This window comes from Saccharothrix xinjiangensis (assembly GCF_039527585.1).
GTDB classification, from domain to species: domain Bacteria; phylum Actinomycetota; class Actinomycetes; order Mycobacteriales; family Pseudonocardiaceae; genus Actinosynnema; species Actinosynnema xinjiangensis.
The window spans coordinates 230,687-346,029 of the sequence record NZ_BAAAKE010000003.1; the positions used below are offsets into that span (position 1 = coordinate 230,687).

Consider the following 115,343-nt stretch of genomic DNA (forward strand, 5'->3'; position numbering starts at 1 on the left):
GGACGTGATCGCGTTCAGCCCGGTGGTGGAGACGGGCTGGGACACCGTGCTGCTGGAGGCCCAGCGGGCCAACATCCCGGTCATCCTGACCGACCGCGCGATCGATTCGGACGACACCTCGCTCTACAAGACCTTCCTGGGCTCGGACTTCGTCGAGGAGGGCAAGAAGGCCGGCGAGTGGCTGAAGGAGAACGCCGGGGACGCGACCAACGTCGTGGAGCTCCAGGGCACCACCGGCGCCGCGCCGGCGATCGACCGCAAGGAGGGCTTCGAGAAGGCCATCGAGGGCACGAACCTGAAGGTCGTGGCCTCGCAGACCGGTGACTTCACGCGGTCGGGCGGCAAGCAGGTCATGGAGGCGTTCCTGAAGTCCGTGCCGGACGTCGACGTGGTGTACGCGCACAACGACGACATGGGCCTGGGCGCGATCGAGGCGATCAAGGCCGCGGGCAAGGTGCCCGGCAAGGACATCAAGATCATCACCGTGGACGCGGTGAAGGACGGCATGACCGCGCTGGCCGCCGGTGAGATCAACTTCATCGTCGAGTGCAACCCGCTGCTGGGCAAGCAGCTGATGGAGCTGGCCAAGAAGGTCGTGGCCGGCGAGGAGGTGCCGGCCCGGGTGGTGACCGAGGAGACCACGTTCACCTCGGAGCAGGCCAAGGCCGCGCTCCCCGAGCGCAAGTACTGATCCCGTACCCGTTCCAGACCGCGGCTCCCGCCACCCTCCGGGTGTGGTGGCGGGAGCCGCACCCGGCCGTGCTCCCGGTAGGCGCGGTCGGCCTCCCGCCGTCCCGGAGCGTGGCGCGGAGGCGACAGCCAGCTGCGCGAGGGGAGTTGTCCGGTGACCGAGCCGGTCGTCGACATGCGGGGCATCTCAGTGGAGTTCCCCGGTGTGAAGGCCCTCCAGGAGGTGGATTTCCGGCTGTTCCCCGGTGAGGTCCACGCCTTGATGGGCGAGAACGGAGCGGGCAAGTCCACGCTCATCAAAGCCCTGACCGGCGTGCACCGCCTCGCGGCCGGCGAGGTCCGGTACGCGGGTGAGGCGGTCTCGTTCGGCGGGCCCGCGCAGGCCCAGGCGGCCGGGATCAGCACGGTGTACCAGGAGGTCAACCTGTGCGCGAACCTGACCGTGGCGGAGAACATCCTGCTCGGTCGTGAGCCGCGGAAGTTCGGCCGCATCGACGGCAAGGCCATGCGCGGGCGCTCCGCGGAGCTGCTGGCGCGCATCGGGTTGGACATCGACCCGGCGTCGGTGCTGGAGAGCCACCCGATCGCGGTGCAGCAGCTGGTGGCCATCGCGCGCGCGGTGGCCGTCGACGCGCGGGTGCTGGTGCTGGACGAGCCGACCTCCAGCCTGGACGCCGACGAGGTCGCGGAGCTGTTCCGGATCATCCGGGTGCTGCGCGACGAGGGCGTCGCGGTGCTGTTCGTGACGCACTTCCTGGAGCAGGTCTACGAGATCTCCGACCGGATGACCGTGCTGCGCAACGGCCGCCTGGTCGGCGAGCACATGACCGCCTCCCTGAGCAGGCTCGACCTGGTGTCGGCGATGCTGGGCCGCGAGGTCGGCCTGCTGGAGGAGATCGAGCACCGCTCGGGCTCGCCGGGCGAGCCGCTGCTGGTGGCCGAGGGCCTGGGGCGCAAGGGCAGCGTCGAGCCGTTCGACCTGACCATCCGCACGGGCGAGGTGGTGGGCCTGGCCGGGCTGCTCGGCTCGGGCCGCACCGAGGTGGCGCGGCTGCTGTACGGCGCGGACAAGGCCGACTCGGGCCGCGTGCTGGTGGACGGCGAGCCGCTGCGGCTGACCGGGCCGCGGGCGGCGATCGCGGCGGGCATCGCGTTCTCCTCGGAGGACCGCAAGGCCGAGGGCGTCGTGGCCGACCTGAGCGTGCGCGACAACCTGATCCTGGCGATGCAGGCCGCCCGCGGTTGGGCCCGGCCCGTGCCGCGCAAGCTGGCCGACGAGCTGGTGGCCAAGTACATCGAGGTGCTGGACATCCGGCCGGCGGACCCGGAGAAGATGGTCGGCAACCTGTCCGGCGGCAACCAGCAGAAGGTGCTGCTGGCGCGGTGGCTGGTGACCAAGCCCCGGCTGCTGATCCTGGACGAGCCCACGCGCGGCATCGACGTGGGCGCGAAGGCGCAGATCCAGAAGCTGGTGGCCGAGCTGGCCGCCGAGGGGATGGCGGTGCTGTTCATCTCCGCGGAGTTGGAGGAGGTGGTCCGCATCTCCGACCGGGTGGTGGTGATGCGCGACCGGAAGATGGTGGCCGAGCTGGGCGGCGACGCCGGCGTGGACGACGTGATGGAGCTGATCGCCGGTCACGTCGACGAGCCCGCCGCGCCCGGGGCCCTCGTGACGCCGGTCGACAAGGCGGTGGCCTCGTGAAGAACCGACTGCTGTGGCCGGTCCTGGCCCTGGTCGCCCTGCTGCTGCTGAACGTGGTGTTCACGCCCTCGTTCTTCTCGCTGCGGGTCCAGGACGGCGCGCTGTTCGGCAGCCTGGTGGACATCCTGCGCAACGGCGCGCCGACGCTGCTGATCGCGCTGGGCATGACGCTGGTCATCGCCACCCGCGGCATCGACCTGTCGGTGGGCGCGGTGGCGGCGATCGCGGGCGCGGTGACGTGCACGCACATCGCCGCCGGCGGCAACGCGTGGGTCGCGATGGGCCTGGCGCTGGCGCTGTGCGCGGTGCTGGGGCTGTGGAACGGGTTCCTGGTCTCGGTGCTCGGCATCCAGCCGATCATCGCCACCCTGGTGCTGATGACCGCCGGGCGCGGCGTGGCGATGCTGATCACCGAGGGCCAGATCATCACCGTGGACTCCCCCGTCTACCGGCAGGTGGGCGCGGGCTTCCTGGTGCTGCCGATCGCGATCCTGATCAGCCTCGCGGTGCTGGGCCTGGTCGCGCTGGCGACCAGGCGCACGGCGCTGGGGATGCTGATCGAGTCGGTCGGGGTGAACCCGGAGGCGTCGAGGCTGGCGGGCGTGCGGTCGCGCACGATCATCTGGACGGTGTACGTGTTCGCGGCGCTGTGCGCGGGCATCGCCGGGTTGATGATCAGCTCGAACGTGAGCGCGGCGGACGCCAACAACGCCGGCCTGTGGATCGAGATGGACGCGATCCTGGCGGTGGTCATCGGCGGCACGTCGCTGGCGGGCGGCCGGTACTCGCTGACCGGCACGCTGCTCGGCGCGCTGATCATCCAGACGCTGACCACGACGGTCTACACGGCCGGCATCGCGCCGGAGATCACGCTGGTGTTCAAGGCGGTCGTGGTGATCGCGGTGTGCCTGGTGCAGGCGCCGATCAGGATCCGGGTGAGGCGAGGGGTGGCCCTGCGATGACGGCGACGACGACGACCGGTAAGAGGTCGACCCCGGAGGCGGCCCCGGGCGGCGGGCTGCGACGGGTGCCGTCGCGGTTCCTGCCGGTGATCGCGACGTTCGTGGTGTTCGTGGCGACGTTCGGCGTCGGCTCGGTGCGGTACGAGGGGTTCGCGTCGGGCCAGGTGGTGGCGAACCTGTTCATCGACAACGCGTTCCTGATCGTGCTCGCGGTCGGCATGACGTTCGTGATCCTGACCGGCGGCATCGACCTGTCGGTCGGCTCGGTGGTGGCGCTGTCGACGATGATCGCGGCGGCGGGCCTGCGCGCCGGGTGGCCGCCGCTGCTGGTGGTGGTCGCGGTGCTGGCGGTCGGCTCCGGCCTGGGGCTGGCGATGGGCTGGGTGATCCACCGGTTCGGCGTGCAGCCGTTCATCGTGACCCTGGCGGGCATGTTCCTGGCCCGCGGCCTGTGCTTCGTGATCAGCGTCGAGTCCGTCTCGATCAAGGACCCGGCGTTCCGCTCGCTGGCCACCGGCACCATCGAGCTGCCCGGTGGCGTGACCATCACCTACGGCGTGGTGATCGCGCTGGTGGCGGTGCTGGCCGCGGTGTACGTGCTGCACCTGACCCGGTTCGGCCGGACGGTGTACGCGGTGGGCGGCAACGAGTCGTCCGCTCGGCTGATGGGCCTGGCCACCACGCGGGTCAAGATCGGCGTGTACGTGATCAGCGGTTTCTGCTCGGCCCTGGCCGGTCTGCTGTTCAGCCTCTACATGCTCTCCGGCTACAGCCTGCACGCCGTCGGCATGGAGCTGGACGCCATCGCCGCCGTGGTGGTGGGCGGCAGCCTGCTGTCGGGCGGGGTCGGGTTCGTCATCGGCTCGGTGGTCGGCGTGCTGGTGCTGGGCACCATCCAGACGCTGATCTCGTTCGAGGGCACGCTGTCCTCGTGGTGGACCAAGATCGTGATCGGCGGCCTGCTGCTGGCGTTCATCGCCTTGCAGCGCGTCATCGTGCGGCGGACCTAGCGCCGGCACGCCACCAGGCAGTCCCCCGAAGGCCGCCCGCCACGCGCGGGCGGCCTTCGCCGTGGTGCGGATGTGTTGACTTTCACACAGCCGGTCTGTAACTCTTCGAGCGCACTACGCAAAAAATCGACAAGTAGGCGGAACTTATCGACAACAGCGAGTTCTGCCGACTTGCGGCCACCCCTGCACCGCCCGACGAGAAGGGCCGGCACCGATGTCACCGACGACACGTGCTCGTTCACGCCTAGCCGCAGCACTGCTCGCACTGTCCCTGACCGCGTTGACCCTGGTCTCCCCCGCCGCCCAGGGCGCGCCCGCCGCCGCCCTGGTGGACGACGGCGACCGGAACACCTACTGGCAGACCGACTCCCTCCCCCGGTCGGTCGGCCTCGACCTCGGCGCGCCCACCCGGATCGACCAGGTCCGGCTGTCGGTGCCCGAGCACTGGGGCGAGCGGCGGCAGACCTTCAGCATCCGGACCAGCCTCGACGGCGAGGGGCTCTCCACGCTCGTGCCGTCCGGCACCCACGCGTTCAACCGGGCCAACGGCAACCAGGTGACGTTCGACGTCGACCCGACCCTGGTCCGCTTCGTGCAGGTCGAGGTGACCGGCAACAGCACCGGCGACCGCGCGCAGCTGGCCGAGGTCGACGTCCGCCGCGTGGTCGACGCGCAGGCCCTGCTGCCCGCCACCTACACCGCGAGCAGCCACAGCGACGTCTACCAGGCGGCCAACGCCGGCGACGGCAACCAGGCCACCTACTGGGAGAGCGCGAACAACGCGTTCCCGCAGTGGCTGCGGGCCGACCTCGGCGCGGCCCTCAAGGTCGACCGCGTGGTGCTGAAGCTGCCCACGGTGAACTGGGGCGCGCGCACGCAGACGCTGGCCGTGCAGCACAGCGCGAACGGCACCTCGTTCAGCGACCTCGTGCCCTCGGCCCAGTACGCCTTCAACCCCGCCTCGAACAACGCGGTGACCATCCAGTTCACCGCGACCACCACTCGGTACGTGCGGCTGCTGATCACCGGCAACACCGGCTGGCCCGCCGCGCAGCTCTCCGAGTTCGAGGTGCACGGCACCTCCGGCGGCGACACCCAGGCGCCCAGCGCGCCCGCGAACCTCGCGTACACCACGCCGCAGTCCGGCCAGATCAGGCTCACCTGGTCCGCGTCGAGCGACAACACCGGCGTCACCGGCTACGACGTCTACGCCAACGGCCAGCTGCGGACCAGCGTCGCCGGCACCGTGCTCGCGTACACCGACACCCAGCCGGACGGCCTCGCGGTCACCTACCACGTCGTCGCCAAGGACGCGGCGGGCAACCAGTCGCCGCCCAGCAACAGCGTGACCCGGCCCGGTTCGGGCGGCAGCGGCCAGAACCTGGCCAAGGGCAAGCCGATCACGGCCAGCTCCCACGCGTTCACCTTCGTCGCCGCCAACGCCAACGACGACGACGTGAACACCTACTGGGAGGGCGCGACCTACCCGAACACCCTCACCGCGCAGCTCGGCGCCAACGCCGACCTCAGCTCGGTGGTGGTCAAGCTGAACCCGTCGTCCGCGTGGGGCCCGCGCACCCAGAACATCCAGGTGCTGGGCCGCGAGCAGGGCGCGACCGGCTTCACCACCCTCGCCGCCGCCCGCGACCACGCCTTCAACCCGGCCTCGGGCAACACCGCGACGATCCCGCTGTCCGGGCGGGTCGCGGACGTGCAGCTGCGCATCACCGCCAACAGCGGCGCGCCCGGCGGCCAGGTCGCCGAGTTCCAGGTGTTCGGCACGGCCGCGCCCAACCCGGACCTGACCGTCACCGGCACCTCGTTCACCCCGACCAGCCCGGTGGAGACCGACGCGGTCACGCTGTCCGCCACCGTGCGCAACGCGGGCACGGCGGCGTCCGGGGCCACCGACGTGACGTTCTTCCTCGGCAGCCAGTCCGTCGGCACCGCCCAGGTGGGCGCCCTGGCGGCGGGCGCGTCCGCGACCGTCACCACCAACATCGGCGCGCGCACCTCGGGCTCCTACGAGTACACCGCGAAGGTCGACGAGACGAAGAAGGTCGTCGAGCAGGACGAGGCCAACAACGCCCGCGTGCACCCGTCCGCGCTGGTCGTCACCCCGGTGCCCAGCTCGGACCTCGTCGGCACGATCACCTGGTCGCCCGGCAACCCCTCCAACGGCCAGAACGTCACCTTCAACGCGGTGATCCGCAACGAGGGCAGCACCGCCTCGGCCGGTGGCGCGCACGGCGTCACGCTCACCCTGCTCAACGCCTCCGGCGGCACGGTGCGCACGCTGACCGGCAGCTTCACCGGCGTGATCCAGCCCGGCCAGTCGAGCCCGCAGGTCAGCCTGGGCACGTGGACCGCCGCCAACGGCAACTACACCGTGCGCGCCCAGGTCGCGGTCGACGCCAACGAGATCCCGTCCCGGCGGGGCAACAACCTGTCGAACCAGCCGCTGTTCGTCGGCCGCGGCGCGAACGTGCCGTGGCAGCACGTCGAGGCCGAGGACGGCGTGACCGCGGGCGGCGCGCAGAAGATCGGCCCCAACCGCACCATCGGCGACCTCGCCGGCGAGGCGTCCGGCCGCCGCGCGGTCACGCTGAACAGCACCGGCGCGTCCGTCGAGTTCACCACCGGCGTGGCCACCAACACCCTGGTCACCCGCTTCTCCATCCCCGACGCGCCGGGCGGCGGCGGCATCGACTCCACGCTCAACGTCTACGTCAACGGCACGTTCCACAAGGCGATCCAGCTGACCTCGCGGCACATCTGGCTCTACGGCAACGAGGCCAACCCGGGCAACTCGCCGAGCGCGGGCGGGCCCCGGCACATCTACGACGAGGCCAACGTGGTGCTCGACGGCACGTTCCCGGCGGGCACGCGGATCAAGCTCCAGAAGGACGCCGCGAACACCACCAACTACGCCGTCGACTTCGTCAACTTCGAGCACGCCGTGGCGCAGGGCAACCCCGACCCGGCGCGCTACATCACGCCCGCCGGGTTCGGCCACCAGGACGTGCAGAACGCCCTGGACCGGTTCCGCATGGACACCAGCGGCACGCTGCTGGGCGTCTACCTGCCGGCGGGCGCCTACACCACCGCGCAGAAGTTCCAGGTGTACGGCAAGCCGGTGCGGCTGATCGGCGCGGGCCCGTGGTTCACCAGGTTCGTCGTGCCGACCGCGCAGGAGAACACCGACGCGGGCTTCCGCGCCGAGGCCTCGGTCAACGGCTCGACGTTCAGCGGCTTCTCGTTCTTCGGCAACTACGTGTCGCGCATCGACGGTCCCGGCAAGGTGTTCGACTTCAGCAACGTCGCCAACATCACCATCGACAACATCTGGGCCGAGCACACGGTGTGCCTCTACTGGGGCGCGAACACCGACTTCATGACCATCAAGAACTCCCGCATCCGCAACACGTTCGCCGACGGCGTCAACATGACCAACGGCAGCACGGACAACCTCGTGCAGAACATCGAGGCGCGCTCGACCGGCGACGACAGCTTCGCGCTGTTCTCCGCGATCGACGCGGGCGGCGCGGACGAGAAGAACAACGTCTACGAGAACCTGACGTCCCTGACGCCGTGGCGGGCGGCGGGCCTGGCGGTGTACGGCGGCTACCTCAACACCTTCCGCAACATCTACGTGGCCGACACGCTCACCTACTCCGGCGTCACGATCAGCTCGCTGGACTTCGGCTACCCGATGAACGGCTTCGGGCCCGAGCCGACCACGTTCAGCGGGCTCACCCTGGTCCGCACCGGCGGCCACTTCTGGGGCGCGCAGACGTTCCCGGGCATCTGGATGTTCTCGGCGTCCAAGCCGTTCCGGGGCATCCGGGTCACCGACGTGGACATCGTCGACCCGACCTACAGCGGCATCATGTTCCAGACCAACTACGTGGGCGGGCAGCCGCAGAACCCGGTCCAGGACACCGTGCTGACCAACGTCTCGATCTCCGGGGCGCGGCTCAGCGGTGACGCGTTCCAGGCCAAGTCGGGCATCGGCATCTGGGTCAACGAGATGCCGGAGGCGGGCCAGGGACCGGCGGTGGGCTCGGCGACGTTCCACAACCTGCGGTTGAGCAACAACAACGAGGACGTCCGCAACCGCACGACCACCTTCACCCTCAACATCAACCCGTAAGCGCGACGACCCCGCGTCCCCCGGTGGCCACGGCCGCCGGGGGACGCGGTCGTCCTCACCCGTGCAGGCCCAGCTCGGCGGTCAGCCGCTCCCACTCGGGCACCTGCTCGGGGCGCAGCACGAAGCCGTAGTACGCGTCGGCGTCCCGCTCCCACCGGACGTAGCGGAGGTCGTGCCGCCGCACCCAGCCCGAGAAGTCCTCCAGCACGTCCGGCACGCAGGGCGGCGCGTCCCGCGTCCACGCGTACGGCTCGGTGACGCCGTGGGCCTCGGCGAGCGCGGCGGCCTGCGCCACGGCTTCCTGCCCGTCCTTCCAGTCGACGGCGAAGGCGAGCCACCAGTCCGGCTCCCCGGGGTGCTGCAACGCCGCGATCAGCGCCTCCCAGCGCGCGACGTGCGAATCGCCCTCGCCCTCCTCCTCGACCTGGAACGCGAACGCGGCCAGGAAGGCCTCCCAGCGCGAGGACCGCCACGGTTCGGGCAGCGGGTCGGCGAGCAGCTCGACCAGGGGCCGGTAGGCCTCCACCGGCGGCGGTGGCGGCGGTTCGGGTGCGAGCGCGGGCGGTGCGGGCGGCCGGCGCCGGAACCAGGAGCGGAGGTCCACCCGCGCATCATCCCCGAAGGGCGCGAGCCGTCCCGGTCCAACCAGGCATTTCCCGGACAACCGTCTTGGAGAGCGCTCTCACCGAACCTGTTGACGGGGTTTGGACCAACTGCGAAGCTTCCTCACGAGAGCGCTCTCACACCTCTCCTCCCTGCATTAGGAGCTGTCGTGAGATTGATCGCGCAGTGCTGCGCGGCGGTGGTGGCCGCCGCGTTCGTCGTCGTGCCCGCCGCCCAGGCCGCACCCTCCCAGGCCGCGCCGGCGGCCGATCCCCTGCACGTCGCACTGGCGCGCGACCTGGGCTGGGACCCGGCGCGGGCGGCCGTCGAGCAGGCCGCCGAGTCCGCCTCCGTGCCGGTCGAGCGGGCGCTGAGGGCGCGCCTCGGCGACCGGTTCGGCGGCGCCTGGTACGACGGCGGGCTCAAGGTCGGCGTGGTCGACCGGGCCGACGCCGCCGCCGTGCGGGCCGCCGGCGCGTCCCCCGTGCCCGTGGCCAGGACCGAGAAGTCGCTCGTGGACGCCAAGGCCGCGCTGGACCGCGCGCCCGTCGGCTCGGACGTCCACTCCTGGCACGTCGACCCGGGCACCAACTCCGTGGTCGTGACCGCCCGGACCGCGTCGGCCGCGCGGGCCTTCGCCGCGCGGGCGGGCGTGGCGGCGCGGACCGTCGTGTCGGAGCAGGCGCCCGAGCCCCTGCACGACATCCGGGGCGGCGACCAGTACGTCATCAACGGCAACACGCTCTGCTCGGTCGGCTTCTCGGTGAACAACGGCGGCTTCGTCACGGCCGGCCACTGCGGTGGCGCGGGCAGCCCCACGCTCGGCCACAACAACGTCGCCCAGGGCACGTTCGCCGGCTCCTCGTTCCCGGAGAACGACTACGCCTGGGTGCGGACCAACGCCAACTGGACCCCGACGCCCTATGTGAACAACTACTCGGGCGGCAGCGTCGCGGTGGCGGGCTCGCAGGAGGCGGGCATCGGCGCGTCGGTGTGCCGCTCGGGCCGCACCACGGGCTGGCGCTGCGGCACGGTCCAGGCCAAGAACGTCACCGTCAACTACTCCGGCCGCCTGGTCCACGGCCTGACCTCGACCACCGCGTGCGCCGAGGGCGGCGACTCCGGCGGCGCGTGGCTGGCCGGCAACCAGGCGCAGGGCGTCACCTCGGGCGGCTCGGGCAACTGCTCGACCGGCGGCACCACGCTGTTCCAGCCGCTCAACGAGATCCTCGGCGTCTACGGCCTCCAGCTGACCACCACGGGCGGCGGCGGTGGCGGCCGGATCATCGGCTACCAGGACAAGTGCGTCGACGTGCCCAACAGCAACGCGGTCGAGGGTCAGCGCCTCCAGGTGTGGGACTGCAACGGCACCGCCGCGCAGAACTGGACCTTCCCCGGCGACGGCACGGTGCGGGCGTTCGGCCTGTGCATGGACGTGGCGTGGGGTTCGCGCGACAACGGCGCCGTGATCCAGCTGGCCAGGTGCTCCGGCAACCCCGCGCAGCAGTTCGTGCTCAGCGGCGCGGGCGACCTGGTCAACCCGCAGGCCAACAAGTGCGTGGACGTCACCTCGTGGGGCGGCTCCGGCACGCCGCTCCAGCAGTGGGAGTGCACGGGCGGCGCGAACCAGAAGTGGCGTCGCGGCTGACCGCGTGACCCGGCGCGCCCCGGTCGGCGGTCGTCGACCGGGGCGCGCCCCGCCGGTACACCAACCCACGACGGCGTGAAGACGTCCGCACCGACGGGTGGCGTCCCCACCACCCCGTCCCCCGCGCCCCTACCTTCGGTCCCGACCGGCCGATCCGGCCGGGGGCCACCGCGAGCCACGTCGCGGTACGGGGAGGGCGCACCGCCATGACCGCAGCACCACCGCTCCGCCGCACGGTCGGCGCCGCCACCTCGCGGGGCCCGAAACGGCCGCGCAACGCCGACGCCCACGCCGTCCACGTCCACCACGGCGTGCTCGCCGCCGCGGTCGTCGACGGCACCGGCTCCGAGCCCGAGGTGGTCGAGTTCGCGGCGGTGGCGGCCGGCACCGCGGCCCGGGTCGCCGCGCGCCGCACGCCGGTGCTCGGCGTCGTCGCCGCCGCCGAGGCCTGGTCCGACCCGGACACCGACCTGGTCGACCCCACCGGCGCGATCGTGGTCGCCTCGGTCCGGCCCGGCGGGTGCTGGCGCATCGCCTGGTCCGGGGACAGCTCCGCCTACGGCCTCAAGGACGACGGCAGCGTGCGCCGCTTCACCGCGCCCCACACCCTCGGCGAGGAGATGCGCCGCGCCGGCGCGCCGGAGGCCGAGGCCGCCGCCCACGACCACCAGCTCCGGCGCAGCCTCGCCCGCGTCCCGGTCGACGGCGTCGAGGGCCTCCAGGCGATCGCCCGCGTGCTGGTCCTGGCCTCGGACGGGCTGAAGCTCCCGCACGACGACCTCGCCGCCCTGCTCGCCGAGCACGCGCACGACCCGCGGTCCTGCGCCGAGCTGCTCGTCGGGGCGGCGCGCGAGCGCGGCAGCCGTGACGACGTCACCGCACTGGTCCTCCCCTACCCCGAGGCCGACTTCGAGCCGGAGGAGAGGAGGTGACCATGTCCAGCGACGACCCGTGCAAGCCGGACGAGGACGAGCAGAACCCGCCGCCCGACGAGAGCCCGACGCAGAAGCTGCCTCGCGTCCCGGAGTAGCAGGAGCCCGGGGTCCACGTCCCCGTCCTGGCACTAGGATGGGGACGTGGACCTGTCACCGGCGGAGCCGACCGTCCTCGGCCTGCTCGTCGAGCGTCCCGGGCACGGCCACGACATCGAGCGGGTGGTCGAGGAGCGCGGCGTCCGGCAGCTCGACGAGTTCGGGCCCCGGAGGTGCGCGCCGTGACGCCGAAGGTCGACCTCAAGAAGGAGCTGGACTGCTACCGGGCCCGCCACGGCGTGTTCCGCGTCGTCGAGGTGCCACCGCTGCGGTACCTGGCGGTGGACGGCCGCGGCGACCCGAACACCGGGCCGGAGTACGCCGACGCGCTCGCCGCGCTCTACCCCGTCGCCTACAAGCTCAAGTTCGCGAGCAAGCGGGAACTCGACCGGGACTACGTCGTCATGCCGCTGGAGGGCCTGTGGTGGGCCGACGACATGGAGGCGTTCACGTCGCGGCGCGACAAGGGCCGGTGGAGCTGGACCCTGCTGATCCTGGTGCCGGACTGGATCCCCCCGGACCTGGTCGCCGCGGTGGCGGCGGAGGCCGGCGCGGCCGACCGGGTCGCCCTCCGGTCGCTCGACGAGGGCACCTGCGTCCAGACCCTGCACGTCGGCCCCTACGACGACGAGGGCGAGGTCCTCGACCGGATGCACCACCGGTTCATCCCCGAGCAGGGGCTGCGCCTGACCGGCAGGCACCACGAGATCTACCTCGGCGACCCCCGGAAGGTCGCGCCCGAGCGGCTGCGCACGATCCTCCGGCAACCCGTCGCCCCCGCCTGACCCCGGACGCGGGACGACCCCCGGCGGAACACCGCCGGGGGTCGCCGTTCACACCGCTAGGGGATCAGCCCGAGACCTTGCCGGTGCCCGCGCCGCCCTGGACGGTCGACTTCACGCTGCTCGCCGAGTCCAGCGAGTAGGAGTACGGGATCGACTTGACGCTGCCGCCCTGGTCGCCCGAGCCCGAGTTCACGAAGTGGTTGTTCCGCGCCACCAGGTTGGCGGGGTCGGAGCTGCCCTCGCCGCGGTGGAACGGGTCCTCGGTGTTCTCGAAGTAGTTGCCCTCGACGAGGACGCCCGCCTCCTCCGTCGAGGCGACACCGTAGGAGGTCACCCCGCCGTAGTAGTTGTTGAACACGTGCACGGGGTTGCCGAAGCGGACCCGCGGGTGGCGCTGGCCGGTGCCGTCGAACCAGTTGTGGTGGTAGGTGACGCGCAGCTTGCCGCGGTCCTCGCCACCGTTGTCGTCGCTGTGGCCCAGCAGCATGGACTTGTCGTGGCTGCTGATCTTGTTCCACGAGATGGTCACGCAGTCGGACGCGCGCTTGACGTCGATCGCGCCGTCGTAGCCGTTGGACAGGCTGTTGTGGTCGATCCACACGCGCGTCGAGTACTGCACGTTGATCGCGTCGTCCTTCCAGTTCCTGAAGTTCAGGTTCCGGATGATGACGTTGTTGGCCTCCGACACGTTGAGGCCGTGGCCGACGATGGCGGCGCCCGAGCCCACGCCGATGATCGTCTTGTTGGACGCGACCTTCGTCATGCTGGACAGCGTGATGGTGCCGGAGACCCGGATCACCTGCGCGCTGCTGGACTTGGCCGCGTTGATGAACGCGGTCGCGTCGCTGCCGACGTTCACCGTCGCACCACCGCTACCTCCGGTGGTGCCGCCGCACTGCGTGGCCCAACCCTGGAGGTTGAACGACGCGGCGTTGGCCGAGGGCGCCACCATGACGGCGGTGGCGACGAGGGCCGTGGCCGCGAGCAGCGCACGGGATGTCTTGCGGGACATGCGGTTTCCTCCATACGACTGTGGATGAAAAGGGAACCGGCGGCGGTCGTTCTGGCGGCGGTCGTTCTGGCGGCGGTGGTCTGGCGGCGGGTCCGGCGGCGGTGGGTCTCGCGGCGGTCGCGGGCGACTACACCGTGCTCACCACCTCTCGGTCGTGTGCCGGCGGATGTGCTCGACGTCGAACTCGTCGCCCAGTCCGGGAGAGGTCGACAGGGTGACGAAGCCCTCGTCGTCGAGCGGGTCGGCGATCGCGAGCCGGTGGGGCGGCACGCGGTCGAAGTCGTGCAGCGGGTGCAGCAGGCCGCGCTCGTACCAGCGGCCGTTGTCGGTGCCGCCCAGCACGGCCAGGCTGGCGGAGCCGTCGCCGTGGACCTCGCAGTCCATGTTGAACGCCTCGGCCAGGTGCAGGGCCTTGAGCGTCGGCGAGATGCCGCCCACGTCGGTGGGCCCGGCGCGGAGGATGTCGCACGCGCCGGAGGTCACCCACTCGGCGCGGCTGAGGTGCTTGCCCCACGCCACCTCGGGCCCGATGACCGGGATGGACAGCTGCTCGGACAGCCACCGGTAGGAGCTGATCGAGGCCTCCTCCATCGGCTCCTCGAACCAGTAGTAGTCCAACCGCTCCAGGGCGCGGCCCAGCTCCAGCGCCTCGGTGCGCGAGTACCAGTGGTTGGCGTCGAGCATGAGCGCCACGGTCGGGCCGACGGCCTCTCGCACGGCCTCGCACGCGGCGATGTCGGCCCGCACGTTCGGCGCGCCGGGCACCGGCGGCATCCACGTGTGCAGCTTGATCGCCCGGTACCCGCGCTCGACCAGCTGCTTGGCGAACTCGGCGTAGTCGCCGGGAGTGGACAGGCCGCCGGGGATCTCGTCGCCGCACATCGTGCTGGCGTAGGCGGGCACGCGGGAGCGGGCGCCGCCGATGAGCTTCCACACCGGCAGCTCGACCCGCTTGCCCACCAGGTCCCACAGCGCGGTGTCGACGTAGCCGAGGGCGCGGTCGGTGAACCGGCCGTGCGAGCCGCGCTGCTTGCGGGCCATCTTGCGCCACAGCAGCTCGCGGTCCCACGGGTCCGCGCCGATCAGCACCGGCTTGACGATCGACTCCAGCACGGCGGGCCGCAACTGGTCGGGGTGCGCCTGCACGCGGCCCACGACGCCGTCGGAGTCGGTGATCTCCAGCACGGCCTCGCGGACCTCGTGCTCGGCGCTCGGGTGCCGGTGCCCGTGCGGGTCCACCGCCGTCCACGCGGTGGTCGTGAACACCGACACCTCGACGCGCTCGATCAATTCCGTTCCTCCCACTCCTTCTGGGCCGCGGTCAGCTTCTCCGCCATGCCGTTGAGGAAGTCCTGCGCGGACGTCTCGCCCAGCAGCACCTTCTGGTACAGCGGCTCGCTGTCGGCCTTGGTGATCGACGAGTACTGCGGCAGGTACACCGGTGCGGGCACGAGGATCGTCGCCGGGTCCTCCAGGATGCCGAGCGCCATCTTCACGTGGGCGCTCTTGTCGATCCACGGCGCGCTGCGCACGTCGGTGTTCGCCGGGATCTGGCCGACCTTCTCGTTCCAGTAGCTGTTGGACTCCGAGGAGGTCAGGAACTCGGCGAACTTCCACGCCGCGTCCTGGTGCTCGCTGTTGTTGAACACCGCGAAGCCGTCGGTCGGGTTGGGCACGACGGTCCGCTTGCCGCTGGGGCCGACCGGCAGCGGGATCGCGGCGACCTTGTCGCCGAGCGCCTTGGTCACGTCGCTGTAGGAGCCCAGGTTGTGGTGCATCATGGCGACCGAGCCGCCGGTGAACTGGGCGATCATCTGGGTGAAGCTGTTGTTGATGTCGGCCTCGGGCGTGGCCTTCTTGTAGAGGTCGGCGACCTTGTCGACCAGCTCCGCGTTGGCGCTGTCGCCCAGCGTGCTCTGGCCGCCCTCGAAGAAGTTGTCCACGCCGGAGTACGCGTACGCCTCGGTGATCAGCTGGAACACCGAGCCGGCGCCGCCGCGGATGGTGTAGCCGTACTTGTTCGCGCCCGCGTCGGTGAGCTGCGTGGCGGCCGTGATGAACTCGTCCCAGGTCTTCGGCGGCTCCAGGCCGGCGTCCTTGAACCAGTCGGCGCGGTACCAGATGACGTCCATGTTGGCCGACGACGGGACGATGTAGAGCTTGCCGTCCGGCGCGGTCTGGCGGACGGTCTCCACCAGCGAGGGCAGCAGCTTGTCCTTCAGCGCGCCGCCGTTGATGCGGTCGTCGAGCGGGGCCAGCGCGTTCTGGCCGATCAGGTGCGCCAGGTACGAGGTGGTCACGCCACCGACGTCGGGCGTCTCACCGCCGGCGATGGCGGTGTCGTACTTCTGCTGCACCGACGCGCTGGGGATGCCGACGTACTCGACCTTGATGTCCGGGTTCGCCGACTCGAAGCGCGAGATCAGCTCCTTGTAGATCGGCTCGCGGGCGGGCCCCCCGTTGTTGTCCCAGAACGTGAGGGTGACCTTGCCGTCACCTCCCGAGTCCCCCGAACCGCAAGCGGTCAGCGCCAGCGCGGCGGCGGCCACGGCGACCAGCAGTTTTCTCATGATGCTCCTATCCCTTGACAGCCCCGGCGCTGAGCCCCTGCACCAGGAACCGCTGCACGACGGCGAAAACCAGGACCACCGGCACGGCCGCGACCACGCCACCGGCGGCGAGTGCCCCGAAGTCGGTGTTGAACTCACCCAGCGTGTAGCTGAGGCCGACCGGCAGGGTGAACTTGTCCTGCCTGGTCGCGAACATCAGCGCGAACAGGAAGTTGTTCCAGGCGCCGATGAACGCGAACGACCCGACCGCCACGAGGGCGGGCTTGAGCTGCGGCAGGACGACGGCGAAGAACGCGCGCAGGCGCGAGCAACCGTCCACCATCGCGGCTTCTTCGAGCTCCACGGAGATGTTGCGGATGAACCCCGCCATCAGGATCAGCGACAGCGGCAGCTGGAACGCCACCTCCGCGATGACCAGGCCGGTGATGCTGTTGAGCAGCCCGAGGCCCTTGAAGATCACGAACAGCGGGATCAGCATCATCGCGCCGGGGATGAACTGGCTGCACAGCATCGCCAGCAGGAAGACCTTCTGGCCGCGGAACTTGAACCGCGCCAGCGCGTACCCGCCCATCACCGACAGCAGGGTCACGAACACGAGCACGCCGAGGCCCATGACCACGCTGTTGTAGAAGAACACGCCGAACCCGATGTCGTTCCACACCGTGTCGAAGTGCTCGAACGAGATCGGCCACGGCACCAGCTGCGTCGAGCCGGTCGGCCGCACCGCGAACACCAGCATCCAGTAGAACGGGACGATGGTGAACAGCAGGTAGAGCGCCAGCGGCAGGTGGATGAGCCACCGCTTGCCCGGCTCCTCGGCCACGGGCCGCGGGCGCCGCTTGACCGGTGGCCTCCGGTGCGTGGTGTCGACGACCTCCCGCACCAGGGTGTCGGTCTTGCCCAGGGTCTCGGTCATGCACGGCTCCCGAACTTCGACACGCGCAGGTACAGGATCGAGAAGAACAGCAGGATGAGGAACCCGGCCACGGTGAGCGCCGAGCCGTACCCGAAGTTGTGCGAGTCGACGGCCTGCCGCGCCACGTACAGCGGCAGGGTGGTGGTCTGGTTGGCGGGCCCGCCGCCGGTCAGGGTGTAGATGAGGTCCACGTTGTTGAACTCCCACACCGCCCGCAGCAGGGTGGACAGGATGATCGCGTCCTTGAGGTGCGGCAGGGTGACGCTGGTGAAGCGCCGCCACCGGTTCGCGCCGTCCACCGACGCCGCCTCGTAGAGGTCCTTGGGGATGCTCTGGAGGTCGGCGAGCAGCAGGATCGCGAAGAACGGCACGCCGCGCCACAGCTCGGTCACCACGAGGGCGTCGAACACCGTGTCGGGGTTGCCGAGCACGGAGGTGCCCGGCGAGCCGATGCCCCACTCGGAGAGCACCTGGAAGATGCCGGTGGACGGGTTGAGCAGCAGGATCCAGATGCCCGTGGTGAGCACGCCCGAGACCGCCCACGGCGAGAACACCAGGGCCCGCGCGACGCCCCGGCCGACGAACGTCTCGTTCACGATCAGCGCGAGGACCAGGCCGAGCACGAGCTGGAGCCCGACCTCGACCAGCACCCACTTGGCGCTGAACGCGAGGCTCTGCCAGAACAGCGGGTCGTCGAACAGCATCTGCTTGAAGTTGTCCAGCCCGGCGAAGCCGTTCTTCCAGGGCTGGGTGACGTTGTAGCGCTGGAGGCTGTAGTAGACGACGCTGCCGATCGGGTAGACCAGGAACACCGCCATGAGCACCAGCGTCGGTGCGATGAGCGCGTAGGGCGCCCAGGTGCGGGTCCTCATGCGGGGATCCAGTCGCCGAGGTACGCGCGGACGGTGTGCTGCCGGGCCTGCTCGGCGGTGAGCTGCGGCCGGTCCGCGCCCGTGCCCGCGCCGGGACCGGAGTTGCGGTACTCGGCGAACCGGGCCTCGCGCCACGGGAAGCCGGACATGTCGGTCCACGGGGCGGCCTTCACCGCGGCGGGCAGCTCGGTGTCGCGGATGACGACGGAGCCGACGGCGTCCGGGTCGCCGCCGGGGTGCCACGGGCGGCCCAGGTAGTAGGAGCCGTCGGGCGCGTCGCTGGTGATGGTCGAGTTCACGATGAGGAAGCCGCGGGGGTTGTCGCGGCGGGTGCTGGCGGCGGTGACGTACCCGGCGGGCTCGCCGTCGCGGTGCAGCGCGTGGATCTTGACCTGGTCGAACACGGCGGTGGCGCGGCCGAAGACGAAGTCGACGTCGCCGACGATCTCGCCGCCCCGGTAGTACTGGCGGGCGCGGGTGCCCGCGGACCCGGTGTCGGCGTACAGGGTGTCCTGGTGGCCGAGGAAGCGGACCCGGTCGTAGTACTGCCGGTCGCCGGTGGCCTTGACCGCGACCGCCTGGGTGGCGGTGATGCCGGGGTGCGCGGCGCGGTCGAAGGAGTTGCTGAAGGTGAGGTCGCGGGCGGTGAAGCCGTCGGCCTCGATGGTGGCCGTGGCCGAGCCCGTGGTGCCGTGGGTGGTGCCGTCGGGCTTCGGGGTGCCGCTCGCGTTGTCGTAGTCGACGACCACGTCGCGGGCGGTGCCGGTGGAGCCCTTGAGGGTGAGGTCCCGCTTGGTGGCGGGGACCCTGATCACCTCGCGGTAGACGCCCTTGCCGATGGTGATGGTGGTGCCCGCCGGCGCGGCGTCGATCGCGGCCTGCACGGTGTCGAAGTCGGTGCCCTTGGCGACGTGGTAGCGCTCGCGCTGGAGCGCGCCGGCCTTGAGGTTCTTCACCCGGTGGGCGGGTTCCAGGCCGCGGTTCAGCACGGGCGTCCACCCGGCGACGCCGGACAGGGTCGCGGTCGGGTTGGCGGCGTTGAAGGCGTCGAGCACGTCGACCGGCCGGCCGTCGACGAGGGTGCCGGTCTCGGTGATGGCGGTGCCGCCCCAGTTGTAGATGAGGTCTTCGACGGAGCCGCCGTTGCCGAGCTTGACGTAGTTGTTCTCCACGTAGAGCGCGGACTGCACGCCCACGCCCCAGGCGTAGACGAACGTGGGTCCGGGCTCGTAGAGGTTGTTGTAGACGTGGACCTGGCCGAAGCGCACGCGCGGCAGGCGCTCCTCGACGTTGCGGAACACGTTGTGGTGCACGGAGACGCGCAGCTTGCCCGGGTCGGTGGTCGAGGTGTTGGACGAGCCGATGAGCATCGTCTTGCCGTGGTCCTCGAACAGGTTGTAAGACGCAGTGACCAGGTCGGTGCCGCTGGTCATGTCCAGCGAGCCGTCGTGCTGCTGGTACGGGCGGCCGAAGTAGGTCGGCGCGGCGCTGTCCGGGTGGGGCTGGTCGGTGAAGGTGTTGTGGTCGACCCACACGTTCGTGGCGCGCTGGAGGGACACCGCGTCGTAGGCGGAGTTCCAGTTGCCGTCCGCGCCGTCCGTCGGGTCCCACTGGGGGAAGCAGTCGCGGGTGTCGCGGAAGGTGAGGTTGCGGATGATCACGTTGCTCGCGTTGTGCACGCGCAGGCTCGCGCCCGTGATGCCCGCGCCGCGCCCGTCTCCGACGATCGTGGTGTCGCTCCCCACGGGGAGGCCGATCGCCGCCAGTTGCCGCTGCGCGGACGCGGCGCGGGCATCTTCCAGCGGGCCGCTGGGTTCGCTGTCGCGCCCCCAGACGGCCGGGTCGTATGCCGCCAAATAGGCGGGCAGCGTGTAACCGCCGGTCGCGTGGGAAGAGCAGTCCTGGCGGAGGTCGATGACGCCGCGGACCTTGATCAGGCGCGGTGCGGGCGCCGCCAGCGCGGCCCGCAATTCCGCGACCGTGCGCACCACGTGCTCGGTCGCCGCGGCCGACCCGCCGGTCGTGCCGGTGCCGCTCGACGCCCAGCCGTCACCGGGCTGCAAGACCTGTCTGCCCAGGTCATGACCTGCTTGCGCGGGTGCGGCGACCAGCGCGCCGAGGGCGCAGGCGAGCACGAGCGCAGAACTGATAATCCGCATGTCGAGGGGCCTTCCCCGGCGAGTTCGTTCATATCCGTGAACGCTATCCAGAAGTGCGAACAGAGTATTACGAAAGTGTTCGGCGCACGTCAACGACGTAACCTGGTTCGATGTTCGTTCGACGGCCCGTTTCGACGAATTGTCGAAATCGAATCGAATTCGACGGGGTGTGACGCCGCCGAGGCGTCGGGTCGAGGAGCCGGGGGCACGGGGAAGACGGCGATCGGGAGCGCTCCGCCGACGCCCCGCCGTCCGCCGGTACCACCCGCAGGCACCCGTGCGCCCGCTCGCGGGCGCGGCGGAACACCTCGTGCGAGCACCCCAATGGCCCCGTGCGCCCGGGTCGCGCCCGGCCCACACTGGGTCCGGGACGACCGTGCCGGGGAGGCCCACACGTGACACCACCGAGGTCACCGACGCCCGCGACCCGCGTGACGTCACCGGCCGCCCACCGACCGGACCGGCCGCGGTGGTAGGCGGGGCGACGGCGGCGGTGGAGCGGCTCGTCGCCCGGTGGGCCGCCGCCGACGCCGCGGGCGCGGGCCGGCTGTTCGCCGACCGGGTGCGGTGGTGGGCGGCGCCCGTGCCGGGCGCGCCGTGGCCGGACGTGGTGCGCTCGCCGCGCGAGGTCGAGGCGTTCTTCCTCGCCTTCCTCGGCGCGTTCGAGCTGACCCGCGTCACCACCGGTCGCCTGGTCGCCGCCGGCTCCGACGCCGTGCTGACCGGGCGGCTGCACGCGCGGGTGCACGTGAGCGGCGAATCGCGGTCCTTCCACTTCGCCCTCGCGGTGTCCGTCCGGGGCGGCCTGATCAGCGACTTCCGCTGGTACTCCGACACGTTGGAGGTGGCCCGCGCCCTGGGGACGGCCGGTGTTCCGCCGGTATCACCGAATTGGCCGCACGGATCGGTGCCAGGATGACGATCGCGACCGATCGCCGACGAGAGGTGCCGCCGTGCCGGATGAACCCCGACCGATCAGCGACCTCCTGCCGGAGCTGCGCCGCGGGCGCGGGTTGACCCAGCACGACCTGGCGTCACGGCTCCACGCGGCGTCCGGCAACGCGAGCGTCACCCGCGAGGAGGTGTCCCGGTGGGAGCGCGGCAAGCGCATCCCCGGCCCGTACTGGCGGGCGTGGCTCGGTCGGGTGCTCGACACCCCGGCGCGCGAGCTGGAGCGGGCGGCGGCGGTCGCCCGGTGGACCCGCAGACGGCGGTGACGACCCGCGACGAGCTGCTCGCGGCGGCGGCCGAGGTGTTCGAGCGCCACGGGTACGTGCGGGCGACCGTCGACGACGTCTGCCTCCGCGCCGGCGTCACGAAAGGCGCGCTGTACGGCCACTTCAGCTCGAAGAAGGCGCTCGCGGTGGCGTTGGTGGAGGAGCACGCCCGCGAGTGGGCGCGGGCGCGCGAACGGCTCCAGCGCGTCCACCGCAGCCCGTTGCAGGTGCTGGTGGACCTCGGCTACGCGACGGACGACCCGGTGGTGCGGCGGCTGGTGTTCCAGTCGCCGGTGTGGGAGGAGGTCGCCGAGCGGCAGCTCGCGCGGTGGCGGTCCACGGCGCACGACCTGCTGCGCGGCGCGGCGGCGCGCGGCGAGCTGCGCGAGGACGGCGACCTGCCGTCGCTGGCGGAGGGCCTCGTGGCCGAGCTGGTGGGCGCGCACCTGGTGGGGATGGCGGTGGACGCGGCCGACGCGGTGGCCCTGGGCCTGGCGCGGGTCTGGCGCTCCTGGCTGCCCGCCGTGGTGCGGCCGGAGGTGTGGGCGGGCTTGCGGGTCGACCCGCCTCGTTGACTTGGCGTGCTCAATTGACTACCGTGTGTCATCGAAAATCGATGCCGTGGAGGCTTCGCGTGAACGATCCGACCAGGGGACCCCGCACGAGGGCCGCCCTGGTCGCCGCGAGCATCGAGCTGTTCGACCGCCAGGGTTACGAGTCCACGTCGCTGGAGGCCGTCTGCCGGCGCGTCTCGGTGACGAAGGGCGCGCTGTACCGGCACTTCCCGTCCAAGCAGGCGCTCGCGGTCGCCGTGGTCGAGGAGTACTTCCGCCGCTGGCACGACGTGCGCGCCGAGCTGGAGGGCGCCGGCGGCGGGCCGCTGCGCACGCTGATCGCCCTGACCGAGCGGATGGGCCTGCTGGTGCACGAGGACCGGACCGTGCGGGTCGGCGCGCGGCTGCTCTACACCAGCGAGCTGTTCGACCTGGTGGCGGGCGTGCACTTCGCCTGCCTCACGGCCGTGGTGCGCGACCTGCTCCACCGGGCGGCGGCGGCGGGCGAGGTCGTGGCGGGCGCGGACGTGCGCGAGGAGGCCGAGGGCTTCACCACGGCCGTGGTCGGGGCGCACGTGGTCTCGGTGGTCGCCGCGCGGGCGGGCCGGCCGCTCGCGCCGTGGCGGCGCAGGCTGGACCGGCTGACCGCCCACCCCGTGCTGCCCAGCTCAGTCGCGGCGTGCCCCTGACCGTCCCCAGTGGACGGTCCCGGCATTTTCGGTTCGTTCGCCGGTCAGCCGGCGAGCACCGGGTACTGCACGGCGATCTCCTGCGCCAGCGCGGCCTTCGCGCGCCGCGACACCTCGTCGGCCAGCACCTCGAAGGCGTCGGCCTCGACGCCGTCCAGGGCCAGTTCCGCGACGTGGCGCGGGTCGCTCTTGGGCGCGGTGACGGCCGCGGTCATGTCGGTGTCCACGTAGCCGACGTGCAGTCCGGTGACGCGGATGCCGCGCGTGCGCAGGTCCAGGCGCAACGAGTTGGTCTGGGACCAGAGAGCGGCCTTGGAGGCGCTGTAGGAGCCGCTGAGGGCGGCCCAGGACAGGGCCGAGGCCACGGTGAGCAGGTGGCCGCCGCCGTGGCGCTCGATGATCGGGACGAAGGCGCGGGTGACGTTCAGCGGGCCGTAGAAGTTGGTCTCGAACTCGCGGCGGACGTCCTCGACCGGCGAGTCGAGGAACGAGGCCCGGACGAGCCCGCCCGCGTTGTTGACCAGGATCGTGACGTCGTCCGCCTCGCGGACCGCCGCGGCGACCGAGGCGGGGTCGGTCACCTCCAGGGCGAGCGGGACGGCGTCGGGGTGCGTGACCGCGCGCGGGTCGCGGGCAGTGGCGTAGACCTTGCGCGCGCCCCTGGCGTACAGGGCCTCGACCAGCGCCTTGCCGATGCCGCGGCTGCCGCCGGTGACGAGCGCGGTCGCGCCGTTGATGATGGTCATGATGCCCCTCCAAGGATGGAAACCGATCTGTTTCCTGGCACTGTAAACCGATCTGTTTCCTCCGCGCAAGCGACGGGGTAACCTGCCCGGTGTGACCTCTCCACGCGACCGCCTGCTCGACGCCGCGGGCGAGCTGTTCCACCAGGAGGGCGTGGGCGTCGGCGTCGACGCCCTGTGCCGGGCGGCGGGCGTCTCGAAGCGGTCGATGTACCAGCTGTTCGAGAGCAAGGACGAGCTGATCGCGGCCAGCCTGGAGCGCCGCGGCCCGACCTACGACGCCCTGCTGCTCCCACCGGGGGGCGGAGCCCCGCGCGACCGCGTCCTGCACGTCTTCCAGGCCCAGGACGCCCTCACCACGAGGCCGGGCTACCGCGGCTGCCCCCTCGTCGCCACGGCGGTGGAGCTGAAGGACCCGGACCACCCGGCCAACGACGTGGCGCGCCGGCGGAAGCAGGGCCTGACGGACTTCTTCGCCGCGGAGGCGCGGGCGGCGGGCGTCACCGACCCGGACGCGCTGGCCGCCCAGCTGACCGTGGTCTTCGACGGGTCCTCGACCCGCGCGGTGCTCCGCGCCGAACCCCTGGGAGGCCTGGGCGTCCGGACCGCCACGGCGTTGCTCGACGCCGCCGGGATGTCCTGACTGCCAGGATGGCCGGGTGGAGGTGCGCAACGAGACGAGCGGCCCGGTGCACGGCGCCGTCTTCCAGAGCGCGTCGATCGGCGCGGTGCACCTCGGCCCGACCTCCGTGCCCCTGCGGGTCGCGGTGCGCGACCCGCGAAGGTCTTCCACGACGTCCTGGCCGACGGCTTCACCGGCCGCCGGTGGCTGCTCCGCGAGGTCGACGAGTTCCTGACCGGGCCCTGCGGCTACCTGTGGGTGGAGGCGGAAGCCGGTCTGGGCAAGACCGCGTTCGCGGCGCACCTGGCGCGCGAGCGCGGGTGGCCGTCGCACTTCGCCCGGTACGCCAACGGCGGCGCGGTCCGGGTCGGGTTGCAGAACCTCGCGGGGCAGTTGGCGCGGCTCCGAGACCTGTCCGCCCTGGTGCCGGGCGGCGTGCTGCCCGACCGGGCCTACGCGCCGGAGGGCTTCGAAGCGCTGCTCGGCGAGGCCGCCGACCAGGGCCCGCCGGCGCTGGTCGTGGACGGGGCCGACGAGGCCGAGCAGTCCGGCGGCCTCCCGTGGGGCCTGCCTCACACGCTGCCGCCGGGCGTGCACGTGGTCGGGACGTACCGCACGGGCGCGGCGCGCCCGGCGAGCGACTCGCCGTCACGGGTGGTGCGCATCGAAGCGGATGACCCGCGCAACCGCGCCGACCTGGGCGCCCACCTGTCGACGCTGGTCGAGGACCCCGACCTCGCGACCACCCTGGCCGACCGCTGCGGTGGCGTCTGGGTGTACCTGCGGTACCTGCTGCACGAGATCAGGCTCGGCACGCGACAGCCGGACGAGCTGGCCTCCCTACCGCCGAACCTGCGCGCCTACTACACGGCCCAGCTGACGAGGTGGTCCGGCTCCCCCGACTGGCGAACCGGCCTGCTCCCCCTGCTCGCCACCCTCACCGCGGCGGCCGAGCCGCTGGACGTCACCACCCTGTCCGGGCTGACCGGGGCGGACGTCCGGCAGTGGTGCCGGCACGACCTGCGGCCGTTCCTCACCGCGACCGACGAGTCACCGCGCCGGTACGCGATCTACCACGCGAGCTTCCGGGAGCTGGTGGACGGCGCGGTGCCGGCCGACGGGTCGGACGACGAGCGCGCGTGGGCCGACGCCCTGGCCGAGGCGACGAGGTCCGCGCACGGGCGCATCGCCGACCGCTGCCTGTCGACCGTGGACGACTACGCCCTGCGGAACCTGGCGCGCCACCTGGTGGGCGCCGGTCGTGAAGCCGACCTCCACCGGCTGCTCACCGCCGAGGAGGACGGCCGCAACACCTGGTTCGCCGCGCACGACGCGGTCGACGGCATCGACACGTACCTGGCGGACCTGGCGCCGGCCACCACCCGAGCCCGGCAGCGGGTGGACGAAGCCGTGGCCGCCGGCCGTCCCGCTCCCGCGCTGGTCGACCTGGTGCGGTACCTGCTCATGACCTCCTCGGTCACCGGTCGCATCGCTGGTTCCCCGAGCGATGTGATCGCGGCCCTGGTCGAGCACGGCGTCTGGACCCCGGAACGCGCCCTCGCGCACGTTCGCCACCAATCGCCGAGCCTCGTCCCGTGTCATTGGGCGTGCTGCTGCCGCACCTGCCCGAAAGGCTCCTGTCCACCGTGTTGCGCATCGCGGTGGACATCACCGACGAGGAGCGGCGCGCCGACGCCTTGATCTTGATGGCGGGGCGCCTCCCGGAACACCTGCTCGACGGCGTCGTCGAGGCGACCGGGACCATCACCGACCCGTCAAGGCGGCTGACCTTCTTGAGGCGGCTCTTGCTGCGCCTGCCGGCGGACCGCAGGCCCGCCCTCACCGCGCGGGTGCTCGACATCGTCCCCGGAGCGATCCCGACCGCGTCGAGGCGTTGTCCGAACTCCGAGCCCACCTCCCGCCCGAGCGTCGGCGGGACTTGCCGGAGCTGGTCGGGGAAATCCCGGATGAGTACCGCCGGGCCGCCGCGGCGCGCAGACCGGGGTGGGTCGGGCACGCGACGAGCGATCAGCTCGTGGAGATCGCCGAGACCATCACGTCGCCGCGAGCCGAGATCACCGTGCTCTTCGCGGCAGCCGCCCAGGCCCCGGCCGAGGCCAAGCCGCGTTTCGCCGAGCTGGTCTGGCGCGCGGTGGGTGCCACCCGTGACGCCGCGGAACACTCCCTGGGAATGATCGGGTTGTTCGAGCACCTGCCGGCCACCCTCCAGCAGGAGGTCGTCGAGTTCGCCGGCACGGCCGACAACCGCCACGCTCGTGCCTCCGCGCTCGTCGAACTGCTCTCCGTCGTGTCCGGCGACCAACTCCAGGAAGTGCTGGGGCGCGCGTTGGACGAGATCTTCTCCCTGATGCGGGGCGGCTCGGGGTGGCGCCACCTGCCCAAGGTGCTGGCGCACATCCCCGCCGAACGACGTCCGGTCCTGTTGCGCCGAGCGATGGAGGTGGCCGCCTCGTCGAGCGGCGCGACCCACGCACGCGCCAGGACGCGCCTCGCCCTGGCCGCGCCCGCGTCGTCGCGCGGTCCCGCCATGACCGCGGCCATGGCCGCGATCGACGCCATCAAGGACGAGCGCGAGTTGTTCCGGACCCGGGTGTGGCTCGCCCGCCACCTTCCGAGGATGCCGAGGTGGTGGCGGCCGAGGTGGTGGCGAACGGATTCCCCTACGCCGCCGCTCATCTGGTCCACCACCTGCGCCCGGACCAGGCGGAGGAGGCGTTCCGGCGCGCCCTGGACGATTCCGACGCGTTCACCGGGCCGGCTCGGGCCGCTGAGCTGGTCGCACGAGTGCCCGAGAACCGCCGCAGTGCTCTCGTGACCGACCTGCTCGCCAGGGCGTCCCAACTCCACGAAATCCACCGGTTGCGGATGTTCGCCCTGCTGGTGCCCACTCTGTCGGACGAGCAACGACTCCACGTGGCAAAGCTCGCGCAACGGACTTCGCACCGCGACGCCTCCCTCCTCCTGCTGATCGCGCCGGCGCGGCGGGACCCGGCACTGGGTGACCTGGCGGTGGACGTCGCCGCCACGTGCGGGTCCGGGGGCCAGTCGTTGCCGGACGCGCTGCTCGCCGCGGCGGAAGTGGCGACTGCGGCCGGCGTGGCGCGAGCCGTGGAGAGCGCCAAGGCCGAGGAGGACGACGTCACCCGCGCATCCGTGCTGCCGACCCTCGCGGACCGGCTCACCGGGGCCGAGCGCCGAGAGCTGCGGGAACTGGGCATCGAGTCGGCACGGCGATTCCTGTCCGAGCACCCACTCGGGAAAGGCGTGCTGCGCTACGGCACCCTCTTGTTCCCCGACGAGCTCGCCGACAGGAACCCACCCGTCAGTTTCGGCTTCTACAACCCCCTGTTGCAGTTGGTGGTCAAGCTCTCCGAGCTGCCCGAAGCGCAGGACGCGTTCCTGACGTCGTTGGAAATCGCCACCCGCGCCGTCAACCGCGACCAGTTCGCGTACCTGGTGGGCGCGACCGCCCCCGCCCTCGCCCGCCTCGGCGGCCCGGAAGCCCTGATCCGGATCTCCGAGGCGGTCGGCGACACCCTGCGGTGGTGGCCCTAGCGGCGGGCGGCCCGCCACTCCCCCACCACGTGCTCCACGTCGAACGGCATCAGGTTCAGCGGCGGGCCGGACCGGGGTTTGCGGATCGCGTCCTCGATCTTCGCGTTGACCTCCGCCAGGACCCGCCGCACCTCGGCCTCCGACGACGCCCGCCCGGCCGCCTCCCGCGCCGCCGCGGCCTCCTTGCGCAGCAGCAGCGTGGGCGGCAGGGCGGTGCCCTCCTCGCGGCGCAGCTTCTCCTTCACCCACCACAGCTCGTCGTGCGGCTCCCGGAGGCCCTCCAGCGGCTTGCCCGCGCCCGGCAGGTCGTCGAACTCGCCGCGCTCCTGGGCCTCGCGGATCTGCCGGTCGATCCAGCTCTCGAAGTCCATACCAGCGGGTTTGCGCTCGGTCATGGTCCCCACCCCCCATTCCAGGCTACCCAAGGCAGGGGTGTTCGCGGCTCACACCTCGGGCGCGGACATCAGCTCGCGCACCTCGATCGCCTGGCCGAGCGGCACGCCGTTCGGGCCGGGCGCGGCGGACGCCTGCGCCGCGATCTCCAGCGCGCGCTCCAGGGTGGCGTCGACCAGCCAGTAACCCGCCACCACGTCCTTGGACTCCGCGAACGGGCCGTCGGTGACGACGGGCGCGCCGGAGCCCGTGTTGACGACCCGCTTGGCCAGCTCGGGGCCCGACAGGCCCTGCGCGTCGACCAGCTCGCCGGTGCCCGCCAGGGCCGCGCCGAGGTCCTGCTGGAACTTGATGTGCGCCGCGATGTCCTCAGGAGCCCACTGGTCCATCGGGGTGTCGCAGGTGGCGCTGGAGCCGTAGTTCATCAGGAGCAGGAACTTCGCCATGTCGGACTCCTCGGTGCGGTGCGCCCGGTTCGGCGCTCTCACACCCAGGACGTAGCCGGTCGCGGGTTCTCTACACGAACCCGCCTGTGACCTGCGCCACTCCACGGGTCGGCCAGGTCGCGCGCGAGGGGGTGCCGGCGCGAGGCCGGCACCCCCTGCACGAATCAGCCCAGCGCGCAGACCGGCGCGGGGTTCCAGCCGGTCGGGTCGCCGGTGCCGTTGAACCCGGCGGTGACGGAGCCCGCGGGCGGGACGGACCCGTTCCACGAGGCGTTGGCCACCGTGACGGTGCGGCCGCTCTGGCTGAACGTGCCGTTCCAGCCCTGGGCCACGGTCATCCCCGCGCCGAGGTCGAAGCGGACGGACCAGCTCCGGCCGGCCGACGCGCCCGGGTTGCGGAGGACGATCGTGGCCGAGAACCCGCCCGGCCACCGGTTGCCGATCCCGATCTCGACCGCGCACGTCCCGCCCGGCGACGAAGTCGTCGTCGTGGTCGTGGTCGTGGTGGTCGTGGTCGTCGTCGTGCTGGTGGTCGTGCTGGTGGTCGTGGACGTGGGCGTGGCGCCGTCGAGCGCGGACACCACGGCCGGGATCCACCTGTTGGCGATCTTGCGGTCACCGGCGGCGTTCGGGTGCACGCCGTCGTAGGTGTCGCTCCCGGTGGAGAACCCGGTCCACTGGTCGACCACGGTGATCGGCGACCGCGCGGTGGACTTGCCCGCCGCCCAGCCGGGGATCGCCGCGTTCAGGTCGACCACCCGCTGGGGGCACTCGGCGCAGGCGCTCGCCGCCATCGGGATGATCTTCGCGACGATGACCCGCATCGACGCGTTGTTGGCGCGCATCTGGTCGACCAGCTTGGAGTAGGCGGCCAGGATGGTCGCCGTGGACCGGTTGCTCCACACGTCGTTGGTCCCGAAGTGCATGATCACCACGTTCGGGTTGGTGGCGTTGAGCCAGCCCACGAGCTGGTTCTGGTCGGCCACCGCGGTGACCAGCGCCCCGCCGTGCCCCTCGTTCTCGCCGTCGTAGGCGAAACCGCAACCGTCACCGGCGCGGGTGCCCACGAAGTCGATGTCCGAGTGCCCGGCGGCGCGCAGGTCCCGGTCCAGCAACGCGCGCCAGCAGCCCGGCGACCCGGTGATCGAGTCGCCGAGCGCCATGATCCGCGTCGGGGCGGCGGCCTGGACGGACGCCTGCCCCGGCACGGCCACGAGGAGCCCGATCACCGTGGCCAGCGCCGCGAGCAGCGCCGGCACCGCGATTCCCTTCGACATCGCAGCCCCCTAGGCGGTGGTGCAGGAGGCGCCGTTGAGGGTGAACGCCGTGGGCGCGGCGTTGGCGCCGTTCCACGAGCCGATGAAGCCGAAGCTCACCGAGCCGTTGGCCGGGATCGCGGCGTTGTAGGACACGTTGGTCGCGCTCAGCGCGGTGCCCGACTGGCTCGTCGTGGCGCCCCACGACTGCGACACGGTCTGACCGTTGGCCCAGGTCCAGCGCAGCGTCCAGCCGCTGACCGCGGTGGCGCCCGTGTTGGCGATCTTCACGTCGCCCTGGAAACCGCCCTGCCACTGGCCGGCGACCTTGTAGGTGACCGCGCAGCCGGCCGGGCCGCCGCCACCGGTCTGGGTGGTGACGTTGACCGTGTTCGACCGGGTCGAGCGGTTGCCCGCCGCATCGCGCGCGTACACCGCGAAGGTGTAGGCGGTGCCCGCGGACAGGCCGGTGACGGTCGCGCTCGTGGTGGCGGAGGAGGCCGCCGCGGTCTCGGTGGTGCCGCTGACCCGGACCACGTCGTAGCCGGCGACGCCGACGTTGTCGGTGGCGGCGGACCAGGCCAGCGTGACCGACGACGAGGTCACGCCGCTGGAGGTCGGGGTGCCGGGCGCGCTGGGCGGGGTGGTGTCGCCCGGGTCGCCGCCACCGCCGTACACGCTGGCCTCCTTGGAGGTGGCCTTGATGCCGTTGGCGCCGTTGATCGCGCGCTGGCCCCAGGTGGTCAGCTGGGAGGCGTTGAAGCCGGTGACCATGTCCAGGTACTCGACGCCGCCGCCGTTGCCGGACCACGACCAGGCCAGGTAGCCCAGCTTGAGCTGCTGGGTGGTGGCGAAGATGGTGTCCTCGTCGGGGTTGCCGTCGCTGTGGTCGTAGCCGAACTCGCCGACCACGATCGGCAGCTTCGCCGACACGAACCGGTTGAGGTAGTCGTTGACCTCGGCGGCCGTGTCGAACACGCCGTACATGTGGATGGAGAACACCGTGTTCTTCTGGGGGTCGGCGTCGAACACCGACTGGGCGTTGTCACGCATGGTGAAGGCCCAGTCCTGGCCCCAGTTCGGCGCGTCGACCATGATCGTGTGCTGGAAGCCGGCCGAGCGCAGCGACGTGATGGCGTCCTTGGTCGCCTGCGTCCACCCGGTGTAGCCGGTGTTGCCCCACGGCTCGTTGCCGATGTTGAGGATGACGTACTTCTCCTGGCCGGCCATGGCGGTCTGGACGCTCTTCCAGTACTCCACGGCGCGCGCCAGGCTGACCGCGCCGCTCTGCTCCTGGTAGCCGGTGGTGTCGTGCACCTCCAGCACGCAGATGAGCTTGTTGGCCTTGCACTGGCCGATGACGTTGCTGACGTCCGAGGCGTCGTTGCGGGTCCACCGGTCACCGCTGGAGAGGACGACGCGGACGGTGTTGGCGCCCGTGGCCTTGATGTCCTTCAGCGCCTGGGTGGTGCGGTCCAGGTACCAGGTGTGCGCGTGGTTGACGCCGCGCATCACGAAGTCGTTGCCGTTGGCGTCCAGCAGGCGCCCGTTGGCGACCGTGAAGCCGGCGGCCGCTTGGGCCGGCACCACCGTCAGCAGTGAGAGGACCAAGGCGGCGACGGCTGCGCCGGCCAAGGCGAATCGCTTGCGCATGGGTGTACCTCGCGGAGTTGTCGACACTGACATTGGCGAGCGCAGGGCAGCGCGCCCACCCGGCGGGCAGGCACCCACACCAAAGCAATTAACCGCTTAAGTGTCAACGGGCAATTGTGGCCAAAAGTCCAGGTCAGCAGCGTTTTATGCAGCACTCAGCACAACTGGGAGCGCTCCCAGAAAGCGATCTCAGTGTGCCTTGGGAGGACGGGCCGCGTCCAGACCGGTCCCCCGAGCTGTCCGGAACCGGACACGACGCCCACACCCGACCCGACCCCGCTCCCAGGCGCGGTGCAACCGACCCGACCCGGACTCGCCCGGCTCGCCGGCCCGACGCAGCCCGGCCCGACGCAGCCCGGCCCGACGCAGCCCGGCCGGCGCACCTCAGCCCGCGGGCGCCTGCCCGGTGCTCGACCGCGGCACCAGCTCCGGGTCGGAGGTCTTCACCTGCTCCACCGGTCCGCCCCCGATGACGTCGAGCAGCAACCGCACCGCGGCCGCGCCGCGCTCGGCGATCGGCCGGCGCACCGCCGACAGCGCGGGCCTGACCAGGCGGCACAGCGCGGAGTCGTCCCAGGCGACCAGGGACAGCTGGTCCGGCACGCTCAGCCCCAGCTCGTGCGCCACCCCCAGCGCGGACACCGCCATCACGTCGTTGTCGAACACCAGCGCGGTGGGCGGCGACCCGCCGGTCAGCACGCGGCGGGTGACGCGGGCCGCGGCCTCGTCCGAGTAGTCGGCGTGGACCACCCGCGCCTCGCCCAGGCCGAGCCGGGCGACGGCCGTGGTGAAGGCGCGCGACCTGGTCTGGGTGTGCACGAACCTGGTGGGTCCCGCGACCCGCACGATCCGCCGGTGGCCGAGCGCGACCAGGTACTCCAGCACCTCGATCACGGCCGTCTCGTCGTCGGTCCACACGCACGGGACCTCGGGCGCGACCGGTTCGCCGAGCACCACGGCGGGCAGCCGCAGCTCCTGCACCAGCTCGACGCGCGGGTCGTTCTGCACCAGGTCGACCAGCAGCACGCCGTCGACCCGGCGCTCGCCCCACCACCGCCGGTAGGCGGCCAGCTCGGCGGCGGCGTTGTCGGTGACCTGGAGCAGCAGCGACGTGGGCCCGCCGGCGAGCGCGCCCTGGATGCCCGAGATGAGCTGCATGAAGTACGGCTCGACGCCGATCACCCTGGCGGGCCGGTCCACGACCAGGCCGATGGCGTTGGCGCGGCCGTCGCTGAGGGAGCGCGCCGCGCTGCTGGGCACCCAGCCGAGGCGGTCGGCGATGTCCATGATGCGGCGGCGGGTGGGTTCGGAGACGCCCGGCCGGTTGTTGAGCGCGTAGGACACCGCGCCGGTGGACACGCCGGCCGCCTTCGCGATGTCCGAGATGGTCGGACGCTTAGCTCCCACCGCGCCTCCTCGATGCGTGATCATGAGTTTAGACCGCTGTTGAGACAGTCCGCCCCGGTAGGGTGATTAAGCGCTTAACTGATCATGGGGAAAGGGGACCTCCGTGCCCTGGTTCGACCTGTCCGAGCGGGAACTGGCGACGTACCGCACCGCCACCACCGAGCCGGACGACCTGGACGCGTGGTGGAAGGCGCGGCTGGAGGAGGCGCGGGCAGCCGCGCGACCGCCGGTGCTGACCCCGTACGCCTCGGACGTCTACGGCCCCCTGCCGGTGTGGGACGTCGAGTTCTCCGGTTACGGCGGCGACCGGGTGCGCGGCTGGTACATCCGGCCGGCCGGGTCCGGGGTGGCCGAGCTGCCGACCGTGGTGTGCTACATCGGCTACGGCGGCGGGCGCGGGCTGCCCTCGGAGCACGTGCTGCTGCCCGCGGCGGGCTACGCGGTGTTCGTGATGGACACCCGCGGCCAGGGCGGGCGCTGGACGCTGGGCGCCACGGCGGACTCCGGGTTCGCCGGTCCGGAGCACCCGGGCGTGATGACGCGGGGCATCGCCTCGCCCGAGACCTACTACGTGACGCGGCTGATGGTCGACGCGGCCCGCGCGGTGGAGGTGGCCGCCTCCCTGGACGGGGTGGACGCGGCCAGGGTCGCCGTGTCGGGCGGCAGCCAGGGCGGCGGGCTGGCGCTGGCCGCGGCGGCGCTCAACGGCGACGCGGTCAAGGTGTGCCACGCGGACGTGCCGTTCCTGTGCGACTTCCAGCGGGCGGTCACCATCACCGCCGCCGAGCCGTACGCGGAGATCTCGCAGTTCCTGGCCCAGCACGTGGACCTGATCCCGCGGGCGCTGGACACCCTGCGGTACGTGGACGGCGCGCTGCTGTCCCGCCGGATCACGGCCACGTCGCTGCTGAGCGTGGGCCTGATGGACGAGGTGTGCCCGCCGTCCACGGTGTACGCGGCGTACAACGAGATCACCGCGCCGAAGGAGATGGCGGTGTTCCCGTTCAGCGGGCACGCGGTGCCCCGGGTGCACGACGAGCGGCGGCTGCGCCACCTGCGCGCGCACCTCTGAGCGGGCGGCGGTCAGCGGCGAACCGCGAGGGGGCCACCGCCATAGCCCCCTCGCGGCCGCCCGGTCGGTGGACTCGGCGGCTCTCCGGGGACCCCGGTAGCTCGGTCCGGGGTCCCTGCGTCCACGACCGGCTCGTGGCGGCGGTCAGCCGACCTCGACGGGGGTGTCCAGCACCCGGTCGTGGCCGACGGCGCGCTGCTCGCCCGTCACCCGGACCGACCGCTCCCAGCGGACGTCGTCGCTGGAGCAGCCCACCAGCAGCACGACCTCGCCGGTCTCCACGACCCGCCGGCCGTCGCGGCCGGTGAAGGAGGTGCGGTCGGCGTGCAGCCGGAACGACACCCGCCGCTGCTCGCCCGCCTCCAGCTCGACCCGGGCGAAGCCGACGAGCTGGCGCACCGGCCTGGTCACGGTGGCGACCGGGTCGTGCAGGTACAGCTGGACGACCTCGGCGCCGGACCGCGCGCCGGTGTTGCGCACCAGGCACGACACCTCGACCTCGCCGTCGGTGGGCAGCTCGTCGCCGGCGGCGAAGTCCGACAGCTCGAACGAGGTGTAGGACAGGCCGTGGCCGAACGGGTACAGCGGGGTGGGGTCGACGGAGCTGATGCCGCCCTTGGCGCCCAGCTTCGGGTGCAGGTAGGTGGTCGGCTGCCCGCCGGGGGTGCGCGGCACCTGCACGGGCAGCTTGGCGGACGGGTTCACCCGACCGCTGAGCACGCCGGCCACCGCGCCCGCGCCCTCCTCGCCGGGGAAGAACGCCTGCACCACGGCCGCCGGCCGGTAGGCGCCCAGCGCGTACGGGCGGCCGGCCAGCAGCACCAGGACGACCGGCTTGCCGGTCGCCAGCAGCGCCTCCAGCAGCTCGCCCTGCACGCCGGGCAGCGACAGGTCCTCCGCGTCGCAGCCCTCGCCGGAGGTGCCGCGGCCGAACAGGCCGGCCAGGTCGCCGAGGACGGCCAGCACGACGTCCGCGTCCCGCGCCGCGTCGACCGCCTCGGCGATGCCCGCCCGGTCGTCGCCGGAGACCTCGCAGCCCTTCGCCGTGGTGACCGCGGCGTCCGGGAACTCCTTGCGCACGGCGGCCAGCAGGGTGTCCATCTCCACGCCCAGCGGCACCTCGGGGTGGTGCACGCCGACGTGGTTGGGGAAGGAGTAGCAGCCCATCATGGACAGCAGGTCGTCCGCGCACGGCCCGACGACGGCCAGCTTCCCGGGCGCCGTCAGCGGCAGCGCGCCGGAGGCGTTGTCCAGCAGCACCACGGACCGCTCGGCCATGGTGCGGGCCAGGTCGCGCAGGGCGGGCGGGTCCAGGTCGACCGGCTCGCCGCGCAGCGCGGCGGGCGAGTCGGGCTGCCAGCCCTCGTCCAGCAGACCGAGTTCACACTTCTGGGTGAGAACGCGGGTGACCGCGCGGTCCACCAGCGCCTCGTCGACCTCGCCGGCGCGCACCAGCTCCGCCAGCGGCTCGCCGTAGCAGCGGACGCTGGGCAGCTCCACGTCGATGCCCGCGGCCAGGGCCAGCGCGGCGGCCTCGCCGGGCGAGCCGGCCACGCCGTGGGTGGTCTCCAGGAACGACACCGCGAAGTAGTCCGCGACCACCACGCCGGTGAAGCCCCACTGCTCGCGCAGCAGGTCGGTGAGCAGGGACGGGTCCGAGGCGGGCGGCACGCCGTCGATCTCGGCGTAGGAGTTCATCACCGAGCGCGCGCCGCCGAGGCGCAGCGCCATCTCGAACGGCGGCAGCACCACGTCGGCGAACTCGCGCGGTCCCATGTGGACGGGCGCGTGGTTGCGGGCGGCGCGCGAGGCGGAGTAGCCCGCGAAGTGCTTCAGGGTGGCCACGATCCCGCTGGACTCCAGGCCGCGGGTGTAGGCCGCGCCGACGAGGCCGACGAGGTACGGGTCCTCGCCGATGGTCTCCTCGGTGCGCCCCCAGCGGGGGTCGCGCGTCACGTCGAGCACCGGCGACAGGCCCTGGTGGACGCCGAGGTCGCGCATCACGCGGCCCACCTCGCGGGCCATGACCTCGACCGACTCGGGGTCGAAGGACGCGCCCCACGCGAGCGGCACCGGGAACACCGTGGCCTGCCAGGCGGTGAAGCCCGCCAGGCACTCCTCGTGGGCCATGGCCGGGATGCCGAACCGGTTGTTGGCCACCAGCCTGCGCTGGGTCTCGGCGAGCACCTTCGCGCCGACCAGCGGGTCGACGGGCCCGGTGCCGAACACGCGGGTCAGCTGCCCGAGGCCGGGCTTGGTCAGCTCGTCCCACGGGGGCAGCGGCTCGGCGAACTCGTGCTGCGCGGGAGCGACCTCCTCGCCCTCCGAGATGCCCACCCACACGCCCACCAGCTGGGCCAGCTTCTCCTCCAGGGTCAGCTCGGCCAGCAGGGCGGCGACGCGCTCCCCGGTCGGCTTGCCGGGATCGGCCCAGGGGTTCAGCACGGTGGCTCCTTCGTTGACGATCGGACGACGAGTTCGGTGGCCAGCTCGACGCGCTCGGTCTCGACCGGTCGGCCCGCGATGAGGTCGGCGAGCATCCGGCCGGCGTGGCGGCCCATCTCCGTGAGCGGCTGGCGCACCGTGGTGAGCGCGGGGGACGACCACACGGCGACCGGTAAGTCGTCGAACCCGACCACGCTCAGGTCCCGGGGCACGGACAGCCCGGCGACGCGGGCGGCCTCGATCACGCCCAGCGCCTGCTCGTCGTTGCCCGCGAAGACCGCGGTGGGCCGGTTGGGCTGCGCCAGCAGCTCGGCGGCGCGCCGGAACCCGCCCTCGTGCTTGAAGTCGCCGTTCTTGACCAGCTCGGGGTCGAACGGGATGCCCGCCCGGTCGAGCGCGGCGCGGTAGCCGTCGACCCGGGCGCGGCTGCACAGCATCCCGGCCGGTCCGCCGATCACGCCGATGCGGCGGTGGCCCAGCCGGATCAGGTGCTCGGTGGCGGACAGGCCGCCCGCCCAGTTGGTGGCGCCGACGCTGGGCACGTTCGGCTGCGGCAGGTCGACGGGGTCGATCACCACCACCGGGATGCGCGAGTCGGCCAGCACCCGCCGGTCGGCGGCGGTCAGCTGGGAGGTCACCAGGAGCGCGCCCGCGCGCCTGGCCTCGACCAGCGACGCCGCCCAGGACGCGTGGTGGCGAGGCTTGTCCGTGGACGACACGACGACGTGCAGGCCGGTGTCGACGACACCGCGGATGATCTCCACCGCCCAGGGGCTGTCCAGGGCGGTGAACACGAGGTCGACCAACATGTGCCCGGAGGCCCGGCGGGACCCCACGGGCACGTAGTCGTACTCGGCGAGGAGCTGCCGCACCCGAGCCCTGGTCTCCGCGCCGACGTCGTCCTTCCCGTTGAGGACTTTGGACACCGTCGGGAGCGACACGCCCGCTGCAGCAGCAATCGTGGCCAACGTGGCTCGACGCATGGGCCGATAGTATCGAAACTCGATCGAAACACAAGAGTGACCCTTTGACGTGCAGAAACGCGACCTCGTCTCAGTTCAGAGTGAGCCTTGACACGCGTCCGGTACCCGTCTAGGTTCTCCGCAAGTCGTGGATGTTTCGAAATGTTTCGAGGCCACGAACATTTCCGCAGCGTGGCAGAAGGGTGGCGGTTGCATGTCCCGCCGATCATGGACGCGTCCCCTCATGGCGATGGGGCTCGTCGTCGCGGCAGCAGTGGCTTCCGCGTGCGGCTCCTCCGGTCCGGCCGAGTCGGGCGCGGGTGAGCTGAAGGTGTGGGCGCTGGAAGACCCGGTGCTCAACCCGATCGAGCAGAAGTCGATCGACTCCTTCAAGGCCCAGGGCGGCAACGCCTCCCTGGAGACCTTCGGCAACGACCCGTACAAGCAGCGCCTCCGGGTCGCCATCGGGTCGCCGCAGGCCCCCGACCTGTTCTTCAACTGGGGTGGCGGCAACCTCAAGGAGTACGTCGACGCGGGCAAGGTCGCCGACCTGACCTCGCTGCTCGACGAGAACAAGGCCGCCAAGGACAAGTTCATCCCCAGCGTCCTGGACGGCGCGACGCTCGACGGCAAGATCTACGGCGTGCCGATGCGCGGCATGCAGCCGGTGATCCTGTTCTACAACAAGAAGGTGTTCACCGAGGCCGGCGCCGAGCCGCCGAAGACCTGGGACGACCTGCTCTCGCTGGTCGACACCTTCAAGGCGAAGGGCGTCACCCCGATCGCCCTGGCCGGCACCCAGGCGTGGACCGAGCTGATGTGGGCCGAGTACGTGCTCGACCGCTTCGCGGGTCCCGAGGTCTTCAAGAAGATCCGGGACGGGGGCCCCCAGGGCTGGAAGGACCCGGCCGTGGTCGAGTCCCTGTCCAAGCTCAAGGAGCTGATCGACCGCGGCGGCTTCGGCACGAACTTCGCCTCGGTCGGCTACGACGCCGGTGGCGCGTCCACCATCCTCGCCCAGGGCAAGGCCGCGATGCACCTGATGGGCTCGTGGGAGTACACCAACCAGCTGGGCCAGAGCCCCGACTTCGTCAAGGCGGGCGACCTGGGCTGGGTGGCGTTCCCGACGATCCCGGGCGGCAAGGGCGACGCGTCGAACCTGGTCGGCAACGTCAGCAACTTCTACTCCGTCACCGCGGAGTCGAAGAACCTGGACGCGGCGAAGAAGTTCGTCACCACCACCCTGCACGAGGACTCCTACATCGACGCGCTGGTCGCGGCCGGTGACGTGCCGCCGGTGGTGGGCGCCGAGGACAAGCTGAAGGCGGCGGACAACGCCGACTACACGACCTCGATCTACCAGATGGTGCTGGACACGAAGAACTTCCAGCTCTCCTGGGACCAGGACCTGCCGGCCGACGACGCCACGTTCATGCTGACCCAGCTCCAGGAGTTCTTCCTGGGCAAGGTCTCGCCGCAGCAGTTCGTCGACGCGGTGGCCGCGCGCTGATGTCGTCCCAACGACCTTCGGGCTGGTACGCCGCACCCGCGTTCGCGTTCTTCGCCCTGTTCGCCGCGCTGCCCATGGTGCTCGTGGTCTACCTGAGCTTCACCACCTGGGACGGCCTGGGAACCCCTCAGGTCAGCGGGGTCGACAACTGGACCCGGTTGATGGAGGACGGCGAGGCCCACGCCTCGGTGGGGCGGACCGTGCTGCTGATGGTCGTGTCCTGGCTCGTCCAGACCCCGATCGCGTTGCTGATCGGGGTCTGGGCGGCCGGCAAGGAGCGGTCGCGCGCGGTGCTCAGCTCGATCTTCTTCCTGCCCCTGCTGCTGTCCACGGCGGCGATCGCGCTGCTGTGGCAGGTGCTGCTCGACCCGAACTTCGGCGCCTTCGTCGGCGGTCCGCTGTTCCTGGGCGACACGGACATCGCCATCTACACCGTGGTGTTCGTGATCTCGTGGCAGTACATCCCGTTCCACACCCTGCTCTACCAGGGCGCGGCGCGGGCGATCCCGCCGTCGCTGTACGAGGCGGCGACCATCGACGGCGCCTCGCGGTTCGGGAAGTTCAGGAACATCACCCTGCCGCAGCTGCGGTACACGATCGTGACGTCGTCGGTGCTGATGCTGGTCGGCTCGCTGACCACGTTCGACACCGTGCTGATCCTGACCAACGGCGGACCGGGCACCGCGACCCGCATCCTGCCGCTGCACATGTACATCACCGGCTTCAGCGGCTTCGAGATGGGCTACGCCAGCGCGATCGCGGTCGTGCTCGTGGTGCTCGGCACGGCGCTGTCGGTGGCGGTCATGCGCTGGAGCGGGTTCCGCTCGATGAGCAGCCAGCAGGAGGGGTCGTGAAATCTCGTCCGAACTGGCTCGCCGGGCTGTTCTCCCTGGCGTGGCTGGCGCTGGTCCTCGGGCCGCTGGTCTACCTGATCACGGTGTCGCTGCGCACCCGCACCGAGTACCTCGGCAAGAGCGCGTGGTCGGTGCCCGAGGCGCTGACCCTCGACAACTACGAGACCGTGCTGACGGGTGGCTTCGGCCAGTACCTGCTCAACAACGTGATCGTGACCGCGGCGACGGTGGTGATCGTGGTGCTGATCGCCGTGCCGTGCGCCTACGCGGTCGCGCGGAGCCAGGCCCGGTTCGTGCAGCGCGGGTTCACCCTGCTGCTGATCGGCCTGGCCATCCCGGCGCAGGCGACCATCATCCCGATCTACCTGCTGATCACCCGGATGCACCTGTACGACACCCTCCTGGCGATCATCCTGCCCACGGCGGCGTTCGCGCTGCCGGTGGCCACGCTGGTGATGACCAACAGCCTGCGGGAAGTGCCCCGCGAGCTGTACGAGGCGCAGGCGATCGACGGCGCCGGCCCGTTCCGGGTGCTGATGTCGCTGGTCCTGCCGCTGGCCAGGCCGGCGATCATGACCGTGGTGGTCTACACCGCGCTCAACGCGTGGAACGGGTTCCTGTTCCCGCTGGTGCTCACGCAGTCCGAGTCGTCCCGCGTGCTGACCCTCGGGTTGTGGGACTTCCAGGGGCAGTTCGGCACCAACGTGCCCGCGCTGCTGGCGGCCGTGACGCTGTCCGTGCTGCCGATCTTCGTGGTGTACCTGTTCGGGCGGCGGTTCCTGCTGAGCGGCCTCACGGCCGGCTTCGGCAAGTAGCCGACCGACACCCGGCCCCGCGGCGACGCGGGGCCCCCGCGCCAGGGGCGTGGCCGTCCAACCTCTCTCCCAACGGCCACGCCCCCTCTGCGTTTGCCGAACTGTTTCGAAAAGTCATTCGACAATTTCGGCCTCTGTGGATCCCGAAGAGTGAGCCACACCGCTTTCCGATCACCACATTGACCAGCCTTCCGCGCGTGTTGCTGCCGTAGACTGCGGCCCATGCCGACCAAAGCCCAGCCAACCTCGGATGGCACCGCCACGAGCAAGATCACCATCGCGGACATCGCCGCCGAGGCCGGGGTGTCGGTACCGACAGTTTCGAAGGTCATGAACGGTCGTGCCGACGTCGCGCCGCACACGCGGGAGAAGGTCGAGGCGATCATCCGCCGCCACGGCTACCAGCGGCGGTCGGACGAGCGGTCACGGCGGTCCAACCTGGTGGAGCTGATGTTCCACGAGTTGGAGAGCGCGTGGGCGCTGGAGATCATCCGCGGCGCCGAGCAGGTGGCCGCCGAGAACGGCCTGGCGCTCGTGCTCAGCGAGTCGCAGGGCCGGCTCACCCCGGGCCACGGCTGGCTGGAGGGCGTGATCGCCCGCAAGCCGCTCGCGGTGATCTCGGTGTTCTCCGACCTGACCTCGCAGCAGCTGGCGAAGCTGCGCGCCCGCGACATCCCGGTCGTGGTGGTCGACCCGATCGGCGAGCCCCAGCTGGAGACGCCCTCCATAGGGGCCACGAACTGGAACGGCGGGCTGACCGCCACCCGGCACCTGATCGAGCTGGGGCACCGCCGGATCGCCATGATCGGCGGCCCGGAGCGGGTGCTGTGCAGCCGCGCCCGGGTGGACGGCTACCGCGCCGCGCTGGAGACCGCGGGCCTCGCGGTCGACCCGACCCTGGTCCGCTACGGCGACTTCCACGTCGAGTCCGGCCGCGCGCAGTTCGCGCAGATGCTGGAGCTGCCCGAACCGCCCACCGCGGTGTTCGCGGGCTCGGACCTCCAGGCGCTCGGCGTCTACGAGGCCGCCCGCGCCGCCGGCCTGCGCGTCCCCGACGACCTGAGCGTCATCGGTTTCGACGACCTCCCGGTCGCCCAGTGGGTGGGCCCGCCGCTGACCACGGTCCGGCAGCCGCTGCAGGACATGGCCGCGGCGGGCACCCGTCTCGCCATCACGCTGGCACGTGGTGAAGAGCCCGAACACCGCCGAATCGAGCTTGCCACCACGCTGGTGGTGCGGCAGAGCACCGCACCGCCGCGCTGACGAGCCGTCTTTTCCTCATCCCCGGTGAGTTCCCCGGGGGTCGTCCCTAGTGGTGGTGACCTTCCCGCTGCGCGTAGACGCAGCCCTCGGCCTCGGCCGCGATGGTGTGGGCCACCTGCTCCTCCGGCGTCACCGGCGTGCACCTCAGGTGGTGCAGCCCCAGGGCCTCCAGGCCGACCGTGCCGCTGAGCGCGAAGCCGTTGCCGAACCCGAAGTCCGGGTCGTCGGCGACCTCACCGGTCGACCGCGCGCCCTGCCAGGCCCGCTGGAGGTCCGCCAGCTTCTCCCGTTGGAAGATCACCAGGCCGAGCCGCTCGTACGGCCCCACCCGGCACGTGCCCCACTCCACCACGTACGGCGCGTACAGCCTGCTGCGCAGCGGCCCGACGAACTCGTCGAACTCCGCCATCGTCCGCGGCTGCACCTCGGTGCACTCGCCGGTCTTCTCGTGCACCCACTCGCCCACCGCCGCCGGGGTCGCCAGGGGCGGCCCCAGGGCGTTGGCGGCGAGGCCCCGGGAGCCGGTCGCCCCGGACGAGCAGGCGACCGACCCCACCAGGAGCGCGACCAGGGCCGCGCACCGCGCCGACATCAGGCCGTGGCGCACGAAGCGCCGTTGAGGGCGAAGGCGGCCGGGTTGGCGGGGGCGCCCTGCGACGTCCCGTTGAACCCGAAGCTCACCGACTGGCCCGGCTGGAGGTTCTGGTTCCAGCTCGCGCCCTTCGCGGTGGCCTTGCCGCCGGACACGGCGACCGCGGCCGACCACGCCTGGGTGATGCCCTGGCCGGAGGGCACGTCCCAGACCAGTTCCCACGCGCTGACCGCGGTGGCGCCCGTGTTCTTCACCGACACGTTCGCGGTGAAGCCGCCGGACCACGCGCTGCCCACGGCGTAGGTCACCGCGCACGCGCCGGTGGGCGTGCCGGTGCCACCGCCGCCGGTGCGGACCGAGACGACCGCCGAGGGGGTCGAGGTGTTGCCCGCCGCGTCGCGCGCCACCACGTAGAACTGGTAGGCGGTGTCGGCGGCGAGGCCGGTGACCGTGGCCGTGGTGCCCGAGCCGGAGGCGACCTGCACGTCGTTCGCGCCCGCCTCCCGGAACACCTGGTAGGAGGCCACGCCGGTGTTGTCCGAGGACGCGGACCAGCTCAGCGACACGGAGTCGCTCGTCGCGGTCGCGGTCGGCGTGCCCGGCGCCGTCGGGGCCTGGGTGTCACCGCCGCTGCCACCGCCGCTGAAGTTCACGTCCGAGCAGCTGTAGAACGCCTCGGGGCTGTCGCTGCGCTGCCAGATCGAGTAGATGACGTGGCGGCCGGACTTGTTGGGCAGGGTGCCGCTCCAGGTGTACTCGCCGCTGCCCAGCGGCGGGTTGGTGACGCTGTCGAACGGCGCGGGCTCCAGGTCCGACCACTTCAGCGGCTGGGTGACGTCGTAGCCGTCCCTGGTGACGTACTGGTCCCAGCGGCCGGGGTGCGGCGCCCACGCGTTGTACTTGAAGGTGATCCGCGACCCCGCCTGGAGGTTGGTCACGGGCCAGTCCGCGCGAGCCAGGTTGTAGGCGTCGTACTTGGTGGTCGGGCCGCAGAGGTCGCCGTCGGCGATGATCTCGCGGTGGCGGCCGCCCGCCTGGCTGATCAGGTTGCCGTACCAGTCCCACAGCGGTTGCTTCCCGCCGAGCTGCACCGCGGCGGCGCACGCCGGGTTCGTCGGGTTCAGGTCGCCGTTGCCGCCGAGCCTGCCGTCCTCGTAGCAGGCGTAGGTCCGGCTGGCCGGGTAGGTCATGGAACCGTGGGCCAACGCGACGCCGCTCGGGACGAGGACGGTGGTCACCCCGACGATGCCGAGCGCGGCGGCGGCCAACGCCCCGATGCGCTTGAGTCGCACGGATGTCTCCATTCAGATCGACGGTGATCTGCTAACTGGGAGCGCTCCCAGAATTACGATCGCATTACCGGTGACCAGACGTCAACGCTCTGTTTCAACTGGTGGTCGCCGGGTACCGGTCAGGCATGCGGATCACGGTGGTCGGTCAGGTGGCGCGTGACCTCGTGCTGGTGGTGCCCGAGGTGCCCGGGAAGGGCGGCAGCACAACGGTTTCCGAGCGCCGGGAGGTGCTCGGCGGCAAGGGCGCCAACATCGCCCGCAACGCCGTGCAGCTCGGCGCGTCCACCGCGCTGCTCGGCGTCGTCGGGGACGACCGCGAAGGCCGCCTGCTGGTCGAGGCGCTCGCGGCGGACGGGGTAGGGACCTCCACCGTGGTGCAGCGGACGGGCGCCCGAACGGCCCTCGTCGTGGACGTCGTGTGCGACGGCCGGTACCGCTACCTGGAGGACATCCCCGAGGACACGCTCGTCACCACCGCCGACGTGGGGGCGGCGGCGACCGCCCTCGCGGCGGCGGACGCCGTGGTGCTCCAGCTCCAGCAACCCGGCCGCGCCGTGCTGGCCGCCGCCCGCGCCACGTCCGGCCTCGTGGTGCTCGACGGCCTGCCGGACGACGAGGTGGACGCCCTGCTGGCCCGCGCGGACGTGCTGCGGGCGGACCACGCCGAGGCCGAGCAGCTGGTCGGGCGGGCCGTCGACGGACCGGAGGACGCGGTGGCGGCGGGCCGGGAACTGCTCGCGCGCGGCCCGTCCGTGGTGGCGCTGGAGGTGCCCGGCGAGGCGAACGCGCTCGTCTGGGAGGGCGGCTCGGCGGTGGTGCCGCTGACCGACGAGGACGTCGTGGACACCACCGGCGGCGGGGACGCGTTCGTGGCCGCGCTGGCCGTGGCGCTGGCGCGCGGCGACGACCCCGGGACGGCCGGCAGGTTCGCCACCGCCGCGTCCGGCCGCGCCGTCGACCACCCGGGCGGCCGCACGGACCTGACCGGCCTGACCCGCTGACGCGTTTTCCACCACCCCTGGTAGACGGCGATCACGCGGTTCCGTAACCTGTCCGAGACCTGACCGGGGGTAACCCGTTCGGGCTAGGTCCGGTTATGGAGGAGGGTCGCGGGACCGTGGCGTCGAACCCCGCTCAGCGCACCGTTCGCGCCGCCGTGGCGGCCACCGCAGTCGCCGTGCTGATCGGCGCGCTGCCGCTGCCCCACGCCGGGGCCGATCCCGTGCCGTCCAACGCCTCCGACGCGCTCAAGCGGTACAACGAGCTGTCCACGCAGGCCGAGGCCCTCAACGAGGAGCACCTGCGGGCGCAGGAGGAACTCGCCGACGCGCAGGGCGCGCTCGACCAGGCCAACCGCGACATCACCACCGCCGAGGAGGCGCAGGAGTCGCTGCGCGGGCAGGTCGACCTGCTCACCGAGGCGTCGTTCCAGGGCGCGCGGTTCAACCAGCTGTCCGCGCTGCTGGTGTCGGACTCCCAGCAGGACTTCCTCAACCGGATGTCGGCGCTCGGCGTGCTGGCGCACGACAGCGCCGAGGCGTTGCGCGGCCTGGAGGAGGCGGTCGACGGCGCCGCCGACGCCGCGCGGCGCGCCACCGAGGCCACGGAGAGCGCGAACCAGGCCATCGGCGAGATCGACCGGCGCAAGGGCGCGCTGAACCAGCAGATCGACGAGGCCCGCGAGGCGTACCGCTCGCTCAGCCCCGCCGACCGCCGGTCGTTGAACGACGCGGGCGACACCGGCCCCATCCCGGTGCCGGCGGGCCAGGCCGGCCAGGCGCTGGCGTTCGCGCTGGGCGAGCGCGGCAAGCCCTACGTGTACGGCTCGAACGGCCCGAACTCGTGGGACTGCTCCAGCCTCATGCAGGCGGCCTACCGGTCGGTGGGCATCAGCGTCCCGCGCACCACCTACGGGCAGGCCAAGATCGGGCGCGGGGTGTCGCGCAACGAGGTCAGGGCCGGCGACCTGATCATCTACTACAGCGGTCAGACGCACGTGGCCATGGCGATCGACGGGCTGCGGGCCGTGCACGCCTCCACCGAGGGCGTGCCGGTGAAGGTGCAGGACATCGAGTCGATCGGCCCGGTCGACGTGATCCGCCGCGTGGTCGGCTGACCCCCGCCCTCCCCGCGATCACGCGCGCGTCCCGGACCGGCTCGTTACCATGATTCGGTTCAGGGCAGATCCGCACAGGCGGGAGACGCGTGGAGCAGTGGAGCGCGGGCACGGTCGCGCGAATGCTGGGCATCTCGCCCACCACGCTGCGCACGTGGGACCGGCGCTACGGACTCGGCCCGGACACCCGTGAGGAGGGCAGGCACCGCCGCTACTCCCCCGCCGACGTGTCCCGGCTGCGCCGGATGCTGGAACTCACCGCCCAGGGCATGGCCCCCGCCGCAGCCGCCGCCGTCGCCCTGGGCTCACCCCCGCCCGCGACGTCCCGGGCCGGTGGCGGGCCGAAGGCGATCGCGGTCGACGGTTCGGTGGAGGGTCGGGGGTTCGCCCGAGCGGCGGCCCGGCTGGACGCGCCCCTGATGACCGCGCTGACCCTGGAACTGGTGGAGCGGCGCGGCGTGGTCGACGCGTGGGAGTCGGTGCTGGCGCCGTTCCTGGCCGCGCTGGGCGAGCGGGTCATGACCCGGGGCAGGGGCGTCGAGGTCGAGCACCTGGCGACGGCGTGCCTCCTCGACGCCCTGCGCGTGACGGAGCCCGCGGCCCCCGACGGGCGGCTGCCGGTGCTGCTGGCGTGCGCGCCGGAGGAGCAGCACAGCCTGCCGCTGGACGTGCTGGCGGCGGCGCTGGCCGAACGCGGGTGCGCGTCGCGCAACCTCGGGGCGCGGGTGCCCGCCGAGTCGCTGCTGGACGCGGCGGCGCTCTTGTCGCCCGGTTCGGTGGTGCTGTGGGCGCACGCCCGGGTTCACGCGGAGGCCGCGCCGGTGGCGGACCTGCTGTCGCGCGGGCACGTGGTGCTGGTCGGCGGGCCGGGGTGGGAGGAGGCGCCGGTTGGGGCGCGGCGGTTGTGGACGTTGAGCGAGGCGGTGGAGGCGGTGCTTGAGCTGAACCGCTCTTGAACCGGGTTCGAGCGGTCTTGGGAGATCACCGGTTCGCGCCGACTTTGGGCTTGGGCTTGGTAGTGGGCTCAGGCTTGGCGGCGGACTCTGACGTGATCGCGGGTCCTGGCTTGGTCGCGGGTCCTGGCTTGCTCGCGGACACCGGCTTGCTCACGGATCCCGACTTGGTCGCGGACCTTGCCTTGGACGCGGACCTTGCCTTGGACGCGGACTTCGGCTTGGTCTCGCGCTCGGGGCCGGTCTTGAGCGCGGGGGCGGCTCGAACCTCCCCAGCGGCCTTCACCTTCGGCACCCACGGCGTGTAGCCGGCGCGCTCGGCCTCCTCAGCGGAAGCGAAGGTGACCTCACCCTTCATCCGCTTGAAGTACGGCGAGGCTGAGGTGTGGAAGACCATGGACCTGGAGTTGCACTTCACCACTCCAGACGACCGCGTCACCAAGGCATGGCGACCTGAACCACCCGCCGACACCTCCGCACCCCGCAACCCACCACCCCCACCGGTGCCGACTCCGTCGACCACTTCGGATTGCGCCCGCAACGCGCCAACTTCCGAGCCAACTTCCGAGGCGTTCACCGACTCGAACCGCTCAGGGAGCACCGCGTTCCGAACTTCCTCCCCCAACGTCCCTCCCGGCTCACCCAGCCCTTCACCCAGCCCTTCACCCAGCCCTTCACCCAGCCTCTCGTCCTTCCCATGCCGCCCGTGCCGCCCCTCTCCCCACCATCCCTCTCCCTGCCGTTCCCCTTCCTGCCGCCCTTCTCCCCGCCGCCCCTCTCCCTGCCATTCCTGCGATCGCTCCACCAGCCCTACGTGCTCCAAGACCTCGGCGTGCTGTTGGGGGAACTCCAGGGTCGCCGGCTCACTGACCGCCCCACCACCCACCCCAACCGTCTTTTCATTCTGCACTGAAATTACAAAGGCATCAGAATATGACACTGCCGGGTTGGCGGCCGTCCAGGTGGTCGCCAGGTTGATCGCCGTTGAGCCGGCCGCCGCGGCGTCAGTGGTCGCGGCGCCTGCGCCCACCGGTTCAACGATCGACATCGACTCGAGGGCCGCCCCAACTCCTGTCTCAGCCCCCTCCCCGTCTCCCGGCTCGAAGTCGGTGATCACGTGTTCCGCGGGTTCAGCCGGAGCCGGCGGAAGGGCGGGCCAGATCATCCGGCGGACGCGGGCGTTCTCGGCTCGGAGGTCGCGGATGGTGGCGCGCAGCGGCAGCCAGGTCAGCACCGCACCTGCGGCGAACGCCAGCACGCACAGGACGAACATCTGGGTGAACAACCAGAACACTGGCACTCCTCCGAGCTCCGTGCGGAGCTAGCTGATCAGGACGTCGACCTGGCAGGTGGCCGGGTCCGAGTTCTCCGGTGCGGTGTCGACGACGACCGTGGTCTCGATCCGGTCCGGTCGCACACCCTGGGCGGTGAAGAGGTCCCGCACCATCCCGGCGCGGGCAGAGGCGAGGTCGTGGGCGTCGGGGCGTTCGGCGGAAGCGTGCCCGACCAGGGTGACGGTCGACGCGGGCGCGGCCAGCAGCAGCCTGCCGACGCGGTTGACGAGGACCGGGCCGTGCCCCTGCCAGTCGGTGGTGCCGGGTTCGAAGCGGAAGCCGCCGTTGCGCTGGACCATGGCGGTGACGGAGCGCTGAAGCGCTCCCACGTCCGGCGGTCCGCCGATCGGCGCGCGAACCCCGACGTTCAGGTGACGGACGGAGACCACCCGCCGCACGGACTGCCGCAACACCTCGGCCGCCTCCTCATCGGGCACGACGGCCGCGACATCCACCCGCGCGCCCTTGAACTCCGCGGTGAGACCAACGGCCCCGCTCCCCACCGCGGCCACGAGCAGGTCGACGACCTTGCCATGCGCGGCCGGCACCGGTTCACCGTTCGGGTTGACCAGGTCCGTCACCCGGTAGGGACCAACCCCGCCCCGAACCGCCTCGACCAACGCGGTCCGCTCGGCATCATCACGAGCGTCCCCGACCAGCAGGACCTCGTCAGCACGAACCAACACCACCAACCGCCCGCCCGCGCCCCCACCACCCCGCTCCCACTCGATCTGTCGCGCGCGGGCATGAACCCCTGACGCCGCAAGGAGAGCCGGGACGAGCAGGACTCCAACGAGCCACACTCGCCAAAGCCGGGATTTCACCACCGGGCGTTACTACCGGACGGCGAGGCCCAGGTGCCAGCAGCACTCCCCGTGTCCACACGATGCGAGTGAGCATTTCACCTGACCAGGTGACCTCACCCCACTCCCCAACCACCCCCACCGCACCCACCCCGGCCCTGGCAACCACAGCCCCGCCCATCCCAGCCCCGCCCATCCCAGCCTCGGCCACTGACCGCAGCCACCCAATCCCGGCGGCTCAGGCGGAGCCGACCGGAGGGACGTGACCAACCGGGCCACGCCAGCCGGGCAGGGCGGACGGCCAGCCCCAGCAGCCAGGGCGGGAACCCGGGCAGCCAGGCGACGGCAGCCGGGTGGAAGGTGGCGCGATGCAGCCGGGCGGAAGGGCCGGCGCGGGGTGCATCCATGCAGGGCGCAGCCGAGCAAGGCAGCCGGATGGGCCTGCCGGGGTGGGCCGAGGCGAAGTGCGGATGGCGTGGGCGGACTGGTCCGCGCGTGGCGGTCCTGGCGGGGAGTGTGTGGGCTGGTCCGCGCTTGGCAGTCCCGGCGCGGAGCGGGTGAGCTGGTCCGCGCATGGCAGTCCCGACGCGGAGCGGGTGGGCTGGTCCGCGCTTGGCAATCCTGGCGCGGAGTGGCTGCGGCGGAGTTGCTGCGGCGTTCGGCGGTCTGGACGCGAGCGTCACAGCGCTGGCCGGCCGGTGCTGCGAGGCCGTGGTTCCGGGAGGTCCGCATCAGGCAGCTTCGGCGGCGCTTGCCTGGAGGTGGGCGTGCTTGCCTGCACCAGCCACCGCATTGCGGGGCTCTTTCGGCGGGTCGGCAGCTCGGGAGTGGGATCGCTGGGGCTGGGTGGACCGGCTTTGGGGATGGCTCGGGCCGGGCGGGGTCGGTGGTGGACGGAGTTGGTGGTGGGCTGCGGGGTCGAGGGCTGGGTCGGGGTTGGGTGGCAGGGGTTGTGGTAGCTGGGGTCGGGGTGGTCGGGGATTGGGCGGGATCGAGTGGGTGGTTGGGTGGGCGGGTGGTTCGGGGGCTCCGATTTCTTCTAACCGATGGTCGAGACCCCCGTTTTCGTACATCTTCCGCCGATGATCACCCGATCGTGTCCGACACCGGTGGCGGCACCGGCTGCGACGCCGACGACGGAGGCGCCAACGGCGGTACCAACGGCAGTACCGGCGGAGACGGCAGCACCGGTGACGGAGGTGGTGTTTCCGCTGTTCAAGCCGCTGACGGTAGCACCCCCTGCCGGCAGCCGCACTTGCTGCACACCGGGTGGGACGGCACCTGGATGTCCGCCACCAACCGCCTGGAGTCGTCGAACGTCGGAACCTTCTGGCCGGGCACCAGGAGGCTGTCCAGGACCTCCTGCCGACGCCTCGCCAGCGCCCTGGACCGCTCCACCGGGTCCTTCAGCCTGGACCTCACGCGCTCGCGCGACTGCTCGCGCGCCAGCGTGCCGGCCGCGCTGAGGGGGCGGGCCTGCTTGGGCTGGGTGAGGCGCGCGTTGCGGCGGTTGATGCGCCACCACGCGCCCAGCGTCATCCCCGGCACCGGGGGGCGCGCCCTGTGCGCGCCCCCCTGCCACCACGACCTCAGCCGCGCACGGAGGAAGTCGTGCGCTACCTGGTCGCGGCTCCTCGGGCTGCCCTGCTTCGTGCCGTCCGGCCTGCGGTCGACCGCCGCCAGCAGGGCGTCGACGCACCACCCCTCGCCGAACCAGGGCTCGACGGCGCGGCGCAGCGCGGCGCGGTTGGCGTCGGCCCAGTTGGCGCGGAGGCAGAACGCCTCGACAGCCGTGTCGATCTCGGCGTCGGTCTCTGGGATGACACGGCCGGGCCACTGACGGGGATCAAGTCGAACTCGCATCGCACAGCTCCCTTCGAACGCGTACCGAACATCCGTTCGAAGATGTTGCCACCTACCACCGACAATTTTGGAGTCCGAAGTCTTGACTTATATAAGTCCAAACTTGAAAGATGCAGGTCGTGCACGCGTTTGACGTTCTCGGCGATCCTGTGCGACGCCGCATCCTGGAGCTGCTCGCCGACGGCGAGCTGGCCTCGGGCGCGGTCACGGAGGTGGTCCGCCGGGAGTTCGGCATCTCCCAGCCCGCCGTGTCCCAGCACCTCCGGGTGCTGCGCGAGCACGGCTTCGCCCGGGTCCGGGCGGAGGGCAACCGCCGCCTCTACGCGGTGGACGCCCGGGGGCTGCGGGAGGTGGACGAGTGGCTCGACCGGTTCCGCCGGTTCTGGAGCGGGCACCTCGACGCGCTGGCCACCGAGCTCGCGCGCGGCAAGCGCGAGAGGCGACTCATGGAGGAGGAACAAGAGTGATCGACATGGCCGACCACCTCAGGTCCATCGGCCGCGAGCTGGGCAAGGACGACGGGCAGGTCGTGGGCGTGCTGCTGCGCCGCACCTACGAGGCGACGGTCGAGGACGTGTGGGACGCGATCACGGACCCCGCCCGGCTGCGGCGCTGGTTCATGCCGGTCAGCGGCGACCTGCGGGAGGGCGGGAACTTCCAGCTGGAGGGCAACGCGGGCGGCGACATCCTGACCTGCGCTCCCCCGAAGCTGCTCAAGGTCACGTTCGGCGGTGAGACGTCGATCGTGCAGGTGCGGCTGACGCCGGAGGGCGGGCGGACGACGGTGGAGCTGGAGCACACCGTCCCGCCGGAGATGGCGGCAGGCGGGGCGGGCGCGCTCTACGTGGGTCCGGGGTGGGACGGCGGTCTGCTGGGTCTCGCCCTGTTCCTGGCGGGCGAGGTGGCCGAGGGCGCCGACCCGGTCGTCATGGCGGACTCGGAGGAGGCGCAGCGGTTCAGCCTGGGGTCGATCGACCTCTGGGCGGCGGTGGTCGAGTCGGGGGGCACGTCGTCCGCCGAGGTGCTGGCGGAGGCGATCGGCGTGGCGAAGGCCCAGTTCGCGCCGGGGGTGGGCTGAGGGCGGGTGAAGTTCACCTCGGACCGCGAAGTTCACGGAACCCGCCAGTTTCGCCACGGCCGCGAGCGGCAACCCACTGCCTCATGACCGACACCCTGTGGGAAGAGTTCCACCGCGTGGTGAACATGACCTCGAACGAACTGGAGGCCTGGCTGCGCACCCGCTCGGCGGACGAGGACAGCGAGACCGTGCCGGACCAGGCGGGCACGGTCACCGGTCAGGAGGTGCTGTCGGTGCTGCGCAAGCGCCGCACCGACCTGACCACGGAGGACGTGAGGGTGATGCGCAAGGTCGTGGACCGGGTGCACGAGCAGCGCCGCGCCGACCTGGAGCCGACCGCGGGCGAGGCGCACTGGCGGCACCGGCTGATGTCCATCGGCCACGACCCGCTCAAGCCCGCCTAGGGCTCACGACCGCTTGATCGTCGGCACCTGCTCCGCGTCCGACAGCCGCACGCCCGCCTCGGGGACCAGGCCGAACTGCACGACCTGGCGGCGGGCGAGCAGGTCGGTGAGCCAGTCGACGGCGACCCGCAGGCGGTTGCCCGGCATGGCCAGCAGGTGGTAGCCGCGGGCCACGGCCTTCGCGGGCAGGCCGGTGAGCGGCACGTGCAGCGGGTTCGCCACCGCCTGCGCGCCGGCCAGGTCCACCACGAACCCCAGGTCGCGGTGCCGGTACGTCCCCACGGCGCCGCGGCCGAGGGACGCCGCCACGTTCCGCCCGGCGAGCTTGCCCTGCCGCTGGGCGTGCTGCGCGGTCATGGGGGTGGGCCGGTTGTCGTTGAACACGTCGGGCACGGCCGCCACGTCGCCGGCGGCGAACACGTGCGGGTGGGTCGGCACGGCCAACGTGGGGTCGACCACGACCCGGCCCTCCTCGGTCTTCACCGCCACCGACTCGACCAGCGGGTCGGGTCGCACGCCGACGCACCACACGAGGGTCCGGGTGGGGATCTCCGTGCCGTCGGTGAGGCGGGCGCACGTGGCGGTGACGGACTCGACGCTGGTCTTGAGCCGCAGGTCCACGCCGCGGGCCCGCAGCACCCTGGCGGCGGGTCCCGACAGCCGCTCGTCGAGGCCGGGCAGCACGCGGGGCGCCGTGTCGACGAGCACCCACCTGAGGTCGGCCTCGGTCAGCCCGGTGCGCCCGCGCAGGGCCGACCTGGTCAGCTGCTGGACCTGCGCCACCAGTTCGGTGCCCGTGTAGCCGGCGCCGACCACCACGAACGTGGCGCGCGCGGCGCGCTCGGCCGGGTCGTCGGCCTGCTCGGCCAGCTCGACCTGCCGCAGCACGTGGTCGCGCAGGAACACCGCTTCGGCGACGGACTTGAACCCGAAGGCGTGCTCGGCGACGCCGGGGATGGACAGCAGGCGGGTGACGGAGCCCGCGGTGAGCACGAGGCGGTCCCACTCCAGGACCTGTTCGCGGCCCTCGACGTCGACCACGGCGCACGTGCGGGCGCCCAGGTCGATCGTGGTGGCGTTGCCCTGCACGAGCCGGGTGCGCGGCAGCTTGGGGCGCAGCGGCACGGCGACCCGTCGCGGGTCGAGCGAGCCGCCCGCGACCTCGGGCAGCAGCGGGACGTAGAGCATGTAGTCGGTCGGGTTGACGGCGACCAGCTCCGCCGCGTCGGGCGGCAGCACCCGCTCCAGCGTCCGGAGGCAGTGGTAGCCCGCGAAGCCCGTGCCCACGACCAGCACGCGTGGCTTGCCCATGGCGGTTCCCTCCGACGACGGTGGTGACGACGACGACGGGTACCCCGGACGGGAACAGGGTAGACACGGGACATGCCCCTTGGACTGCCGGATGCGGTATCCGCCTGCTTGTTCGACCTCGACGGCGTGCTCACCAGCACGGCCGTGCTGCACCGCCGGGCTTGGCGGCGCACCTTCGACGACTTCCTGGCCCCGCGCGGCCAGGCCCCGTTCACCGAGCTGGATTACGTGCGGTTCGTGGACGGACGCCCCCGGTATGACGGGGTGCGGGAGTTCCTGGCCTCGCGCGGCGTCACCATCCCGGAAGGAGCGCCCGACGACCCGCCGGACACCGATACCGTGCACGGGGTGGGCAACCGCAAGAACGAGCTGCTGGAGGAGGTCATCCGGCAGGAGGGCGTGGCGCCGTACCCGGGCACGGTCCGGTACCTGGAGGCGGCGCGGGCGCGCGGTTTGGACATCGGGGTGGTGACCTCGTCGGCGAACGCCCGCAAGGTGTTGGACGCGGCCGACCTGAGCCGGTTCGCGCAGGCGCTGGTGGACGGCGTGGTGATCAGCCGGGACGGTCTCCGGGGCAAGCCCACGCCGGACTCCTTCCTGGTGGGCGCGCGCGAGCTGGGGGTGGCGCCGGAGCACGCCGCCGTGTTCGAGGACGCGCTGTCGGGCGTGCAGGCGGGTCGGTCGGGCGGTTTCGGGTTCGTGGTGGGCGTGGACCGGGCGGGGCAGCGGGACGCGCTGCTCGCGCACGGGGCGGACGTGGTGGTCGACGACTTGGCGGAGCTGCTGTGATGGTGTTCGACAGGGATGCCGGCGGCGGGCCCGGCGGCACGGCGGACGGGCCGAGCGAGGCCGCGACCGCGCCCGGCGGGACGACGACCACCCCCGACGACCGCGCCGTCGACGACCTCGGTTCGTCCTCGGACGACGGCGAGCTGGGCGGCGGCGCGGCGGGGTCCCCCGGCTGGGAGGTGCTGCCCTGGCTGCTGCGCTGGCGGGGCCTGGCGGTGGACCAGCTGCGCCGGACCGAGTCGGTGTTCGCGCTGTCCAACGGCCACCTCGGGATGCGCGGCACCCTGGACGAGGGCGAGCCGCGCGGCCTGCCCGGCACCTACCTCAACGGCTTCTACGAGGCGCACGCGCTGCCGTACGGGGAGTCCGGCTACGGCTACCCGGAGGACGGGCAGACGGTCGTCAACGTCACCGACGGCAAGGTGATCCGGCTGCTGGTGGAGGACGAGCCGCTGGACATGCGCTACGGCAAGGCCCACGAGCACGAGCGGGAGCTGGACTTCCGCTCCGGGACGCTGCGCCGCCGCACGGTGTGGGAGTCGCCGACCGGCCGCCGGATCACCGTGCGCAGCGAGCGGCTGGTGTCGCTGACCCAGCGCGCGGTCGCCGCGATCCTGTACGAGGTGGAGACCGACGAGCGGGTGCAGCTGGTGGTGCAGTCCGACCTGCTGGCCAACGAGCCGGTCGAGCACGACAGCGACGACCCGCGGGTGGCCGCCGCGCTGGAGGACCCGCTGGTCGCGGACTTCGCGCACGCCTCCGAGCAGCGGGCGATCCTGGCGCACCACGCGCGCAACTCGGAGCTGCGCATGGCCGCGGCGATGGACCACGAGCTGGAGACCGGCGGCGACGGCGTGCGCACCGAGATCAGCGCCGATGGCGACCTGGCCCGGTTCACCGCGGCCGTGGACGTGCCCGCGGGCGGGAAGCTGCGGCTGGTGAAGTACCTGGGTTACGGCTGGTCGGCGCAGCGGTCGGTGCCCGCGCTGCGCGCCCAGGTCGAGGCGGCGCTGGCGGGCGCGCGGCAGACCGGCTGGGAGGGGCTGCTGGCCGAGCAGCGGCGGTTCCTGGACGAGTTCTGGGCGGCCGCGGACGTCGAGGTGCGCGGTGACGACGAGTTGCAGCAGGCGGTGCGGTTCGCGCTGTTCCACGTCATGCAGGCGGCGGTGCGCGGTGAGACGCGGGCGATCCCCGGCAAGGGCCTGACCGGGCCCGGCTACGACGGGCACGCGTTCTGGGACACGGAGATGTTCGTGCTGCCCGTGCTGGCCTGCACGGTGCCGGAGGCGGCGCGGGACGCGCTGCGGTGGCGGCACTCGACGCTGGACAAGGCGCGGGAGCGGGCGCGGGTGCTCGGTCAGGGCGGCGCGGCGTTCCCGTGGCGGTCGATCAACGGCGCGGAGTGCTCGGCGTACTGGCCCGCGGGCACGGCGGCGTTCCACGTGTCCGGCGACGTGGCGCACGCGGTGGCGCAGTACGTGGACATGACCGGCGACGTGGCGTTCGAGCGCGAGCACGGCACGGAGATCCTGGTGGAGACCGCGCGGCTGTGGACGTCGCTGGGGCACCACGACCAGCACGGCGGGTTCCGCGTCGACGGCGTCACCGGGCCCGACGAGTACTCGGCGGTGATGGACAACAACACCTACACGAACCTGATCGCGCAGGAGAACCTGCGCAACGCGGTCGCGGCGTGCGAGCGGCACCCGGAGGTGGCCGAGCGGCTGGACGTCACCGACGAGGAGACCGCGGCCTGGCGCAAGGCCGCCGACGGCATGCTGCTGCCGTTCGACGACCTGCTGGGGGTGCACGAGCAGGCCGAGGGCTTCACCTCGCACGCGGCGTGGGACTTCGACCGGACCGACCCCGACGAGTACCCGCTGATGCTGAACTACCCCTACTTCGACCTGTACCGCAAGCAGGTGGTCAAGCAGGCCGACCTGGTGCTGGCGATGCACGTGCGCGGCGACGCGTTCACGCCGGAGCAGAAGGCCCGCAACTTCGCCTACTACGACGCGCGGACGGTCCGCGACTCCTCGCTGTCGGCCGGCACGCAGGCGGTGCTGGCGGCCGAGGTGGGCGCGCTGCGGCTGGCCTACGACTACCTGTCCGAGGCGGCGTTCACCGACCTGCACGACCTGCACAAGAACGTCCACAACGGACTGCACATGGCGTCGTTGGCGGGCGCGTGGACCGGGCTGGTGGCCGGGTTCGGCGGGATGCGCAACCACGGCGACGGGCTGTCGTTCGCGCCCCGGCTGCCACCCGGGTTGACGGGGCTGGCGTTCCGGCTGACCTACCGGGGCGCGCTGCTCTCGGTGGAGGTCGAGCCGGGGCGCGCCACCTACCGGGTGCTGTCCGGCGGGCCGCTGCGCGCCTCCCACCACGGTGAGCGCATCACCGTGGAGAAGGGGGAGCCGGTCACGCTGTCCATCCCGGACCCGCCGAAGCCGCCGGAGATCCGGCAGCCCCGGCACCGGGCGCCGGTGCGCCGCACCCCGCCGGGGTCGTGAGCTGATCACGCGGCCGCGCGCCACCCCGGTGCGGAGTGGCGCGCGGTCGTTCGTCACCTGCACGTGGGACGGCGTGGTCGTTCGTCACCCGGTCGGGAGGTGGTCGGCGACCGCGCGTGGTCGGGCGCACTTCGGGACGCCGCACCGCATGGCCTCGCCGAGTGGTGATCACGCCGTGGTGCGGCCTTGCCGTGGCGTGCCCTTGGGGCGTGATCTTGCGACGCGATGTTGCGTCGTGACCTCGGCGTGTGCCGGCCGGCTCGAAGGGATGAGGTGCCCGGCCGGACCCCTGGGGGGAGTGGGGTCCGGCCGGGACTGTCAGGCGGCCTTGGGGGGGCGGCGGCCGCCTACGCCCTCATCGTGCGGGTGATTACCCCTGTTACCGGTCACCAAACCAACCCATTTGATTTTCTTGGGTGCCCTGCCCGGAGGTCCGGCGTTCCACCCGGCGGACCCGCGGCGATCCTTCCGCCCGCCCAGGACCGGAACACCATATCCGCACTTCTGCGGTCCCGTTCGGCCAAAAACGTAACCCACAGGAGTGAGAAGGGCAGCGCCGGGACCGGTGGCCGGACAGGATCCGGAGAATGAGCTCAACACCGATCTACGACGAGTTGGCCGCCACCTACCTCGCCGACACCGAACCGGGCGAGCCCGCCGCGCCGCCCGCGGACCCGACCCCGGACGCCGCGCCACCGGGCCGTGCCGAACGCGCGTCGCGGGATCGGCCGCGCAAAAAGCCAAAGGTCTGAACCAACGATCTTGACACCGCCTCACGCGGCGGAGTAGGACGACTTGAGTCCGTAGACCAGGGCGCCTACCCCGAAGGGTGGAGCGGAATGCGTGTACGAGCACTGCTCACGGCGGCAGCGCTGCTGGCTGTGACAGCCTGCACCGGGGGGCAGCCCACCACGCCTGACCAGGTGACCCTCACCTGGTGGGATCACTTCAACCACTCCCCCATGGCCGACCAGGCCGTGGACCACCTGCTGGCGCGTTATCAGCAGGAACACCCGGAGGTGCGGGTCGAGCGCAGGTCGATGTCCCCCGACGAGTTCCGGGCCGAACTCGTCGAGGCGACCGCCTCCGGCACGTTCCCCGACATCGCGGCCGTCGACTCGCCGGACCTGCCCCGGCTCGCGGACCAGGGCGTGTTGGCCGACCTCACCGACCGCTTCGCCGGGTGGCAGTTGACCGACCGGTTCCTGGAGCCGGTGCGCGAGAGCGCCACCCACGGGGGCCGGTTCTACGGCGTCCCGCTGCGCAGCACCACCACGGCGCTGGTCTACGACCGGCACGTGTTCGAGCGGGAGGGCGTGGCCGAACCTCCCGCCACCTGGCCGGACCTGCGCACCACGGCCCGCGCGCTCACCGGGGGCGACCGGGCGGGACTGTGCTTCCCCACCGACGGCGAAGACCTGACCACGACGTTCCTGCCGTTCCTGTGGCAGGCGGGCGGCGACGTGGCGGACCTCGGCGCGCAGGGTGGCGTCGACGCCCTCGCCTACCTCCGCGACCTGGCCGGCGACGCCGGCGCGCCCGCGAACACCCCGGGCCTGACCGCCGACGAGGCCGCGCGGCGGTTCGCGGACGGGCGGTGCGCCATGGTCATCGCCGACCCCGGCTCGATCCCGGTGTTCAACCAGGCGGGCCTGAACTGGGCGGCGGCGGCGCTGCCGCGAGGCGAAGCGGGCACGGCGGCGCCCCTGGGCGGCGAGACGTGGGTGGTGGGTCGGGGCAGCGGTCACGTCGACCAGGCCTGGGACCTGCTCACCTGGCTCGCCGAAACCCGGGACAACGCCACCGAGTTCGGCGGCGGGCTGGGCGCGCTGCCCAACCGCGCCGACACGGTCGACGACCTGGCCTGGCAGTGGGACCCGAACCTGGCGGGATTCGCGCACCAGTTGGCGACCGCGCGCAGCCGGACCTCGTACGGGGCGAAGTACTCGGAGGTCTCGGGGGTGATCAGCACGGCGGTCGCGGACGTGCTGGGCGGACGGCGTGAACCGGCCGAGGCGGCTACCGGGGCGGGAGCCGAGGTCAGCCGATTGCTGGGGTAGGCCGGGCGGCGCGGGGACGCAGGCGGCGCAGGCGGGGCGGGGACGCGGGCTGCGCAGGCGGCGCGGCAGGCACGAGCGGCGCGGGCTGCTCGACAGGGTTGGGCGGGGCGAGCCGCGCGGCAGGGTTGGGCGGCCGGACGGGCTGGGCCGAGCAGAGCAGGTCGAACCGGGCTGGGACGGGGCAGGCCAGACCAGGTGTGGCGGGCCAGGCACGGCGGGTCCGGCGGGCGCTTGGGTCCGGTGGGCGGGCGCAGTGGGCGGGCAGGTCACGTGATCGGGTGCGCGTGGCGGTCGGCTGAGGCGGCGGTCGGGCGCGTGTGGCGGCCGGCGGGCAGGTTCGGCAGCCGGGCGGGTCCGGCAGTTGGGCAGGTCTGGCGGTCGAGCGGGTCGTGGCTGTCTGGTGGTCTGGTGGTCTGGTCGGTGCGGCGGTTGGACGGGTCTGGTGGTCGGGTGGGTCTGGTGGTCGGGTGGGTCTGGTGGTCGGGTGGGTCTGGTGGTCGGGTGGTGGTTCGAGGGCTCCATTTCATTTAACCGATGGGCGAGACCCCTGTTTTCGTACATCTTCGGCCGATGATCACTCGATCGTGTCTCACTACGGCGGCGGCGAGGGTCGACAAGGGAGAGATCCGAGGAGGTTACTGGAAATGGCGGAGAGCGGCAGGGTGGCGGGCAGAGGTGGCAGGGGCGGAGGTGGGGAGGAGCGGATGCGCGGGCGGTGGATGGGTGAGGGTGCGTGGTGTCCACACGGCCCCGCGCCCTGCTCTCGTCACGCATCCTGCACAGCTCCTCACCCCATCAGGTAACGGCAGGCATCCCCGTGGTGGGACACCGCCTGGACCAGGGATGATTCCGGTTGCTCCGGGTAGTCCGGCCTCATGCGGAACACAGTTCGCGCGCGCGACGGCACGGCAGCCGACACCCGGAGGTTCAGTCGGGCGCAGCTGCTCGCGCTCGTGGTCGGCGTGCTCCAGCTCGTCATGGCGTCGATCCCCTTCCTCCCCATGGGAGAGGGCACGAACCACACCTTGTACGTCTGCACCGGCGCGGCGGGTGTCCTGCTCGCTTGGCGCCACCACCACGCCCGCTTCTACGGCGTCGGCCTGCTCCTCCTCTACGGTCAGCTGTTCATCACCGACGCGGACGACACCGGCCCTTTCGGCCTGCCGACCCTGGAGACCTTGGCGTACGGCCGGGCGGCGGTGGCGGGCCTGGTGATCGTCCTCATCCCGGCGTTCAAGCGGCGGTAGTCGCCGGCGGTCAGCGTGCCGTCCGGGTGGAAGCGCAGCTTGGGGTCGTGGCTGTGGGCGATCGACTCGAACATCGCCCGGTCCGCTGTGGTCGTGGGCCGCCAGTACATGTGGGCGCCGTGGGTGACCCCCATGTCCATCGACATCATGGTCGCCACCGCCCGGTCGTAGCGGCGGTCGCTCAGCGCCCGCCCGCCGGAGGCGTGGATGTCGAACACGTCGTGGTCGCCGGTCAGGGGGCGTAGCGCGCCGCGGCGGTCGTAGCCGTGGACGACGCCGTTCCGCACCACGTACTCGCCGCGCCGCTCGAACGCGGTCATCTTCTCGCGCAGCGCGTCGAACTCGACCCGCCGCTGGTCGTAGCGCCGCAGCAGGCGGTCGCTGAGGTCGTGCCCGGGTAACGCGGGCGGGAAGTAGCCGACCAGGCCGCGCTGGCCCTCCGACGCGCCCAGTCGGACGTCGAGGTCGTCGATGGTCTTGGCCTTGACGGCCTCCGGTTTGGGCAGCGCGCCCGCGCGCAACCACGCCACCGCGTGCGGGTTCGTGGCCCGCACGTCGATGACCAGGTCATGCTCCGCGGCCACCTGCTGGAACTTGTGGGCGTGCTCGGTGGGCATGCCGAAGACGGGCTCCACCGAGGCCAGGGGAAAGAGGAGATCAGTGCGCACGGGTATTAAGGTCCGCCCTCAACCCGGGTGCGCCGGCGGCGCGGTTGGGGTTGGCTCTGCCCGTGACCCCTGATTCTCTGCTCGGACTGTTGGCGGAACCCGAGAGGTTGCGCGTGGTGGCGGCCGTCGTGCTGGGTGCGCGCACGGGCGCCGAGGTCGTCGACGCGACCCGGTTGGACACCCGGGGCGTGGAGCACGCGCTGCGCAGGTTGCGGACCGCCGGCCTGGTGGTGACCGACGCGTCGGGCCTGCGGGTGCGCGAGGAGCTGTTCCAGGACGCCGCGCGGGTCGGGCAGGCGGACCGGGTGCGGGAGGACCCGTTCGTCCGAGGCGGGCGGCTGGTGAGGCTCCCCGCGCAGCGCGAGCGCAGGCGGGCGGTCCTCGAACAGGTGAGCACCGCGTTCGAGCCGGGGCGGCGTTACGCCGAGAAGGACGTGGTGGCGGTGCTCAAGGCGTGGTGCGAGGGTGGCGAGGTCGACCACGTGACCGTGCGCCGGTACCTGGTCGACGAGGGGCTGCTCGACCGGGCCGGCGGCGAGTACTGGCGCTCGGGCGGCCCGGTCGAGGTGTGAGCGGCTCGGGTCAGCCGAACGTGTCGGGGTCCGGGCCGGTGCGCAGGCCGCGGTCGAGGCCGGCGATCAGGTCCAGCTCCTCCTGGTCGAGCGCGAAGTCGAAGATGCGGGCGTTCTCCGCGATGCGGCTCGGCGTCACCGACTTGGGGATGACCACGTTGTCGAGCTGCACGTGCCAGCGCAGCACCACCTGGGCGGGTGTGCGGCCGTGCTTGTCGGCGATGGAGGTGATCGCCGGGTCGGCGAGCAGGTCGCCGCCCTGGGCGAGCGGGCTCCACGCCTCGGTGGCGATGCCGTGCGCCCGGTGGAACGCGCGCAGTTCGCCCTGCTGGAGCCACGGGTGCAGCTCCACCTGGTTCAACGCGGGCACCTCGCCGGTGGCGTCGATGACGCGTTCCAGGTGCGCGGGCTGGAAGTTGGACACGCCGATGGCGCGGACCCGGCCGTCGGCGCGGAGCTTGCCGAGCGCGCGCCAGCTGTCGACGTAGCGGTCCTGCCCGGGCGCGGGCCAGTGGATGAGGTAGAGGTCGAGCTGGTCCAGGCCGAGCTTGGCGATGCTGGTGTCGAACGCGCGCAGCGCCTCGTCGTAGCCCTGGTCGGAGTTCCACAGCTTGGTGGTCACGAAGACCTCGTCGCGGGGGACGCCGGAGTCGGCCAGGGCGCGGCCGACGGGCTCCTCGTTGCCGTAGGCGGCGGCGGTGTCGATGCTGCGGTAACCGACCTCCAAGGCCTCGGTGACGGCGGCGTGCGTGTCCTCAGTGGACACCTGGAAGACGCCGAAGCCGAGCTGCGGCATGGTCACGCCGGTGTTCAGGGTGGTGCTCCTCGTCATGCCGCCATCATGCACCTTGTCAAGGGCTTCCACGTGCCGGGAGCCGTTGACCCGCGCCTGTTCCCGCTGGTCGTATCACTGGTGTGAGCGCATTCCCTGGTGTGACGAACGTCGAGGTGACGATCGCCATCCGCTTGTCCGCACCCCCGTCCCACGTGGTGGACGGGGCGCAGCGGTTCGCCGAGGCGTTGCGGTCCGCGCTGGACCTGCCCGAGTCGGAGGTGGTGGTCGAGCTGCCGCCGGTGCGCGAGCTGCCCCGGCGGGTGGAACCCGAGCTGCGGGTCCTGGTCGACTCGCGGCGCGTGCTGCACCGCGGTCGGCCGGTGGAGCTGACCCGGTTGGAGTTCGACCTGCTCCACCACCTGTGCACGCACCCCAGGCAGGTGCACCGGCGGGCGTCGCTGATGAACAGCGTGTGGGGTGGGACGAGCACGGTCGACACGCGGACGGTGGACGTGCACGTGCGGCGGCTGCGTCGCAAGCTCGGTGACGCGGCGTCGTTCATCACGACGGTGCGCGGGGTGGGGTACCGGGTGGACGGCACGTCGGACGTGGTGGTGGAGCGGGACGCCCTGGCCGGGTAGCCGACCGGCCGTGCCGCCGGGTGGCCCGGTCCTGCGCCGCGCCCACCACCGCCTTTCCGGGCGCCGGCGGGCGCTACCCGGGTGAGCGGTGGTTACACCCGCACTTCGCGGGTAGCTCACTTTCATGGGCTTCGAAAGAGCGGTGGTGACCGGCGGCGCCGGTTTCCTGGGTTCGCACGTGTGCGAGGCGCTGCTGGCGGGCGGTGCGCGGGTGGTGTGCGTGGACGACTTCCGCACCGGCTCGCCCGACAACCTGCCCGACGACCCGCGGCTGGACGTGGTCGTGGCGGACGTGTGCGACCCGCTCGACGTGACCGGCCCGGTCGACCTGGTGCTGCACCTGGCGTGCCCGGCGTCGCCCGTGGACTACCTGCGGATGCCGGTCGAGACGCTGAGGACCGGCGCGCTGGGCACGCAGCACGCGCTGGAGCTGGCCCGGGCCACCGGGGCCCGCGTCGTCGTCGCCTCCACCAGCGAGGTCTACGGCGACCCGCTGGAGCACCCGCAGCGGGAGACGTACTGGGGCAACGTCAACCCGATCGGCCCGCGCAGCGTCTACGACGAGGCCAAGCGCTACGGCGAGGCGTTGACGTGCGCGTTCAGCCGTGAGCACGGGGTGGACGCGGGCATCGTGCGGATCTTCAACACCTACGGCTCGCGGATGCGCCCGGACGACGGCCGGATGGTGCCGACGTTCCTGCGCCAGGCCCTCGCGGGCGAGCCGCTGACCGTGCACGGCGACGGGCGGCAGACCCGGTCGCTGTGCCACGTCGACGACCTGGTGCGCGGCCTGCTGGCGATGGCGGGCAGCGGGCACCTCGGCCCGGTGAACCTGGGCAACCCCGAGGAGGTCACCGTGCTGGAGGTCGCCCGGAGGGTGATCGAGTTCACCGGCAGCTCGTCGGTGGTCGAGCACGTCGACGCCATGACCGACGACCCGCGGCGGCGCAGGCCGGACATCTCGCGGGCCCGTGACCTGCTGGGCTGGCAGCCGGAGATCACCCTGGCCGAGGGTCTGCGGCGGTCGTTCGACCGCCACCCCGTCGGGTGACCGGCCCAGGCCGGTCCACACAGGAGCGAAAGGGGAACGCCGTGCGCGTGCTCGGCATCAACGCGATCTTCCACGACCCCGCCGCGGCCCTCGTGGTCGACGGGCGGGTCGTCGCGGCCGCGGAGGAGGAGCGCTTCTCCCGGCGCAAGCACGGCAAGCGGCCGGTGCCGTTCTCGGCGTGGGAGCAGCCCGAGCTGGCCGCCCGCTGGTGCCTGGAGCGGGCCGGGCTGACGCCGGGCGACCTGGACGCGGTCGCCTACTCCTACGACCCGGACCTGGTGGAGCCCAGTGACGTGCCGTGGGAGGATTTGCGCACCGAGTACGCCCGCCGGGCGCCGTACTTCCTGGCCACCGCGCTGCCCGGCCTCGACCCGGCGATCGTGCGGTTCGTGCCGCACCACGTGGCGCACGCGGCGTCCGCGGGCCTGGCCGCGCCGTACGGCGGCGACTGCGCCGTGCTGGTCAACGACGGCCGCGGCGAGTGCCGCTCGCACCTGGCGGGCAGCTACCGCGGCCACCGGTTGGAGACGCTGGCCGCGCAGCACCTGCCGCACTCCCTCGGCCTGCTCTACGAGGACCTGACCGAGCACCTGGGTTTCCTGCGCTCCAGCGACGAGTACAAGGTGATGGCGCTGGCCTCCTACGCCGAGCCGCGCCACCTGGACCTGATGCGCGAGCACTTCTACGCGACCGAGGACGGCGGGTTCGCGGTCATGCCGCTGAACTGGGCGACCCTGGCGAAGAAGCGCGAGCCGCACGAGGAGGTGACGCGGGAGCACGCCGAGCTGGCGGCGAGCGTGCAGGCGCGGCTGGAGGAGGTCCTGCTGGACCTGGCCCGGTGGCTGCACGGGCGCACCGGGCACAAGCGGCTGACCATGGCGGGCGGCGTGGCGCTGAACTGCGTGGCGAACACCCGGATCTTCGCCGAGGGCCCGTTCGAGGAGGTGTGGGTGCAGCCGGCCGCGGGCGACGCGGGCACCGCGCTCGGGGCGGCGCTGACCGTGGTCGCCGACGCGGGCGAGCCGGCCGCGCCGATGCCGGGCGCGGACCTGGGCCGCTCGTGGAGCGACGAGCAGGTCCGGGGGTACCTGGACCACGCGAAGATCGCCTACGAGGAGCCGGAGGACGTGGCGGTCGCGGTGGCCGAGGCGCTGGCCGACGACCAGGTCGTGGCGTGGTTCCAGGGCCGCAGCGAGTACGGTCCGCGCGCGCTGGGCCGCCGTTCGCTGATGGCGCACCCCGGCAGGCAGGAGAACCTGGCCCGGCTCAACGAGGTCAAGGGCCGCGAGCAGTTCCGGCCGATCGCGCCGATGGTGCTGGCCGACCGCGCGCCCGAGCTGTTCGAGCGGGGGCCGCTCCCCAGCCCTTACATGCTGTTCGTGCACGACGTGAAACCCGAGTGGCGCGACCGCATCCCGGCCGTGGTGCACGTGGACCACACGGCCCGCGCCCAGACCGTCGACCCGGCCGACGAGCCGCTGGTGGCGCGCGTGCTCGGCGAGTTCGAGAAGCGCACCGGCCTGCCGGTGGTCGTGAACACCAGCCTGAACACCGCCGGGCGGCCCATGGTCGACGACCCGCGCGACGCGCTGGAGTGCTTCGGCTCGGCGCCGGTCGACCTGCTCGCGATCGGCCGGTTCGTGGTGCGGCGATGAGCGGGGACGTCGACTACGCGGTGGTCGTCCCGACCGTCGGCCGGTCGAGCCTGGGCGTGGTGCTGGACGCGCTGGAGCGCGGCTCCGGGCCACCGCCGCGCGAGGTGATCGTGGTGGACGACCGGCCCGACCCGGGCCCGCTGCCCGCGACGCACGCGGCGCGCGTGCTGCGCACCGGCGGCCGGGGTCCCGCGGCCGCCCGCAACGCCGGGTGGCGCGCCGCGTGCTGCGAGTGGGTGGTGTTCCTCGACGACGACGTGGTGCCGCCGCCGGACTGGAAGGCGCGGCTGGTCGCCGACCTGGAGTGGCTGGGCCTGGAGGTGGGCGCGTCGCAGGCGCGGATCACCGTGCCGCTGCCCGCCGACCGGGCGCCGACCGACTGGGAGCGCAACACGGCCGGGCTGGCGACCGCGAGGTGGATCACCGCCGACATGGCCTACCGGCGGGCGGCGCTGGTGCGCTGCGGCGGGTTCGACGAGCGCTTCCCCCGCGCCTACCGCGAGGACACCGAGCTGGCGCTGCGCGTCCAGCGGCACGGGTACCGGGTGGTCACCGGCGACCGCGTGACCACCCACCCGGTGCGGGAGGCCGACTTCTTCGTGAGCGTGCGGCAGCAGCGCGGCAACGCCGACGACGCGCTGGTGCGCCGCCTGTTCGGGCGCGGCTGGCGCGAGGAGTTCGGCGGCGCGCCCACCAGGCTGCCCCGGCACGCGGCGACCACCGCGTCCGCCGCCCTGGCCGTGCTGGCCGGGCTGCTCGGGGCGCGGAAGGCGGCGCTGCTGCTCGGCGGCGCGTGGGCGGCGCTGACCGCGAAGTTCGCCGCCGACCGCATCGCGCCCGGGCCGCGCACCCGCGAGGAGGTGGTGAAGATGCTGGTGACCAGCGCCGCCATCCCGCCCGCCGCGTGCCTGCACCGGGTCCTCGGCGAGGTGCGCCACCGCCGCGTGGGCCCGCCGAGGGCCGCCGACGTGTTCGACCCGCACGCCGAACGGCCGCCGGTGGTGCGGCGGTGAGGGTCCTGGTGCTGCGCGCGCTCGGCCTGGGCGACCTGCTCACGGCCGTGCCCGCGCTGCGGGGCCTGCGCCGCGCCGACCCCGGCGCGGAGCTGGTGCTGGCCGCGCCCGCCTGGCTGGCCGACGCGGTGGCGCGGATCGACGCCGTCGACCGGCTGCTGCCCACCGAAGGGCTGGAGCCGATCGACTGGGCGTCGATCGACTGCGCGCCACCGGACCTCGCGGTCAACCTGCACGGGCGCGGGCCGCGGAGCGCCGAGCTGCTGCGCGCCACCCGGCCGCGCCGGCTCATCACGCACGGCGCGCACGTGCCCTGGGTCGAGCGGCAGCACGAGGTGGTGCGGTGGTGCCGGCTGCTGGCGCAGTTCGGCATCGCCTGCGACCCGGACGACCTGCGCCTGCCGCGCCGACCCGCCACCGGCGCGGTCGTGGTGCACCCCGGCGCGAGCCACGGCGCCCGCCGCTGGCCCGCCGAGCGGTTCGCCGAGGTCGCGGCGGCGCTGGGCCCGGACGTGGTGGTCACCGGCAGCCCCGCCGAGGAGCCGCTGGTGCGGGAGGTGGCGGGGGGCGGGCGCACCCGCACCGGCGACCTGGGCGGCCTGCTGGACCTGGTGGCGGGCGCGCGGCTGGTGGTGTGCGGCGACACGGGCGTGGCCCACGTCGCCACCGCGTTCGGCACGCCGTCGGTGGTGCTGTTCGGGCCGGTGTCGCCCGCGGACTGGGGACCGCGCGCGTCGGGGCCCCACGTGGCGCTGTGGCGCGGCCGGACCGGCGACACGTTCGCCGACGAGCCCGACCCCGGCCTGCTGGAGATCGGCGTCGGCGAGGTGCTGGCGGCCGCACGAGCGCTGATGGGAGGTGGACCGTGGCCAGGATCGGCGTCGTCGGCGCGGGCTATGTCGGGTTGACCACGGCGGCGTGCTTCGCCCGCCTCGGGCACGACGTGGTGTGCGCGGACGTGGAACCGGCCAAGGTCGAGTCGCTGTCGCGGGCCGAGGTGGGCGCGCACGAGCCGGGGCTGCCCGAGCTGGTCGAGGAGGGCGTCCGGGGCAAGCGCTTGCGCTTCGTGCTCGGCAACGACGAGGCGCTGTCCGGTGTGGACTTCGTGTTCCTGTGCGTGCCCACCCCGACCGGCGCGGACGGCGCGGCCGACCTGGCCGCCGTGCACGCCGTGCTGCGCGAGGCGCGGGGCGCGGTGCGGCCCGGCTGCGCGGTGGTGCTCAAGTCCACGGTGCCGCCCGGGACCGCCGAGCGGGTGGCCGGGCTGCTGGGCCGCGACGACGTCGGCGTCGTGTCCAACCCGGAGTTCCTGCGCGAGGGCCACGCCGTGGACGACTTCCTGCGGCCCCAGCGGGTCGTGGTCGGCGCGTCCGCCGGCGGCGAGGACGCGGCGCGGCGCGTGGTCGGGCTCTACGAGGGCACGGGCGCGCCGGCGGTGGTCACCGACAGCACCAGCGCGGAGCTGGTGAAGTACGCCAGCAACTGCTTCCTGGCCATGAAGCTGTCCTACGTCAACAGCCTGGCCGAGCTGTGCGAACGGGTCGGCGGTGACATCTCGGACGTGACCGAGGGCATGTCGCTGGACGACCGGATCGGCACGGCGTTCCTGGAACCGGGACCAGGCTGGGGCGGCTCGTGCTTCCCCAAGGACACCAAGGCGCTGCTGTCCGCCGCCGAGGAGGCGCGCGTCGACTTCCCGCTGCTGCGCGCGACCATCGGCACGAACGGCCACCAGGCGCGGCGCGTCGTGGACCTGGCGCGCGCGGCGATCGGCCCCCTGCGCGGCGCCCGGCTCGGGCTGCTGGGGCTGACGTTCAAGGCCGGCACCGACGACCTGCGCGACTCGCCCGCCCTGGCGGTGGCCGCGCTGCTGGCCGAGGAGGGCGCGCGGCTGGTCGGCTACGACCCGTGCGTGCGGCGGGACTGCGGGCCGGTGCGGGTGCTGGGCTCGGCGGAGGAGGTGGCCCGGGGGGCCGACGGGCTGCTGGTGCTGACCGAGTGGCCCGAGTTCGCGGAACTGGACTGGCCCGCGCTGGCCGACTCGGTGCACCGGCGGGTCATCGTCGACACCCGCAACCTGCTGCCGTTGGACAAGGTCGTGGAGGCCGGGTTCCACCTGGTGAACCTGGGGCGCCGGGCGGCGGCCTGACCCGTCACGGCGGGCCGTCCCCGACGGAACCCGCTTGGACGACGTCCGCCGCGCTGCCCGCCACGACGTTGACCGTCACCGGCGACCTCGTCACGCGGCACACGACCACGAGCAGGGCCGCCTGCGCGAGCAGCGCCAGGCACCCGACCGCCCACAGGATTGCGGTGATCACCGACTCGTTCCCCATCCCGACTCCTCGTAGCCGCCCGACGCGATCCGTTGCCGCTAGCGTGGGACGGTCGCGGGACGTCCCGACAGCGCCGGGACGCTTCCCGGACAGGGAGGGGGACGCGTGGAGCCGTCCGCGCAGGAGCGCGCCTTCGGCGCGGAGGTGGAGCGCCGCCGCGCCGCCGCCGGGGTGACCCAGGAGTGGGTGGGCAGGCGGATCGGCCTGTCGCGGACCAAGGTGTCCGAGATGGGCAACGGCCTCTTCCTGCCCGGCAGGCAGGCGCTGGACGCGCTGGTCATCGCGCTCGCCCTGGACGAGCAGCGGGCCGTCGAGCTGTGGCAGGCGGCGCGCGAGGGCCGCGAGGCCCGCCGCCGGGCCGAGCGGGTCGACCGGCGCCCGGCGCCGGAGGGGTGGTCGGCGCTGCCGGTGCTGCCCGTCGAGGTGCGGTCGCTGCTGGAGGCGCAGGAGGAGTCGGCGCGCCGGATGCCGTACCGGCTGCGGGGCGCGCGGACACCGTCCCTCGACACCGTCTACGTGCGGCAGGATCTGGGCACCGGCGCCGACGAGCAGCACGAGGACCACCGGACCGAACCCGAGCTGGACGAACGCGGTCTCCTGCGCGAGCGCGCCGCGCCGAAGCCGCGGCTGGCCGTTCGCCCTCCGGCGCGGACGGTCCAGGAGGCGCTGGACGACGACGAGCACCTGCTGGTCACCGGTGGCCCGGGTCAGGGCAAGTCGACCCTGTCGCTGCGCCTGGCGGGTGAGCTGGCCGCGCTGTGGCTGGGCGGCGCCGAGCCGCCGCCGCTGGCCGAGGTCGTGCTCCCCCTCCGGGTGACCGCGCGCGAGCTGGCCAAGCGCCTGGACCTGCCGTTCCCGAAAGCCCTGGTGGAGAGCTGCCGCGCGGACTACGGCTCCCTGCTGTGGTCCGAGGTCGAGCCGGGGCAGGTGACCGGCCGGGTCGCCGGCTGCCGCTGGCTGCTGCTGGTCGACGGGCTGGACGAGGTCGCCGACCCCGACGACCAGGCGAGGCTGGTCCGGGTCCTGGAGCGCTGCGCGCGGTCGGGGACGCCGTACCGGGTGGTGGTGACCACCCGGCCGATCGAGGGCACGGTCCTGGCCCCGCTCCAGCGCGTGTCCGCCGCCCGGTACGAGTTGCAGCCGTTCGACGAGGAGGCGTTCCGGCGGTTCGCCCGCAGGTGGTTCGACCCGGAGCGCGCCGAGCGGTTCCTGCGACAGGCGCGCGAGGCCCACCTCGACGAACTGGTGCGCGTGCCGCTGCTGGCCACCATCGCCGCGATCGTCTTCGAGCAGCACGACGACCGCCCCCTGCCGGACAACCAGTACGAGCTGTACGAGGCATACCTCGGCTACCTGCTCGCGGGGCGCGAGAACCCGCCCTGTCCGTTCGACCACCTGCGGGACGGACTGCTGGAGCACCTGGGCCGGGTGCGGTTGGAGACCGACGTGTCGCTGGTGGCGGCCGCTCGCGAGTGGGTCTCCGCGCGGGTGGCGGTCCGGGTGGGGTGGACCGAGGATCTGACGTCGTTCCTGACCGCGGTCGGCCCCCTGGTCCACCGCGGCGACGACCTGCGCTTCCTGCACCACAGCTTCGCGGAGCACCTCGCCGCCACCGCGAGGGCCCGGGAACTGCCGCCGGGGTTCGACGCGGGTCACCACGACTTCCCGGCGCTGGTGCACGCGGCCTTGCAGGGCGACCGGGGACGCCACGCCCGCGCGGTGCTCCTCCACTACACCAGGCTGCGGCCCGACCAGGCCGACCGGCTCGTCGAGTGGTTGCACGGGGGAGGCGACACGCACCACGTCCTGGCGGCCAGGCTGCTCGCCCAGCACCTGCCGGCCTCTTCGGGTGTCATCGACGGCTTCCTGACCACGGTCCGGGGCTGGGCGATGACGAAGCGGTACCCCGGCACGGCGATCCTGGGCCACGCCAGTCGGATCGCCCACCACCCGGCGCTGGAGCCCTGGCTGCTGGGGATCATGCGGGACGCGCACGCGCCTTGGGCGTCGCGCATCGAGGCGGCCACCGCCCTGGCCACCCGCCTGCGCGCCGACACCGCTCCCGAGGCGGTGGCGCTGCTGCGATCGGCGGTCGAGAGCCCGTCCGTCACCGTGGCGGACCGGCTCGGCGCCGCCGAGTCGCTGGCGCACTGCGGGGCGCCGGAGCGCGAGGCCGCCGAGCGGGGCCTGGACGCGGTGTTGGCGAGCCGGTTCGCCAAAATGGCGGAGTGCCGCACGGCGGCCGTCGTGCTGGCGGGCCTCGGCCACGCCGGTCGCGCCCGTGCGGTCGAAGCCCTGCTGGGCTTCCTGGACGACCCGCTCCTGCCGAACGGGGAACTGGTCGAGGCCGCGACCGGTCTGGCCGAGATCGCCGTCGAGTTCCACCAGCGCTGCGCCGAGGTGCTCGGGGCGGTGCTGCACGACCCGGTCAGGTCGATGCGAGGACGTGACGACGCCGCCATCGCCCTGGCCACGCTGGGGTCGCAGCACCTGGAGCACGCGGCGGCGGCCCTGACCGAGCTGATCGCCCGGAAAGCGCCGCACTACGAGTACCACTGCGTGCAGGCCGCCAAGACCCTGGGCAGGCTCGGACCACAGCACCGCGCCGCCGCCGCGCAGCACCTGCGGGACATGGCGGCGGACCCGGTCCACCGGCACTCACTCCGCGACGTCCTGGTGGCCCTGAACGACCTGGGCGTCCAGGACCACGAGCAGGCGGCGACCCGCCTGCGCGAGGTGATCGACGACCACGAATCGAACGAGAACACCGTCTACTGGGCGATCGACGCCCTCTTGGACCTGGGCCCGGCCTACCGCGCGGAGGGGGCACGGGCCCTGCTGCGCCTCGCCGACGACCCGCTGGTCACCGGCTTCGAGCGCGCGGCGGCACTCGAGCGGCTCGCCGAACTCGGTGAACCGCACCGGGTGGACGCCGTCAGCCGGTTGCGCGCCGAACTCGCCGACGCGGACCTCAGGCCGTCGATGCGGCACAACGCCGCCACCCGATTGGCGCAGATCAGCCCCGAACTGCACCGGGAGGTCATCGACCAGCTGCTCCAGGTGCTCGACGCGGATCCACCACGACAAGACGCTTTCGACATCTGGCGCACCTTGTCCTCGCTCGACGACCGGTACAGCGAGGCGGCTGACGAAGCACTCGCCCGACTCGCCGTCCCCGTCGAGGAGAACGTCCGAGGACCGGTGATCTACGGGGCTGCCTGGGGCATTGGTGAGAACACCAGGAACGCCACAGTCGAAGCGCTGGCGCAGGTGATCCTGGACCCATCGCAGTCCACGTCGAACAGGGACGTGGCCGCGCACACCCTGATGAGCCTGGACCACAGGGCTCATCCCCTCGTCCTGGACGCCGTCATCGAGCTGTGGAGGTCGGGGCGCGACAACAGCTTTTCCAGCCCGTTCGTATCCCGCAGATTCCTCGAAAGCTCTCGTTCGACACGAGAACGGCTCGCCCATCACCTCCGCGAGGTGATCAGGCATCCCGACACCGACCACATCGACGTGATCCGGGCGGCGGGGATGCTGGCCGATCTCGGCGAGCAGGACGGAGCCACCGTCGACGTCCTGCGCGAGATCGGGTCCGATCCCCTGGCCGAGCCCTACGCGCGCAGGGAGGCCGTGAACCTCCTGGGCGCCACGCCCACGACCTCCGTGGAGGCGCAGCTGAACGACGGCGACGCGACGTGCGATTCCAGGTACGAAGCGGCGAAGCTGCTCATCGAAACGCACGGTTCCGCTCATCGCGGGGCCGTGTCGGAACTGGAGCGCCAAGCAGCCGATCCCCACCTGTCGCCGGCCAGGCGAAGCCGAGCGCTGATGGACCTGGTGCGGCTCGGCGCACCGCCCGACAGCGCGATCGAGCACCTGCGCGACGTCCTGGCGGACGAAGACGCCGACACGGGCGAGCGGTGCGGGGCCGCACGAGACCTGGTGCGGCTCGACAGGTCGCACTGGGCGGACACCGTCGCGCTGCTCCGCCGATCGCTCCGCGCTCCCGGGACGACGCCGGAAGGACGAGCCGAACTGGTCGAAGGGCTCGACCGGCTCAACGCCATCCGGTTCGGGGAAGAGGACTCGTTGGTCCTCCCGGTCGTGCACCACCCCGGGGCCGACGGTCACGTCCGCCGGTGGATGGTCCGCTTCCTCTCGGGTCGCGCGTGGAGAACCGCACAACACGACATGCTGACCGACACCCTGCTGCCCCTCCGCTCCCGCCTGCCCCGGTCCGAGGACCCGGCTCTGGTCGACCAAGCGATCGCGGTGGCGCGCGACGTGCTCACCGCGCCCGAATCCCCTGCCGAGGAACGCGTCTCGGCGGCGAACGCGCTGATCGACCTCTCCCCCGAATCGGCTCCCGAAGCCGAGGAAGTGCTGCTCGGGATGACCGGCCGGCTGTTCTTCACCGGTCGGGGTTCGGCGCTCCGGCGACGACTGCTGGAGGACGACCTGCGGCTGGTGGCCGACGCGACGGCGCCCCGGAACACCCGCTTCCGGGCAGCCCGGTTCGTCGACGACCTGTGCTCCACGCCGCCCGCGCCGGTCGTCGACTTCCTGGATCGCGTGATCGCCGACGAGCGGGCCTCGACCCGCCTGCGGATCGAGGCGGCGTTCCGCCTTCGGCACGTGCGCGGGTTGGCCGGGCTCCGGGCGGTCCGCGACGACGAGCGCACCGCTCCCGCCACCCGGCGGCAGGTGAGCACCCTGCTTCGCGACTTCCTCCCCGAGGACCGCGCCGCGGGCGCGGCGGTGCTGTGGTCCATCGCGACCGACCGGGCGCACCGGCCCGCGTCGCGGTGCGCGGCGGCGAGGGACCTGGCCCTGTTCGGCGCTGCCGGGCGCACCAAGGCCGCCGAGGTGGCGCGGTCGATGGCCGAGGACCCCGACCTGCCGACAACGGCCCGGATCGCCGCCGCCGGGCTGCTCGGGCGAACCGCCCGCAGCCGACGACGAGAGGTGCTCTCCACGCTCCGCGAACTGGCCGAGAACGACAACCCCCTGCACCGCCTGCTCGCGCTGCGGGCGATCGGTGAACTCGCGCCGCTGGAGGCGGCGCCACCACTGCGCGCGATGACCCGGGACCGCGACCTCCCGCCGGTCGCGCGCCTGCGCTGCGCCGAAGCCCTCCTCCGGGTGCACCGCGGGCACCGCGAAAGCGCTGTGCCGGCAGCCCGTGACGTGGCGTTCGACGACACCGTCCCGTGGCACGTCCGGGTGCACGCCGCGCGCGACCTCGCCCGCTGGAGCGAAGTGCTGCGCGACGACGCCCGCCGGCTCCTCCGCACCCTGCCGAGCTGAACCCGTACCCGGGACCGGCTCGCCGCCGTCGAGTGCTCGCACCGACGGCGGCGGGCGGGTTCCCGTCCACCCCTGACCTCAGCCGCGCCGGTCCCAGCGGAAGAACCTGATCGACAGGGCGATGCCCACGGCGGTCCAGCCGGCCAGCGACAGCGCCGCCAGGTCGAGCTGCCCGCCACCGCCGCCCCACGCCTCCCGCACCAGCACGCCCAGGCCGCTGCCCGGCAGGAGCAGCATGCGCGGGTCCGGGTCCGGGCCCAGGGCGGGCAGCACCCCGGCGACCATGGCGAAGAAGAACGGCGCCGTGGTGATCTGGGCCAGCTCGGCGGTGCCGGTCAGGCCGCTGGTGGCGACACCGGCCGCGCAGGTCAGGGCGGTGCCGCCGACCAGCGCCAGCAGCACCAGCTCCGGCCGCTCGGGCACCGGCGCGCCCGCCGCCAGGCTGATGCCCAGCAGCACCAGCGACTGGGCCAGGCCCAGCAGCACCACCGGCAGCAGGACACCGGTCAGCACCACCGCGTCCGACGCCGCGCCGGTGCGCAGGCGCTTCAGGTACAGGTCCTGGCGGCGGGAGGTCAGGGTGGTCGTCACGGTCACGTAGACCGAGAAGCCGAAACCGAACAGCAGCTGGAGGGCGATGACCATCGGCCAGCCGTCGGCGTCCTCCACGTTCGTCGCGAAGAACAGGCCCGCGCCCAGCGGCATGAGCACGGCCAGGGCGGCGGCGGTGCGGTTGCGCAGCAGGAGCTTCAGCTCGGCCACGCCCAGGGCGGCGATCACGCGGCCATCGCCTCGGCGAACGAGCGGGACCGGGCCGCGTGGAAGACGTCCTCCAGCGACGCGTGGTGCGCGCGGACGCGCCCGAGGCGCACGTTCGCCGCGCCCGCCCACGCCAGCAGCGCCGCCAGGTCCTCCTGGAGCTCCGACGTGCGCACCTCCACCCGCCCCGACGGCTCGTGCACGACGTCGCCCGCCAGCATCGGCAGCGCGTCCACCCCCAGCCGGGCCGGCAGGTCGAACGAGATCCGCGCCGGCTGCTCGGCCAGCACGTCCTCCAGCGTCCCGGACACCGCCACCACCCCCTCGTGCATGATCGCCAGCCGGTGGGCCAGCGACTCGGCCTCCTCCAGGTAGTGCGTGGTCAGCACGATGGTCGTGCCGTCGCGCAGCAACCCGCGCACCACCTCCCACGTGCGCTGCCGCGACTCCGGGTCCAGGCCGGTCGTCGGCTCGTCCAGGAACAGCAGCTCGGGCCGCCCCAGCACGGCCAGCGCCAGGTCCAGGCGGCGGCGCTCACCGCCGGACAGCTGCTTGACCCGCACGTCGCGCCGGTGCGCCAGGTCCAGGCGCTCCAGCACGTCCTCGCCGGCGCGCCGCCCGCTCGTCGCGGTCCACAGGGTCACCACCTCCCTCGCGGTCAGGTCCGCCGGGAAGCCGCTCTCCTGGAGCATGATCCCGGTCCGGGGGCGCAGCGCCGCCCGCTCGCGCCACGGGTCCGCGCCCAGCACCCGCACGGAGCCCGCGTCCGCCGGCCGCAGCCCTTCCAGCGTCTCCATGGTCGTGGTCTTGCCCGCGCCGTTGGTGCCCAGCAGGGCGAACAGCTCGCCCTCGGCGACCTCGAAGTCGACCCCTCGCACGGCCTCGAAGTCGCCGTAGCGGCACCTCAGGCCCTCCACGTCGATCACCGGGTTCCTCATGGGGACCATGCTGTCGGCGCCCGGCGCGACCCTGTAGTGCCGGCGCGCACGAGTCGTTGTGACAGATGTCAGCAGACACCGTGCGAGTCGGCCTCGTAGATTCCACCCCGTGACCGATCTGCGCAGGCTGCGGCGCTACACGTGGTGGACGGTGGTGACGGGCGCGCTGGCCGTCGTGTCGGGCAGCGTCCTCGACCTGCTCGTCAACCACCGGTTCGGGCTGGTCGCGGAGCTGCTGCTGGGCGGGGCGGTGGTGGTCGTGTCCGCGCAGCACGTCCGCTACCTGCGCCACGCGATGACCGGCTTCGGCCGCGGCGAGCACCGGCCGCTGGAGCACGCGGCGACGTTCGCGGTGGCGCTGGCGGCGTGGGGCGTGATGGCGGGCAGCGACGGGTTCATGCCCGCGTGGGCCGCGCTGCCCGCGCTGGTGCTGGCGCACGTGGCGGCGGTGCTGCCCAAGAGGCTCCGGTGGGCGGTGGTGTTCGGGGGCGGCGCGCTCACCATGGCCACCGGTGTCGTGTTCGGCGGCGGCAACGACTGGCCGGCGGCGGTGGTCGCGGTGGTCATGGTCTCCTCGCTGGTGCTGGCGGACCTGGCGCAGCTGTGGATCTGGGACCTCGCGCTCCAGCAGGAACGGGCCCGCGAGACCGAGCGGGCGCTGGCCGTGGCCGAGGAGCGGCTGAGGTTCGCCGCCGACCTGCACGACATCCAGGGCCACCACCTCCAGGCCATCGCGCTGAAGGGCGAGCTGGCGGAGCGGCTGATCGGCCGGGACGACGAGCTGGCCCGGCGGCACGCCGCCGAGGTCGCCGAACTGGCCCGCACGGCGCTGCGCGAGACCCGCGAGGTCGTGCAGGGCTACCGGCGGGCCAGCCTCGGCACCGAGATCACCAACGCGGTGGGCGTGCTGCGCGCGGCCGGCATCGAGACCGCGGTGGACGGCGACGCGGCGGACGTGCCGCCGCCGTTGCAGCCCCTGTTCGGCGCGCTGGTCCGGGAGGGCACCACGAACGTGCTGCGGCACAGCCGGGCGCGGCACTGCGACGTGGCGATCAGCGTGGTCGACGGCCAGGTCAGCGTGCGGCTGACCAACGACGGCGCGCGGGCGGACACCGCCGCCGACGCGGGCGCCGGGCTCGCCGGGCTGCGGGAGCGGTTCGCCGCGGTCGGCGGGCGCGTGGAGGCGGGCCGGGCCGAGCCGGGCGGGTTCGAGCTGGTCGGCCGCGCGGCGGTGGGCCGGTGATCCGGGTCGTGCTCGCCGACGACGAGGACCTGATCCGGGGCGCGCTGGCGGCGCTGCTGGAGCTGGAGGACGACATCACCGTGGTCGACCAGGTCAGCGACGGCGAGGCGGCGGTGGCCGCGGTGCGCGAGCACCGGCCGGACATCGCGGTGTTCGACCTGGAGATGCCGCGCCGGGACGGCGTGCTGGCCGCCGAGGCGGTGCGCGACCTGGCCGGGGTGGCGGTGGTCATCGTGACCAGGCACGCCCGGCCCGGCGTGCTGCGGCGGGCGCTGAGCGCGGGCGTGCGCGGGTTCGTGCCGAAGACCACGCCCGCCGCCCGGCTCGCGTCGATCCTGCGGGACGTGCACGCGGGCAGCCGGTACGTGGACTCCGAGATCGCCGCCGCCGCGCTGACCGAGGGCGCGTGCCCGCTGACCGCGCGGGAGCTGGACGTGCTGCGGCACGCCCTGGGCGGCGGCACGGTGGCCGTCATCGCCCGCGACGCCCACCTGGCCGCGGGCACCGTGCGCAACTACCTGTCCTCGGCGATGACCAAGCTCGGGGTGAGCACCCGCTACGAGGCCGCCCGCCTGGCCTGGGAGGAGGGCTGGATCTAGCGCCGCGCCTCCGCCTGCCCGAGGTGCACCACCTTCACCGCCGTCATCTCGTCGAGCAGCTCGGGCCCGTAGCCGAACCCCGTGCCGGAGGCCCGGCGCGGGTGCGCGGCGCCGCCCGGCGCGCCGCCGAACACCGCGTTGACCTTCACCGTGCCCACGGGCAGCTCCCGCCACGCCCGCTGCGCGTTCGCCATCGACCCGGTCAGCACGGTCGCGGCCAGGCCGTGCTCGTCCGCGCACGCCTCCGCCAGGCCCTCCTCGAACGAGGCCACCACCCGCACCGGGGCGACCGGCCCGAACGTCTCCTCCCGCATCACCCGCATCCCGGGCGTGCAGCGGGTGAGCACCGTCGCCGGGTAGTGCGCGCCCCCGCCCCCCGGCACCTCGCCGCCGACCAGCAGCTCCGCGCCGTCGGCCACCGCCTCGGCCACGTGCGCGTGCACGTGGTCGCGCATCCGCCGGTCCACCAGCGGCTGGGCGTTCGCCGTCCACCGCCGGGCCTGCTCGCACAGCGCGGCCAGGAACTCCTCCGCGACCGCCTCGTGCACGAAGATCCGCTCCACCGAGGTGCACAGCTGGCCGGCGTTGGTGAACGCGCCCGTCGCGGCCTGGGCGGCGGCCCACGCCGGGTCCACGTCCGCGTCCACGACCAGCGGGTCGTTGCCGCCGTTCTCCAGCAGCGCCTTGGCGCCGGTGAGCGCGCAGGACCGGGCGACGGAGCGGCCGGTGGCCGTGCCGCCGACGTGCGCGACCACGTCCACGTGCGCCGACGCGGCCAGCGCCGCGCCCACCTCGCCGTCGCCGGAGAGGGTCTGGAGCACGCCCGGCGGGAAGTGCCCGGCCAGGAACCCGCCGAGCAGCGCGCCCGTGCGCGGGCAGCGCTCGCTGGGCTTGTGCACCGCGGTGTTGCCGGTCACCAGCGCCGCGCCCAGCAGGCCGCACGCCACCGCCACCGGGTCGTTCCACGGGGTGAGCGCCACCACCACGCCGCGCGGCTCGGGCACCATGAAGTCCACCGCGCCGGGCGAGCCGAGCAGCGACCGCCCCCGGTGCACCGGGCCCAGCTCGGCGTACTGCTCCAGTGTGGACACCCCGGCCAGCACGCCCTCTCGGGCCGAGTCGAACGGGCGGCCCGTCTCCGACTCCACCGCGGCGGCCAGCTCGTCCGCGTGCGCGCGCACCTCGTCGGCCGCGGCCCGCAGCGCCGCGCCCCGCTCCCCCGCCGGCGTCGCCGCCCACCCGGCCAGCGCCTCGCGCGCGGTCAGCACGGCGCCCGCCACGTCGTCGTCGGTGGCGTGCGGCAGCAGGTCGATCACGCCACCGTCGAGCGGTGGTTGGACTTCCAGGGGGGCGCGCATGTCGGTCATGCGGTTCGGGTACCCGGGCGGTGCAGGTGAAACCACGTGCGAGGAGGAGCCATGCCCGGAGCCAAGGAGTTGCCCAGCACCGTCGCCCGCTCGCCGAAGAAGGCCCAGCGGACCTGGATCAAGGCCCACGACTCGGCGGTGGAGTCCTACGGCGAGGGCCAGCGCGCGCACCGCACGGCGTTCGCGGCCCTGAAGCACTCCTTCGAGAAGGTCGGCGACCACTGGGAGCCGAAGGAGCAGAAGGGCCCCTCGGACGCGCAGGCCGCGCGCAGCACCCCCAAGCCCGGCAAGACCGCGGGCGGCGTGGACGCCAACGCGAGCAAGCAGCACCTGTACGACGTGGCCAAGAAGCTGGACATCGCGGGCCGGTCGACGATGAGCAAGGACCAGCTGGTGAAGGCGATCCAGAAGGCGAACGACCGCGAGACCGCCAAGGCGCGTTCCTAGGGAGGTCCGGGCGGCGACTCGGCGACCCGGTGCGACGGTCGTGCACCGCGCAGCGCCACCGGGTCGCCGAGCCGCCGGGCCGCCCTACACCTCCAGCCAGCTCCGGTCGGGCAGCAGCGGGCTCGCCTGCGGCCCCATCAGCGTCATGCCGCCGTCCACCACGAACGACGCGCCGGTCACGTACCCGGCCGCGGGCGTGGCCAGGAACGCCACCACCGCGGCGACCTCCGCCGCGTGACCGGGGCGGCCCAGGGGCACGCCCGGCCTCGGCTCGGTCCGCGGGTCGGTGTCCTCCTGCCCGGTCATCGGCGTGGAGATCTCGCCGGGCGCGACCGAGTTCACCGTGATGCCGTGCTCGGCCAGCTCCAGGGCCAGCACCTTCGTCAACGCGCCCAGGCCGGCCTTCGCCGCGCAGTACGGCGCCGCGCCCACGCGCGGCTGGTGCTCGTGCACCGAGGTGATGTTCACGATCCGGCCGCCCCGGCCCGCGGCGATCATGTGCCTGGCGGCCCGCTGGGAGCACAGGAAAGCGCCGTCCAGGTCGACCGACAGGACCGAGCGCCAGGTCTCGAAGTCCATGTCCACCGCCTTCTGCGCGCTGCCCGTGCCGGCGCAGTTGACCAGGACGTCGACCCCGCCCAGCTCCTCGGCCAGCTCGTCCACCACGGCCGCCGCGCCGGGCAGGTCCGTCAGGTCGAGCCGCCGCACGACCGCGCGGGCGCCCTGCTCGCGGACCTCCGCCGCGGTGGCCTCGCCGCCCCCCTCGTCCTCGTGGTAGGTGATCCCGACGTCCACGCCTCCGCCCGCGAACGCCACCGCGATCGCCCTGCCGATGCCGGAGTCGGCCCCGGTCACCACCGCGCGCAGCGGCGCGCCGGTCCTGTCTTCGGGAAGTGGAGCACTCATGGGTGGCGAGTACCCGCGCCGGGGTTTGCCACACGCCGGCCAGGGAACGCCACGACCGGGCGAGAGGAGACACCACGATGAAGGCCGTCACCTGGCACGGCAAGCGGGACGTGCGCGTGGACAGCGTGCCCGACCCGGTCGTCGAAGATCCCACCGACGTGGTCGTGCGCGTCACGTCCACCGGCCTGTGCGGGTCCGACCTGCACCTCTACGAGGTGCTCGGCCCGTTCATCGACGTGGGCGACATCCTCGGGCACGAACCCATGGGCGTCGTCGAGGAGGTCGGCCCCGAGGTCACGGAGGTCAAGCCCGGCGACCGGGTGGTGATCCCGTTCAACGTCTCCTGCGGCACGTGCTTCATGTGCGGGCGGGGGCTCCAGTCCCAGTGCGAGACCACCCAGGTGCGGGAGCAGGGCACCGGCGCGTCGCTGTTCGGCTACACCAAGCTCTACGGGCAGGTGCCCGGCGGGCAGGCGGAGTACCTGCGGGTGCCGTTCGGCAACACGCTGCCGATCAAGGTGCCGGACGGTCCGCCGGACGACCGGTTCGTGTACCTGTCCGACGTGCTGCCCACCGCGTGGCAGGCGGTCGAGTACGCGGACCCGGGCGACAGCCTCGTGGTGCTCGGCCTCGGCCCGATCGGCGACATGGCCACCCGCGTCGCCGGGCACCGCGGCGTCGGCACGGTGATCGGCGTCGACCTGGTGCCCGAGCGCATGGCCCGCGCCGAGGCGCACGGCGTGACCGTGCTGGACGCGCGGGACAAGGACCTGGTCGGCCACATCCGCGAGCTGACCGGCGGGCGCGGCCCGGAGGCGGTGGTCGACGCGGTCGGCATGGAGGCGCACGGCGCGCCGGTGGCCAAGCTGGCCCACCAGGCCGTGGGGCTGCTGCCGGACGCCATCGCCGCGCCGTTCATGAAGACCGCCGGCGTGGACCGGCTGCACGCGCTGCGCCTGGCGATCGACATCGTGCGGCGCGGCGGCACCATCTCGCTGTCCGGCGTGTACGGCGGCATGGCCGACCCGCTGCCGCTGCTGACCCTGTTCGACAAGCAGGTGCAGCTGCGCATGGGCCAGGCCAACGTGTGGCGCTGGGTGCCGGAGATCCTGCCGCTGCTGACCGACGAGGACCCGCTGGGCGTGGACTCGTTCGCGACGCACCACCTGCCGCTCGACGAGGCGCCCCACGCGTACGAGATCTTCCAGCGGAAGCGGGACGGCGCGGTCAAGGTGCTGCTGCGCCCCTGAAGCGGCGCGGCGGCCGGCCGGGGGTCACCCCTGCCGGTCGGCCACCTCGTCGTCGTCCTCTTCGTCCTCTTCACCGTCGTCGCCGAAGCTGTCCCGGCCGCGCTCGCGCAGCGGCAGGACGAACCACAGGGTGCCGAACAGCAGCACGGCGAAGACCCCGAGCCCGACCGCCATCCACCCGCCGAGGATGACCTCGCCCAGCAGCAGCACCGTGCCGATCATGGTCAGGGCCAGGAAGACCAGGCCCGCGATCGCGAAGCGGTTCGCGACCTCGATCAGGTCCTCTCGCCGGCCCCGGCGGAACAGCAGCCGGTGCCACGCGGCCGGCGCGGTCATCAGCGCGACCGAGCACGCCGCGAACATGATCGTGATCAGGTGCGTGACGCGGATGAAGTCGTCCGCGCTCTGGTAGCGCTCGGAGAAGGCGATGGTCAGCAGGAAGCCGAACAGGATCTGCACGCCGGCCTGCGCCACCCGGAGCTCCTGGAGCAGCTCGTTCAGGTTGCGGGTCAGTCTTCTGTGGTGGGATTCCTCGCCCTGGCTCACGGGCACGACGTACCCATCGTCCACTCCCGTCAACCACCTGTTCTCCTGCGTGTTTCCAGGTCGGGGGGCTTGGGCCGCGCGGTCCACCGGCGGGTGGGCCGCACGGCCCAAGCCGGTGGCCGGCGGCGGACGGCGGACGGCGGGCCGAAGTGGTCGGGCGTCGCGGGCAGCGGCGCCCGCAGCACCTCCAGCGCGGTGCCGCCCGCGACCACCACGAGGTCGCGCCCGGGGCACGCGCCCGGCCCGCCACGCAGCACGTGGGTGAACGCCCGGCCGGTGGCCGGCCTGGGGGCTACGGCCACGACCCCTCTTCGCGGTGGGCCACGACCAGCTCGCGGATCTCGCAGCCCTCGGGCTGGCGCAGGGCGAACACGATGGCGTCGGCCACGCGCTCCGGCGGGTTGAGCCTGCTGTCGTCCGGCGGCCGGTACCGCTCCTCGCGGTCGTCGAAGAAGCGGGTGCGCATCCCGCCGGGGATCACCAGCGTCACGCCGACCCGCCCGGCGGTCTCGGCGGCCAGCGCCCTGGTGAAGCCGACGACGCCGAACTTGGAGGCGCAGTAGGCGGTCGCGTCGCTCACCGCCTTGATGCCCAGAGTGGAGGCAATGGTCACCACGCGGCCGCCGTCCAGCAGCGGCAGCGCCGCCCGCACCACGGCGGCGGTGCCGAGCAGGTTGACCATGACCACCCGCTCCCAGTCGGCGGCGGGCACCTGGTCCAGCCGGCCGCACGCGTCGGTGCCCGCGGCGGTGACCACGGCCCGCAGGCCGCCGTTGCGCCCGGCGATCGCCTCGACCGCCCGCTCGGCCGCCCTGGTGTCGGACAGGTCGACCGACTCGAAGTCGGCCACCTCGGGCGACGACGGCGCGGCCTTGTCCAGCACGAGCGCCTTGCCGCCCAGCTCGTGCACGGCGTGCACCACGGCCGCGCCCAGCCCGGACGCGCCGCCGGTGACGAGCACGTTCCCGATATCCCCTGTAGCCGCCATCAGCCCCTCCTGGAGAGCATTTCGGTGGTGGAGCGACCGCGGTGGTAGGGCACGACGACGGTGCGCCCGCCCCACCCCCGCACCAGCTCCGCTTCGGGCAGCGAGTCCGCCGAGTAGTCGCCGCCCTTGACCCAGACGTCCGGCCGCAGCTCGGCCAGCACCCGTTCCGGGGTGTCCTCGTCGAACACGACCACGTCGTCGACGCAGCCCAGCGCGCGCAGCACCTCGACCCGGTCGTGCCGGCTGTTGACCGGCCGCCCCGGGCCCTTCAACCGGCGCACCGAGTCGTCGGAGTTCAGGCACACCACCAGGCAGTCGCCCAGTGAGCGGGCCGCGCGCAGGGTGCGGACGTGGCCCGCGTGCAGCAGGTCGAAGCAGCCGCCGGTGGCGACGACCACGCCGCCGCGCGCCCGCACCCGCTCGACCGCGGACACCTGCTCCGACCTGGGCCGGGGCACCCGCTCGGCGGGCCGGAACCCGGACGCGCCGCCCCGCAGCAGGAAGTCGGCGGCCGAGGTGACCGCGGCGGCGACCGCGTCGTCCGTCGCCGCGCCGGCCATCAGGCGGGCGGCGGCGGTGACCGCGAACCGGTCGCCCGCGCCGCACGGGTCGAGCACCGGCACGTCCGGCGCGGGCACGGCCACCTGCGCGCCGCCCGCGTCGAGCAGCGCGCCCTTCGCGCCGAGCGTCACCACGACGGCGCGGGCGGCCCACCTGCCGCGCAGCGCGCGGGCGGCGTCCGCCGGGTCGGGACGCCCGCTGAACCTGCCCGCCTCGGCCGCGTTCGGGGTGACCAGCCGGGCGTCCGCCACCGGGGCCGGGCCGCGCGGGTGGGGGTCCCACACGACGGGCACGCGGCCGAGCACGGCGCGCAGCCGCTCGTCGCGCACCAGGCCGCGCCCGTAGTCGGAGACCAGCACGAGGTCGGCGTCGAGGACGGCGTCCAGCATCTCGTCGGTGACCTCCGGGGCGCCGGGGCCGCCGCCCCGGTCCACCCGGGCCAGCGAGTGGCTCCCGCAGCGCAGGCGCGTCTTGACCGGGGTGGGCGCGGACGACCGGCCCAGCACGGCGGTCAGCCCGGTCAGCTCCTCGCGCAGCCGGTGGCCGTCGGCGTCGTCCGCGACGGCGCTGATCAGCGTGACCTCCACCCCGTCGGCGGCGGCCAGCGCGGCGGCCAGGCCCGCGCCGCCGGGTCGGGCGCGCTCCTCGGTCACGTCCAGCACGGGCGCGGGCGCGTCGGGGCAGATCCGCTCGACCGCGCCGTGCAGGTCCACGTCCAGCAGGCAGTCGCCGACCACGGCCAGCTTCACGACGCCCTCCGCGCCCGCTCGCCCGGCACACCGGTGGGCTGCCTGCGCGCTCGCGCCCGGCCAAGCCCGGAAGCCGCTTGGCCCGCCACACCGGTGGCCCGCACGCCCCCGCGCGCCCGGCGGCCCGTCACTCCCCGCCAGGGCGCCGCGAACGCCGCGGCGCGGCCCCCCGGACCCCGCGCGCCCTCCTCGCGGACTTCGTCCACCCGCTCCACGACACCCTCCCCTCCGGGCGCGCCCGCGCCCGCTCGTGCACCGCGCCCCGCCTGCCCCGGCCGCCCCGCCGGGAACCTCAAGAGACCTTCCGCTCCTCGACCGGCAGCGCCGCCTCGAACGCCGCGCACAGCGCGTGCACCGCCACCAGCTGCGCCTCCTGGACGTTGGCCGTGTCGCCGGGCAGGCACAGCGCCTCGTCCGCGGCCTCGGCCAGCGGGTTCGGACCCGGACCGGTCATCGCCCACACGTGCGCGCCCGCCTGCCGACCGGCCTTCACCGCCTCCAGCAGGTTCGGGCTCGCCCCGCTGGTGGACAGCAGCACCACCACGTCGTTGGGCCGGGCGTGCGCGGTGACCTGGCGGGCGAACACCTGCTCGTAGCCGTAGTCGTTGCCGATGGCCGTCACGCTGGCGGACTCCGCGCACAGCGCGATCGCCGAGAACGGCCGCCGGTCGTCGCGGAAGCGGCCCACCAGCTCGGCCGTCAGGTGCTGCGCCTCGGCGGCCGAACCGCCGTTGCCCGCGGCCAGCAGCCGGCCGCCGTCGCTGAGCCGGCGGGCCAGCACGGATCCCCACCTGCTCAGGCGCGGGGCCTGGGCGCGCAGCCCGGCCAGCGACTGGGCGAGTCCGTTCAAATGCGCGTCGACGCTCATCGGGTGCCTCCCACGACCACGGCGCTTCCTGCCGTCGCCCGCTCGTAAACGCGTTCGGTGTCCTCGGCGATCCGTTCCCACGTGTAGCGGGCGGCGACCCGGTCGAGGCCGGCCAGCCCGCACGCCTCCCGCCGCGCCCGGTCGACCAGCAGCGGACCCAGCGCGCGGACCAGCGCCAGCGGGTCGCGCGGCGGCACCAGCACCCCGGTGACGTTGTGCACGACCGTGTCCACCAGGCCGCCCACGGTGGTGGCCACCACCGGCTTGCCGCACGCCATGGCCTCCAGCGGCACGATGCCGAACGGCTCGTACCAGGGCACGCAGGCCACCACGTCCGCGGAGCGCAGCAACGCGGGCATCGCGGCGCGCGACACCTGGCCGACCAGCCGCACCCGCTCCCGCACGCCCGCCCGCGCGGCGTGGGCCAGCAGCCGCCGCGCCTCCGGGTCGGACTCGACGTCCACCGGCCCGCCCGCGATGACCAGCTCCACCATCGGCAGCGACCGCAGCGCGCTGATCAGGTCCTCGAAGCCCTTGCGCGGCACCAGCCTGCCGACCGACACGATCCGCTGGAAGGGTCCTCGCACGTCGACCGGACCCTCGGGCTGGAACCGGTGGAGGTCCACCCCGCACGGCACCACGGAGATCTTCGCCCGCGGCAGCCCCATGCGCATCAGCTCGGCCACCTCGTCGTCGCAGGTGGCGGCGATGGCGTTGGCCTCGCGGCCGACCATGCGCTCGATGCCGATGCGCTGCGCCGGGCTCGTGTCCCCGGCGCCCTGGTGGCGGCGCTTCACCGTGCCCAGGGCGTGGTAGGTCTGCACGACCGGCACGCCCGCCCGGCGGCCCGCGAGCACCGAGGCGAAACCGGACATCCAGAAGTGGGCGTGCGCCACGTCCGGCCGCCGCGCGGCCCACTGCCGCTCCAGGTAGCGGGCGAAGTCGCCCATGTGCGGCAGCAGCTCGTCCTTCGGCACCGGACCCGCGGGCCCGGCGGGCACGCGCACCACCTCGTAGCCCTGGTCGGTGGACACCCGTTCGGGCAGGTCCGGGTCGTCGCGGCGGGTGTAGACCTCCACGTCGTGGCCGAGCGCCGCCAGGGCCGTCGAGAGCGCGGCCACGTGCACGTTCTGCCCACCCGCGTCGACACCGCCCAACGCCGCCAACGGGTCGGCGTGCTCGGACACCATCGCGATCCTCATCCGCACACTCCTGTCAACAACCGGTCCCACGCCCGAAGGAAGGCTTCGAGGCCGTAATGGGCCAGGGCGAACTCCCTGGCCTGCTTGCCCTTCTCCCGGGCCGACGCCGGGTCGGCCACCAGGTCGGCCAGCGCGCGCACCAGCTCGTCCACGTCGGTGGACACGACCCCCGCCTCGGGCGGCACGGCGCGCACCACCTCGGTGCAGGCCAGCGCGACCACCGGCATGCCGAGGTGCATCGCCTCGACGAGCGAGAGGCCCAGTGACGTCCACCTCACCGGGTGGAGGTACGCGCGGCGCCTGGCCAGCTCGGGGTGCAGCACGTCCAGGGGGAGGTCGCCGCGGCCCATCTCGCCGAGCTGCTCGGTCTTCATGCCGAACACGTCCAGCGGCGCGGCCTCCGCGAAGCGGGGCAGCAGGTCCGTGCCGACCACGCGGCCGCGCCGCACCGGCTCGTTGACCACGACGGCCGCGCGGGGCAGGTCGCCGGTGTAGAGCGGACCGGGGTCGACGACGCCGTGCTCGATCACGGTGGTGCGCGTGGAGCCGCAGTCCCACATCAGGTCGTTGAAGTGGGTGACGTGCACGATGGTGCCCGGCCAGTCCTTGAGCGGGTGCGGCTGGTTGGGGTGCCTGGGCGTGTTGTGCTCCAGGTAGACCACCGGTATCGCGCCGGGCACCCAGCCGACCTCCTCGGGCCGTTGCAGGACGGCCAGGTCGGCGTCCACTTCGGACACGTCGACCTCGCGGGCCGCGGGCCAGTCCCGGCCGAGCAGGCCGTTGCCGCGGGGAGGACCCGGGATCAGGTACTCGTGCCCGCCCCGGACGAAGGCGTTCGTCCACGAGCCGTGCACGTGCCACAGCAGGATCTTCACGTCCGCACTCCCACCAACTCCGCGACGGCGGCGACGACCCGGTCGGGCGTCACCTGGTTCAAGCACGGGTGACCGGGCACCGGGCAGTCCCGGGCCCGGGAGTCCTTGCACGGCGCCCCCTGGTCGCCCAGCAGCACGTGGGGGCCGTGCGGGGCCCACCGCGCGGCCGGCACGACCGGGGAGAACAGCGAGACGACGGGCGTGCCCACGGCCGCGGCGAGGTGCGCCGGACCCGTGTTCCCGACGACCGCGGCGTCCGCGCGGGCCAGCAGCCCGGCCAGCTCGGCGAAGGTCGTGCGACCGCCGAGGTCGACGCCGTGCGCGCCGGCCACGTGCCGGGTCAGCGCGGTCTCACCCGGGCCGCCGGTGACCAGCACCCGGTGCCCGGCCGCGGCGAGCGCGGTGACGGCCTGCGCGCACCGGTCCGGCGACCAGGCGCGGGCGGGCACCGAGGCGCCCGGGTGCACCACCACGTGCGGCCCGACCTCGGCGGGCTCCGGCGGCGGCGTCACGGCGAGCCGGCCGTCGTCGCCCGGCGGCAGCTCGAAACCGGCGGCGCGGGCGACCTCCAGCGCGCGTTCGGCCTCCGGGACGTCGGGGTCCTCGCGCAGCCGGACGTCCAGCAGCGAACCGGGGTAGTCCGTCGAGCGGGCCACGACCTTCGGCACGCCGGCGAGCCGCAACACGAGGGCGAGGGGCAGGGCGCTCTGGTGGAACGACGTCAGGACCAGGGCCACGTCGGCGCGCACCTCCTTGAGCAGCGCCACCACGGCCCCGATGTCGGCGTCGCGGACCGCCGGCGCCGGGTGGGCGATCCACGGGCAGTCCCAGCGCACGACCCGGCTCACACCGGGCAGCAGCCCGGCGGCCTGCGCGCCGGCGTGGCCGCACAGCAGCACCACCTCGCCGGCGTGGGCGGCCGCGCGCACCGCGGGCCCGGCGAGCAGCACGTCGCCGTCGCTGTCGAGCCTGGCCACGATCGTCCTCATAGGACCAGCGCCAGGGCGGACAGGAGGTCGGGCGCGGTGCGCGGCGCGCGGTCGACCTCGTCGGGGAGGGTGACGGGGGTGGGGACCAGGATCGGCGTGACGCCCGCGGCCAGGCCGGCCTCGACGTCGGCCTCGATGTCGCCGATGAAGTAGGTGCGCCCGGGGCGGGCGTCCAGCCGCGCGCAGGCGTCGAGCACCATGCGGGGCGAGGGCTTGCGGCAGTCGCAGCCGTCGTCCGGGTGGTGCGGGCAGACCTGCCAGGTCCCGAACGGGCCGAGCAGCTCCTCGACGCGGGCGTTGACCGCGTCGACCTGCGCCCCCGTGAGCAACCCGCGCCCGATGCCGGACTGGTTGGTGACCACGCCCGTGCGCACGCCGCGCGCCCGCAGCGCCCGCAGGACCTCCCGCGCGCCCGGCATCGGCTCGACCTCGTCGGGGTCCCCGTTGTAGGGCACGTCCCTGATGAGCGTGCCGTCGCGGTCGAACAGGACGGCGTCGGGGTACTGGTCCACAGAGGAGATTTAGCCGGGCGAACCCGATGCAAACGCGAAATGGAGAAGCGCTACTCACAGCCACCCAGGAGTGGGGCATGTGTGGAGCGCGTCGCGAGGGGTACTCCGGGAGAGAACTCGATTCCCGAGGAGAGGTTGCAAGCAGTGACGACGATCGAGAAGTCGGTTGACGTCGCGGTCCCTGTCACGACCGCGTACAACCAGTGGACGCAGTTCGAATCGTTCCCGCAGTTCATGGAGGGCGTCGAGCGCATCACCCAGGTCACTCCCACCCGGACCCACTGGGTGACCAAGATTGCCGGTGTGACCAGGGAGTTCGACGCCGAGATCACCGAGCAGCACCCGGATGAGCGCGTCGCGTGGCACACGGTCGACGGCCCGCCGCAGGGCGGTGTGGTGACCTTCCACCGCATCGACGACCGCACGACGCGGGTCCACGTGCAGATGCAGTACGACCCGCAGACGCTGACCGAGAAGGCGGGCTCCGCGCTGGGCGTGGTCGAGCACCGCGTGAACGCCGACCTGAAGCGGTTCAAGGAGTTCATCGAGGACCGCGGGGTCGAGGAAGGCGGCTGGCGAGGCGACGTGCAGCGTCCGCCGCAGGCCGGCGAGACGCGCCACGACCTGCCCGACGCCGGTAGGCCGGGCGACCCGCTGCGGTGAGCGCGCGAGCGGTGCCCGGACCGCGGGGAGGGAACCGGGTACCCGGTTCGTCCATCCCGCAGCCCAGGCCACCGGTCGACGGCAGCTGAACCGCGAGAAGACGACAGGAGCCCCGCGAACCCAGGTTCGCGGGGCTCCGTCGTGCGTGCGCCCGGTCGGGCCCGTTTGCCACAACCCTTTCGGGACAAGCCCGATTCCCCTTCGGGTGCCACTCCCTCTGGGTTCCACTTCGTGCCGGGTGATGTCGCCGGACGACATGGCGAAGGGCCGGGAACCCTCGGGTTCCCGGCCCTTCGCACCAGGGGATCAGCCGCGCTTCAACCCGTCGAACAGCTGGGTCAGCGAGTGCCGCAGCGCCGAGGCCGCGTCACCGATCAGCGACGTCGTCCCGGGCCTGGCCGGCTCCCGCTCCGCCTCCGGCGTCACGTCGTGGTCCAGCAGCTCCCGCACGACCTCCAGCACCACCTCCGGGTGGCCCAGCGGCACCGGCGCGGCGAACGTCTGCGCGGAGCCGATGACACCCTCGTGACGCCGGATCAGGTCGCCCACCTCGGAACCCGCGCCCGCGCCCGCCACCAGGTGCACCCGCGCCCCGCGGGCCGCGAACCCGGACAGCGCCTCGTCCACCTCGCGCCACGACCCGTCCGACGCGGGCAGCCGGCACCACATCACCCGCAGGTGCTCGGCCAGCGGTCGCCACGACGCGGGCAGGTCGCCGTGCAGGCCGACGCCCGCCGGGTCGAGCACCACCACGACCGGCGCGTCGTCCGGCCCCGCCCACACCACGGCCGGGCCGTGCGTCCTCGTCTCCTCCACGCCTACACCTCCACCACAGCGGGTTCCACGCAGTACACGGTGTACGCCTGCCGGAGGACCGGCTGGGCCACGTTGCGCACCCGCACGCCGCCGGGGGTGAGCCCGTGCTCCGTGCCGAAGTGCGCGTGCCCGTGCAGCGCGAGGTTCACGCCCGTCGCGTCGATCGCCTCACCCAATTGGTAGGCGCCCAGAAAGGGGTAGATCTCCGGTGGTTCGCCACGCAGCGTGTCCGGGATCGGCGCGTAGTGGGTCAGCGCCACCTTCACGTCGGTGTCCAGGCCCTCCAGCGCCGTCCGCAGCGAGTCCGCGATGCCGATGGTGTGGCGGATGAACGACTTCATCTCCGGTTCGCCGAACATGCTGCCGCACTTGCCCGCGAAGCCGCCGCCGAAGCCCTTGACGCCGGCGACGCCCAGCGAGTGCCCGTTCACCTGGAAGGAGACACCCTCGCCCTCCAGCACGTGCAGCCCGGCGTCGCGCAGCACCCGCGTGACCTCGTCCGGCTTGTCGTCGTGGTAGTCGTGGTTGCCGAGCACCGCGGCCACCGGCACCGGCAGGTCGGTGAACTCGTCCGCGACGACCCTCGCCTCGGACACCGTGCCGTGCCTGGTCAGGTCGCCGGCCAGGAGCAGCACGTCGGCGCACTCGCCCAGCTGCTCCAACGCGGGCCGCAACCGCCCGCGCGCGTCCTCGCCCAGGTGCACGTCCCCCACCGCGGCGATGCGGATCATCGAATCTCCTCCCGGCCGGCCGGCGCGTCGACCGGCACCACCTTCACGTCGTCCAGCACGGTCAGCTCCGGCGCGACGTCGTGCACGACGGCCTTCAGCGCGTCACGGCGCTCCTCGCTGGCCACGCTGCCGGACAGCAGGACGTTGTCCCCCCGCACGGTCACGCGCACGCCCTGCTCGGTCGTGCGCGAGTCCTCGGCGAGGGCCCGGCGCAGCCGGGCGGACAGGTACTGCTCGGGCTCTGCGTTCATCACGCGCTCCTGGTCAACGTCGTCGGGTGCAGGAGGTCCAGGCGTTCCACCAGCACCAGGAACGCCTCCGCGTACGGCGAGTGCTTCGTGGCCTCGCGGACCTTGTCCCAGGCGATCTGCTCGCGCAGCGCGCGGGCGAACGGCAGGAGCTGGCTGAAGTCGCAGCGGTGGCCGTCCAGGACCAGCAGCTTGCTGATCATCACCTCGGTCGCGGGCATCACCGGCAGCGTCACCGACCCGACGGCCAGCTCCTCCGCCCTGCCCAGGGTCTCCTCGGTCACCGGGATCTCGTTCGGGCGGAACAGCAGGTCCACCAACGAGTCGCCGTCGTACACCTTGAGCAGCCAGTCCTCTGGCGGCGTGGCGGCGCGCATGCCGGCCGCCACGAGCGCGCTCACCGCGTTCTTGGCATCTTCCTCGCGCACGATGATGTCCACGTCGTGCTCGGTCGCGGGCCCACCCCTGGCGTACACCGCGCACCCGCCCGTCAGGGCGAACGGGATGCCCTCGGTGCGCAGGGCCTTGGCCACCTTGGTCAAAGTGCGCAACAAGTCGTCTTGGACACCGCTCATGCCTGTTGATTACCCGGACGTGCCGCCGTTCACACGGGCAGGCGTCGGGTGGGTAGCCGGCTGCGTGCCGGGTAATCACCGGGCATGACTGCCCAACCGCCCGACCCGGACACCTCCCGCACCCCCGGCGGCGCGGTGCCGCCCGACCCGGACCCGGCGCGCACGCCCGGCCTGGAGCCCGGCGGCGGGGTCGCCCCCGGCGACACGCCGCCCGACTCCGGTCAGACCTCCGGCCTGTCCCACCCGCAGCCCATGCCCTCGCGCAAGGGCCCGGTGATCACGCTGGTGCTGGTGGTGGTGCTGACCCTGCTGGTCCTGGCCTTCATCGTGGCCGAGGTGATGAGCTGGTCGAAGACCTTCTGAGGTCCTCGGCCACCGAGGCCCCGGCGGCGCGCCGGGGCTCAAGGCCCCGGCGCCCGAGGTCTCGGGGTGGGCTGGGGCTCAGGGCGCCAGGCTTCAGGGCCCCAGCCCTCAGTGCTCCAGGCCTCAGGGCCGCAGCGGCGGGCTGGGGCTCAGGCCCTCCTTGCGGCCCAGCCCGTCGATCAGCTGCCGGAGGGCGTCCCGGGCGTCGTGGCGGGGCTTCCAGCCCAGCTCGTCGCGAGCCCTGGAGGCGTCCAGCAGCGGCACGGTGAGGGCGAGGTCGATCCAGCCGGGCGAGGTGGGCTGGAGGCGCAGGTGCCAGCTGACCCGGGCGGCGGCGCGCAGGGCCGCGGGCGGGATCGGCACGTGGCGGGCGCCCAGCACCCCGGCCAGCACCTCGGGGGTCACGACCGGGTCGGAGACGACGTTGAACGCGCCGGTGTGCCCGCCGAGCACGACCTTGGCGACGGCGTCGGCCACGTCGTCGGCGTGGGCGAACTGGAGGACCATCGTGCGCGGCAGCGGCAGCACGGGCGGCTTGAGCCGGAACACGGCGTGCGGGACCAGCGGTCCCAGGAAGTAGCGCTTGATCTCGGCGGCGGCCTCGGGTTGCAGGATCAGGCCGGGCCTCACGCGGCCGATCTTGAGCACGGGGTGCTCGCGCGCCACCTGGTCGAGCAGGTGCTCCACGGCGGCCTTGTGCCTGCTGTAGTAGGAGGTGGAGACGCCGTCGGTCGGCCAGCTCTCGTCGACGGCGTGGTCCTTGGCCGCCGGGGAGTACGCGCCGACGGACGACATGTGCACCAGGTGCGGCACGCCCGCGTTGACGGCCGCGGTGAAGACCCGGTCGCTGCCCGCGACGTTGGTCCGGTAGAGGGCGCGCTCGTCGTGGCCGGGCTGGACGCGCCAGGCGAGGTGCACCACGGCGTCCGCGCCGCGGCACACCTCGGTGAGCGGTTCCTCGGCGCCCTCGCGGCTGAGGTCGAGCGGGGTCCACTCGACGTCCCGGAAGGCGTCCCGGCGCTCCGGGGGGCGGCGGGACGTGCCGTGGACCACGACGCCCGGCTCGTCGGCGAGCCTGCGCAGCAGGGCGGTACCCAGGTTGCCGGTCGCGCCGGTGACCACGATCCTCATGGCGGCCGGGTACCCGCGCGGGTGCGGCCCGACACGGGCGGCGACCAGGCCCGGGTCAGACCGCGATCCGGCTCGGGCCCAGTCCCCGGCCGCGCCCCGATCAGGCCAGGTCAAGCCCCGACCGATTCCAGTTCGGGCCAGGCCACCCAGTCCGGTCCAGTCCCGGTCAGGCCCCCGTCAGCTCGTGCAGCCGGTTGAAGACGGCGTGCGCCGCGTCGGTGTGCTCCGGGTCCTCGGTGAACATCACCGCGTGCGCGTAGGTGTAGCAGACCACCGGCGGCCCGCCGGTCATCCGGAACAGCGTCAGGGGCTGCTCCAGGCCCGGGTAGGCGCCCGCGTCGCGCGGGATGACGCGGAAGGTGACGTCGGTCCGGTCCGTGGGCGCCTGCGCCAGCACGTAGGCGGTGCAGCGGGCGGCGTCGAGGTCCCGGAACACCGGGGCCACGCCCAGCGGCGCGTGCAGGTCGACCCGCTCGGCGGTCCGGCACAGCTCGTCGAGCACGGCGTTGGCCTGCGCGCCCCAGGAGCACCAGAGGTCGCGCTGCCGCACCCGGCGCGAGCCGCCGCCCTCCAGCTCCACGATCCGCTGCGGCGGCAGCCCGACGCGCGCGGCCAGCTCGTCCACGGTCAGGCCGCGCCGCTCACGGAGCCCGCGCAGCTTGTCCCCCAGTAGACGACCTTGCAGCGATGGGCGCATATCCATCCCGGACCACTCCTAGCTGCTGATCGGAACTGTGGAAACGATGACACAGGCCGACGGAACTGTTGAATATTCAGAGCTGAAATACGTCCGTTGGGGTGAACTCAGACCCTGCTACTGTCCGCAACGTTGCGCACAACCCCGATTCCCGGAGGTTTTCCGCAGGTGACGGGCCGTGAACCGATGCCGCCGTTCGTCCACAAGATCGTCGCCGGGCGACAGCTGGAGCTGCTGCGCACCACCGCGGGACTCACCCAGGAGCAGGTGGCCGAGCGGTGCGGCTGGTCCCAGACCAAGGTCGCCAACGTCGAGCAGGGCGCGATCCGGGTGCGTCCGGACGACCTGGAGAAGCTGTTCGACGTGCTGCGCCCGGACGACGACCAGCGGCGGCGGGTCCACGACCACGTCGAGGCGGGCCGCGCCGCCATCCCCAAGACCGACTTCCGCTGGCGGTTCAAGGGCGACGCCCTGCGCAAGGTCGTGGACATGGAGCGCTCGGCGGCCGTGATCTGCTCGCGCTACAGCATGTTCGTGCCCGGCCTGCTCCAGACCGAGGCCTACATCCGCCACCACTTCCGCGCGTTCCGGCCCGCGCTCAGCGAGGAGGAGGTCACCCGGCACACCGCGCTGCGCCTCCAGCGCCAACGGGTGCTCGACCACCCCGACCAGCGCTTCGCGTTCAGCATCGACCAGGCCGCGCTCGCCCGGATGGGCACCGCGCCGTGGGCCAACGAGCAGCTGCTGCACCTGCTGGCAGCGGACCGGCGGCCGAACGTCGACCTGCTGCTCGTCCCCTTCACCCACGGGTACTACCGGGGCCAAGAGGCGCAGTACTCGATCTACCAATACGACGCTGACCCGACCATCCACCTCCTCTACGTTGAGAGCTACGACGACCGGGAGGTCGTGAGCGACCCCAGGCAGGTGGCCAGGGTCCTCGACCTGTGGGAAGAACAGCGCGCCGCCGGACTCAGGGCCCACGAGGCCCAACCGTTCCTCCGATTCCTGTCGGGGGCCTCCCGGTCCTGACCGCACCGGGAAGGACGTGAGCGCGGTGGACGAACCGACGTGGCGCAAGGCCAGCTACAGCCAGGCCGACCCGCAGAGCTCCTGCGTGGAGGTGCGCTTCGCGGAGGGCGGGGCGGCGGTCCGCGACAGCAAGAACACCGCGGGCAGCACCCTGGCCTTCCCCCCGGGAGCCTGGCTCGCTTTTCTCGCCGCACGGCGCTGAGACGCGGGAGGGGTGCTTCCACGTGGCGTGGAAGCACCCCTCCCGATGTCGACGGCCGGCGGCCCGGCTGCCGGAGGTCCGGCGCCGGAGGTCCGGCGGTCGACGACCGGCTGCCGGCGGCCCGGCGGCCCGGCGGTCTAGCGGTTGACCGTCAGCTCGCGCGCCGCCGCGTAGCGCTCCCGCACCAGCGGCGCCGGGTCGGCCTCGACGAGCTCGGCCTCCAGCGAGGACCAGTGCGGCGGCCCGGCCGCACCGCTCACCGCCCACGCCGCCTGCCGGGCGGCGCCGTCGGCCACGTACTCGCTCGGCGCCGGCACGAGCACCGGGCAGCCGAACACCGCGGGCGCGAGCCGCCGCACGGCGGCCGACCGCGCGCCGCCGCCGATGAGCAGCACCCGGGACACCGGGGTGCCCACCGCCACCAGCGCGTCGATGGCGTCCGCCAGGCTGCACAGCAGGCCCTCGACCGCGGCGCGCGCCAGGTGCGCCGGGGTCATGTTGTCGAGCCTCAGGCCGTGCAGGGCGCCGGTCGAGTCCGGCTTGTTCGGCGTCCGCTCGCCCTCCAGGTAGGGGACGAAGGCCAGGCCGTCGGCGCCCGCCGGCGCGCTGAGGGCGAGGTCCGACAACACGTCCAGGTCCACGCCCAGCACGGCCGCCGTGGCGTCCAGGACCCGCGACGCGTTGAGCGTGCAGACGAGCGGCAGGTGCCCGCCCTCCGCGTCGGCGAAGCCGTTGACGATGCCCGTGCCGTCCGCCACCGGGTGCGGCGAGCGGGCGAACGCCGTGCCGGACGTGCCGATGGACACGACCACGTCGCCGGGGCGCATCTGCACGCCCAGCCCCGCGCCCGCGTTGTCGCCCGCGCCCGCGCCGAAGCGGCCGCCGGTCAGCTCCGCGGGCCCGAGCACGCGCGGCAGGTGCGGCACGCGACCCAGCGCCAGCTCCAGCAGGTCCGGTCGGTAGTCCTCAGTGGACGGGGACCAGTAACCCGTGCCGCTGGCGTCGCTGCGGTCGGTGGTCAGGGCGTCCAACGAGGCGCCGCCGGCCAGCTTCCACGTCAACCAGTCGTGCGGCAGGCAGACCGCCGCGGTGCGAGCCACCGACTCCGGCTCGTTCCGCGCCAGCCACCGCAGCTTGGTGACGGTCAGCGAGGCCACCGGCACGCTGCCGATCGCCTCGGCCCACGCCCGCGGCCCGCCCAGCTCGGCGGTCAGGTCGACCGCCGCGCCCGCGGAGCGGGTGTCGTTCCACAGCAGCGCGGGGCGCACGACCTCGCCGGACGCGTCCAGCGTGACCATGCCGTGCTGCTGCGCCGCGACCGACACCGCCGCCACGTCGTCCAGGCCGCCGGCCTGGGCGATGGCCGCCTGGAGGGCGTCCCACCAGGCGGCCGGGTGCACTTCGGTGCCCGCCGGGTGCGCCGCGCGCCCCTCCCGCACCAGGGCGCCGGAGTCCGCGTCGCGCACCACGACCTTGCACGACTGGGTGGACGAGTCGACGCCCGCGACGAGCGCCATCAGCGTGCGCCCAGCACGTGCTCCAGCGCCAGCTGGGACAGGCGCACGAACCCGTACCCGCGCTCGGCGGCGGCGGTCACGTCCACGTCGTCGGCCTTGATGAAGTCCGCGATGGACTCGCCCTCGGACAGGGTCGGCTCGGCCAGCTCGTACACGCCGCTGGTCTTCAGCGCCTCCTGCACCTCGGGGTCGGCGCGGAACGCCGCCGCCCGCTCGCGCAGGAGCTGGTAGGTGCGCATGTTGGCCGCCGCGCTGGCCCACACGCCGTCGAGGTCCTCGGTGCGCAGGGGCTTGTAGTCGAAGTGGCGCGGGCCCTCGTAGCCGCCGTGCTCCAGCAGGTCGACCAGGAAGAACGCGGACAGCAGGTCGCCGTGGCCGAACACGAGGTCCTGGTCGTAGCGCGGGCCCTTCTGGCCGTTCAGGTCGATGTGGAACAGCTTGCCCTGCCACAGGGCCTGGGCGATGCCGTGCACGAAGTTGAGCCCGGCCATCTGCTCGTGGCCGACCTCGGGGTTCACGCCGAACAGCCGGTGGTGCTCCAGCTCGCCGATGAACGCCAGGGCGTGGCCGATGGTCGGCAGCAGGATGTCGCCGCGCGGCTCGTTGGGCTTGGGCTCCAGGGCGAACTTCAGGCCGTAGCCCTGGTCCTCGGAGTACTGGGCGATGGTGTCCAGCGCCTCCCGGTACCGGTCGAGGGCGGCGCGCACGTCCTTCGCCGCGTCGACCTCGGAGCCTTCCCGACCACCCCACAGCACGATGGTCCCCGCGCCCAGCTCCGCGGCCAGCTCCAGGTTGCGCAGCACCTTGCGCAGCGCGAACCGGCGCACGTTCCGGTCGTTGCTGGTGAAGCCGCCGTCCTTGAAGACCGGGTGCTGGAACAGGTCGGTGGTGACCATCGGCACCACCACGCCGGTCTCGTCGAGCGCGGCGCGGAAGTCGGAGATCCGCCGGTCCCGCTCGGCCGCGTCGGCGTCGAAGGGGATCAGGTCGTTGTCGTGGAACGTGATGCCCCACGCGCCGAGCTCGGCGAGCTTGCGCACCGCCGTCGGCGCGTCCAGGACGGGGCGGGTGGCGTGGCCGAAGGGGTCGCGACCCTGCCAGCCCACCGTCCACAGGCCGAAGCTGAACTTGTCCTCCACGAGGGCACCTCCAATAAGTTTGATGCCTGAACTTATCGCACCGAGCGGATAGTATCCAGAGGTGTCCAGACCCCGGCCGGCGAGCCAGCACACCGTGCGCAGGCACAACTCCGCCCTGGTGCTCGACTCGATCATGCAGGCGCCCGGCTCGTCGCGCGCGGCCGTGGCCGCCCGCACCGGCCTCACCAAGGCCACCGTGTCCAGCCTGGTCGACCGGATGATCGGCGCGGGCCTCGTGGCCGAGGGCGAGGCGCAGGCCCGCACCGGGCCCGGCAGGCGGGGCACGGCGCTGCACCTGTCGCCCACCGGGCCGCACGGGCTGGGCGTGGAGATCGGGGTCGACTACCTGGCCACGTGCCTGGTCGACCTGACCGGGCGGGTGCGGGCGCGGTGGGTGCGGCCGAGCGACAACCGCGACTCCTCACCCTCGCGCGTGCTGGCCAAGGTCGCCTCGGCCGTGCGCACGGCGCTGGCCGAGGACGTGTCGGTCGGCGGCGTCGGGGTGGCGGTGCCCGGCCTGGTCGAGGTCGCGGGCGGCACGCTGCGGGTGGCGCCGAACCTGGGTTGGCGCGAGGTCGACCTCCGGGGCGAGCTGACCCGGCGGATGGCGCTGGACGTGCCGGTGCTGGTGGGCAACGAGGCGAACCTGGCCGCGCTGGCCGAGCTGTGGCACGGCGACGTGGCGGCGGACTTCGTGCACATCTCGGGCGAGATCGGCATCGGCGCGGGCATCGTGGTCGGCGGCGGGCTGTTCGAGGGCGTGTCCGGGTTCGGCGGCGAGATCGGTCACCTGTCCGTGGACCCCCGGGGCCCGCGCTGCGGCTGCGGCTCGCGCGGCTGCCTGGAGCGGCTGGCCGGGCAGGACGAGATCGTCCGGGCCGCGGGCGTGTCCGGCGTGGACGACCTGCTGACCCGGCTGGCCGCCGGCGACAAGGCCGCGACCACGGCGGTCCGCTCGGCCGCCCGGTGGCTGGGCGTGGCCCTGGCCGGCGCGATCAACCTCCTCGACCTGCCCACGGTGGTGCTGGGCGGCAACTACGCGCGCCTGGAGCCGTGGCTGCACGACCCCCTGCGCGCCGAACTGGACCGGCGGGTGGTGAGCGCCGAGTGGTCCCCCGTGCGCGTCGTCGCCTCGTCACTGGGCGCCGAGGCCGCCGTCCGGGGCGCGGCGGGCAGCGCGGTCCGCGCCATCCTCGCCGACCCGGACCCCTACGTCACCTCGGTCCTGACCTGACCCCACCCCGACCTGAACGCAGAACTCGGGGTACCGGAACGTACGACACGGTGGCCCCGAACGTACGACTCGCGCGCGAGTCGTACGTCCAGGGCGCGCGAGTCGTACGTCCAGGGCGCGCGAGTCGTACGTTCGGGGCGGGCGAGTTCTGCGTTCGGGGCGGGCCGGCGGGTGTTGTGGCACGTCGGTGCGGTGTGTGACAGGTCAAGCACCTGAAGTCATCACCCGGATGCGCACCTCGGATGTGGAGGTGCGCGCGGGCCCGTTCTGACAGCCTGGACGGCACCTCGGACGCCCAGGGCCGGGGACTGCTCAGGGGGGTGACCCGGTGCCGCGTGGAGAGCGCCCGTTGGACGTCGGCGAAGGCCCGCTGCTCAGGTTCGCCGCGGACCTCAGGTCGCTGCGCGACAGGGCCGGCGGCCAGAGCTACCGGCAGATGGGCGCGCGCGCCCACTACTCCGCCACGACCCTGTCCGACGCGGCGGGCGGGCGCAGGCTGCCCACGCTCGCCGTGACGCTGGCGTACGTGCGCGCCTGCGAGGGCGACGTGACCGAGTGGGAGGACCGCTGGCGGCAGGTCGCCGCCGAGGTGCTGCCCGGCCACGAGACCGCCCAGGACGAGGCCTGCCCGCCCTACGTCGGGCTGACCGCGTACGGCACCGAGGACGCCGAGTGGTTCTTCGGCCGCGACGACCTGCTCGACGAGCTGGGCCGGCGCATCGCGGCACGCCGGTTCGTCGCGGTGTTCGGCGCCTCCGGCGCGGGCAAGTCGTCGCTGCTGCGCGCCGGGCTGGTGCCCCGGGTCGAGGGCCGAGTCGCCGTGACCACGCCCGGTGAGCTGGGGGTTCGCGCCGAGCTGCTCGACCTGTCCGTCGACCTGCTGATCGTGGACCAGTTCGAGGAGGTCTTCACCCTCTGCCCGGACGCCGACCAGCGGGCCGCGTTCGTCGACGCGCTGCTGACCGCGCCGTGCCGGGTCGTGGTGGGCGTGCGCGCCGACTTCTACGGGCACTGCGCGCAGCACCCGGTGCTGGCGGCGACGATCACCAACGGCCAGCTGCTGCTCGGGCCGATGGGCCCGGAGGAGCTGCGCCAGGTCATCATGCGGCCCGCCGTGAAGGCGTCGTGCACGGTGGAGACCGCGCTGGTGTCGCGGCTGATCGCGGACGCGACCGGCCAGCCGGGCGTGCTGCCGCTGATGTCGCACGCGCTGCTGGAGACCTGGCGCCGCCGGCGCGGCAAGGCGCTGACGCTGGCCGGGTACGAGGCGGCGGGCGGCATCCAGCACGCCATCGCGCAGACCGCCGAGCGCACCTTCACCTCGCTGGAGCGGCAGCAGCGCGAGCTGGCCCGGCAGGTGTTCCTGCGGCTCACCGCGCTGGGCGACGGCACCGAGGACACCAAGCGGCGGCTGCCGCGCGCCGAGCTGGACGCCGACCCCGACCTGGACGTCGTGCTCGACCGGCTCGCCCACGCCCGGCTGCTCACGCTGGACCGGGACCGCGTGGAGATCGCGCACGAGGCGCTGATCCGCTCCTGGCCCCGGCTGCGCGGCTGGCTCGCCGAGGACCGCGAGGGCCTGCGCACGATGCGCCGGCTCACCGAGGCCGCCGCCACCTGGGTGTCGCTCGGCCGCGACCCGGACGCGCTGTACCGGGGCACCCGGCTGGACTCCGCCCTGGAGTGGACGCGGCGCGACGGCGTGCGCACCAGCGCCCAGGAGCGGGACTTCCTGGCCGAGAGCCTCCAGGCCCGCGACCGCGAGCGGCACGTCGCCCACCGCCGCACCCGACGGCTGCGGCAGCTCGTCGCGCTGCTGGCCGTGCTGCTGGTGTGCGCGGGCAGCGCGGTCTTCTACGCCATCCGGGCGCAGAACGAGGCCGCCGAGGGCTGGCGCTCGTCGGCCGCCTGGTACGTCGCCAACCAGGCGCAGGCGCTGCGCGCGAGCGACCCCCGGCTGGCCGACCAGCTCGCCATCGCCGCCCACCAGCTCAACCCCACCGACGCCCTGCGCGACGGTGTGCTGAGCGCGCACGCGGCGAGCGGGGAGGACCTGGTCAGCCGGTCGACGTTCGGCGAGGGCCTGAGCCCGGACGGCGCGCGGCTGCCCAACGACCGGGTGCCGGTGCCGGCCCTCGACCAGTACCGCAGCATCACCGCCCGCGACGTGCCCGACCTGGTGGTGACCTCGACCGCGGAGAACTCGGTGTCGCAGGCGTTCGCCACCACGCTGCGGAACCGGGAGGCCGCCGTCTGGAACATCACCGACGCGATCGAGCCGGTGGTCGCGCACACCTTCGACTTCCCCGTGGTGCGGCTCGCGATGGACCCCCTCGCGCAGGTCGTGGTCACCGTCTCCGAGATCAACGAGGTGGTGGTGTGGGACTGGTCGGACCCCGACCGCCCGGTGAAGCGGTCCCGCCTGATCGGCCACGACCGCCCGCTGGACGGCATCGCGTTCAGCCCCACCGGCGACGTGGTGGTCACCTACGACGACGCGGGCCTCATCCGGATGTGGGACCTGACCGACCTCGACCAGCCCCAGCGGGTCGGCCAGCAGCCGCTGGGCAAGGCGATCTCGGCGGTCGCGCTCACCCCGGACGCCGGCACGCTCGCGGTCGGCTTCCCGAGCGGCCAGGTGCGGGTCTGGGACCGGACCAACCGGTGGGCGCCGCGCGAGCTGTGGTCGCGCAAGGCGCACCCGGAGGCGATCAGCGCCCTGGGCTTCCGCCGCGACGGCCTGGCGCTGGCCACCGTCGGCAAGGACGACAAGGTGGCGCTGTGGAGCCTCGCGGACCGGACCCGGCCGGTCGAGCAGGGCCGGATCGCCGGGCGCACCGACCGGATCTACGGCGTGTCGTTCGGCGACGACCCCACGCGGGTGACGACGACCAGGGCGGACGGCACGTTCCGCGACTGGGACTTCGACTTCGACACCGCGCGGCAGGAGATGTGCGACCTGGTGGAGGCCGACATCACGCGCGAGGAGTGGCAGCAGTACGTGGCCGCGGTCGGCGCGCTGGAGTACAGCCGCCCGTGCGGCTGAGGGGGCGCTGTCCGGGGGGCGCTGTCCGGGGGAGGCCGCATCCTCCGGAACCCCACCGGCGCCGCGATCCACTTCCCGGGAGCGTCCGGCACGCTCCCGGGAAGTGGCACTGCTGTTCGCGGCGAGCGCCGGTGGGGTCCTGGCGGCCCCGGCGGCGCAGCCCGGGTCTTGCGACCGCGCCGCCGGGGCCGAACGAGGGCACCGCTAGGCGGTCGAACAGGTCCTGCCGTTCAGGGTGAAGCCGGTGGGTGTGACGTTGCTGCCCTGCCAGCTCGCCTGGAAACCGAATTCCACCGAGCCACCCGCGGCGACGGTCCTGTTCCATCCCTCGTTGGTCACCGAGACGGCGGCGCCCGACTGGGTCGCCCTGCCGTTCCAGCTGTTGGTGATCTGCTGGCCGTTCGCGAACGACCAGCCGAGGTCCCAGCCCGTGATGGCGCCGGTCCCCCGGTTGGCGAGCCTCACCGAACCGGTGAAGCCACCTCTCCACTGGTTGACGACCTTGTACTCCACCGAGCACGAGGCCGGTGGCGCAGTGGTGGTGGTCGTCGTCGTGGTGGTCGTAGTGGTCGTGGTCGTCGAGGGCGGCCACGGGTGGGTGGTCACGATCGGGCCGTCCGGGTCGGCGACGAGGATGCCGCGGCCGTTGGTGCCCAGGTAGACGCGCCCGTAGACCCTCGGGTCCCCGGTGATCGCCTCGCCCATGTTGCCGTACTGGTGGGCGTCGTCGTTGATGCGCACCCAGCCCGAACCCACCCCGTCGTACCCGAGGTCCTCGGACCGGAAGACGCCGTCCACGCCGATGCCGACGGTCAGCACCGCGAAGATCGTCGGGTAGGTCTTGCCGGGCGCGGCCTTGCCGAACCCGATGTTCACGCCCCGGCCGACGTGGCTGTTGCGCTTGACCGTGGCGCCGGAGTCGGTCGAGCGGTACAGGCCGCCCTGGCCGACCAACCAGACGTCGCCCTCGTGGCCGGGGGTCGCCTTGAGCCTGGTGGCGCCCGGCGCCTCCGCGCCCGCGGTGAACGTCGCGCCGCCGTCGGTGCTGGTGTGGAGGCGACCGCCGGCCAGGGCGTAGAACTTGTTCGGGTTCACCCGGTCGGACTCGACGACCGCGCCCGCCGGCACGCCCGCGGACGGCGCCCACGAGGTGCCGAAGCCGATCGAGTGGTGGACGCCCGCGCCGGCCGGCGACCACACGAACCGGCTGCCGTCGGCCGCCGCCGCGACCGTGCCGCCACCGGTGACGCCCGCCGGTTCGGAGCCCGCGAACCAGTTCACGCCCGCGTCGGTGGAGAACGCCACGTTCGGCTGGTCGTCGACGTTGCCGGAGCGCACCACCACCGAGGAGTTGCCCTCGGCGTAGTCCAGGCTGGTGGTCGTGGTGAAGTTCGGCTGGGTGAACATCATCGGCGGCACGCGGGTCAGGTCGGTGTGCCGGAACCCGCCGATGTCGCCCAGGCCGCTGATCAGCGGCGCGTCACCGGTGGGCGGGCTGATCAGGTCGAGCACCGCGGTCTCCTCCAGGCCCGCCGCGCTCGGCTTGATCGTGATCTGCTCGCCGGCGTCCCACTTCAGCAGGTCGGTGCTGCCGTAGACGGTCGCGCCGGTGCCGTAGAGCATCCGGTCGGAGTCGAACGGGTCGATCTCCAGCGACTCCACCATCCAGCCGAGCTTCGGCGCGACCTCGGGCGGCTGCGGGTTCGCGCCCCAGCTCAGCCACGGCGAGGAGCTGATGTCCATCCGGTAGCGGAAGCTCCGGTCGGGGTAGTCGGTGAAGTCCCAGGCCCGGGTCCACGTGGCGCCGCCGTCGGTGCTGCGGAAGAGGATGACGTCGGGCCACCAGGAGATCTGGCTGGCGACCATCAGCGTGTCCGGGTCCTGCCGGTCCACGGTCAGGCCGCTGTAGCCGAAGTGGGCCTCGGGGCTGGTCGAGGGGACGGGGCTGATCCGCGTCCAGGCCCCGGTGGCGGTGTCGTGCTTCCACACGTCGCCCTTGCCGCCGTCGTACGGGCCGCCGGTGTCGCTGGTGGCCAGGTAGAGGAAGCCGCCCTCGGTGTCCAGCACGCCCTTGTGGGCGATGTAGCCGGTCGGCTGGTCCGCCAGCCGGGTCCACGTCGCGCCCGCGTCGGTGCTGCGGTAGACGGTGTTGTCCTTGTCGGCGACGCCCGCGTAGATGGTCTTCGAGGGGCTGCCGGGCGAGGACGACCTGGGGTCGTGGGTGATCCAGACGACGCCCTGGATGTCGTTGGCGTAGCCGTTGGGGTCGTTCGGGTCGGCGACGTAGTTGCCCGGGTTGGGGAAGCTCGTGACCTGCGACCACGTGGCGCCGCGGTCGGTGCTGCGCCACAGGCCCTTGCCGCTGGGCGCGCCGAAGTGCAGGACGCGGCCGTCGTTCGGGTCGACGGCCAGCCGCTCGCCCATGCCCCGTCCGGGCATGTTGCCGCCGACCTTGAACGGCAGCTCGGCGACCTGCCAGGTGCGGCCCCGGTCGGACGAGCGCAGGATCGCGCCGTTGTTCGGGTCCCAGCTGTTGGTGTACATGCCGACCGCGGCGTAGACGCGCTCGGCGTCGGTGGGGTCGGGCGCGATGCTCGCCACGCCGTTGTAGCCCCACCGGTCCCAGCCGACCCAGTCGAGCAGGGGGGTCCAGCGGCCGGTGGCCCGGTCCCGCCGGTAGGCGCCGCCGATGTCGGTGCGGGCGTAGACCAGGTCCTGCTCAGCCTGGCTGAACACGATGCCCGGCACGAAGCCGCCGCCCTCGATCTCCGCGTTGCGCCAGCGGTGCTCTTGGACGACCTCCGCCACGGAGGAGGTGTCCACCTGGGGCGCGGGCGAGTCGGGGCTGGTCGCGCTGGTGACCGCGACCAGGCCGAACGCGGCGAGGACGCCGGAGGTCAGCGCCAGCAACCTCTTCGCGAGTCCGCTCCCCCCGTCCGCGCGGCGGCGGGCGCCGTGCGGTACCGGGTACCGGGCCGGGGTGGCTCTGGCTGCCATCGTGCCTGCGCTCCTTTGCGCGGGGGGTGGGAGGAGGCGGGGGCGAGAGGGAACCGCCTCCTCCCAGGCTCTCCGGGGTGCGCGGGCGCCGGGTCGCGGGTCGGTGCCCGGTGCCGGCGCGGTCGCGCTCCGGGGGCGCTCGGTGTTTCTGGGAGCGCTCCCAGACTGTGTTAAGGGACGTTAGCCAGGCCGATCGGCACTCAGCAAGAGGCTCGGCTACGCCATCCGAGTGATGTTCCGTGAACGAGGCGGTTCAACCGATCGAATGACCGAGCGAAAAGGACTCGCGGTGCGAAACGGACGGAATGCCGGACCTCGGGAACGCGCGGAACCGGCCGAGGGCCGGGCCTTGAACGCGCAGAACGGACAGAACGCCAAGCCCCTGGACCCGCGGACCGCGCCGAACGCCCGGCCCCGGACGCGCGGAACCGGCCGGCGGACGTGCCGCCGACCGGTTCGCGGAGGTCGTGCTCAGGCGCTCACGCGGGTGACCATCGAGGTCGGCAGGAGCAGGAACGGCGGGAGGTTCTCCTCCCCTGCCAGCTCCGCCATCAACCGCCACGTCATGGTGCGGCCCAACTGCTCCACGTCCTGGCGGATCGTGGTCAGCGGCGGCACCGCGGTCGAGGCGATCATCAGGTCGTCGAAGCCGACCACGGCCACGTCGTCGGGCACCTTCTTGCCGTGCGCGTGCAGGGTCTGGAGCGCGCCCAGGGCCATGATGTCCGCGCCGACGAACACCGCGTCCAGCGCCGGTTCCCGCCGGAGCAGGTCGGCCATGGCCGCCGCGCCGCTCTCCGGGGTGAAGTCCGTCGCGTAGGCCACCAGGTCGGCGTCCATCCGGGCCTGGCTGATGCCGCGCTTCCAGCCCGAGAGCCGGTCCATGCCCACCGCCATGTCCCGGGGACCGGCGATGGTGGCGATGCGCCGGCGACCCAGCGAGACCAGGTAGCGAGCCGCCTCCATGGCGCCGTTGAAGTTGTCGGAGTCCACATAGGGCACTCCGCCCGCGCCGAGGGGCCTGCCGCCGACGACGGTCGGCAGGCCCGCGTCGGCGAGCGTGCGGGGCAGCGGGTCCTGGCCGTGCAGGCTGATCACCAGCACGCCGTCCACGTGGCCGCCGCAGAGGTAGTTCACCAGGTCCTGCTCGTCCCCCTCCTTGCTCATCATGAGGACGAGCTGGACCCGCTTGCCCGCCAGCTCGGCGTTCACGCCGCGCAGCACACCGGCGAAGAACGGGTCCGCCAGCACGCGGCTGCCCTGCTCGGAGACGACCAGGGCGATGCAGTTCGCCCTGCTCCCCGCGAGCGTCCGGGCGGCCTGGTTGGGGCTGTAACCGAGCTGCGTGATGGCCTGGTGGACGGCCTCGCGCGCCTTGGAGCTCACGTACGGCTCGCCGTTGATCACCCGGGACACGGTCGACTTGGACACCCCGGCGGCACGAGCGACCTCCTCCAGCCGGGTGTTCGGTCGTCGTGCTTTGGGCGGTTCAACGGCATCGGTCACGGAGCGACCGTCGCCGCGAGAGCGTTGCCACGGGCAACCTGCGAGTACCACATGGCGCTCATCTTAGGCGTCCGGACCTGGGTCTCGTAGTCGACATGCACGATCCCGAACCGCTTGGCGTAACCCTCGGCCCACTCGAAGTTGTCCATGAGCGACCACGCGAAGTAGCCGCGCAGGTCGACGCCTTCCCGGATGGCCGCGTGGGCCGCCCGGAGGTGGGAGTCGATGTAGTCGCGGCGCTCCACGTCGTTGATCGCGCCGTCCTCGTCGACGGCGTCCCGGTACGCGGCCCCGTTCTCGGTCACGTACAGCGGGATGCTCGGGTAGTCCTCGTGCACCCGCTTGAGCACCTTGTACAGGCCGTTCGGCTCGACCTCCCAGTCCATGTCCGTCCGGGGCAGGCCCCGGCTGGGGAACGTGACGTGCTCGGCGCCCACCCAGGGTGAGCCGGTCGGGCGACGCCCATTGGTCTGGACCGGCGCGTCGGACTCCGCCGCGGGGGTGCCGCTGACGAAGTGCTCGGCGTAGTAGTTGACGCCCAGCTGGTCCAACGGCGCGGAGATGATCTCCAGGTCGTTCTCGCGGATGTGCTTGGAGAACCCGTAGGGCTCCAGGTCCGCGACGATGTCGGCCGGGTACTCCCCCTTGAACAGCGGGTCGAGGAAGATCCGGTTCTGGAGGCCGTCCAGCCTGCGGGCGGCGTCCAGGTCGGCCGGGTCGTCCGGGTCCGCCGGGATGATCGGGTACATGTTCAGCGTGATCCCGATCTTGGCGGCCGGCGTCTGCTCCCGGATGGCCGCGGTGGCCAGGCCGTGCGCGAGCAGCAGGTGGTGCACGGCGGCCACGGCGGCCTCCGGCTCCTGGCGGCCCGGGGCGTGGATGCCCGCGGCGTAGCTGAGCAGCGACGAGCACCACGGCTCGTTCAGCGTGGTCCAGTTGGTCACCCGGTCGCCCAGCGCGCCGACGACCGACTCGGCGTACTCCGCGAAGCGGTACGCCGTGTCGCGGTTGGCCCAGCCGCCCGCGTCCTCCAGCGTCTGCGGGAGGTCCCAGTGGTAGAGGGTCAGCCACGGGGTGACGTTGTTCTCCAGCAGCTTGTCGACCAGCCGGGAGTAGAAGTCCAGGCCCGCCTGGTTGACCGGACCCGCGTCGGGGCGGATGCGCGGCCAGGCGGTGGAGAACCGGTACGCGTGCAGCCCGAGGTCGACCATCAGCTGGACGTCCTCGTCGACGCGGTAGTAGTGGTCCGCGGCGGGGTCCCCCGTGTCACCGCCCACCACCGCACCCGGCGTCTTGCAGAACGTGTCCCAGATGGACGCGGTGCGACCGTCCGCGGTGGTCGCGCCCTCGATCTGGAACGCCGCGGTCGCGGCGCCCCACACGAATCCCTCGGGAAAGGAAATCGACTCCACAGCTACCCCTTCACAGCACCCTGCATGATCCCGGCGACGATCTGCCGACCGAGTACGAGGAAGACGATCAAGATCGGGACCGTGGCCATCGTGGTCCCGGCGAGCACGAGCGTGTTGTCGACGTAGTAGCCGCTCTGGAGCTTCTCCAGGGCGACCTGCATGGTCGGGTCGGACGGGTCGAGCACGATCAGCGGCCAGAGGAAGTCGTTCCACGACGTCATGAACGTGAAGATGCCGAGCATGGCCGCCGCCGGGCGCACCGCGGGCAGGCACACGTGCCAGAACGTGCGGATCATGCTGCAACCGTCCATGCGGGCGGCCTCGATCAGCTCGTCGGGCACGGCGTCGGCGATGTACTGGCGCATCCAGAACACGCCGAAGGCGGTCACCAGGTTGGGCACGATGACCGCGCCGAGCGTGCCGGACCACCCCAGCTCCGACATCGTCATGAAGAGCGGGATGATGCCGAGCTGGGTGGGCACGGCCAGGGTGGCGACGACGAACACCATCAGCGGGCCGCGACCCTTGAACCGCAGCTTCGCGAACGCGAATCCCGCCAAAGTGGACAGGATGACCACCGACAGGGTGACCGTGCCGGAGACGATGACGCTGTTGCCCAGCGCCTTCCAGAACGGGATGGTGTCGAGCACGCGGTTGGCGTTGGCGAAGAAGTTGCCGCCCGGGATCAGCGGCGGGTCGCCCTTGATGTCCGCGTCGTTGTGGCTGGCCACCACGTAGGACCAGTAGAACGGGAACGCCGAGCCCAGGATGAAGGCGATCAGGATGCCGTAGACGGTGAACCCAGGGCGGCGGTCGGACAGCGTGCCCTTGCCCTTCCCGGCGCCCTTGTCCGGCGGCCGCTCGACGACGGTCCGACGCCCGTGGATGACGGCCATCATGATCCTCCGGTGGATGCGAGTCGCCTGGTGATCAGGAAGTTGACGCCGGCGATCCCGATGATGACCAGGAACAGGACCCAGGCGATCGCTGACGCGTAGCCGAGGTCGAAGCCCTCGAAGCCGGACTGGTACATGTAGAGCACGACGGTCTGGTACTGGTTCTGCGAACCGCCGTTGTTGCTGCCCGCGGGCGCGAACAGCTTCGGCTCGGTGAAGATCTGGAGACCGCCGATGGTCGAGGTGACCACCACGAAGATCATCGTCGGGCGCAGCAGCGGCAGGGTGATGCTGAAGAACTGGCGCATCTTGCTCGCGCCGTCCACCCAGGCCGCCTCGTAGACGTCGCGCGGGATGGCCTGCATGGCGGCCAGCACGATCAACGCGTTGTAGCCGGTCCAGCGCCAGTTGACCATGGTGGCGATGGCGACGTGGCTCCACCAGCGCTCGGCCTGCCAGTCGATCCGGTCGATCCCGACGAACTCCAGGATGTTGTTGACCATGCCGTACTGCGGGCCGAACAGGTTGGCGAAGATGATCGTCAGCGCCACCAGGCTGGCCACGTAGGGCAGCAGCACGCCCATGCGCCAGGCGGTGCGCCCGCGCAGCGCGGTGTTGAGCAGGGCGGCCAGCAGCACCGCCACGACCACCTGGGGACCGCTGGAGAGCACGAAGATGCTCAGCGTGTTGACCATCGCGTTCCAGAACTGCGAGTCGGCCAACAGCGTGGTGTAGTTGTCCAACCCGACGAACGGCTGCTCGTCGGCGCCCATCTCCCAGTCGAAGAGGGAGAGGTAGGCGGTGTACAGCAGCGGGAACAGGCCCACGAGGCCGAACACGATGAAGAACGGTGCGATGTAGAGGTACGGCGAGACCTTGACGTCGAGGTGGGTCAGCCGGTGCCGCCAGTTCACCTTGGCGGGCGTGATGTCATCGTTGTCTTCGCGCCGCGGCGGGCGGGGCTCGGCGCCCCGCCCGCTCGTGACCGTCAATTCGGTCGTCATTACTTGGCAGCCTTCTTGGCTCCCTCGACGACCGTGTTCCACGCGTCCGCGCCGGAGGTGCCCTGCTCGACCGACTGGAGGGCCGGGGCAATCACGTTCTCCTGGATCGCGCCGTCCTCAGGGCCCTTGTACTGGGCCGCCGGGACCTTGTTCGCCTGCTCGGCGAAGAGCAGACCGACCTTCTCGCCGCCGAAGTACTCGTCGGTCTGGTTCAGCAGCTCGGGCGAGATCAGGGCCTGGGTCTGGCTCGGGAAGGTGCCCTTGGCCTTGAAGGCCTTGATCTGCTGCTCGGGCGCGGTCAGCCACGCGGCCAGCTTGGCGGCCTCTTCCTTGTTCTTGCCCTGCGTCGGGACGGCCAGGTACGAACCGCCCCAGTTGCCGCCGCCACCCGGGAAGGAGGCGCTGACGGCCCACTTGCCCTTGTGCTCGGGGCCGGAGTTCTCGCGGATGCCGCCCAGCATCCAGGACGGGCAGACCTTGGTGGCGAACGCCGACTCCTTGAAGCCGCGCTTCCACTCGTCGCTCCACGCGACCAGCTTCGCCGACTGGCCACCCTCGACGGCCTTGACGACCTGCTCGAAGAGCTTCTTGTCGTTGTTGGTCTCGATGGCGAGCTTGTCGTCGGCGTCGAAGTAGCCGACCTTCTCCTGGTTGTGCATCGGGTTGAAGACCTGGGAGGCGGAGTCGAACCACGCCTTGCCGGTGGCCTTCACGTACTGGTCACCCGCCGCGAAGTAGGAGTCCCAGTTCTCGAACAGCGCCTTGACGCCCTCGGCGTCGGACGGCATGTTGGCGGCCTCGAGGAGGTCCTTGCGGTAGCACATCGCCAGCGGGCCGATGTCGGTGCCGTAACCGATCAGCTTGCCGTCCTTGGTGGTGACGGCGTCGACCTTCCACTGGAGCCAGCGGTCCTCGCGGACGTCCGACGGACCGATCTTCTTCAGGTCCTCGAACTTGCTGGACTGGGCCATGACCTTGGCCAGGTAGCCCTCTTCGATGCCCTCGATGTCGGCGAGACCGGAGCCGGCGGTCAGCTTGGTGAAGAGGTTCTGGTGGTGGGGCGCACCCTGACCGGTCTTGCGCTGCTCGATCTTGACGTTCGGGTTGGCCGCCTCGTACTCCTTGAAGAGTTCCTCGTAGCCGAACTCGTTGAACGTGGCGATCGTCAGCACGGTCTTGCCATCGGAAGTGGTGGTGGAACCACCCGAGCCACAGGCCGTAGCGGCCAGGGCGACCACTGCGGTACAGGCCAGCGCCTTGGCCAAGCCCGCTCTACGGTAGCGCACGAGAACTCCTCAGTTGATCGGCGGTGAACGTTCTGGGAGCGCTCCCAGGTTTTGGGGGAGTGTGGTTCGCGCCACGGAGTTGTGTCAAGCTCTCGTGTCCGCGCTGTTACCGACGTTGCGACATTTGCGCCGCTGGAACGATTCTGGTAGCCGGGTGCCGGATGGTCCGTTCAGGCACCTTGCGTAGACCGGTCGGACACGCTCGGTTTACCCCTCGGGTGGACCATACCCCCGCGACCTGCGAGTTCTTCCTTTCGCACCTCAGAGTCACACGTTCACCACTCACGGACCCGGAGTCGGCGTCTCAGTTGTGGATCTGTTGTAGATCCGTTTCCAACTGAGCACACGGCCAAGCCGGGGTCGCACAGCGAGTGATGTGATCAGCACCGAACACGGTCCTCGCACTGCCGGAACGCGCAGCCAGACCGCAGCAGTGCGGGAACGCGCCTCCGGAACGCACTGCCGAACGCGCCTCCGGAACGCACAGCCGGAACGCACAGCCACTCGCACAACGCACATAACCACCTACGGACATCGCGCGCTCGTGAACTGCGGGGCAGCTCGTGTTCCCCCGTATGGCCTGGGCGCAGCCCTACCGCGCTTGTCAAGGGGTTCCGGGCGCTTTATCCGGAACCCCTTGACAAGGGTGGTTGCCTTTGGCAGGCCATGCGGGGGAACACGAGCTTGTGCTCTTCCCCCCGGAGGTCTGCCCAGCGGCGAGCGTGGCTCGTGAACCGTTGCTCGAACGTGAACGCCGGGTTCACGGGAAAAGAGCAGCTCGCCGCATGGCAGGCCGCCAGGAGGGGGAAAAGCGGGCTCGTCCTCTCCCGCATGGCCTGCCAAAGGCAACCACACTTGTCAAGGGGTGTCGCGAAGGGCGTGCGACACCCCTTGACAAGCGCGGTCGGGCTGCGCCCAGGCCATACGGGAGAGGACGAGCGCGGTGACCTTTGTTCATTTGGTTCGTGCCGCCTGCGGCGGTCGGGGTGGGCGGGGCGGCCGGGGTGGGCGGTTGAGGGCGGTGACCGGGGGCGGTCGGTGTCGGTCAGTCTTGTTCCAGGTCGCCCTCGGTCTGGAGGTAGACCGCTTGCAGGGCTTCCAGGGTGTTCGGGTCCGGGTGCTCCCACATGCCCCTGTTGGCGGCTTCCAGCAGGCGTTCGGCGATGCCGTGGAGGGCCCAGGGGTTGGACTCCGTCATGAACTTCTGGTTCTCGGGGTCCATGACGTAGGTGGCGGCCAGTTGTTCGTACATCCAGTCCGCCACCACGCCGGTGGTGGCGTCGTAGCCGAAGAGGTAATCGACGGTGGCGGCCAGTTCGAATGCGCCCTTGTAACCGTGCTTGCGCATCGCGGCGAGCCAGCGGGGGTTGACCACCCGGGCCCGGAAGATGCGGTTGGTCTCTTCGTGGAGGGTTCGGGTGCGGACGTTCTCCGGGCGGGTGTTGTCGCCGATGTAGGCGGCCGGGGCTTTTCCGGTGAGGGCGCGGACCGTGGCGATCATGCCGCCGTGGTATTGGAAGTAGTCGTCCGAGTCGGCGATGTCGTGTTCGCGGGTGTCGATGTTCTTCGCAGCTACGGCGATGCGCTTGTAGGCCGTTTCCATGTCGGCCCGCGCTTCCGTCCCGTCGAGGTCGCGGCCGTAGGCGTAGCCGCCCCAGACCGCGTAGACCTCGGCCAGGTCGGCGTCGTCGCGCCAGTTGCGGCTGTCGATGAGCGGGAGGAGGCCCGCGCCGTACGCGCCCGGTTTGCTGCCGAAGATGCGCAGGGTGGCGCGGCGGGGGTCGTGGTGGACCGCCAGGTCGGCTTGGGTGTGGGCGCGGACGTGGTTGTCGGCGGGGTCCTCGTCCAGGTCGGCCACGAGGTGGACGGCGTCGTCGAGCAGTGCGACCACGTGCGGGAACGCGTCGCGGAAGAAACCGCTGATGCGGACCGTGACGTCGATTCGCGGGCGGCCCAGTTCCGCGAGCGGGATCGCTTCGAGGCCGGTCACGCGGCGGGACTGGTCGTCCCAGGTGGGCCTGACGCCCATCAGGGCGAGGACCTCGGCGATGTCGTCGCCGGACGTGCGCATGGCGCTGGTGCCCCAGACCGACAGTCCGACGGAGGGCGGCCACTCCCCCGTGTCCTCGCGATAGCGGGCGAGCAGCGAGTCGGCCATGGCCTGGCCCGTTTCCCAGGCCAGGCGGGACGGCACCGCCTTGGGGTCGACGGAGTAGAAGTTGCGGCCGGTGGGCAGGACGTTGACCAGGCCGCGCAGCGGCGAGCCGGAGGGGCCGGCCGGGACGTAGCCGCCGTCGAGGGCGTGGAGGACGTTGGTCAGCTCGTCGGTGGTGCGGGCCAGGCGCGGGACCACCTCGTCGGCCGCGAACTCCAGGATCCGCGCCACGTCCTCGTCGTCGGTGAGGGTGCGGGCGGTGGCGCGGTCCCAGCCCGCGTCCTCCATCGCCTGGACCAGGGCGCGGGCCCGCGCCTCGACGCGGTCGGTGGCGGTGCGGTCGGTGGTGTCGAGGCCGAGGGCTTCGCGGAGGCCGGGCAGCGCCGCCGTCCGGCCCGCCCACATCTGCCTGGCCTGGAGGATCGCCAGGACGAGGTTGACGCGGGCCTCGCCGGTGGGCGCCTGGCCGAGGACGTGGAGGCCGTCGCGGATCTGGACGTCCTTGATCTCGCACAGCCAGCCGTCGACGTGGAGCAGGAGGTCGTCGAACTCGGCGTCGTGCGGGCGGTCCTCCAGGCCGAGGTCGTGGTCCAGCTTGGCGGCCTGGATGAGGGTCCAGATCTGGGCCCGGATGGCCGGGAGCTTGGCCGGGTCCATGGCGGCGATGGCGCCGTGCTCGTCGAGGAGCTGTTCGAGCCTGGCGATGTCGCCGTAGCTGTCGGCGCGGGTCATCGGGGGCACGAGGTGGTCGACGAGGGTGGCGTGGGCGCGGCGCTTGGCCTGGGTGCCCTCACCGGGGTCGTTGACCAGGAACGGGTAGATGAGCGGGAGGTCGCCGAGGGCGGCGTCGGGGCCGCAGGACGCGGACATGCCGGCGGTCTTGCCGGGCAGCCACTCCAGGTTGCCGTGCTTGCCGACGTGGACGACGGCGTCGGCCCGGAACTCCTCTTCGAGCCAGCGGTAGGCGGCCAGGTAGTGGTGGCTCGGGGGCAGGTCCGGGTCGTGGTAGATGGCGATGGGGTTCTCGCCGAAGCCGCGCGGCGGCTGGACCATGACGACGACGTTGCCGGAGCGCAGGGCCGCCAGGACGATGTCGGAGCCGTCCACGAAGAGGGTGCCCGGCGCTTCGCCCCAGTGGTGCTCCATGGCCTCTTTGAGGTCGTCGGGGAGCGTGTCGTGCCAGGCCCGGTAGCGGCTCGCCGGCAGGCGGACGGGGTTGCCGCGCAGCTGTTCCTCGGTGAGCCAGTCGGGGTCCTGGCCGCCCGCGGCGATGAGGGCGTGGATGAGGGCGTCGCCGTCCTGGTTGTCCACGCCGGGCAGGTCGTCGCCGATGTCGTAGCCGCGGTCGCGCAGCGCGGCGAGGAGGCCGACGACGCTGGCCGGGGTGTCCAGGCCGACGGCGTTGCCGATGCGCGAGTGCTTGGTGGGGTAGGCGGAGAGCATGACGGCGACGCGGCGCTCCGCGGGCGGCACGTGGCGGAGCCTGCCGTGGCGGACGGCGAGGCCCGCGACGCGGGCGGCGCGCTCGGGGTCGGCCACGTAGACGGTGAGGCCGTCCTCGTCGACCTCCTTGAAGGAGAACGGGACGGTGATGATGCGGCCGTCGAACTCGGGGATCGCGACCTGGGTCGCGGTGTCCAGCGGTGACAGCCCGTCGTCGTTCTCGTCCCAGGCCGCGCGGCTGGTGGTGAGGCAGAGCCCCTGGAGGATGGGGACGTCGAGGGCCGCCAGGGCGCCCACGTCCCACGCGTCGTCGTCGCCGCCCGCCGACGCGGTGGCGGGCTTGGTGCCGCCCGCGGCCAGGACGGTGACGACGAGGGCGTCCGCGGTGCGCAGCTCGGCGAGCAGGCCCTCGTCGGCGGAGCGCAGGGAGGCGCAGAAGATCGGCAGCGGGGCGCCGCCCTTGGCCTCGATCGCGTCGCAGA

103 protein-coding genes (2 of these 103 running past the window's edge) are annotated in these 115,343 nt (G+C 72.8%); 51 read left to right on the forward strand and 52 right to left on the reverse strand.

Annotated features, from left to right (window positions below; translation table 11 throughout):
- The 5 genes from ABD223_RS09205 to ABD223_RS09225 all read left to right on the forward strand — a co-directional run.
- Window positions 1-691 carry the 3' portion of an ABC transporter substrate-binding protein gene (locus ABD223_RS09205; RefSeq protein ID WP_344035578.1) on the forward strand. Its footprint begins 281 nt before the window's first position, so 691 of the gene's 972 nt are visible here — the last part of the coding sequence; the start codon falls outside the window, past its left edge; its stop codon occupies window positions 689-691.
- Between the two features lie 174 nt (window positions 692-865).
- Window positions 866-2,392 carry a sugar ABC transporter ATP-binding protein gene (locus ABD223_RS09210; protein ID WP_344035878.1) on the forward strand — a complete coding sequence of 509 codons (1,527 nt, stop codon included), beginning with the start codon at window positions 866-868 and terminating at the stop codon, window positions 2,390-2,392.
- Window positions 2,389-3,354 carry an ABC transporter permease gene (locus ABD223_RS09215; protein ID WP_344035580.1) on the forward strand — a complete coding sequence of 322 codons (966 nt, stop codon included), beginning with the start codon at window positions 2,389-2,391 and terminating at the stop codon, window positions 3,352-3,354. The genes ABD223_RS09210 and ABD223_RS09215 overlap by 4 nt, the downstream gene beginning before the upstream one ends.
- Complete coding sequence (gene yjfF / locus ABD223_RS09220; protein ID WP_344035581.1) at window positions 3,351-4,364, forward strand: galactofuranose ABC transporter, permease protein YjfF; 1,014 nt, start codon at window positions 3,351-3,353, stop codon at window positions 4,362-4,364. Before ABD223_RS09215 ends, yjfF begins: the two co-directional genes overlap by 4 nt.
- A gap of 214 nt (window positions 4,365-4,578) precedes the next feature.
- Window positions 4,579-8,517, forward strand: a complete 3,939-nt coding sequence (locus tag ABD223_RS09225; RefSeq protein WP_344035582.1) for a discoidin domain-containing protein — start codon at window positions 4,579-4,581, stop codon at window positions 8,515-8,517.
- Window positions 8,518-8,572: 55 nt separating this feature from the next.
- Here ABD223_RS09225 and ABD223_RS09230 read toward each other — a convergent pair whose 3' ends face one another.
- Window positions 8,573-9,121: a DUF6630 family protein gene (locus tag ABD223_RS09230; RefSeq protein WP_344035583.1), complete on the reverse strand. Its 549-nt coding sequence runs from the start codon at window positions 9,119-9,121 to the stop codon at window positions 8,573-8,575.
- Window positions 9,122-9,289: 168 nt separating this feature from the next.
- Here ABD223_RS09230 and ABD223_RS09235 point away from each other — a divergent pair, with 168 nt between their 5' ends.
- From ABD223_RS09235 to ABD223_RS09250, 4 genes are all read left to right on the forward strand, one after another.
- Complete coding sequence (locus ABD223_RS09235) at window positions 9,290-10,768, forward strand: ricin-type beta-trefoil lectin domain protein (protein ID WP_344035584.1); 1,479 nt, start codon at window positions 9,290-9,292, stop codon at window positions 10,766-10,768.
- 206 nt (window positions 10,769-10,974) lie between these two features.
- Window positions 10,975-11,700 carry a PP2C family protein-serine/threonine phosphatase gene (locus ABD223_RS09240; protein WP_344035585.1) on the forward strand — a complete coding sequence of 242 codons (726 nt, stop codon included), beginning with the start codon at window positions 10,975-10,977 and terminating at the stop codon, window positions 11,698-11,700.
- Between the two features lie 144 nt (window positions 11,701-11,844).
- Entirely contained in the window at window positions 11,845-11,985 is a 141-nt protein-coding gene (locus tag ABD223_RS09245; RefSeq protein WP_344035586.1) for a hypothetical protein, read from the forward strand.
- Complete coding sequence (locus tag ABD223_RS09250; RefSeq protein ID WP_344035587.1) at window positions 11,982-12,584, forward strand: GyrI-like domain-containing protein; 603 nt, start codon at window positions 11,982-11,984, stop codon at window positions 12,582-12,584. Before ABD223_RS09245 ends, ABD223_RS09250 begins: the two co-directional genes overlap by 4 nt.
- Window positions 12,585-12,648: 64 nt before the next feature.
- On the opposite strand, the gene ABD223_RS09255 is transcribed toward ABD223_RS09250, so the two are convergent.
- From ABD223_RS09255 to ABD223_RS09280, 6 genes are all read right to left on the reverse strand, one after another.
- Window positions 12,649-13,596 carry a pectate lyase family protein gene (locus ABD223_RS09255; RefSeq protein WP_344035589.1) on the reverse strand — a complete coding sequence of 316 codons (948 nt, stop codon included), beginning with the start codon at window positions 13,594-13,596 and terminating at the stop codon, window positions 12,649-12,651.
- Window positions 13,597-13,734: 138 nt separating this feature from the next.
- Entirely contained in the window at window positions 13,735-14,886 is a 1,152-nt protein-coding gene (locus tag ABD223_RS09260) for an enolase C-terminal domain-like protein (RefSeq protein ID WP_344035590.1), read from the reverse strand.
- Window positions 14,883-16,166: an ABC transporter substrate-binding protein gene (locus ABD223_RS09265; RefSeq protein ID WP_344035591.1), complete on the reverse strand. Its 1,284-nt coding sequence runs from the start codon at window positions 16,164-16,166 to the stop codon at window positions 14,883-14,885. The genes ABD223_RS09260 and ABD223_RS09265 overlap by 4 nt, the downstream gene beginning before the upstream one ends.
- Before the next feature lie 7 nt (window positions 16,167-16,173).
- A complete protein-coding gene (locus ABD223_RS09270; RefSeq protein ID WP_344035592.1) occupies window positions 16,174-17,082 on the reverse strand; it encodes a carbohydrate ABC transporter permease in 909 nt (302 codons plus the stop codon).
- The gene (locus tag ABD223_RS09275) at window positions 17,079-17,954 is read right to left on the reverse strand and encodes a carbohydrate ABC transporter permease (protein WP_344035593.1); all 876 of its coding nucleotides are present in this window, start codon (window positions 17,952-17,954) and stop codon (window positions 17,079-17,081) included. Before ABD223_RS09275 ends, ABD223_RS09270 begins: the two co-directional genes overlap by 4 nt.
- Window positions 17,951-20,113, reverse strand: coding sequence for a pectinesterase family protein (locus ABD223_RS09280; protein ID WP_344035594.1), 2,163 nt, complete (start codon window positions 20,111-20,113; stop codon window positions 17,951-17,953). Before ABD223_RS09280 ends, ABD223_RS09275 begins: the two co-directional genes overlap by 4 nt.
- Before the next feature lie 376 nt (window positions 20,114-20,489).
- On the opposite strand from ABD223_RS09280, the gene ABD223_RS09285 reads away from it, so the two are divergent.
- The 4 genes from ABD223_RS09285 to ABD223_RS09300 are packed head-to-tail and all read left to right on the forward strand — an operon-like array spanning window position 20,490 to window position 22,573.
- Window positions 20,490-21,032 (forward strand): nuclear transport factor 2 family protein, encoded by a 543-nt coding sequence (locus ABD223_RS09285; protein ID WP_344035595.1) that lies wholly within the window; start codon window positions 20,490-20,492, stop codon window positions 21,030-21,032.
- Window positions 21,033-21,066: 34 nt separating this feature from the next.
- Window positions 21,067-21,330 carry a helix-turn-helix domain-containing protein gene (locus tag ABD223_RS09290; protein ID WP_344035596.1) on the forward strand — a complete coding sequence of 88 codons (264 nt, stop codon included), beginning with the start codon at window positions 21,067-21,069 and terminating at the stop codon, window positions 21,328-21,330.
- Window positions 21,309-21,905 (forward strand): TetR family transcriptional regulator, encoded by a 597-nt coding sequence (locus ABD223_RS09295; RefSeq protein WP_344035597.1) that lies wholly within the window; start codon window positions 21,309-21,311, stop codon window positions 21,903-21,905. The genes ABD223_RS09290 and ABD223_RS09295 overlap by 22 nt, the downstream gene beginning before the upstream one ends.
- Before the next feature lie 59 nt (window positions 21,906-21,964).
- Entirely contained in the window at window positions 21,965-22,573 is a 609-nt protein-coding gene (locus ABD223_RS09300) for a TetR family transcriptional regulator (protein ID WP_344035599.1), read from the forward strand.
- A gap of 44 nt (window positions 22,574-22,617) precedes the next feature.
- On the opposite strand, the gene ABD223_RS09305 is transcribed toward ABD223_RS09300, so the two are convergent.
- Complete coding sequence (locus ABD223_RS09305; protein ID WP_344035601.1) at window positions 22,618-23,319, reverse strand: SDR family oxidoreductase; 702 nt, start codon at window positions 23,317-23,319, stop codon at window positions 22,618-22,620.
- Between the two features lie 91 nt (window positions 23,320-23,410).
- On the opposite strand from ABD223_RS09305, the gene ABD223_RS09310 reads away from it, so the two are divergent.
- From ABD223_RS09310 to ABD223_RS09330, 5 genes are all read left to right on the forward strand, one after another.
- Window positions 23,411-23,959: a TetR/AcrR family transcriptional regulator gene (locus tag ABD223_RS09310; protein ID WP_344035602.1), complete on the forward strand. Its 549-nt coding sequence runs from the start codon at window positions 23,411-23,413 to the stop codon at window positions 23,957-23,959.
- A 16-nt stretch (window positions 23,960-23,975) separates the two neighbouring features.
- Entirely contained in the window at window positions 23,976-24,173 is a 198-nt protein-coding gene (locus ABD223_RS09315) for a hypothetical protein (RefSeq protein ID WP_344035603.1), read from the forward strand.
- Window positions 24,174-24,196: 23 nt separating this feature from the next.
- Window positions 24,197-25,639 (forward strand): hypothetical protein, encoded by a 1,443-nt coding sequence (locus ABD223_RS09320; protein ID WP_344035604.1) that lies wholly within the window; start codon window positions 24,197-24,199, stop codon window positions 25,637-25,639.
- A 193-nt stretch (window positions 25,640-25,832) separates the two neighbouring features.
- Window positions 25,833-26,774 carry a hypothetical protein gene (locus ABD223_RS09325; protein WP_344035605.1) on the forward strand — a complete coding sequence of 314 codons (942 nt, stop codon included), beginning with the start codon at window positions 25,833-25,835 and terminating at the stop codon, window positions 26,772-26,774.
- Window positions 26,771-27,514, forward strand: a complete 744-nt coding sequence (locus ABD223_RS09330) for a hypothetical protein (protein WP_344035606.1) — start codon at window positions 26,771-26,773, stop codon at window positions 27,512-27,514. The genes ABD223_RS09325 and ABD223_RS09330 overlap by 4 nt, the downstream gene beginning before the upstream one ends.
- Here the strand turns inward: ABD223_RS09330 and ABD223_RS09335 are convergent.
- From ABD223_RS09335 to ABD223_RS09355, 5 genes are all read right to left on the reverse strand, one after another.
- The gene (locus ABD223_RS09335; protein ID WP_344035607.1) at window positions 27,511-27,909 is read right to left on the reverse strand and encodes a DnaJ family domain-containing protein; all 399 of its coding nucleotides are present in this window, start codon (window positions 27,907-27,909) and stop codon (window positions 27,511-27,513) included. The two genes, ABD223_RS09330 and ABD223_RS09335, sit on opposite strands and share 4 nt — an antisense overlap.
- A 48-nt stretch (window positions 27,910-27,957) precedes the next feature.
- Window positions 27,958-28,353 carry a YciI family protein gene (locus ABD223_RS09340; protein WP_344035608.1) on the reverse strand — a complete coding sequence of 132 codons (396 nt, stop codon included), beginning with the start codon at window positions 28,351-28,353 and terminating at the stop codon, window positions 27,958-27,960.
- 164 nt (window positions 28,354-28,517) lie between these two features.
- On the reverse strand, window positions 28,518-29,630 hold the full coding sequence (locus ABD223_RS09345) for a cellulose binding domain-containing protein (RefSeq protein ID WP_344035609.1): 1,113 nt from the start codon (window positions 29,628-29,630) through the stop codon (window positions 28,518-28,520).
- A gap of 9 nt (window positions 29,631-29,639) precedes the next feature.
- A complete protein-coding gene (locus ABD223_RS09350) occupies window positions 29,640-31,262 on the reverse strand; it encodes a cellulase family glycosylhydrolase (protein WP_344035610.1) in 1,623 nt (540 codons plus the stop codon).
- Window positions 31,263-31,646: 384 nt separating this feature from the next.
- Entirely contained in the window at window positions 31,647-32,669 is a 1,023-nt protein-coding gene (locus ABD223_RS09355; RefSeq protein WP_344035611.1) for a LacI family DNA-binding transcriptional regulator, read from the reverse strand.
- A 103-nt stretch (window positions 32,670-32,772) separates the two neighbouring features.
- Here ABD223_RS09355 and ABD223_RS09360 point away from each other — a divergent pair, with 103 nt between their 5' ends.
- Window positions 32,773-33,741 (forward strand): acetylxylan esterase, encoded by a 969-nt coding sequence (locus ABD223_RS09360; protein WP_344035612.1) that lies wholly within the window; start codon window positions 32,773-32,775, stop codon window positions 33,739-33,741.
- Between the two features lie 144 nt (window positions 33,742-33,885).
- Here the strand turns inward: ABD223_RS09360 and ABD223_RS09365 are convergent, their stop codons facing one another.
- A complete protein-coding gene (locus ABD223_RS09365; protein ID WP_344035613.1) occupies window positions 33,886-36,186 on the reverse strand; it encodes a beta-xylosidase/alpha-l-arabinosidase in 2,301 nt (766 codons plus the stop codon).
- Entirely contained in the window at window positions 36,180-37,169 is a 990-nt protein-coding gene (locus ABD223_RS09370; RefSeq protein WP_344035614.1) for a LacI family DNA-binding transcriptional regulator, read from the reverse strand. Before ABD223_RS09370 ends, ABD223_RS09365 begins: the two co-directional genes overlap by 7 nt.
- A 229-nt stretch (window positions 37,170-37,398) precedes the next feature.
- Between ABD223_RS09370 and ABD223_RS09375 the strand changes: the two genes are divergently transcribed.
- The 4 genes from ABD223_RS09375 to ABD223_RS09390 all read left to right on the forward strand — a co-directional run bounded on the left by ABD223_RS09375 (window position 37,399) and on the right by ABD223_RS09390 (window position 41,590).
- The gene (locus ABD223_RS09375) at window positions 37,399-38,658 is read left to right on the forward strand and encodes an extracellular solute-binding protein (protein WP_344035615.1); all 1,260 of its coding nucleotides are present in this window, start codon (window positions 37,399-37,401) and stop codon (window positions 38,656-38,658) included.
- Window positions 38,658-39,512 carry a carbohydrate ABC transporter permease gene (locus tag ABD223_RS09380; RefSeq protein WP_344035616.1) on the forward strand — a complete coding sequence of 285 codons (855 nt, stop codon included), beginning with the start codon at window positions 38,658-38,660 and terminating at the stop codon, window positions 39,510-39,512. The genes ABD223_RS09375 and ABD223_RS09380 overlap by 1 nt, the downstream gene beginning before the upstream one ends.
- The gene (locus ABD223_RS09385) at window positions 39,509-40,327 is read left to right on the forward strand and encodes a carbohydrate ABC transporter permease (protein ID WP_344035618.1); all 819 of its coding nucleotides are present in this window, start codon (window positions 39,509-39,511) and stop codon (window positions 40,325-40,327) included. The genes ABD223_RS09380 and ABD223_RS09385 overlap by 4 nt, the downstream gene beginning before the upstream one ends.
- Window positions 40,328-40,549: 222 nt before the next feature.
- Complete coding sequence (locus ABD223_RS09390; RefSeq protein ID WP_344035619.1) at window positions 40,550-41,590, forward strand: LacI family DNA-binding transcriptional regulator; 1,041 nt, start codon at window positions 40,550-40,552, stop codon at window positions 41,588-41,590.
- A gap of 46 nt (window positions 41,591-41,636) precedes the next feature.
- Here ABD223_RS09390 and ABD223_RS09395 read toward each other — a convergent pair whose 3' ends face one another.
- Entirely contained in the window at window positions 41,637-42,197 is a 561-nt protein-coding gene (locus ABD223_RS09395; protein ID WP_344035620.1) for a hypothetical protein, read from the reverse strand.
- On the reverse strand, window positions 42,182-43,474 hold the full coding sequence (locus tag ABD223_RS09400) for a lytic polysaccharide monooxygenase (RefSeq protein ID WP_344035621.1): 1,293 nt from the start codon (window positions 43,472-43,474) through the stop codon (window positions 42,182-42,184). The genes ABD223_RS09395 and ABD223_RS09400 overlap by 16 nt, the downstream gene beginning before the upstream one ends.
- 125 nt (window positions 43,475-43,599) lie before the next feature.
- On the opposite strand from ABD223_RS09400, the gene ABD223_RS09405 reads away from it, so the two are divergent.
- The 3 genes from ABD223_RS09405 (at window position 43,600) to ABD223_RS09415 (ending at window position 46,546) form a co-directional block, all read left to right on the forward strand.
- Window positions 43,600-44,475, forward strand: a complete 876-nt coding sequence (locus ABD223_RS09405; protein WP_344035622.1) for a PfkB family carbohydrate kinase — start codon at window positions 43,600-43,602, stop codon at window positions 44,473-44,475.
- A 155-nt stretch (window positions 44,476-44,630) separates the two neighbouring features.
- Window positions 44,631-45,590 (forward strand): C40 family peptidase, encoded by a 960-nt coding sequence (locus ABD223_RS09410; protein WP_344035623.1) that lies wholly within the window; start codon window positions 44,631-44,633, stop codon window positions 45,588-45,590.
- 89 nt (window positions 45,591-45,679) lie between these two features.
- Complete coding sequence (locus ABD223_RS09415; RefSeq protein WP_344035624.1) at window positions 45,680-46,546, forward strand: MerR family transcriptional regulator; 867 nt, start codon at window positions 45,680-45,682, stop codon at window positions 46,544-46,546.
- 25 nt (window positions 46,547-46,571) lie between these two features.
- On the opposite strand, the gene ABD223_RS09420 is transcribed toward ABD223_RS09415, so the two are convergent.
- The 3 genes from ABD223_RS09420 to ABD223_RS09430 form a co-directional block, all read right to left on the reverse strand.
- Window positions 46,572-47,837 carry a sunset domain-containing protein gene (locus ABD223_RS09420; RefSeq protein ID WP_344035625.1) on the reverse strand — a complete coding sequence of 422 codons (1,266 nt, stop codon included), beginning with the start codon at window positions 47,835-47,837 and terminating at the stop codon, window positions 46,572-46,574.
- 27 nt (window positions 47,838-47,864) lie between these two features.
- Window positions 47,865-48,563 (reverse strand): OmpA family protein, encoded by a 699-nt coding sequence (locus ABD223_RS09425; protein ID WP_344035626.1) that lies wholly within the window; start codon window positions 48,561-48,563, stop codon window positions 47,865-47,867.
- Window positions 48,564-49,895: 1,332 nt separating this feature from the next.
- Window positions 49,896-50,543: a hypothetical protein gene (locus tag ABD223_RS09430; protein WP_344035627.1), complete on the reverse strand. Its 648-nt coding sequence runs from the start codon at window positions 50,541-50,543 to the stop codon at window positions 49,896-49,898.
- A gap of 119 nt (window positions 50,544-50,662) precedes the next feature.
- On the opposite strand from ABD223_RS09430, the gene ABD223_RS09435 reads away from it, so the two are divergent.
- From ABD223_RS09435 to ABD223_RS09445, 3 genes are all read left to right on the forward strand, one after another.
- A complete protein-coding gene (locus ABD223_RS09435; protein ID WP_344035628.1) occupies window positions 50,663-51,010 on the forward strand; it encodes an ArsR/SmtB family transcription factor in 348 nt (115 codons plus the stop codon).
- 5 nt (window positions 51,011-51,015) lie between these two features.
- Window positions 51,016-51,621, forward strand: coding sequence for an SRPBCC family protein (locus ABD223_RS09440; RefSeq protein ID WP_344035879.1), 606 nt, complete (start codon window positions 51,016-51,018; stop codon window positions 51,619-51,621).
- A gap of 83 nt (window positions 51,622-51,704) precedes the next feature.
- Window positions 51,705-52,025, forward strand: coding sequence for a DUF3140 domain-containing protein (locus ABD223_RS09445; protein ID WP_344035629.1), 321 nt, complete (start codon window positions 51,705-51,707; stop codon window positions 52,023-52,025).
- 3 nt (window positions 52,026-52,028) lie between these two features.
- On the opposite strand, the gene ABD223_RS09450 is transcribed toward ABD223_RS09445, so the two are convergent.
- Window positions 52,029-53,336, reverse strand: a complete 1,308-nt coding sequence (locus ABD223_RS09450; protein ID WP_344035630.1) for an NAD(P)/FAD-dependent oxidoreductase — start codon at window positions 53,334-53,336, stop codon at window positions 52,029-52,031.
- A gap of 72 nt (window positions 53,337-53,408) precedes the next feature.
- Here ABD223_RS09450 and ABD223_RS09455 point away from each other — a divergent pair, with 72 nt between their 5' ends.
- The 4 genes from ABD223_RS09455 (at window position 53,409) to ABD223_RS09470 (ending at window position 58,698) form a co-directional block, all read left to right on the forward strand.
- Window positions 53,409-54,125, forward strand: coding sequence for an HAD family hydrolase (locus ABD223_RS09455; RefSeq protein WP_344035631.1), 717 nt, complete (start codon window positions 53,409-53,411; stop codon window positions 54,123-54,125).
- Entirely contained in the window at window positions 54,125-56,638 is a 2,514-nt protein-coding gene (locus ABD223_RS09460) for a glycoside hydrolase family 65 protein (RefSeq protein ID WP_344035880.1), read from the forward strand. The genes ABD223_RS09455 and ABD223_RS09460 overlap by 1 nt, the downstream gene beginning before the upstream one ends.
- Window positions 56,639-57,225: 587 nt before the next feature.
- The gene (locus tag ABD223_RS09465) at window positions 57,226-57,390 is read left to right on the forward strand and encodes a hypothetical protein (RefSeq protein ID WP_344035632.1); all 165 of its coding nucleotides are present in this window, start codon (window positions 57,226-57,228) and stop codon (window positions 57,388-57,390) included.
- A 171-nt stretch (window positions 57,391-57,561) separates the two neighbouring features.
- A complete protein-coding gene (locus ABD223_RS09470; RefSeq protein ID WP_344035633.1) occupies window positions 57,562-58,698 on the forward strand; it encodes an ABC transporter substrate-binding protein in 1,137 nt (378 codons plus the stop codon).
- A gap of 1,117 nt (window positions 58,699-59,815) precedes the next feature.
- Here the strand turns inward: ABD223_RS09470 and ABD223_RS09475 are convergent.
- On the reverse strand, window positions 59,816-60,613 hold the full coding sequence (locus tag ABD223_RS09475) for a hypothetical protein (RefSeq protein ID WP_344035634.1): 798 nt from the start codon (window positions 60,611-60,613) through the stop codon (window positions 59,816-59,818).
- 89 nt (window positions 60,614-60,702) lie between these two features.
- On the opposite strand from ABD223_RS09475, the gene ABD223_RS09480 reads away from it, so the two are divergent.
- Window positions 60,703-61,185, forward strand: a complete 483-nt coding sequence (locus tag ABD223_RS09480) for a DUF2087 domain-containing protein (protein WP_344035635.1) — start codon at window positions 60,703-60,705, stop codon at window positions 61,183-61,185.
- A gap of 10 nt (window positions 61,186-61,195) precedes the next feature.
- On the opposite strand, the gene ABD223_RS09485 is transcribed toward ABD223_RS09480, so the two are convergent.
- The gene (locus tag ABD223_RS09485; RefSeq protein ID WP_344035636.1) at window positions 61,196-62,017 is read right to left on the reverse strand and encodes an aldo/keto reductase; all 822 of its coding nucleotides are present in this window, start codon (window positions 62,015-62,017) and stop codon (window positions 61,196-61,198) included.
- A 101-nt stretch (window positions 62,018-62,118) separates the two neighbouring features.
- Here ABD223_RS09485 and ABD223_RS09490 point away from each other — a divergent pair, with 101 nt between their 5' ends.
- The 6 genes from ABD223_RS09490 to ABD223_RS09515 all read left to right on the forward strand — a co-directional run bounded on the left by ABD223_RS09490 (window position 62,119) and on the right by ABD223_RS09515 (window position 68,469).
- Entirely contained in the window at window positions 62,119-62,601 is a 483-nt protein-coding gene (locus ABD223_RS09490) for a winged helix-turn-helix domain-containing protein (protein ID WP_344035637.1), read from the forward strand.
- A gap of 124 nt (window positions 62,602-62,725) precedes the next feature.
- The gene (locus ABD223_RS09495) at window positions 62,726-63,652 is read left to right on the forward strand and encodes an NAD-dependent epimerase/dehydratase family protein (RefSeq protein ID WP_344035638.1); all 927 of its coding nucleotides are present in this window, start codon (window positions 62,726-62,728) and stop codon (window positions 63,650-63,652) included.
- Between the two features lie 41 nt (window positions 63,653-63,693).
- Entirely contained in the window at window positions 63,694-65,307 is a 1,614-nt protein-coding gene (locus ABD223_RS09500; RefSeq protein WP_344035639.1) for a carbamoyltransferase family protein, read from the forward strand.
- Entirely contained in the window at window positions 65,304-66,320 is a 1,017-nt protein-coding gene (locus ABD223_RS09505) for a glycosyltransferase family 2 protein (RefSeq protein WP_344035640.1), read from the forward strand. The genes ABD223_RS09500 and ABD223_RS09505 overlap by 4 nt, the downstream gene beginning before the upstream one ends.
- Window positions 66,317-67,228 (forward strand): glycosyltransferase family 9 protein, encoded by a 912-nt coding sequence (locus ABD223_RS09510; RefSeq protein WP_344035641.1) that lies wholly within the window; start codon window positions 66,317-66,319, stop codon window positions 67,226-67,228. Before ABD223_RS09505 ends, ABD223_RS09510 begins: the two co-directional genes overlap by 4 nt.
- Window positions 67,186-68,469 (forward strand): UDP-glucose dehydrogenase family protein, encoded by a 1,284-nt coding sequence (locus ABD223_RS09515; protein ID WP_344035642.1) that lies wholly within the window; start codon window positions 67,186-67,188, stop codon window positions 68,467-68,469. The genes ABD223_RS09510 and ABD223_RS09515 overlap by 43 nt, the downstream gene beginning before the upstream one ends.
- 4 nt (window positions 68,470-68,473) lie before the next feature.
- On the opposite strand, the gene ABD223_RS09520 is transcribed toward ABD223_RS09515, so the two are convergent.
- Complete coding sequence (locus ABD223_RS09520) at window positions 68,474-68,656, reverse strand: hypothetical protein (protein ID WP_344035643.1); 183 nt, start codon at window positions 68,654-68,656, stop codon at window positions 68,474-68,476.
- 105 nt (window positions 68,657-68,761) lie between these two features.
- Here ABD223_RS09520 and ABD223_RS09525 point away from each other — a divergent pair, with 105 nt between their 5' ends.
- The gene (locus ABD223_RS09525; RefSeq protein WP_344035644.1) at window positions 68,762-73,969 is read left to right on the forward strand and encodes an NACHT domain-containing protein; all 5,208 of its coding nucleotides are present in this window, start codon (window positions 68,762-68,764) and stop codon (window positions 73,967-73,969) included.
- 78 nt (window positions 73,970-74,047) lie between these two features.
- On the opposite strand, the gene ABD223_RS09530 is transcribed toward ABD223_RS09525, so the two are convergent.
- On the reverse strand, window positions 74,048-74,749 hold the full coding sequence (locus ABD223_RS09530) for an ABC transporter permease (protein ID WP_344035645.1): 702 nt from the start codon (window positions 74,747-74,749) through the stop codon (window positions 74,048-74,050).
- Entirely contained in the window at window positions 74,746-75,666 is a 921-nt protein-coding gene (locus ABD223_RS09535) for an ABC transporter ATP-binding protein (protein WP_344035646.1), read from the reverse strand. Before ABD223_RS09535 ends, ABD223_RS09530 begins: the two co-directional genes overlap by 4 nt.
- A gap of 109 nt (window positions 75,667-75,775) precedes the next feature.
- On the opposite strand from ABD223_RS09535, the gene ABD223_RS09540 reads away from it, so the two are divergent.
- Complete coding sequence (locus ABD223_RS09540) at window positions 75,776-76,909, forward strand: sensor histidine kinase (protein ID WP_344035647.1); 1,134 nt, start codon at window positions 75,776-75,778, stop codon at window positions 76,907-76,909.
- Window positions 76,906-77,508, forward strand: a complete 603-nt coding sequence (locus ABD223_RS09545; protein WP_344035648.1) for a response regulator transcription factor — start codon at window positions 76,906-76,908, stop codon at window positions 77,506-77,508. Before ABD223_RS09540 ends, ABD223_RS09545 begins: the two co-directional genes overlap by 4 nt.
- On the opposite strand, the gene ABD223_RS09550 is transcribed toward ABD223_RS09545, so the two are convergent.
- Window positions 77,505-78,875, reverse strand: coding sequence for an aldehyde dehydrogenase family protein (locus tag ABD223_RS09550; RefSeq protein ID WP_344035649.1), 1,371 nt, complete (start codon window positions 78,873-78,875; stop codon window positions 77,505-77,507). The two genes, ABD223_RS09545 and ABD223_RS09550, sit on opposite strands and share 4 nt — an antisense overlap.
- 51 nt (window positions 78,876-78,926) lie before the next feature.
- On the opposite strand from ABD223_RS09550, the gene ABD223_RS09555 reads away from it, so the two are divergent.
- Window positions 78,927-79,322: a ChaB family protein gene (locus ABD223_RS09555; protein ID WP_344035650.1), complete on the forward strand. Its 396-nt coding sequence runs from the start codon at window positions 78,927-78,929 to the stop codon at window positions 79,320-79,322.
- 84 nt (window positions 79,323-79,406) lie between these two features.
- On the opposite strand, the gene ABD223_RS09560 is transcribed toward ABD223_RS09555, so the two are convergent.
- A complete protein-coding gene (locus ABD223_RS09560; protein ID WP_344035652.1) occupies window positions 79,407-80,228 on the reverse strand; it encodes an SDR family oxidoreductase in 822 nt (273 codons plus the stop codon).
- Between the two features lie 77 nt (window positions 80,229-80,305).
- Here ABD223_RS09560 and ABD223_RS09565 point away from each other — a divergent pair, with 77 nt between their 5' ends.
- Window positions 80,306-81,478 carry a zinc-dependent alcohol dehydrogenase gene (locus ABD223_RS09565; RefSeq protein ID WP_344035653.1) on the forward strand — a complete coding sequence of 391 codons (1,173 nt, stop codon included), beginning with the start codon at window positions 80,306-80,308 and terminating at the stop codon, window positions 81,476-81,478.
- 24 nt (window positions 81,479-81,502) lie between these two features.
- Here ABD223_RS09565 and ABD223_RS09570 read toward each other — a convergent pair whose 3' ends face one another.
- From ABD223_RS09570 to ABD223_RS09610, 9 genes are all read right to left on the reverse strand, one after another.
- Window positions 81,503-82,048 (reverse strand): DUF6328 family protein, encoded by a 546-nt coding sequence (locus tag ABD223_RS09570; protein WP_344035881.1) that lies wholly within the window; start codon window positions 82,046-82,048, stop codon window positions 81,503-81,505.
- Window positions 82,049-82,053: 5 nt separating this feature from the next.
- The gene (locus ABD223_RS09575; protein ID WP_344035654.1) at window positions 82,054-82,326 is read right to left on the reverse strand and encodes a hypothetical protein; all 273 of its coding nucleotides are present in this window, start codon (window positions 82,324-82,326) and stop codon (window positions 82,054-82,056) included.
- Window positions 82,317-83,012, reverse strand: coding sequence for an SDR family oxidoreductase (locus ABD223_RS09580; protein ID WP_344035655.1), 696 nt, complete (start codon window positions 83,010-83,012; stop codon window positions 82,317-82,319). The genes ABD223_RS09575 and ABD223_RS09580 overlap by 10 nt, the downstream gene beginning before the upstream one ends.
- Entirely contained in the window at window positions 83,012-84,322 is a 1,311-nt protein-coding gene (gene rfaE2, locus ABD223_RS09585; protein ID WP_344035656.1) for a D-glycero-beta-D-manno-heptose 1-phosphate adenylyltransferase, read from the reverse strand. The genes ABD223_RS09580 and rfaE2 overlap by 1 nt, the downstream gene beginning before the upstream one ends.
- A 292-nt stretch (window positions 84,323-84,614) precedes the next feature.
- The gene (locus tag ABD223_RS09590) at window positions 84,615-85,190 is read right to left on the reverse strand and encodes a D-sedoheptulose-7-phosphate isomerase (RefSeq protein WP_344035657.1); all 576 of its coding nucleotides are present in this window, start codon (window positions 85,188-85,190) and stop codon (window positions 84,615-84,617) included.
- Window positions 85,187-86,392: a glycosyltransferase gene (locus ABD223_RS09595; protein ID WP_344035659.1), complete on the reverse strand. Its 1,206-nt coding sequence runs from the start codon at window positions 86,390-86,392 to the stop codon at window positions 85,187-85,189. Before ABD223_RS09595 ends, ABD223_RS09590 begins: the two co-directional genes overlap by 4 nt.
- Window positions 86,389-87,267 carry a glycosyltransferase gene (locus tag ABD223_RS09600; RefSeq protein ID WP_344035660.1) on the reverse strand — a complete coding sequence of 293 codons (879 nt, stop codon included), beginning with the start codon at window positions 87,265-87,267 and terminating at the stop codon, window positions 86,389-86,391. Before ABD223_RS09600 ends, ABD223_RS09595 begins: the two co-directional genes overlap by 4 nt.
- Window positions 87,264-88,256 carry a glycosyltransferase family 9 protein gene (locus ABD223_RS09605; RefSeq protein ID WP_344035661.1) on the reverse strand — a complete coding sequence of 331 codons (993 nt, stop codon included), beginning with the start codon at window positions 88,254-88,256 and terminating at the stop codon, window positions 87,264-87,266. The genes ABD223_RS09600 and ABD223_RS09605 overlap by 4 nt, the downstream gene beginning before the upstream one ends.
- The gene (locus ABD223_RS09610; RefSeq protein ID WP_344035662.1) at window positions 88,253-88,768 is read right to left on the reverse strand and encodes a D-glycero-alpha-D-manno-heptose-1,7-bisphosphate 7-phosphatase; all 516 of its coding nucleotides are present in this window, start codon (window positions 88,766-88,768) and stop codon (window positions 88,253-88,255) included. Before ABD223_RS09610 ends, ABD223_RS09605 begins: the two co-directional genes overlap by 4 nt.
- A gap of 144 nt (window positions 88,769-88,912) precedes the next feature.
- Between ABD223_RS09610 and ABD223_RS09615 the strand changes: the two genes are divergently transcribed.
- Window positions 88,913-89,431: an SRPBCC family protein gene (locus ABD223_RS09615; protein ID WP_344035663.1), complete on the forward strand. Its 519-nt coding sequence runs from the start codon at window positions 88,913-88,915 to the stop codon at window positions 89,429-89,431.
- 306 nt (window positions 89,432-89,737) lie between these two features.
- Here ABD223_RS09615 and ABD223_RS09620 read toward each other — a convergent pair whose 3' ends face one another.
- From ABD223_RS09620 to ABD223_RS09635, 4 genes are read right to left on the reverse strand one after another with little or no spacing between them, the layout of a single operon-like run.
- Window positions 89,738-90,247 carry a hypothetical protein gene (locus ABD223_RS09620; RefSeq protein WP_344035664.1) on the reverse strand — a complete coding sequence of 170 codons (510 nt, stop codon included), beginning with the start codon at window positions 90,245-90,247 and terminating at the stop codon, window positions 89,738-89,740.
- Between the two features lie 2 nt (window positions 90,248-90,249).
- Entirely contained in the window at window positions 90,250-90,978 is a 729-nt protein-coding gene (locus ABD223_RS09625; protein ID WP_344035665.1) for a metallophosphoesterase family protein, read from the reverse strand.
- Window positions 90,975-91,229, reverse strand: a complete 255-nt coding sequence (locus ABD223_RS09630) for a BON domain-containing protein (RefSeq protein WP_344035666.1) — start codon at window positions 91,227-91,229, stop codon at window positions 90,975-90,977. The genes ABD223_RS09625 and ABD223_RS09630 overlap by 4 nt, the downstream gene beginning before the upstream one ends.
- Window positions 91,229-91,801: a nucleotidyltransferase family protein gene (locus ABD223_RS09635; RefSeq protein ID WP_344035667.1), complete on the reverse strand. Its 573-nt coding sequence runs from the start codon at window positions 91,799-91,801 to the stop codon at window positions 91,229-91,231. The genes ABD223_RS09630 and ABD223_RS09635 overlap by 1 nt, the downstream gene beginning before the upstream one ends.
- Window positions 91,802-91,885: 84 nt before the next feature.
- Between ABD223_RS09635 and ABD223_RS09640 the strand changes: the two genes are divergently transcribed.
- Window positions 91,886-92,164, forward strand: a complete 279-nt coding sequence (locus ABD223_RS09640; RefSeq protein ID WP_344035668.1) for a DUF6480 family protein — start codon at window positions 91,886-91,888, stop codon at window positions 92,162-92,164.
- Window positions 92,165-92,287: 123 nt separating this feature from the next.
- Here the strand turns inward: ABD223_RS09640 and ABD223_RS09645 are convergent, their stop codons facing one another.
- On the reverse strand, window positions 92,288-93,295 hold the full coding sequence (locus ABD223_RS09645) for an NAD-dependent epimerase/dehydratase family protein (RefSeq protein ID WP_344035670.1): 1,008 nt from the start codon (window positions 93,293-93,295) through the stop codon (window positions 92,288-92,290).
- A gap of 166 nt (window positions 93,296-93,461) precedes the next feature.
- Entirely contained in the window at window positions 93,462-93,998 is a 537-nt protein-coding gene (locus ABD223_RS09650; RefSeq protein ID WP_344035672.1) for a Scr1 family TA system antitoxin-like transcriptional regulator, read from the reverse strand.
- Window positions 93,999-94,160: 162 nt separating this feature from the next.
- On the opposite strand from ABD223_RS09650, the gene ABD223_RS09655 reads away from it, so the two are divergent.
- Both ABD223_RS09655 and ABD223_RS09660 read left to right on the forward strand, forming a co-directional pair.
- Complete coding sequence (locus tag ABD223_RS09655; protein ID WP_344035673.1) at window positions 94,161-95,024, forward strand: helix-turn-helix domain-containing protein; 864 nt, start codon at window positions 94,161-94,163, stop codon at window positions 95,022-95,024.
- Between the two features lie 25 nt (window positions 95,025-95,049).
- Window positions 95,050-95,226 carry a DUF397 domain-containing protein gene (locus ABD223_RS09660; protein ID WP_344035674.1) on the forward strand — a complete coding sequence of 59 codons (177 nt, stop codon included), beginning with the start codon at window positions 95,050-95,052 and terminating at the stop codon, window positions 95,224-95,226.
- A gap of 137 nt (window positions 95,227-95,363) precedes the next feature.
- On the opposite strand, the gene ABD223_RS09665 is transcribed toward ABD223_RS09660, so the two are convergent.
- Both ABD223_RS09665 and xylA read right to left on the reverse strand, forming a co-directional pair.
- Entirely contained in the window at window positions 95,364-96,743 is a 1,380-nt protein-coding gene (locus ABD223_RS09665; protein WP_344035675.1) for a xylulokinase, read from the reverse strand.
- Window positions 96,743-97,882 (reverse strand): xylose isomerase, encoded by a 1,140-nt coding sequence (gene xylA, locus ABD223_RS09670; RefSeq protein ID WP_344035676.1) that lies wholly within the window; start codon window positions 97,880-97,882, stop codon window positions 96,743-96,745. The genes ABD223_RS09665 and xylA overlap by 1 nt, the downstream gene beginning before the upstream one ends.
- A 61-nt stretch (window positions 97,883-97,943) precedes the next feature.
- Between xylA and ABD223_RS09675 the strand changes: the two genes are divergently transcribed.
- Together ABD223_RS09675 and ABD223_RS09680 are read left to right on the forward strand one after the other, a co-directional pair.
- On the forward strand, window positions 97,944-99,116 hold the full coding sequence (locus ABD223_RS09675) for an ROK family transcriptional regulator (protein ID WP_344035677.1): 1,173 nt from the start codon (window positions 97,944-97,946) through the stop codon (window positions 99,114-99,116).
- 328 nt (window positions 99,117-99,444) lie between these two features.
- Entirely contained in the window at window positions 99,445-102,162 is a 2,718-nt protein-coding gene (locus tag ABD223_RS09680; protein WP_344035678.1) for an nSTAND1 domain-containing NTPase, read from the forward strand.
- Window positions 102,163-102,366: 204 nt separating this feature from the next.
- Here the strand turns inward: ABD223_RS09680 and ABD223_RS09685 are convergent, their stop codons facing one another.
- From ABD223_RS09685 to cobN, 7 genes are all read right to left on the reverse strand, one after another.
- Entirely contained in the window at window positions 102,367-105,159 is a 2,793-nt protein-coding gene (locus tag ABD223_RS09685) for a cellulose binding domain-containing protein (protein WP_344035679.1), read from the reverse strand.
- Window positions 105,160-105,630: 471 nt separating this feature from the next.
- Window positions 105,631-106,665: a LacI family DNA-binding transcriptional regulator gene (locus ABD223_RS09690; RefSeq protein ID WP_344035680.1), complete on the reverse strand. Its 1,035-nt coding sequence runs from the start codon at window positions 106,663-106,665 to the stop codon at window positions 105,631-105,633.
- Complete coding sequence (locus ABD223_RS09695) at window positions 106,662-108,068, reverse strand: GH1 family beta-glucosidase (RefSeq protein WP_344035883.1); 1,407 nt, start codon at window positions 108,066-108,068, stop codon at window positions 106,662-106,664. Before ABD223_RS09695 ends, ABD223_RS09690 begins: the two co-directional genes overlap by 4 nt.
- An 11-nt stretch (window positions 108,069-108,079) precedes the next feature.
- Window positions 108,080-108,973, reverse strand: a complete 894-nt coding sequence (locus tag ABD223_RS09700) for a carbohydrate ABC transporter permease (protein WP_344035681.1) — start codon at window positions 108,971-108,973, stop codon at window positions 108,080-108,082.
- Window positions 108,973-109,977 (reverse strand): carbohydrate ABC transporter permease, encoded by a 1,005-nt coding sequence (locus ABD223_RS09705; protein ID WP_344035682.1) that lies wholly within the window; start codon window positions 109,975-109,977, stop codon window positions 108,973-108,975. Before ABD223_RS09705 ends, ABD223_RS09700 begins: the two co-directional genes overlap by 1 nt.
- Entirely contained in the window at window positions 109,977-111,263 is a 1,287-nt protein-coding gene (locus ABD223_RS09710) for an ABC transporter substrate-binding protein (protein WP_344035683.1), read from the reverse strand. Before ABD223_RS09710 ends, ABD223_RS09705 begins: the two co-directional genes overlap by 1 nt.
- A 1,045-nt stretch (window positions 111,264-112,308) precedes the next feature.
- On the reverse strand, window positions 112,309-115,343 hold the 3' portion of the coding sequence (gene cobN, locus ABD223_RS09715; RefSeq protein WP_344035684.1) for a cobaltochelatase subunit CobN. Its footprint extends 508 nt past the window's final position; 3,035 of the gene's 3,543 nt are visible here — the last part of the coding sequence; the start codon falls outside the window, past its right edge; its stop codon occupies window positions 112,309-112,311.

Coding starts and splice junctions, on each gene's coding strand:
- ABD223_RS09210 (WP_344035878.1), top strand. CDS start 866: ATGCGGGGCATCTCAGTGGAGTTCCCCGGTGTGAAGGCCCTCCAGGAG.
- yjfF (WP_344035581.1), top strand. CDS start 3,351: ATGACGGCGACGACGACGACCGGTAAGAGGTCGACCCCGGAGGCGGCC.
- ABD223_RS09225 (WP_344035582.1), top strand. CDS start 4,579: ATGTCACCGACGACACGTGCTCGTTCACGCCTAGCCGCAGCACTGCTC.
- ABD223_RS09240 (WP_344035585.1), top strand. CDS start 10,975: ATGACCGCAGCACCACCGCTCCGCCGCACGGTCGGCGCCGCCACCTCG.
- ABD223_RS09255 (WP_344035589.1), bottom strand. CDS start 13,596: ATGTCCCGCAAGACATCCCGTGCGCTGCTCGCGGCCACGGCCCTCGTC.
- ABD223_RS09265 (WP_344035591.1), bottom strand. CDS start 16,166: ATGAGAAAACTGCTGGTCGCCGTGGCCGCCGCCGCGCTGGCGCTGACC.
- ABD223_RS09270 (WP_344035592.1), bottom strand. CDS start 17,082: ATGACCGAGACCCTGGGCAAGACCGACACCCTGGTGCGGGAGGTCGTC.
- ABD223_RS09275 (WP_344035593.1), bottom strand. CDS start 17,954: ATGAGGACCCGCACCTGGGCGCCCTACGCGCTCATCGCACCGACGCTG.
- ABD223_RS09280 (WP_344035594.1), bottom strand. CDS start 20,113: ATGCGGATTATCAGTTCTGCGCTCGTGCTCGCCTGCGCCCTCGGCGCG.
- ABD223_RS09305 (WP_344035601.1), bottom strand. CDS start 23,319: ATGACCATCATCAACGGCGCGACCGCGCTCGTCACCGGCGGCAGCCGC.
- ABD223_RS09335 (WP_344035607.1), bottom strand. CDS start 27,909: ATGACCGAGCGCAAACCCGCTGGTATGGACTTCGAGAGCTGGATCGAC.
- ABD223_RS09340 (WP_344035608.1), bottom strand. CDS start 28,353: ATGGCGAAGTTCCTGCTCCTGATGAACTACGGCTCCAGCGCCACCTGC.
- ABD223_RS09345 (WP_344035609.1), bottom strand. CDS start 29,630: ATGTCGAAGGGAATCGCGGTGCCGGCGCTGCTCGCGGCGCTGGCCACG.
- ABD223_RS09350 (WP_344035610.1), bottom strand. CDS start 31,262: ATGCGCAAGCGATTCGCCTTGGCCGGCGCAGCCGTCGCCGCCTTGGTC.
- ABD223_RS09370 (WP_344035614.1), bottom strand. CDS start 37,169: ATGCGTCGAGCCACGTTGGCCACGATTGCTGCTGCAGCGGGCGTGTCG.
- ABD223_RS09375 (WP_344035615.1), top strand. CDS start 37,399: ATGGGGCTCGTCGTCGCGGCAGCAGTGGCTTCCGCGTGCGGCTCCTCC.
- ABD223_RS09380 (WP_344035616.1), top strand. CDS start 38,658: ATGTCGTCCCAACGACCTTCGGGCTGGTACGCCGCACCCGCGTTCGCG.
- ABD223_RS09390 (WP_344035619.1), top strand. CDS start 40,550: ATGCCGACCAAAGCCCAGCCAACCTCGGATGGCACCGCCACGAGCAAG.
- ABD223_RS09405 (WP_344035622.1), top strand. CDS start 43,600: ATGCGGATCACGGTGGTCGGTCAGGTGGCGCGTGACCTCGTGCTGGTG.
- ABD223_RS09430 (WP_344035627.1), bottom strand. CDS start 50,543: ATGCGAGTTCGACTTGATCCCCGTCAGTGGCCCGGCCGTGTCATCCCA.
- ABD223_RS09440 (WP_344035879.1), top strand. CDS start 51,016: ATGGCCGACCACCTCAGGTCCATCGGCCGCGAGCTGGGCAAGGACGAC.
- ABD223_RS09445 (WP_344035629.1), top strand. CDS start 51,705: ATGACCGACACCCTGTGGGAAGAGTTCCACCGCGTGGTGAACATGACC.
- ABD223_RS09450 (WP_344035630.1), bottom strand. CDS start 53,336: ATGGGCAAGCCACGCGTGCTGGTCGTGGGCACGGGCTTCGCGGGCTAC.
- ABD223_RS09455 (WP_344035631.1), top strand. CDS start 53,409: ATGCCCCTTGGACTGCCGGATGCGGTATCCGCCTGCTTGTTCGACCTC.
- ABD223_RS09460 (WP_344035880.1), top strand. CDS start 54,125: ATGGTGTTCGACAGGGATGCCGGCGGCGGGCCCGGCGGCACGGCGGAC.
- ABD223_RS09465 (WP_344035632.1), top strand. CDS start 57,226: ATGAGCTCAACACCGATCTACGACGAGTTGGCCGCCACCTACCTCGCC.
- ABD223_RS09485 (WP_344035636.1), bottom strand. CDS start 62,017: ATGACGAGGAGCACCACCCTGAACACCGGCGTGACCATGCCGCAGCTC.
- ABD223_RS09495 (WP_344035638.1), top strand. CDS start 62,726: ATGGGCTTCGAAAGAGCGGTGGTGACCGGCGGCGCCGGTTTCCTGGGT.
- ABD223_RS09505 (WP_344035640.1), top strand. CDS start 65,304: ATGAGCGGGGACGTCGACTACGCGGTGGTCGTCCCGACCGTCGGCCGG.
- ABD223_RS09520 (WP_344035643.1), bottom strand. CDS start 68,656: ATGGGGAACGAGTCGGTGATCACCGCAATCCTGTGGGCGGTCGGGTGC.
- ABD223_RS09535 (WP_344035646.1), bottom strand. CDS start 75,666: ATGAGGAACCCGGTGATCGACGTGGAGGGCCTGAGGTGCCGCTACGGC.
- ABD223_RS09550 (WP_344035649.1), bottom strand. CDS start 78,875: ATGACCGACATGCGCGCCCCCCTGGAAGTCCAACCACCGCTCGACGGT.
- ABD223_RS09555 (WP_344035650.1), top strand. CDS start 78,927: ATGCCCGGAGCCAAGGAGTTGCCCAGCACCGTCGCCCGCTCGCCGAAG.
- ABD223_RS09560 (WP_344035652.1), bottom strand. CDS start 80,228: ATGAGTGCTCCACTTCCCGAAGACAGGACCGGCGCGCCGCTGCGCGCG.
- ABD223_RS09565 (WP_344035653.1), top strand. CDS start 80,306: ATGAAGGCCGTCACCTGGCACGGCAAGCGGGACGTGCGCGTGGACAGC.
- ABD223_RS09580 (WP_344035655.1), bottom strand. CDS start 83,012: ATGGCGGCTACAGGGGATATCGGGAACGTGCTCGTCACCGGCGGCGCG.
- ABD223_RS09590 (WP_344035657.1), bottom strand. CDS start 85,190: ATGAGCGTCGACGCGCATTTGAACGGACTCGCCCAGTCGCTGGCCGGG.
- ABD223_RS09595 (WP_344035659.1), bottom strand. CDS start 86,392: ATGAGGATCGCGATGGTGTCCGAGCACGCCGACCCGTTGGCGGCGTTG.
- ABD223_RS09605 (WP_344035661.1), bottom strand. CDS start 88,256: ATGAGGACGATCGTGGCCAGGCTCGACAGCGACGGCGACGTGCTGCTC.
- ABD223_RS09625 (WP_344035665.1), bottom strand. CDS start 90,978: ATGATCCGCATCGCCGCGGTGGGGGACGTGCACCTGGGCGAGGACGCG.
- ABD223_RS09630 (WP_344035666.1), bottom strand. CDS start 91,229: ATGAACGCAGAGCCCGAGCAGTACCTGTCCGCCCGGCTGCGCCGGGCC.
- ABD223_RS09635 (WP_344035667.1), bottom strand. CDS start 91,801: ATGAGCGGTGTCCAAGACGACTTGTTGCGCACTTTGACCAAGGTGGCC.
- ABD223_RS09640 (WP_344035668.1), top strand. CDS start 91,886: ATGACTGCCCAACCGCCCGACCCGGACACCTCCCGCACCCCCGGCGGC.
- ABD223_RS09645 (WP_344035670.1), bottom strand. CDS start 93,295: ATGAGGATCGTGGTCACCGGCGCGACCGGCAACCTGGGTACCGCCCTG.
- ABD223_RS09650 (WP_344035672.1), bottom strand. CDS start 93,998: ATGGATATGCGCCCATCGCTGCAAGGTCGTCTACTGGGGGACAAGCTG.
- ABD223_RS09665 (WP_344035675.1), bottom strand. CDS start 96,743: ATGGCGCTCGTCGCGGGCGTCGACTCGTCCACCCAGTCGTGCAAGGTC.
- ABD223_RS09685 (WP_344035679.1), bottom strand. CDS start 105,159: ATGGCAGCCAGAGCCACCCCGGCCCGGTACCCGGTACCGCACGGCGCC.
- ABD223_RS09700 (WP_344035681.1), bottom strand. CDS start 108,973: ATGGCCGTCATCCACGGGCGTCGGACCGTCGTCGAGCGGCCGCCGGAC.
- ABD223_RS09705 (WP_344035682.1), bottom strand. CDS start 109,977: ATGACGACCGAATTGACGGTCACGAGCGGGCGGGGCGCCGAGCCCCGC.